Here is a 111453-nt window from a genome sequence, read left to right on the forward strand (position 1 = left end):
GTTTTAGATCCGGCAGCGACTAAACTTTTAAGCCAAGAACTGATTTACACAGCAATAACACGTGCGAAATCTGTAGTAAGTTTACTGGTCGATCAAAATGCATTTAGACAGTCATTGAGCATTGCAACCATTAGGATGAGTGGATTGGTTAATAAAATTAATAAAAATAACTAATTGTTAATGAAATGTAATTAATTTACATCATGTACGAAATTACTTACATGAATTCGAGATATTAGCGCATAGAGCTTCATATGGCTTTCTGAGATGATGAACCCCATAAAGAGCTCAGCAAGGATCGTTGAGTAAAATCGCATAATAATAACCAGTTAAAGTCGAGAGACTGCGAACTTACATGAAGTAAGTAATAAGAGGAAACTTACAGCCGCTAAGCCTTGTAGTTTTGGGAGAGACTACAGGGCTTTTTTATTATCAATTTTATTTCCAAATGCTTACTGTTTACCTAATGTCGGATATTTCTTACAAGACAATGCGGAAAATACGACTTTTGTTGGAAAAAAGATCTGTCACAATAGAAACTATAAGGAAATGCGAAAGATTAAGAACATGGACCGCATTAATAAAACGTGAGCAAACACGAAAATAAAAACAATAAATTAAACAACAAGCAAAATAAGAAATTACAGCGTAAAAGGAAAAGCCCTAGGAGTTATCCTGGGGCTTTTTTTATTCAATCATTTGTTTAAATTTTTTTTAAATCTAAACGTTAAACTAAATCCATGGTAGTACGGTCTGTACTAAACAAAGCACGGCGTTGTGCTTTTGGGATTTTTGGACATTGAGTAGAAATCTGTAATAAAACATTGGCTAATGCTTTCAGATGCGTACCAACAACAGATTTCCCTGTATTTAAAATACTGACGCTAATATCTCGTTCAGGATCAGCCCAACACAAAATATTAGAAAAACCTAAATGCCCAAAAGCTTGCCCAGTATGTGGACCAAAAATTCCGATTGGATTATTACCCAGCATTGGACCCAGCGCATAGCGCATTGGTGCTAAAAGGGTACGATCTATACTGGTTGCTGAAGTTGGTAAAGTTGCTCGTAAAACAGTTTGAGGACTCATAATTCGTTTGCCATTGTATTCGCCGCCGTTGAGCAACATCTCAAAGAAACGGTTGGCTTGTTCAGCACTGGTATAAATATTTCCTGCTGGACAAATGGTATCCATAAAACGATGGTCATTGGTCACGTCAACAGCAAGTTCTAAGCCACCGCCTAAGACATGATCCAAATAAAAGTCAGTGCCTAATTTTGGATGAATACCAGTAGCAGTACTCAATGCAACTTGGTCACGAAACTCAGTTTTGAGGCCGTAGTTGAAATAGTCCATTCCCATCGGTTTTTCAATGCGTTCATGCAAAAACTGACGAATATCTTGTCCCGTTACTCGTTCAATGAGTTCACCTAAAACATAACCTGCGGTAACAGCATGATAGGCAAGCTGAGTACCCGCAGGGAGCAGTGGTTTTGCTGCAAATAGGTGATGTAAAATCTGTTCACGATCAAACAATAATTCAGGTGTGACTTCCATTTCAATACGAGGAATGCCCCCACGATGGGACAATAAATGAAAAATCGTCGCGCGGTTTTTACCATTTTGTGCATATTCAGGGATGTAATGGCTAATCGGGTCAAGCAAATTGATTTCACCAGTTTCATCTAAAATATGAATCAGCATTGCTGTGACAATTTTAGATGCTGAAAATAAACATACAGGTGAATCTGGTGTTGCAATAACCGCATTTTTTGCTAATCCATCAGCGGTATTTCCTTGTGCATGACCTAGACTGCGATTCAAAATAATTTGACCTTTGCGTCTTATACAAACACTAATCAGTGGGTGATTCCCTGTTTTGTATAAAGATTCAATACTTTGCCAAATTTTCTGTACTTGTAGATCAGTCATTCCCCCAAGTTCTGCAGCTACTTCATTCTTGGACTGTGTAATTGTGCTTAAATCCCTAGGCACATAACAGGTATTGGTTGAAAATATTTTCACATTGTATTCCATCATTTTTTTTATATGTGCAAGTCTGCCTTTAGAACATTTTATTGTCAGTGTCCTAATTGCCCAAGCTTGATCATAAATGTGCAAGTATGATTTTGAAATTTTTAGAACAAACTATTCAAATGACTTGGGTTTTATTGTTTCTCCTCTCAATGTCATTCAAAAAAATGGTGTGCCGATATGAATAACGAAGGTCGGTATTGAAGATAAGCGACAAATATCAGTACGATAATTTTGCAATCTCAGGGTAGTTCCTTTAAAATAGGCGACTGCTGTAGTGATGCACGGCAGTCAAAGTTAATGTTTTTCATTAAATTGATTTTTATCAAGTATATAAGCATCTCGGAGAAATCGAATGGCTTTAACAAACACAGATCGCGCAGAGATCGTTGCAAAATTCGCTCGTGCTGAAAATGACACGGGTTCACCAGAAGTACAAGTTGCTTTATTGACTGCTCAAATCAATGATTTGCAAGGTCACTTTAAAGAACATAAACACGATCATCATAGCCGTCGTGGTTTGATTCGTATGGTTAACCAACGTCGTAAGCTTCTTGACTACCTTAAAGGTAAAGATGCTACTCGTTATAGCGATTTGATTGCTGCTTTAGGTTTACGTCGTTAATTCGATTTAAACTTTTATTTTCGGATTATTGCATGCTGAATGCTGTATTGATGAAAACTAAAGTTGATCTAGCTTTGACTAGATCATTGGAAGGGGCGAATGTTTCGCTCCTTCTTTGTGTTTAAAATTAGTGTTTATTGTCTAGTGAGGTCGGCTTCTAAGCTTTGTCATTTATGCGTTAGAATGAATGCCAAACCTTAGGGGTCTCCACTAGAATAACTGTTCAAAAGAACTAGGAAATAAAAATACATGTCAATGTTTAATGTTATTCGTAAAGAATTTCAGTATGGTCAACATCAAGTAGTACTTGAAACGGGTCGTGTTGCACGTCAAGCAAATACTGTGCTTATTACAATGGGCGGCGTAACTGTACTCGTTGCAATTGTTGCTCAACCAAAAGCAAAAGCAGGTCAGGACTTCTTCCCGTTAACTGTTAACTATCAAGAAAAACAATATGCTGCGGGTCGTATTCCTGGCGGTTATGGTAAGCGTGAAGGTCGTCAGTCTGAAGCTGAAACTTTAATTTCTCGTCTTATTGACCGTCCAATTCGCCCGTTGTTCCCAGAAGGTTTTTATAACGAAATCCAAGTAACAGCAACAGTTGTTTCTTCTGATAAAACGATGGATGCTGACATTGCTGCAATGATCGGTGCTTCAGCTGCAATGTCAATTGCAGGTGTTCCATTCCGTGGTCCAATTGCAGGCGCACGTGTTGGTTTAATCAATGGCGAATATATTCTTAACCCGAACTTAGAACAATTGAAAGAGAGCGATCTTGATCTTGTTGTTGCGGGTACTGAATCTGCTGTACTTATGGTTGAATCAGAAGCGAAAGAACTTTCTGAAGACCAAATGTTAGGCGCTGTACTTTTCGGTCATGACGAAATGCAAATTGCGATTCAAGCAATCAAAGAATTTGCAGCTGCAGCTGGTGCGGTTGAATCAACTTGGGTTGCTCCAAGCAAAAATGAAGCACTTTTAGCTCAATTGAAAGATGCTTTCGAAGCAAAAATTTCTGAAGCTTATACCATTGCAGTGAAACAAGACCGTTATGCGGCGCTTGATGCACTTTATGCTGAAGCAGTTGCTCAATTCGTTCCTGAAAATGACGAAACGGGTATCGCAGAAGAAGTGAACGAACTTTTCGAAGATCTTAAATACCGTACTGTACGTGACAACATCTTGTCAGGTAAACCACGTATTGATGGCCGTGACACGAAAACTGTTCGTGGTATCGATGTACAAGTTGGTGTTTTAGGTCGTGCACACGGTTCTGCATTGTTCACACGTGGTGAAACTCAAGCGTTGGTTACAACAACTTTGGGTAACACACGTGATGCATTGATGGTCGATACTTTGTCAGGTACTAAAACTGATAACTTCATGCTGCATTACAACTTCCCTGCATATTCAGTAGGTGAGACTGGTCGTGAATCAGGCCCTAAACGTCGTGAAATTGGTCATGGTCGTTTAGCGCGTCGTGGTGTTCAAGCTGTTCTTCCTGCAGCAGATCGCTTCCCGTATGTGATTCGTATCGTATCAGACATCACTGAATCTAACGGTTCATCTTCAATGGCTTCTGTTTGTGGTGCTTCATTGTCACTTATGGATGCAGGTGTTCCACTTAAAGCACCAGTTGCGGGTATCGCAATGGGTCTAGTAAAAGAAGGTGAGCGCTTTGCTGTACTTTCTGACATCTTAGGTGATGAAGATCACTTAGGTGATATGGACTTTAAAGTAGCAGGTTCTGCAAACGGTATTACTGCACTTCAAATGGACATCAAGATTGAAGGGATCACTGAAGAGATCATGGAAGCTGCATTGAACCAAGCTTATGCGGGTCGTATGCACATCCTGAATGAAATGAATCAAGTGATTTCACGTGCTCGTCCTGAAATTTCAATGCATGCGCCGACATTCCAAGTGATCAATATCAATCCTGATAAGATCCGTGATGTGATTGGTAAAGGTGGTGCGACGATTCGTGCAATCACTGAAGAAACCAAAGCAGCAATTGATATTGAAGACAATGGTACAGTTCGTGTATTTGGTGAAACTAAAGCTGCTGCTCAAGCTGCGATTGCTAAAATCCAAGCTTTGACTGCTGAAGTTGAACCAGGCAAAATCTATGTAGGTAAAGTGATTCGTATCGTTGAATTCGGTGCGTTTGTAAACATTATGCCAGGTACAGATGGTTTGCTTCACATCTCTCAAATTTCGAACGAACGCGTTGCAAATGTGTCTGACGTATTGGCTGAAGGCCAAGATGTTAAAGTACAAGTTGCAGATGTAGACAACCGTGGTCGTATCAAATTAAGCATGAAAGATGTAGACCAAGCATAATATTTTAAATATTCACATGAGGTCACTCATGTGAATGAAGATTTATTAAAAAAAGCCCGCCTTGTGCTTTGCCAAAGTGATAACTTTGGCTTGCTCAGGGCTTTTTTTATGGCATGATGTTCATGAGTAAATACTAACAATCATTGCGGTTATGCAAACATTTTATTTTTTTCAACATCAAGATGAACATCATACCTGTGTACAGCGAGAGAACAGCTCCCAAACGGAACAACAGTTTATTTGGATTGATTGTACCCGTGAAGATGTAGTGAATCGTGCTGAACAATGGCAAAAAGAGATTTTAGATGTCGCTGATATTCATCTGAATGAATATCACATTCGAGATATTTTAAATATTGATCATCCTTGCGCATTTGATGCGATGGAAGAGTATGATTTACTCATTTTCCGTAAATTAATAACCCCTGATGATCAAATTGAACAAATTGATAAAGGTGAAAATACTGCTGACAAATATGAAAGTGTTTATGGATTAGCAACTTCACCGATTAGCTTTATTCTTACGTCTCAGGTTTTAATTACGATACGTGAAAAAGGCAATCATACTTTTGAGAGCTATCTATCACGAATCATCAATATCACGAATAAAAGCATAGATGAACAAAATAAGCCTCGTAAATTACCAATTACACCACTCGATTTAGCGTTACGACTGTTAAATATTATGATTGATGGCTATTTAGATTTACGTGGTCCATTATCAAAACGTGTTGAATTTTGGCAACAAGAATTATTACAGGGTAACCGCCGATTTGCCAAATGGCACCAACTTTTTCAAGAAAACTTAGGCTTTCAACAAATCGAAAATTTGTGCGAAGAACAGATTGATGCCTTGCAAGAACTCAGAGATGAAATTGTAGAGAATTATTCCCATTTGAAGGGAAAGAAAAAGACTGAGAAACAAGATATTATGCTCGTTCGTGTGGATGATCTCGTCAGTCATGTTGAACGAATTCAGAAATATACAGTACGTTTGAGTAATGCAATACAGTCCGCAATTGATCTACATTTTTCTGCTATAGCCAATCAAACCAATGAAAATATGCGAATACTTGCCATTATTACAGCTGTATTTGCACCATTAACATTGTTAACAGGTGTGTATGGAATGAATTTTGAATTTATTCCAGGGTTAAAAAGTCCAATGGGTTTTTGGATGATGTTAATGGTCATGTTGATGTGTACCATGATCCTGATCGTGTACTTTTATCGACGACATTTGGTTGGACGGGGAGAGAAAAGTGTCATTGATATGTTGGCTCAACAACATAAAAACCAACGCGTTGACCTACTTTGGTTTTTAAGCTACGAGCCGATTAAACAGACCATGAAAGAAGTTGAAAAAATCACTAAACTGAAATAATTGACGGTTATCCTGTTTCAGGATTAACCTGAATCGCTCTTTGTAAAATAAGATAAAGCTGGTCTTTTAATTTTAATTTTTTACGTTTGAGTTGTTCAATGTCTGTATGAATATGATTAATGGGATCAAGTTCAAGTTGGCTAATTTCACGATCTAGTTGATCGTGATCTGTCAAAAGTTTGGCAAAATGTGGATCTTCTTGTTTTAAACTACACATCAGCTCTCTGTGTTCAGGAAACATGTGTTTGAGCTTTTTATTCATTAGCTTGGAATTCATAGTAGCACGTCACCTCTTGTAAAAGATTTTAATCGATTAGCAAAAACAACTTAGCAAAACATCAAGAATAAGCCGCTGATCATGACAGGTTAAATATTAACCTGTCACTAGCTATTAACAATTTGAAATGAATTAGTGCGATTCAAAGTGAAAGTGTTTGGCTTGTTTGCGTAATTGTTGAACTTCGTCAATTAAATCCATCATCATTGCGACAGCAGAAAGACTGGCTTCAAAGTCTCGTTGTAGACGGTAGGCACGGCGTGCACGTGAAATGTCTTCACCAAAAAATTGATGGATTCTTTCTTCAGGGCGTGCGGGTAATATTTCATATTCAAGAAGTTGTAAAATCCATTCAGGGCTTTGACCGCATGCTTGCGCAAAGTGTCGCAGATCTAGGTTTAAATTTTCATCAACGATTTCTGCATCCTGATAACCGTCATAGACAATCTCACGATATTGAATAGTTGTCATGATTGCTCTCCTTTGACATTGTTAATTTGCATACAGCTTTATGAACGAGGATTAAAATGTGAGAAAGCATCGGCAAAGTCTTGGTAAGCTTTTTGCTGTGTTTCGCTTTCTGCTTTTGGATATACAATATTAATCACCAAATACAAATGTCCTGGTGTTTTATTCGGTATACCTTTGTCTTTTAAACGTAACTGTTGATTATTTTTGGCATTTTTAGGTACAGTGACTTTAACTTTCCCGGCTGGTGTATCTATTTCGATACTTTGTCCTAAAGCCGCTTCCCAAGGGGTGACATCAACTGTGTAATACACATCTGCACCTTCAACACGGATACGGTCTGTATCTTGATATTGAATTTCGATGTATAAATCACCATTTTCTCCACCATTAACCCCTGTTTGGCCTTGTTTAGAAAGGCGAATTTGTTGTCCTTCTTTCATTCCTTTTGGGATTTTAACTTGTAAAGTTTTACGTTGAACTTCAGGTTCGCCGTAGGCATTATAGGTTGGAATTTGTAGCGTAATACTTTGTGTCGCACCCTCATATGCAACATTAATCGGCACTTCTATACTTGCGTGTTGGTCTTCGCCTTTATAGCTTCTTTGTTGTCTAGAACTGCGTTGACCAAAATCATGTTGTTGACCACCGCCAAAACCTCCACCAAAACGACCAAATAAATCTTCAAAGCCACTAAAGTCTTGAGCATTTTGATAATACTGCCCATCACCGAATCCACCTGAGCCTTGTCCTTGCCCAAATCCAGCAAAACTTTGTGGATGTTCTAACTCAAAGTCGTATTGTTTTTTCTTTTCTTCATGACTGAGTGTGTCATAAGCCACATTGATGGCCTGCATTTTTTCTTCGGCATCGGCTTCTTTACTCACGTCAGGATGATATTTTCTTGCTAATTTGCGATAAGCCTTTTTAATTTCATCGGGGGTTGCTGTTTTAGCGACACCTAGTTCTTCATAGAAATTTTTTGCCATATTTAAAGTCATTATTTGTTTAGCTTTATTCTATTTTTATGCTTTTTTTGAACAAGATGGAAGAGGCGATTGGTGTTGTTATTGTTTCAAAAGTTATCTATTGGAGAAATTGAATGGGGGATTTAGATCCCAAGAAACTTGATGGCTTATGCGTAGCGGAAAACAGTCTATATGTTGAGGTATTGGATACTCTAGTCCGAAATAAGTTTTTTAATTCAACTTATTTCGGAGTCAAAGCATTCATTGATTAGCTTAAATGCTCACCGAAGAGATCCAAGGATTCTTTGGCTGTGAATTGATATTTCTTATTACAGAATTGGCAATCCATTTCGATTGGATTTTGGATTTCTAGTGTTTCTTTTACAGCATCTAGGCCAATTTGAATTAAAGCATTTTTGCATTTATCACGTGAACATGTGCAATTAAATTGCAATTGTTCAACTTCTGGTAAACGCACTTCTTCTTCGTTATATAAACGGTATAGAATTTCTTGTGCACTTAAATCCGTTAATTCTGCAGTTTTAAGTGTTTCTGTGAGCATGGTTAATCGAGGCCACAAGTCTTCATCTACACGTTGTTGTTCTTCTTCATTATTACGTGGTAATAATTGAATCAGTAAACCACCTGAACGCTGTGCAGAACTTGCCAAAACAATTCGAGTTGGAATTTGAGCAGATAAATCATAATATTGCATCAAGCAACCTGCCAAAGTCGGTTGGTCTAAAGCAACAATCCCTTGGTAACGCTCACCAAATTCAGGTTCGATATTGATAAATAAAATGGGTTTAATCAAAGCAGATAACACAGCTCGGCTGTCTTCGCCTTGCATAAAACGAGGATCTTCTTCGTAATCTGCTAAAGCACGAACATCACCGAGATGATTACATTCAGCCATTGCCCATTTAAATGTGCCTTCAGCTTGAATTTGTAAGCTGATACGTCCCTTGATTTTTAATGTACTGGCTAATAATGCGGTTGCACTGAGCATTTCACCTAAAAGGATTTGCACAGCAGGCGCATAGCTTCGTTGTGCCAAAATCGTTTGTAGTGCTTCTTCCAAATGCACAACTTCACCACGCACAGGACTATCTTCAATATAAAAGCGTTGACGTAAATCAGACATAAAATTCTCCAAATCCCTGCTTAGATGGTGACGATATTTTAAATCACAAGTTTCATCTTATTTAAAAATCATTTTATAAGAAAAAACCTGTTTTTTTATAAGGGTGAATTGTCGTTATCTCGTGTGACATTGATCCGATCCTGATCGTTATGTGAAGCTTGAACACGTTCAAGCCCTGATTCATCTTGATTTGGATCATCTTTAAATTTACTTGGATCTTGAGTCGAAGCTTGGGTATCGCTCTCAAATAAATGTTCAAGTTCTGACAAGAAATTCTTGTAACTTTCAAACACCTTTTGTTCATCTGCATAAATATGCTGCTGTCGAGATAAAAGCTCCTCATCGTAGTTTCGAAATAACTCAATACTGTTGTAGGCATCAGTTTTAGAAACACCCAATTCACATAGCATGCGATAGCCCATACCGAGTGAGGTTAGATAGGTTTCACGCCAAATATGCTTAACACCTAAATCACGTAATAAGTGTGTATGGTGACGATCACGTGCACGAGCTAATAATGTTAGATTTGGATAATTCAAGCGAATATGGCGTGCAACATTCATTGAATCTTCAACATCATCTATTGCTAAAACAAAAACTTTAGCATGTTCAATACCTGCCGAACGCAATAGATCAGGCAAAGTCACATCACCATAATATAATGTTCCACCATAACGGCGAACAAAATCGATTCTTTGTAAATTGTTATCAATCGCCGTAAATTTAAAATGTTGCACACGTGCTAAACGCGCAACAATTTGTCCAACGCGACCAAAACCTGCAATGATTAACGCAGGGTGTTGATTGGGAATATCATCATATTCAGGTTCAATTCCTTTATTCAGCAAGGGAACAATTTTATTATTCACCAACCAGAAGAAGATCGGTGTCATTACCATAGAAAGTGTGACGACTAAAGTAATCGGTTCTATGATGGCTTGAGTAAGGACTTTTTCACTTTTAGCAACATTGAGTACCACAAATGCGAATTCACCGCCTTGAGCCAAACACACAGCAACCATAAAACTATTTGACCAACTCATATTTTTAAGGCGTGCAATGATTAACATCACCAATGCTTTGATCAAGATCAAAGCAAGTGCTCCACCGATAATCAATAACGGCATATCAACAATTAAAGACAATTGTGTGGTCATACCCACAGTCATAAAAAATAGACCGAGTAATAAGCCTTTAAATGGCGCAATACTGGCTTCTAATTCATGACGGAATTCTGAATCTGCTAATAAAACACCCGTGAGGAATGCGCCTAGTGTGGTGCTTAATCCGATAAAATCCATCAGTAGAACAACACCGAGGACAATGAAAAGTCCAACCGCTGTAATCAGTTCTGTTGCTCCACTGTTCGCAACAAAACGGAAAAAAGGGCGCATCACATAACGGCTGAATAAAAATAAACCTGTGAATGTCGCAATGATCGCTGCAAAGTAAGCGACGCCGTGATGAGTAGACTCACCACCTGCCAGTATGGGAATGATTGCAAGTAATGGAATTGCTGCAATATCTTGAAAAAGTAATATTGAGAAAGATTGCTGACCATGCGTGGTATTGAGTTGTTGTTTTTCTGCAAGCAGTTGCAAGACAAACGCTGTAGAAGAAAGAGCAAGGGCAAATCCAATCACGAAGCTTGCAGAGAGAGACTGTTGGAGAAGCAGATATGCTATTCCCATCAGGACCAGTCCTGTTACAACGACTTGCAATGTTCCCATAACAAAAATGGATTGGCGCATTTCCCAAAGCCGCTGCGGACGAAGCTCTAGACCAATCAAAAACATCAGTAGAATCACACCAAATTCGGCAAGATGCATGATCTCTTCAGGATCATTGGCAATATTAAATACGCTAGGGCCAAGTATGATTCCTGTAAATAAATAACCGAGTACTGTGGCAATCCCGAATTTTTTACCCAAAGGAACCAGTAATAGAGCTGCACCAAGGAAAATGGTAATTTGTAATAACAGTGACATCCATGCGCCTTTTGTCTTTCTCTTCTATCGAAATTGTAACTTGGTTTTGTGACCGATTTTGAGCTATTTATGTGGTAATTTTCTTTTAAATCCAGCTGTGATCGCTATCTTTGGAAATGAGTTCTAAATCATTCTTATGCAAAAACAATACTAATCTGCTAACTCAATTCTTGAGGATCGACATCAATCGTCAATTTCATATTCGATGGTTTTTGATGCAAAAGGTTTTGCCACCATTGGCGAATATAGAAATGCATTTTTGCACGATCTTGAGATAACAATACAACATGCGCTTGGTAACGACCTGCTTTACGCTCCATTGGAGCAGGAATTGGCCCCCAAATATCAATCAAATTGTCTTCAGAAGTTTGTCTGAGTAATTGTGTCATTTCAGTGAGAAATTTTAGATTTTCATCCTGATTTTTAGATTCGCAACGAATCAAAATGGCATAACGGCAAGGTGGTAATAAAGCGACTTGACGATCTTTTAAGGTTTGTTTGGCAAATGCACGATAATCTTTTTCAATTAAAGTATTTAACAGTGGATGATCTGGGCGTAGTGTTTGTAGATAAACTTCGCCTTTTTTGTCACCACGTCCTGCACGCCCTGCAACTTGAATGATCAATTGTGCAGTACGCTCAGTCGCACGGAAATCAACACTCAATAAACCCGCATCTACATCTAAAATAGCCACCAAAGTCACGTAAGGAAAATGATGTCCTTTGGCAAGCATTTGTGTGCCCAGTAAAATAGTGGGTTCACTTTTTTGAATCTGATCATAAATGCGTTGCCAGCTTCCTACCCGACTAGTCGAGTCGCGATCGACTCTAAGCACAGGGAAGTTTGGGAAAAGTTCATTTAATGTTTCTTCAACTTTGGCAGTACCCATTCCAATCGGTTTTAATTGGGTGTGATTGCACTTAGGGCATGCATCAGGTAAGCGATTAATTGTGCCACAATGATGACAATGTAAATGCTGATAAGGTTTAAGGTGTAAGGTGAAATGTGCATCACAATGTGGGCAATTGGCTTGCCAACCACAACTTTCACAAATGAGAACAGGTGCATAACCACGTCGATTTAAGAAAATTAAAACCTGTTCTTTTTTCTCTAAACGTTTTCTAATTTCAGTGATTAAGGCATCACTTAGACCATTTTGTTTTTTAGCGACTTTTAAATCAATGATATGCATCTTAGGCATGACCGCTGTGCCTGCACGCTGATTTAACTCGATACGTGTCAGCTTTTCTTGGCGCGCCAAATAATAACTATCAATACTTGGTGTCGCAGAACCTAAAATGATCGGGCAGTTTTCAAGATGCGCACGGTACATGGCGACATCACGTGCATGATAGCGAAAACCTTCTTGTTGTTTAAATGAAAGATCATGTTCTTCATCTAAAATAATTAAGCCCAAATTGGGTAGGGGCGTATAAATTGCAGAACGTGTTCCAAGAATAATAGAAGCTTTTCCAGTTTGTGCATGTTGCCAAGCTTGTAAGCGTTTAGTGTCGTTTAAACCTGAATGGAGTAGCGCAATATTGCAGTGAAAGCGTGATTGAAAACGGCTAATGGTTTGTGGGGTTAAACCAATTTCTGGTACTAAAACAAGAACTTGTTTGCCTTGTTTAAGCACTTCGTGCATGACTTGTAAATAGACTTCTGTTTTACCGCTGCCTGTTAAACCATCCAATAAAAAGGCTTGGTATTTATTCTGCGCTTTTAAAATGGTTTGAATGGCTTTCTTCTGGTCTTCATTCGGTGTTAATGGCATTTGCGCCAATTGCACAGGTTCAGGTTTGAAATTTTGCTCTTCTAAATCACAACGGACGATTTCTTTTTTCTCAAGTGCTTTCAATGTTGCTGTTTCAATACCACTTAAATTAAGAATATTTTCATGCGTACCTTGAGGGTGTAATTTTAGAATTTTATATGCTTCTTGTTGTTTTTCAGAACGTTTTACTTTGTCTTCAGCATTTAAATCCAAAACTTTCCACATTCTTGCTAAAAGATTGTAGGGTTTGCCTTGACGCAATAATGTAGGTAAAGCTGTTTGAATGACCTCACCTATTGGAAATTGATAATATTGCGCAGACCATGTCAGTAAACTTAAAACTTTACTGTCTAAAATCGTTTGATCATCTAATAACTCAGTAATGAATTTGAGTTTGAAATGTGAGTCTATAGGTTCATCCAATGCAATTTTTTTGACAATGATACCCACAAGATTTTGCCTGCCAAAAGAAACGGCAACACGTGCTCCGATTTCTGCTTGAGCATATTGTTCAGCACTGACTTGATAGTCAAAACAGTCGTTCAAATAAACAGGAACAGCAACCTGAATACGGTGAATGTGTTGTGGCGTATCAATTGTGTTCGGCATATATAATATTCAATGGCTCAGTGATGAAATTGTATCGTGTACAGATTCGGCTTATGTTAGAGTGTGATCATCATTTATAGACATAAATATGAATGATTTTTAGGGTTTGACGCAACAGCGTAATCAAAAAATTTTGGAAAACTAGAGCATAATAATGCCAGCATATCAGTTTACTGCGATAGACACTTCTGGAAAACAGCAAAAAGGTGTGTTAGAGGGAGATTCAGCACGCCAGATTCGCCAACAATTACGGGATAAAGAACTTATTCCTGTAACTGTAGATGCTGTTGAGCAAAAAGACAAAAACAAAACTTCAGGGTTATTTCAGCGCAAATTTTCTGCCTATGATTTAGCCCTTATGACACGTCAGCTTTCCGTGTTGGTTGCGGCTGCTATTCCATTAGAAGAGGCGTTACGTGCTGTGGCTAAGCAAAGTGAAAAAGCCCATGTACAAAACCTATTGCTTTCAGCACGTTCTAAAGTTTTGGAAGGGCATTCTTTGGCTCAAGCGATGCAACAAACTGGAAGTTTTCCAGATTTATACATTGCAACAGTGGCGGCAGGTGAGCGATCAGGGCATTTGGATTTAATCCTGGATCAATTATCAGACTACACCGAAAATCGTTTTGCGATGCAGAAGAAAATTCAAGGTGCAATGATTTATCCGATCATTCTCATGCTGATGTCTTTTGCGATCGTCATGGGCTTAATGACCTATGTGGTTCCAGATATTGTCAAAACATTTGATCAGAGTAAGCAAGCATTGCCGTGGATTACTGTTGCTCTAATGAAAGCCAGTGAGCTGATCCGCCAAGCTTGGCCATTTATGTTGGTTGCCAGCGTGGTCGGAATATTTCTATTAATACGTTTTCTGCGTACTTCAGCTGGGCATTATGCTTTTGATCGTTTAACACTCAGATTGCCATTATTCGGTAAATTATCGCGTGGTATAAATGCAGCACGATTCGCGAGTACCTTGTCTATTTTGACTCAATCTGGCGTACCTTTGGTGGATGCATTGAAAATTGGTGCAGCAGTCAGTAGCAATTGGGTGATACGTGATGCTGTAAATATCGCGGCAGAGAAAGTCACAGAAGGTGGAAACCTAGCAACTCAATTGGAACGCTGTGGTTACTTTCCACCAATGATGGTACAAATGATCAAAAGTGGTGAAGCTTCTGGTGAATTAGATCGAATGTTGAGTCGAGCATCGGATATGCAAGATCGTGAAGTATCTTCATTTATTTCAACCTTACTGGCTTTATTAGAACCTTTAATGTTGGTTTTCATGGCGGGTATTGTTTTGGTTATTGTGATTGCGGTGATGTTGCCAATCGTCAATATGAACAATATGATCTAAGCGGACGATATTTTATTATTTTTATAACGAAATTTGAGAGAGATTTTGGATGCAACGCATGTTAAATAAAAGCAAACAGTCAGGTTTTACATTAATCGAAGTCATGGTTGTGATTGTGATTTTAGGTGTTCTTGCTGCTCTGATCGTACCCAACGTGATGGGACGTGGAGAAAAAGCCAAAGTAGATACCACTAAAATTACTTTAAAAGGTGTTGCTGGTGCTTTAGATCAATATAAGTTGGACAATGGACATTATCCAAATGCCCAAGAAGGTGGTTTGGATGCATTGGTAAATCAGCCTGCAACGGCTAAAAATTGGTTACCAGGTGGTTATGTCAAAGGTGGATATCCAAAAGACAGTTGGGAAAATGATATTCAATACGTGATTCCAGGTTCTGAAGGTCGTAAGTTTGATTTATATTCTTTTGGTGCGGATGGTAAGGAAGGCGGTGAGGCAAATGATGCAGATGTTTATTATCAGCCATAATTAAAGATTATTTTAGAATTGTTTTATAGTATTAATCACCTCGCTTAATCGAGTTAATAAATGTTGAGCGAAGTGATAATCTTTCTTATTTAATTAAAACACTTAAACTAATGAATATATTGAATTTTTTATAAATATGTTATTTGAGAGTTATAATAAGAATTATTCCCATATTTAATAGTTACAAGAAAGTTAAACTAAGGATAAAAATAGACTTTTTATTTAATAGAAAGCTTGCATAATAGATTCTAAGGTAATTTGAATTACTAAGGAGAACGTGATGAAAGCATTATTATTATCAGATGAAATCAGCCAGTTTCATTGGATGATGCTGAAATCTGTTCTTTTAATTTTGAGTCTATTACCCATTAGCCAGTTTTTTCTTGATATTTGGCAAGGCGCAGATGCCAGCAGTCAGATCATGATTGGTTTTATGGCCATTAGTGTATTTAGTGCATTAACGATTTTAAGTTTTTATAGCGCTTTAAATATAACGGTTGTGCATTTAAAAACTGAATTCTCATCGTTATTAGAACAATACTTCGTTAAGATTTACCGTTATGTTCCAATGCTATCTTTAGCATCTATGTTGTCATATTTAGCAACACAGATTTAAGCTCCTGCTGATCTAAAAAACCGAGGATATCTTCGGTTTTTTGTTTGTTTAGCGTAGATTATTTGAAAATATCAGCAGTTTCATCCCATGTTGGTAGATGTTGATAATCTATCGAATTCATATAAGTTTTTTCCCAGTTTGCTTTTGAACTTAAGCAGAAATTTAGATGTTGGGTCGGATAAATTTCATCGTCAATAAGTCCTAATGGAATCCAAATAAAATTGGTGTGTCCAACTTGATTTGGTACAGGTGAGCCGCATTTCTTACAAAATGATGAAGTAAAACCTGTGTCTTTCTTATATGTAGAAATATTGTCTTGACCAGTAAGCCATACAAAGTCATTTGCTTTAACTAGTGTTGCATGGTTGGCGTGTGTACCAGATTGTCTACGGCATAAACTGCAATGGCATTGGTATATTGCTTCAATTTTTTTATTGACCTGAAAATGTATTGAAGCACATAAACATTGTCCTTTTAGCATGATCTTTTGTCCGTTCTATGTGAAGTTGTTGTTATAAAATTTATTTAGAATAAATATCAATTCAAGATAAAAACATGAACGGTGAAACGATGCAACAGATCGAATGGAATGATTTTGTAAAAGTAGAATTACGTGTAGGGAAAATTATTCAGGCAGAGGTTTTTGAAAAAGCGCGGAATCCTGCTTATATTTTACAGGTCGATTTTGGTGAAGAGCTTGGTATTAAAAAATCCAGTGCTCAAATTACTCATCTTTATCAACCTGAAGATTTGATTGGGAAGCTTGTAGTCGGGGTGGTGAATTTTCCAAAAAAGCAAATTGGCCCAATTCAGTCTGAGTGTTTAGTTACAGGTTTTCATAATAAGGATGGACATGTAGCGTTGTGTGTACCTGATTTGGATGTGCCTTTGGGGACGAAATTACTTTAGTTTTTATTTAATCTCAATTCTGAATCGATCCTCTCGCCTTTAAAAAAGGAGAGAGGATTTATGTGAATTAACGTCTAGATTTAAAGCTAATATCAACTTTTTTAGGACGATAGATCCAACCTAAAATAAGTAACAATAAAGAGAAGCCTAGAATTGGCCAATCACTTAAACGGGTATATAAGGTTTCACCTTGCATGGCAGGTAATTCGCCACGAAGTACGGCCTTTTTGTCTACAGGTGCTTGCTTGACGATATGACCATTATGGTCAATAAATGCTGTCACACCTGTATTGGTTGCTCGAATAAACCAACGACCGTTTTCTTTAGCACGCATCTGAACCATTTGAAGATGCTGCAAAGGCCCTGCTGTACCTGTGAACCATGCATCATTGGAAACGGTCACTAAAAAGTCACTATTGATTGCATTACGACGTGTAAGATTTGGATAGGCAACCTCATAACAAACCGCTGCGGCTAGTTTGTGACCTTTAATATTAAAGGGTGTTTGATCGCTTGCACCGCGAGAAAAACCGCTCATTGAAGGATCATTTTGCAAGGCAGGAAGTACCCAACTTAATAGACCCGATAATGGGATATATTCACCAAATGGTACGAGGCGTTGCTTTTTATAAAGCCCAGAAGAATCAGCACCTGAAGCCATCATGCTGTTGTAATACATGGGGTAACCATTTTGTTGAGACTCTTTTAAGTCCCAATAGGGGATACCTGTGACCCACGCCGTTCCTGAATCTTTAGCTTGTTGATCCATAAGTTCCAAAAACTGCTCAATATCTGTTTGGAACAACGGTATTGAAGATTCTGGCCAAACAATCAGATCACGTCCCCATTCGGTACGGCTAAGATTGATATAGATTTCAAGGGTTTTAACTTGGTATTCAGTCAACCATTTTAAATCTTGCGGAATATTGCCTTGAATGAGTGAAACTGAAAGTGGCTTCTCTGCTTTGGGTTGCACAAAAGTGATATAAGAAGCACCCCATGCACCCAGTAATAACAAGGCAGATGGAACAATCCAAAACACTTTTTTATTGAGGATTTCAACCAGCGCGCTGGCAAGTAGAATGACCACAAAGGAAACGGCAAATACCCCAAAAAGAGGAGCGTAGCCATCTAAGAAACGTTCTGTAAAGGCATAACCTGCAAATAACCATGGGAACCCTGTAAATACCCATGTTTTAGACCATTCAAATAACACCCAAAGTGGTGCAAAGGTGAGTGGTGTTTCAGGAAAGAAACGACGATATGCCCAAGTTTGGATTGCAGTAAATAAGCCCATTAAAAGTGCCATGATGACAATCATTAAGACACTTAAAACGGCATTGGTATCGCCATAAACATGTATTGAAGTATAGAGCCAAAAAGCACCGACAAACCATAAGCCAAAACCATAACTCCAACCCAATGCAAAAGCTTGCTTAGGCGATTTTCCCTTTAAACATGCATAAAGCAATGCAGGGGACAAAATGGCTAACCACCACCAATAATAAGGTGCTAGTGCTAAGCTAAACACTGCTCCTGAAACCAGTGAAATGAGTAAGGGGAATATAAAGGGAAGCTGTGCTTGTTGTTGTGATGGATTTAGCAGTTTGTCGAAGTATGCTCTCATTTATGTACAGCTCGAATCAGATGAATAGTGCGGGCATCTGCTTCAATAATGGTGAATACCCAATCATCAAGCTCAATCACTTGACCTTGTAGATCACTCACTAAACCAATTTCTTGAAGCAATAAACCGCCAACAGTTTCTACTTCATCATCAGAAAAATCAGCATCTAAAACATTGTTGAAATGTTCGATTGGTGTAAGTGCTTGAACAAACCATGTGTTAGGTGTGTTATGCGATGTATCTGGAATAATAAATTGAGCTTCTTCATCGACATTGTCATGCTCATCTTCAATTTCACCGACAATCTCCTCTAGAATATCTTCTAGAGTGACCAGTCCAGCGGTTGAGCCATATTCGTCAATCACAATTGCAATATGCGTTTGTGTATTCTTCAACATTCTTAAGACTTGATCTGAACGAGCGCTTTCTGGAACAAATAAGGGTTGGCGCATTAAAGAATGTACATCTACTACAGATGAACGATCCGTTAAAAAGGGTAAAAGATCTTTGGCTAATAAAATACCAACCACATTTTCAGGTTGGTCTGCCGAGAAAACAGGAAAGCGTGAATGCGCAGATTCAATAAGAATATCCAAAATATCTAATAATTGATCATCTTCTTGTAAGCTTACCATCGCCGTTCGTGGAGTCATGACTTCACGAATCTTGGTTGCAGGAAGGTCTAATACGCCTTCTAACATTGCCACTGTGTCAGGTTCTAAAAAACGACGTGAATCTTGTACTAATTTTAACAGTTCATCACGGGTTTCGGGTGCAGTACCTAACCATTTGCGTAAGCCACGCATTCCCCATGATGGGCCTGATTCCTCGTGCATGATCTTTCCTAAAGACGCTGAATATCTAATAAATGAATTTTTATCATACCGAAGAAAATGCAGATGTCTATCTCTTAAAGTGATGAATCTATGCATCATATAGCAATGGACATACAAGTCTTATCGATTATTCGTGTTTATGTTAAAATTTGCGCTCTATTTTTCCCGTTTTGAGAGCCTAGCATGTCTGAACAGTTGCCTACACCGAGCATTCAGTTAAATACTCGTGGTTTGCGTTGTCCTGAACCTGTGATGATGTTGCATCAAGCAATCCGTAAATCTAAATCAGGTGATGTAGTTGAGGTGTTTGCAACAGATAACTCAACATCATGGGATATTCCTAAATTTTGTATGCATCTTGGGCATGAATTAATTTTACAAGAAGAAGTTTTGGATGATTCAGGAAATAAAGAGTTTCATTATTTGGTGAAGAAGGGTTAGTGAGCCAATTGTAAAGGTGATTGGGATGCTAAAACCGTAATTTAAAAAGAATACAATGTGCGCTCATCATAGATGCTTAATGTTTAAAAGATTTTGATAAACCATAAAAAAATCCCTTCACAATGAAGGGATTTTTTATTACAAATAAATTACATATTCGGGTAGTTTGGACCACCGCCACCTTCTGGTGTTACCCAAATGATGTTTTGTGAAGGATCTTTGATATCACAAGTCTTACAATGCACACAGTTCGCTGCGTTGATTTGGAAACGCTTAGAACCATCATCATTTTCCATGATTTCATAAACACCAGCAGGGCAATAGCGTTGAGCAGGCTCATCCCATTTTGGTAAGTTAACACGAACTGGAATTGTAGGATCAATCAACTTCAAATGTGCTGGCTGATTTTCTTCATGTACTGTATTGGATACAAATACTGAAGACAAACGGTCAAAGGTGATTTTACCATCTGGTTTTGGATAATTTGGTTTGAATGTAGCCACATCTACAGTTTTCAATAAGCTGAAATCAGGTGCCAAATCATGCAATGTAAACGGTACTTTAAAGATATTTTGATCGACAAAGTTAAATGCACCACCCATCCATAAACCAAATTTATGCATCGCTGGGCCAAAGTTACGAGAGCGATATAGCTCTTCTTTTAACCAGCTATTCTCAAATTTGTCAGTATAAGCTGTCAATTCTTTAGCAAAGAAATCTTCACCTTCAGTTACGCGTGCAATGGCTAAATCACCACCTTTACCTACACCTGCTTGAATCGCTTCAAATACAGCTTCGCCACACAACATACCAGACTTCATGGCAGTGTGAGAGCCTTTGATTTTGGCAAAGTTCAAGAAGCCTGCATCATCACCAATTAAACAACCGCCTGGGAATGTCAATTTAGGTAAAGAGTTTAAGCCACCTTTGACAACAGCACGTGCGCCATAAGAAATACGCTTACCACCCTCAAGATACTGCTTAATGAGAGGATGTGTTTTCCAGCGTTGCATTTCAGCAAATGGATACATGTGTGGGTTTTCGTAAGATAAATCTACGATCATCCCCAAAGTCACTTGATTATTCTCTGCGTGATATAACCACCAACCACCAGAAGAACCTGTTTCAGCTAATGGCCAACCCGAACCATGCATCACCAAACCTGGTTTATGTTTTGCAGGATCGATTTCCCAAAGTTCTTTAATACCAATCCCGTAATGTTGTGGATCAGCTTTTTCATCGAGATTATATTTTGCAATCAGGCGTTTACCTAAATGACCACGACAACCTTCAGCAAAGATGGTGTATTTGGCATGTAGCTCATAACCCGGTGTGAAGTTGTGAGTCGGTTCGCCATCTTTACCAATACCCATATCACCCGTTTGGATACCTTTAACGGTACCATCTTCATGATAAAGGACTTCAGCAGCAGCAAAACCTGGGAAGATAGAGACTTCTAGTTCTTCTGCTTTTGTTCCTAACCAACGAACAACATTACCTAATGAAATGACATAGTTGCCATCATTGTGCATCGTCTTCGGCACCATCCAATGCGGTGCTTCTTGCGACTTTTCAGCAGACATTAAGAAATATGTTTTGTCTTCAGTTACAGGAACATTTAAAGGCGCGCCTTCTTCTTTCCAATTTGGGAAAAGTTCATTCATGGCACGTGGTTCAAGTACAGCACCAGAAAGGATATGCGCACCAACTTCAGAGCCTTTTTCAACCACACAAACAGAAAGGTCTGGAAGGTTGTTTTCAATCGCTAATTGACGAATTTTAATCGCAGTAGAAAGACCAGCAGGGCCTGCACCTACGATGACTACGTCAAACTCCATCGATTCACGTTCGATGTGTTCCATGTAGGACTCCTCATATTTCAAAGGGTGGCAACCGTATACATTTATTGAAAATAATAAAGCGGTGCTGCCGTGAGTGTTCTAAAAATTCCGTGATACGAATTAACGCTCGTATCGATAATATATTTTGCGTTAGTATAGTTTCAAACCTTGATCTAGCCAATTGGCTGAGTCGTCTTATTTTTTAGTCAGCAGGGTATAAGCCATGGTAAATCAAAATAATTCAACATCAGAGGTTCGAAATCAGCCTAGTGCTGATAATAAAAACTTAATGAGTATTGCACAATACTTAAAAGATGCACACTCGAGTCACAAAAGGTCAATTCCACCTTTAGAGCAGTGGCATCCAAAGCATTGTGGCAAAATGGATTTGACGGTAAAAGCCAATGGAGAATGGTGGCACGAAGGTCAATTGATCAAACGACAAGCCCTTTTGGATCTGTTTAGTAAAGTGCTTTGGAAAGAACAAGGCAAGTTTTATTTAAAAACACCAGTCGAACAGATTGAAATAGAGGTTGAAGATGAACCTTTGTTGGTGAATCAAATCGATCAAATTGAGATTGACGGACAGAATTATTTACAACTCACTACAACCAATCAAGATGTGATTCTTGTTGACAAAGAACATCCTATTTTCATGCGTGAGTTTCAGGGGGATATGCGTCCATACGTACATGTCCGTTTTGGAATCAATGCACTCATTCAAAGACATGCTTTTTTCCATTTGATTGAGTACGGTGAATTACTTGAAAATGAACAAAACAACACCATTTTATCTATACAAAGTGGTGATTTTCACTTGCAATTGGGCACTTGAAGTTTAAGCTTAGCTATTGTTTTTGACTCATACAAAATAGTGGATCAAATGAACGCCATTCTTCCTTTATATCCTTTAGAAAATCCAATGCCGAAAGCGACGGCAGATGCCCCTATAGGTATTTTTGACTCAGGAATAGGTGGTTTATCCATTGCCCAAGAAATTGCCAATTATTTACCCAATGAACACATTGTCTATTATGCAGATACGGCTCATGTGCCTTATGGGCCGCGTTCAGATCAAAATATCCGTGAATTAACTGCACATGCAATCGAGTGGTTGTATCGCCAAGGTTGTAAAATTGCAGTTGTGGCTTGTAATACGGCTTCAGCATTTAGTTTGGACTATTTACGAGAGCATTATGGGGAAAATTTTCCGATCATCGGTTTAGTTCCTGCGTTGAAGCCCGCTGTTTTACAAAGTAAAAGTAAAGTAGTTGCTGTTTTGGCAACACCAGCAACGTTTAGAGGGCAGTTAATCAAGGATGTGATCCAACGTTTTGCTGAACCCTCACAAGTTGAAGTTCTCAATGTAACCTGCTTAGACCTTGTGCCGTATGTCGAAGACGGTTTGTACAATAGCCCAGAATGTAAAGATAGTCTAAGGCGAGTTTTAGATCCGATTGTAGAAAAAAATGCGGATCATTTGGTTTTAGGTTGTACACATTACCCGTTTTTAAAATCAGCGATCCAATCTTTGTATGAAAATCAATTGACTTTGGTGGATTCAGGATCGGCAGTGGCACGACAAACGGCACGTATTTTACTTAAAAATGAGTTAATATTGAAAATCGCACCAGTTGATAAGACCAGATTGCGATGTTTTGTCAGTGGGCAAAATGCGAAAGAGTTAGAAATGGTTTTAAAACATCTAATCCAACCAGATATTACATGGTCGATAGAAAATATTGTTGATAAACTTGTCTAATTCTTTCAATATTGAATAGATTTTTAAATTTTTAATAAGTGTAGGGCATATTACTCCGATAATAATTCATGGAAGAATTAAACGAGTAGTGTGACAAAAATGGGTTAGCCTATGCTCGATAAACGGTATCAAGTTTTTATTACAACATCTGGCAAAGATATGCAGCCAGAACGAATGGTCGTTTCACAAACGCTCATTGGAATGGGATTCTTTTCTTGGGGATTAGAACAACGCACGCCTTTGAGTACAGCATTTGCACGTCGCCAAATTGATGATTGTGATTATGTCTTACTACTTTTAGGCAGTCAGTATGGTGAGCAATCTGTTTCTGGTGTGAGTTATATGCACCTAGAATATATTTATGCAGTGACTAAGCAGAAGCCAATCATTGTATTTATGCATGAAAACCCAGATGCGCGCGAAACACATTTAAAAGATGAAGTGCCTATTTTAAAAGAAAAATTTAAAGATTTTAGGCATCAACTCCAAAAAGAAGTTGAACAGGTGGTGACCTATCGTACATTGCGAGATTTAGAATTAGCTGTTCGTTCTTATATGCCGCAAATGTTAGAGCGTTATCCTGTTGTTGGTTGGGTAAGACCTCAAAATATTCAAGTTTTACAAGATGAAATTGATCGTTTGAAGGCTAAATTGGCACAAGTTACTGTGGAACACGGTAAGAGTGAAGCTGATCCATTTTTAACCTTGCCTAAAGTTTCTTTACATGAAGCTTTTACTTTTGATTATCGAATGCATGCCTATCAGGATGGTAATTTCAAAGAGTTATCGCCAGTTCGTGAAATGACTTGGGCAGAATTATTAAAAATTTTATCAATTGAGTTTCGACAACCTACACCAGAAGATTTCTTTTCTAAGGTGTTGAATGAATATTTAAATAATACAGGCTTAACAGACGCTCAAGTTGTTATGCCTAGAGCACATGCTGTGTCTAGAGCTCAAATTAATATTCGTTCATTACATACGATAAAACAGCAGATGCGCCAAAATGATTGGATTACGCCTGTAGGTCGCGATGATCGTCAACGTATGTTGTGGCAGATGACTGAAAAATGTTTAAAGCTATTGGAAAGTTATCAGCGAATTAGTCAACGTTCATCGATCATTTAGTACGGTCTAGAATTTTGTTTGGTGGAAGAGTCTGCTAAGCTAAGGTGTAGATTTTGATCGTGTGCAAATTGAGTAAAAATGTCTATATCTAAACCTAAAGTTTTGATTATTTTAGCAAATCTTGGAACTCCTGATGCACCAACCGTACCGGCGGTGCGTGCCTTTTTAAAGCAGTTTCTGTCTGATCAACGTGTTATTGAAATTCCTAAACTAATTTGGGCATTGATTTTACATGCTTTTGTTTTACCTTTTCGCCCGAAGCGTGTCGCCGAAGCGTATGCACAAGTTTGGTCAAATGACTCTCCTATGCGAGAAATCCTATTTGAACAAGTTGCTTTGTTGCAAAAAGGCTTGCTGAGCCGCAATAGCGATTTAGAGTTAGATATTGTGCCTGCTATGACTTATGGTCAGCCGGGAATCGATACTGTGCTCAAAGATGCATCGCACAAACTGTATGATCACATTATTCTTTTGCCTTTATTCCCGCAGTATTCCGCGACATCAACAGCACCGTTATATGACGCTGTTGCGCAATGGCTGTTAAAACAAAGAAATATTCCGGGTTTAAGTTTTATTCGTGATTATTATCAGCATCCGCTTTATATTCAATCGCTTGCCAATAGTGTGCGAGATTACCAACAGCAACATGGGCAAGCTTCAAAATTATTGATGTCCTTTCATGGTATTCCACAGCCTTATGCAGATCGGGGTGATCCTTATGCAGATCGCTGTCGAGTGACAGCGCTTAAAGTTGCGCAAGCACTAGGTTTAGCCGATGACCAATGGGCGATTAGCTTTCAATCTCGTTTTGGTAAGCAAGAATGGGTCAAGCCTTATACAGACCAGTTATTGGTAGAGTGGGCAGAATCAGGTATTGATTCCGTACAAGTGCTCAGCCCAGCTTTTTCTGCTGATTGTTTAGAGACTTTGGAAGAGCTCGCTATTCAAAATGCTGAATTATTCCAGAGCAAAGGTGGTCAGTCTTATGCTTATATTCCTGCTTTAAATGGTCGCCCTGATCATATTCAATTATTTGAAAGTCTGTTACAAGCTCAATTGGATGCCGTACGCTCTAATTTAGCAGTTTGATATTTTCAGAACTTTTTTGAGGAAATTATTATGTTGCAAGTCAAAATTGTCCCCGTTACTGCATTTGCGCAAAATTGTTCAATCGTTTGGGATTCTGAAACTAAAGAGGCAGTTTTGATTGATGCAGGTGGTGAACCCGAAAAGTTGAAACAAGAAGTTGAGGCATTGGGTTTAAAGGTTAAAGCATTGTGGTTAACGCATGGTCATTTGGATCATGCTGGTGCAGTGGGGGCATTGGTTAAGGAATGGAATGTTCCAGTGATTGGGCCACATAAAGAAGATCTGTTCTGGTTGGATATGATTCAAGAAGTCTCGGCTCGCTATGGTTTTCCAGTTCCAGAGCCAGTGAATGTAGACCAATGGTTAGAGGGCGGTGAAAAACTAACTTTAGGTGAAGAAGAATTTGAAGTACGTTATGCACCGGGTCATACACCAGGTCATGTTATGTTTTATAATGCTAAATATGGTGTGCTTTGGACGGGTGATGTGCTGTTCAAAGGGTCAATTGGGCGTACAGATTTTCCCAAAGGTAATCATCAGCAGCTTTTAGACTCAATTCAAAGAGAGTGTTTTAGTTTACCCGATGAAACACAATTTATTTCTGGACATGGGCCTATGAGCACTATTGGTTTTGAGAAACAACACAACCCATTTGTTGCAAGTAAAGCAGGTTAAGTATTCTATTGAATACAAACAAATCTCAATAAAATGGTTCTAGTCTTGTGAATAGCCTAGAACCATTTTTTATTCAAAGTATGAGAGAAGATGAACTTATTTATTAAACATAGCTAAGGTGATATAAAAACAATCTTGTTGCCGTTAAAACAGTAGGCATTTAAGCAAAAGGATCAAATAAATGATCTTTCATTTCTAGTCTAAGAATAAAACTTGCAATTGCGAATAAGCAAGCGATTGAAATCAAAGCACTATCTAGGTTATAAAGCCCAAGTACCAAAAACACAGCACCTATAACCATAAATACACTCATTATTGTTTTAAAAGTTATGTATAGTTTCACTTTTAACACTCTCTTTTGATAAATAATTAACATTTTTATCTTTAAGTGAGTGATTATACATAGGTTAAATTTTTAAAACAATTACGTTAAGTTAAATTAATGAGTATCAGTTTTTAATGTCCTTTGAATGGATTACTCACTTTATTTTTGGTTTCTAAAGTAATTAATACAATAGAAATAGCGAATAAAATTCCTACAAAAATAAGTGATAAATCAAGTGCATAAATGCCGATAAAAGTGAAGAAAATGCACAATAAAGATAAAAGAATACTAAATATTTTTAGACCAATATACATCTTATGACTCCTACGCCTAAGTATAATGATGATTTGCTATAATTAGCTTTATATTTAAAATATGATAACAGTGCAGCATTATGCATGATTTTGATTTAATTAAAGTAGCTATTTATTATGAATAGTATATGAATTATGTGTCTAATAAATACACAAAGTGAACTCGGTTTAGTTTATGTAACGATAAATTTATCTATAAAAAATGTAAAAAAAATTATAAATCCTCTTCTTGCGGCGCATCTTCAGTCGGTAATTTATAATCTTCGCTTGCCCACGCGCCTAAATCAATGAGCTTACAACGCTCTGAGCAAAAGGGCCTAAATTCATTATTTTCCCATGTTGTTGGTGTACCGCATCTTGGGCATGGAAATGATTTAGGCATGTTGAAATCCTCATTTTGAAAAGCAAAACTCGCAAAGAGTTGTTAAACTTGTGTTGATTTTTCTTAGTTTGATCTGATTATGCCGATTCGTCAATTTCAAGCACAGCGTATGCATGCTCCTCGTGATTTTCAATCCATTGAAAATAGTCCAATTTGTGTGGAAATTGGTGCAGGCAAAGGCAAACATGCATTGCTTTTTTCAGGACAACATCCGCATCTGAAATTGATTGCAGTTGAAAGAACACGTGAAAAATTCATCGCAATGCAAAAGCAACATCAGCTTGAAGGACAACTCAATCTAAAACCATTACATGCAGATGCGATCCCTTGGGTGGTACATGCTTTGTATCCAAAGCAAATCCAACAATTTTTTATTCTTTATCCAAATCCTGAACCGCATAATCCTGCACAACGTTGGCTGAACATGCCGTTCTTTGAGTTTTTAATTTCAAGATTACAAAGCAATGGTACGGTGACATTGGCCAGTAATATTCCTGAATATATTGATGAGGCTGAACAACAGCTTAAAGAGGTTTGGAAATTACCTTATGAAAAACAGGTGATTGCTCAAGATTCTGCACGAACGCATTTTGAGATTAAATATTTAGAACGTGGCGAATTATGTCAGCAGCTGGTTATTCAAAAGCCTGCAAACTATTCGACACGTTTTGATGAATTTCAGCCTTTGCAGGGTAAAAATGTGCAAACTTCGATAGAAGAGAAGTCAGATGTTGAATAAGAAAATTGCGATTGTTGGTGCAGGCCCAGCGGGCTTGATGGTAGCAGAGGTGTTGAGTCAGCTTCCTAATCAAAACTATGAAATACATGTTTTTGAGCAAAAGCCTTCAGCAGCACGTAAGTTTTTGATGGCAGGAAAAACAGGTTTAAATATTTCTCATGCTGAACCTATTCAACAATTTATTCAGCGTTATGATCATGCTGAATGGCTTAAACCGTGGATTGAACAGTGGGATGCCCAATGGATTCAAAACTGGATGCAAGGTTTAGGTATTGAGTCTTATATCGGTAGCTCAGGGCGAGTTTTTCCTGTAGAGATGAAAGCCGCTCCGCTATTAAGAGCGTGGTTGAAGCGTTTAGCTGGGCAAAATGTACAGTTTCATTACCGCCATCAAATCTTAAACTTAAAAAAACAAACATTGAAAATTAAAAATTTAAAAGATGGGCATGTTTTTGAGCAAGACTTTGATGCAATTATCCTTGCTTGTGGAGCTGTTTCATGGGCACGTTTAGGTAGTGATGGTGCATGGCAGCAATGGCTTAACCATGATGAAATTGAGCCTTTTCAAGCCAGTAATGCAGGGGTTGTTAGAACGTGGTCTACGTTTATGCAACCTGTATTTGGGCAGCCGTTAAAGCGTGTTGAAGCGTGGGTTGATCATGCTGAGAAAACCCAAGGGGATATTGTTATTAGCCACTATGGTTTGGAAAGTGGTCTGATTTATAAGCAAGGCCGTGCTTTGCGTCTTTTACAAAAAAAATCTCAGAAATTACAAATAAACTTGGATTTGTTGCCTGATCAAAACTTAGAACAATTGATTCAAAAATTACAGCCATCTAAAAAGCAATCGACCAATAACATTTGGCGCAAGGCGGGATTAGATGTGGCGAAATCGAATCTGATTCGAGAATTGGTGGATAAGTCGCTTTGGAGTAATCCTGAGAAATTAGCTCAACAGATTAAACATTTAAAAATAGAGCTTGATGGCTTTCGTCCAATAGATGAAGCGATAAGCTGTGCAGGTGGAGTTAAACAGCAAGGCTTAACTGAGCATTTGCAGCTTAAATCGAATCCTTATGTGTTTTGCTGTGGTGAAATGTTGGATTGGGATGCACCAACGGGTGGTTATTTACTCACAGCATGTTTTGCAACTGGGCGTGCAGCAGGGCAAGGTGTACATCAATTCCTCAACGTTGAATCTATACAAAAAGCCTAGATATAAGTCTCGATTCAAATGAGAAAATTATGCTAGTTTGGTGATATTTTCAAACAAGAGATAAATATATGTCTGCTGAAAAATTATATACAGGAAGTTGTTTGTGTGGCGGGATTCACTATGAAATTCATGGGGAAATTGGAGAGATTATTGAATGCCACTGCCAACGCTGTCGTAAAGCCAATGGTACTGCTTTTGCAACCAATGCACCTATTCAAAAAGCAGATTTTAAAATTGTAAAAGGTGAAAACTTATTAAAGAAATTTGCATCTACAGCGACGACACAACGTTGTTTTTGTAGTGAATGCGGCTCACCGATTATGAGTATTAAAACAGAAACACCAGACACCTATCGTTTAAGAATAGGGACTTTGGATACGCTACTTGAACACAAACCAAGTATGCATATTTTTGTGGCTCATAAAGCGGAGTGGGATACCATTTGCGATAACCTACCGCAGTATGATGAACGTCCTTAAATGAACATTATTATTCATCATTAGCGTTTGAAAAGGGATCGTTAGATCCCTTTCTGCTTATTTTAGAACGAGATAGAAGATAAGAAATGCTTATTTAGTCGTTAAAGCTTGTCCTTCAAATTGAATGCCGTCCCAACCATTTAGCATAAACTGGCGAATGTTTTGATGGTCAGTTGCCTCAGGTGTTGCTAACACCGCAGCATAGTGCTCAGCAAATAAATTTAAAGTTTGTTGTTGATCTAGATCGTTGATTTGGGCAAAAGAAAATACTTTAGCACTACCTTGGTTTTCAGTTGCAGCATTGTGTTGCTGTCCATTTTGGAATGCTGTTGGAGTATGTGTATAACGAGCTTCGATAAAAGCAATTACATCTGCAAATTTTGCATTGCCTACTTGGAGTTGTGTTAATAATTGTTGAGTCATGGTGTATTCCCAAAATTTTCTAAAATCAAATACGGCTACATCATAGCGAAAATTTGCTTCATCAACATCACTATAAGTAGGAATAATACAAACTTCTTTACCTTTTAAATAACGTATTATCAATATGTTGTCTTTTGATTGAATGTAAATTTTTGATTTTTATGACAATAAATTTTATCCATGTAAGCTGATGATATTTTTTGACATATCGGGATTCATTGTGATAAATAATTTAGAGAATTGATTAAAAAGTATCATAATCAAAATATGTGTCATCAATAAAACTTAATAAGAAGTGCATTCTAGCTTGAATACATAAAGGTTTTATTGAAAAGCGTTTGGGATTATTCCAAATATAGTTAATTGCATGAGGGGATTTTATGAATAAAAATCTATTTTTTATATTTTATGGGCTGGGTTTCTTTTCTCTATTATTGTTTAGCTCAGACAAACCGCAACTCTTTACAATACCCTTTGTAATGTTTCTTCTTTGTTCATTTTTTGCAGGCCTTTACTATAAAGACAAAGTGATGAAGAGCCAAAAAGATGCGCCTAAACTTCAATCTATTCTCTATAAAATGTCATCGATCTTATTTCCATCCTTACTGCTAATGGTTAAGGTTGTCGCAAATTAATTTTTATCTGGATTTTTCTACTGCTTAAATTGATTATGCTAAGTCGCTCAACATAATATGTTTCAGCACTGAGTAAATTCACCGATTCGACATCAAGATTTTCAGACTGCATGCAAATAACATTGTATTTTAGAAATATATTGGCTGATGTGTTTGTTATAGGAAGCTATAGATGAGTCGCCATACTTATAAAAATCAGCGTAGTGGTTTGATTGAAAAAGGTATAGCTTTTATTGTCCATCTTGGTTTTTTACTCAATTTTCGCCGTTTTGTGATGCGGTTTTTGCCTTTTTTCAAACTACAAAGCCGTGTTAAAAATATTGTTTATTTATCGTGGTTGGTCGATATAGATCAAGTGCGTTCACGTTATCCGCAATCTGTGACCTTATGGGAAAAGCAAAGTAAAACTGTTTTTACAATATTGACCTATCAGCATGAACATTTTGGTTTTTCTTTTTTAGGATGGTTTAGAAAATTCATGCCATCTCCGAAGCAAAGTAATTGGCGATTTTATATTGATCCTGCTCAGCAAGAAAAAACCGTAATTTTTGAACAAGTGATCGTTGATCAAATGCTTTATGTGTTGAGTGGACGATTGGCCAGTGATGCAATGCCTGCACAGTATGCAAAAGCATTTGAACATTTTTCCGAAGATCAAAAAATTCATACGACTTTCAGTATTAATCAACAATATCAGTTGTATAGTGTTGTGAAAATAGACACTGAAAAGCACTTGCCTGAAGCATGGCGACCGTTATTTTCTTGTTGGGATGAAGCTGTACGAAGTCTAGTTGACCAAGATCATGCTTGGGTGGAATGGGTAGATCAGCCGATAAAATTGTCGCAAGGTGATATTGAAATGCCTTTTGATTTTAGCCAAATTCAAGCTGCGCAAGCTCTTAAGATTCACTGTCCGCTGTTAAAAGAATGGGGTGTAAATGAGCAAGATGTTTTTGCTTTTGTTGTACCTGAATTGGACTTTTATGTGCAAAATGAATATCCATTGAAATAGATTCTCCATGACTCACATGCTAAGCTGTGGATAAGTTTGTATTTATACACATTAAATTTCAGGAGTGCTGTGGAAATGAATTGGCTTCTTGTCGCATGTGGTGGTGCTATAGGTGCAAGTTTACGCTATGGGGCAGGATTCATTATTTCTAAACCACAGAGTTTATTTCCATGGACGACATGGTCTGTCAACGTATTGGGATGTTTTTTAGCAGGAGTATTTTTTGCATTTACTCAGAAATATCCTGTACTACAAAGTGAAACTCGACTGTTTTTAATGGTTGGAATTTTGGGTGGATTTACCACATTTTCCAGTTTTGGTTTAGAAACTTTTCAACTGATTCGCCAAGGTCAATTGCCTATAGCTTTGGCTTATACCTTTTCAAGTGTATTGGTTGGTGTCATTGGGTTAGCTATTGGTTTTTATGTTTTCCAAATGATTTTATCTACAAAATAATAAAAGCTTTTGCATAAAAAAAGAAGTCTAAGCAGGAGGATATATTGCTTAGACTTCAAATCTATTTTCACTATAAAAATATATTCTTAAATCAACATTAACAATACTTAATTAACGTTTAAAACGAGCAAAACGTTTATGAAAGCTTGCCACACGTCCTTCATTACTGGCTTGACGCACTTCGCCTGTATAGAAAGGATGTGATGCACTTGAGATATCAAGTGTTACATAGGGGTATGTTTTCCCTTGATATTCCTTAGCTTGCTTAGTCTGTATTGTGCTACCAATAATAAAATAAGCATCGGCGTTGGTATCATGGAACAGAACTTCTTGGTAGTGAGGATGGATATTCGCTCTCATTTCATTTTCCTAAATATTTATGTAATGTTATAATATTACATTTAGGGCGTACTTATGTCAAATCGACATTTTCAATATCAATAAAAGGCTTGCTGAATAATCACAACAAAATTGCTTAAACAACTCTCTAAATAAGTGTTGCTAATCAATAGATGGAACGAGTTCTTCAAATAGATTGTTTAAATTGTCATTCATTTTTAAATGAATTAAGTTCCAATATTGTCCTGAAATGGTTCGATTCACCATTAAAGTATCTGGAGAAGGTTTAAATACATCCCAATATTTAAGTGATTTTTTCACCAATTTCATACCATCATGATGTGCAGAATTTTCAGCAAAATCATAGTGAGTCGTGAGTGGGCGTAATAGAACTTCGAGCCAAGCTTTATACAGCTCTTCTGGGAACTTATCTTTTTCTGCAAGTGCATCTAAATCCATTAGATGATTTTCAATGGTCACGATATCTTGCTGACGTGCAGCACGAACTAAACTTTTAAAATGACTAATAATGTCATTGGATAAAGTTTTAACTCCACCAAAGTCATAAATGATCACACTACCATCTTCACGAAATGCGAAATTGCCAGGATGAGGGTCACAATGAAAACGTTTCAAGAAAAAGATTTCTTGCCCTAAAGCTCGAATCAGTCGACGACCGATATCATTGCGTACCGCAAGATCCCATGTGCTCGCAGTCTCAATACTTTCACCTTTTTCTAGGCTGAGCGTTAAAATCCGACGACTTGAATATTCTGTGTAGACTTTTGGGATAATAATTTTACTATCCAAAGCTTGATGAAAAGTCTTAAATACTTGTAAATTTTGCGCCTCAATTTCGTAATTGAGTTCTTCGTGCAAACTGTATTGGATTTCTTTAAATAAGCGATCTTGAAGTTTCTTATCTACCTTTAAGACGCCCATTAAGCGTAAAGCTAAACGAACTTGTTTCAGATCACTCTCACAGGCTTCGTCGACGCCCGGATATTGAACTTTAACCACAACTTCTGTGCCATTGGGTAAAGTGGCTTTATGTACTTGTCCAATTGAAGCGGCAGCAAAGGGTTGTTCTTCAAAATATCTAAAAATCTGATTGAGTGGTTTGCCCAGTTCTTTTTCAACTTGTTGCTTGATTTCAGCAAAAGGCATTGCAGGTGCTTGGCGTTGTAATTTAGCAATCGCACGTGCCACTTCTGGTGGGAAAATATCTTTGTACTGTGATGCAATCTGTCCGACTTTCATCACTGCGCCTTTCATTTCACCTAAAGTGTCTGCAATTTGGACACCAATATCTTGAAATAGTTTGCTACGCGCTTCATTTTTTTGTTCTTCATCTGCATTAAAGTTACGAATTGAATTAGATACCGTTTTTGTCGCAATACTTGCTGTCATACTGGCAAGCTTCATAAAGCGGCGACCGGGTGTACTGGTATTTTTAGACATTCGTGAGCATCCTTTAATTTGGATCATGCGTGTGATTGATTTTGATCATAGGCGACAATTCTTAAACTGCCTACTTTAAATTGTTAAATGTTTGTTTCTGTTTGGCTATTCTTTATGGGTTCAGTTTTGACTGGGCTTTTATTCATTTATTGGCATCATTTTGATTTAGAATATTCACAATCTTTTAATTAATTTGTTGTTTATGAAAGTTTATCGTTATTTAACAGGTAAAGATGATGTGCATTTTTGTGCAAGAGTGAGCAAAGCTTTGAATGAAGGGTTTGCTTTGTATGGTGCGCCAACCATGACATTTAATGGAACAGATGTAATCGTCGGGCAGGCGATTGTCAAAGATGCTGTTGATGAGTCAGAATTATCAGAACAGTTTCAGCGAGCTTACCAGCTTCAATTTGAGAAAAATTAGCGGTTTATTTGTAAAACTTAGAAATACAAAAGTATTTAAGAAGCACTATAAAAATGTACAGGTGATAGATTCACATACTGAAAAAATAATGCTGTCATAAACAGCATTATTTTTGAATGTTACAGATTAAGCCTGACTTAAGCGCTTATTATTCATATATAAACGCATCAGCAATAAAACACAGGCAATGCTTAATCCTACAATTAAACCGACCCAAACGCCTGCTGCGCCCATGTCTGTATAACGTGCAAGATAAATACCGACTGGAAATGCAATGACCCAATACGCAATCATGGTGATCCACATTGGGCCTTTGGTGTCTTGCATACCCCGTAAGCAACCTGCGGCACTCACTTGCCATGCATCCATGAGTTGGTAGGCAATCGCAAATAAAATCAGATAAATCGCAACTTGTGAAACATCATAATCACTGGTGTATGCAGATACGATCAACGGACGTAATAACCACATCAACAGCATGGTCACCAGTGCAAATAATGTCCCTGTGATCAGTCCAATTTTTTGTACTTTACGCATCGCGATCCAATTCTTTTCACCATAATACGTTCCTGTGCGAATGGTCAGTGCGAGTGCCAAAGACATTGGAATCATAAACAATTGTGATGTGACAGAAATCGCAATTTGGTGCGCTGCAACAGTCACCTCACCAAGCGGACTGAGAATGATTGCACCCGTGCTAAAAATACTCACTTCAAAGAAAATAGCTAAACCAATTGGAAGTCCAAGTTTTAGAATCCGTTTGATTAATGCGCTGTCCATCTTCTCAAAAACTTTTAAGGGCTGAGTTGCTTGATAACGTTTTGCTTTGAAAATGTACAAACTCAGGGTAATGAACATGATCCATTGCAAAATGGCTGTTGCAAAACCGCAGCCTGCACTTCCTAAATGTGGAATTGGCCCAAGACCGTACATGAAAATAAAATTCAGAGGAATTTGTACAAGCAGTGCCAATAAACTGATCAGTGTAATTGGACGAGGATAGCCTAATGCCTCTGAATAGCCACGTAAGGTTGAATACATGGTGTATGCAGGCATACCAAAAGCGATGGCATGTAAAAATAAACTGGCTTTAGGCAATAAAGACTCAGGCACGCCAAGTAAAGGCAACAGCAACGGCATGGTTTGTAAAATAAGCATGGCGATAATGCCAAGCAATAACGCAACCCATAAAGATTGACGAACAATAGACGGAATTTTTTCAGGGGTACGTGCGCCGTTGGCTTCTGCAACCAAAGGTGTGGTTGCAATCATGATGCCACTAAAAAGCAATAAAATAGGAATCCATAAACCTACGCCAACTGCAATTGCAGCCAAATCTTCTGCGGACATATGTCCAGCCATGATGGTATCAATCAACCCGAAGCCAGCAGCAGCGAATTGGGTGATTAATATCGGAAACATCAAATGAAAAAGTTGCTTTAATTCAAAGCGGGTAGTTGTGACAGCAGTATTCGACACAAAATTTACTCGTTTTAAATGTGCTTAAATTAAAAGAATGGTTAGCGTTGTAGAGTGAGAAGCACACCAAAAAAAATCACCACGCTACCTAAAAGACGTTGCCAGTTAATCGGTGTTTTTTCTACGCCTAATAATCCAAACTGATCCATCACCATCGACATAGAAATTTGACCAAAAATAATTAATCCAAAAAGTGTTAAAAATCCAAGCTTTGGTGCAGCATAAATACTGATACTAATCGCATAAACACCTAAACAGCCACCAAGCCAGAGATACCATGGAATTTGAGCGAACTGTGTAAGTGATGGTTTAGGCTGTGATTGAAAAAACACAAATACGGCGAGCACTATTGTACCAACTAAAAAGGATAAAAGGGCAGCTTGTAGTGGTGAGTGAAGATATTCACGTAATTGGGTATTGATCGCCGTTTGAAAGGTCATGGCAATCCCAATTCCCATGGCTAAAGGCAAAAGCAGTAACAGTTGGCTCGATAGTTTTATCATTTTATTCACCTTTATTTTTAGCTTGTACATTTACAGGAAGTAAATTGATGGCTTGTGCGCATCCTCAGCCTCAAGTCATGTTAAAATCATTCATTCTTCCATATTGCTTTGAGCTTGTTCCTTGGCTGATTTAAATCCTCACGATGTACCTTTGTCTTTATATATTCACATGCCTTGGTGTGTGCGCAAATGTCCTTATTGTGACTTTAACTCACATGCCGTGCCTGATGGGAAATTATCATTAGATTTAGAACAAGAATATTTACAGGCCTTGGTTGAGGACTTTAAAACTCAAATTGATTTTGCACAAGGTCGTAAAATTCATAGTGTTTTTATTGGTGGAGGAACACCCTCACTGATTTCTGCCAAAGGCTACCAATGGTTATTTTCACAATTAAAAAGTTATTTGGCTTTTGAAGAGGGATGTGAAATTACTTTAGAAGCCAATCCTGGAACAGTTGAACACGATCCATTTGCAGGATATCTCGAAGCAGGAATTAATCGTTTATCGATAGGTGTACAAAGTTTTAATACCGACCATTTACAAAAATTAGGTCGTATTCATTCAAATAACGATGCAATTTCTGCGATTCAACTTGCCAAAGAAGCAGGCTTTCAGCGGATCAATGTTGACTTGATGCATGGATTGCCTGAACAGACTTTAGAGCAAGCCTTATTGGACTTAAAATTGGCTGTGGAAAATGGTGCAACGCATATCTCGTGGTATCAATTGACCATTGAACCAAATACTGTATTTTTCCGTACCCAACCGATTTTACCTCTGGATGATGTGCTTGAAACGATTCAAGAGCAAGGTGAAGCTTATTTACAAGCCAACGGTTTTATCAATTATGAAGTGTCTGCGTGGCGTAAGGAAAAACCATCTGCACATAATTTAAATTATTGGCAATTTGGTGATTATTTGGCGATTGGGGCAGGGGCACATGGCAAGGTAACGCAGCCAGATGGTGTTTATCGTTTCCAAAAAACACGTTTACCGAAAGATTATTTAGCCAAGGTCCCTGCTGAGCATGTGCAATATCATCGGATTGAAAATGATGAGATGCCTTTTGAATTTATGATGAATGCTTTGCGTTTAAATGAGGGTGTACAGGCTGATATTTATCAACAACGTACAGGTTTAGAGCTTAGTGCTTTGGATAAAGCCGTGAACGGATTGCGTGCGCGCAAGCTGATGGTAGATGATCAAAATCGTTTGGCATGTACTGAGCAAGGTCATGTATTTCTAAACTCAGTGTTAGAAGCGTTTATTTAGTGGTTTAAAATCATTAAAGTTGTTAAAGCCCTAAATCTACGTTAGTACTAGAATATTTGATAGAAATGGTAACTGTAATTATTGATTTTGTACATGTTGTATTATGTTGGCTGTGAATGCGAAATATTAATCATCATAGGACAGTTTTCATTTCCTCAGTAGTCCACCATCGAATATTATAAAAAAAGGTCGAATCAGATAAAATCCCTTCTAATACTTTAGATACATGATTTAATTGTGTAGAAATATCAATTTTTTTAAAGAAACCCTTTTTTATTATTGGTTTGGCTGGGTTAATGAAGATTAAAAAAACATTATCATTTTGCTCATAACGATTACACCCAATAAAGATATGTTTATAATTTTCATTAACAAATGAAAGGTAATAGCCCCAGTCTTCATCATGATAACCAGCTATTGGTAAATCATAATGACTAAATTGTTCCGACAAAAATTTAGCTAACAATTCTCCTCCAATTCTCCTCCAATTTGCCCTTCCCATTTTTCAAGCTCAGCGCTTGTTAATGGAAAGTTATCTGAACGAACATCAACATGTGTTTTTAGTAAATCCATAATTTATTTTCCTAAATATTAGGTTTTTAGTTATTCATAGTAAAAGTAATCAAAAAAGTCCGAAAACTAAATGGTACTTTAAGTTTGATTCTGTTGTGCATATCAAAAAACTTTAAGTTAAATAACGTTAAAAAACCAATATAAAAGTGATTATTTTTATCAAGTCGTCTTAATATCTACTTTCAAAAAAATTAAAACCAAACAAAAAGAGCGCCTAAGCGCTCTTTCATCACATCAAAAGTTTAAAACTTAGTAGTCAAAACTAAAATGTTCAGCTTCTAAAGACATCATTGTTTTCGATGGATTAACCATAGATTCAGCATGACCTTGTGAACGAGGCAATAATTGTTCAAAGTAGAAATCAGCAACTTTGATTTTAGCTTTATAGAATTCAGGAACTTCAGCGCCTTCACCAGAAGCAAGCTTTTCAGATGCTACAGCTGCTTGTTGAGCCCAGTAATAAGCCATCATTGCATAACCAGAGAACATCAAGAAATCTACAGAAGCAGAAGAAACGATGTCACGGTCTTTACGTGCTGCAAGCATGATGCGAACAGTTAATGCATTCCACTGTGCACAGATTTTAGTAAGATCCCATGCAAAACGACGCATATACTTGTTACGTGCATGTTGACCACAGAATCTCAAGATTTCAGCCGTGTATTCACGAACAACTTTACCTTTAGAAGAAAGTAAAACTTTACGACCGATTAAATCTAATGCTTGTACGCCAGTTGTACCTTCGTACAATGTTGAAATACGTGCATCACGTGCGATTTGTTCCATACCATGTTCTTTGATATAGCCATGGCCACCAAAAACTTGCATACCATGATTCGCAGCTTCCAAGCCCATTTCAGTTAAGAAACCTTTCAGGATTGGTGTATAGAAACCTAATTTGTCATCATATTCATCAAATTTAGCTTGATCGCCTTGAGCAAGTGCATCAGCCATTTTGTCTGCAAGTTGAGCAGCATGATAAATCATTGAACGACCGCCTTCAGCAATCGCTTTTTGAGTCAATAACATACGACGTACGTCTGCATGATGGATGATCGCATCAGCAACACGCTCTGGATCTTTTTTACCAGAAAGCGCACGCATAGACATACGCTCTTTTGCATACGGTAAAGCACCTTGGAATGACAATTCAGCATGTGCAAGACCTTGAACAGCAGTACCAATACGTGCAGTGTTCATAAACGTGAACATTGCATGTAAACCTTTGTTCACTTCTCCAATGAGGTAACCTGTTGCAGCATCAAAGTTGAGTACTGCAGTTGCATTTGCATGGATACCCATTTTGTGTTCAATCGAGCCACACGTTACAGGATTACGCTCACCTACACCGCCATCTGCAGTTGGAATGAACTTAGGAACGATGAATAATGAAATACCACGCGTACCTGCAGGTGCATCTGGAAGACGCGCAAGTACGATATGAATAATGTTTTCAGTTAAATCATGCTCACCCGCAGAGATAAAGATTTTAGTCCCTGTGATTGCATAAGTACCATCTTCTTTTGGTTCTGCTTTAGTTTTTACTTGGCCTAAGTCTGTACCACATTGTGGTTCAGTTAAACACATCGTACCAGACCAAGTACCCGCAGTCAGGTGTGGCATATAGGTATTTTTTTGCTCATCTGTACCGAATTGCATGATGGTATTCATACAACCCATACTTAAACCTGGATACATGGTGAAAGACCAGTTTGCAGTACCCATCATTTCAGATTTAACTAAATTTAAAGACATTGGTAAGCCTTGGCCACCAAATTCTTCTGGGTAAGAAAGACCTTGCCATCCACCTTGAACGAATTGGTCATAGGCTTCTTTAAAGCCTTTAGGTGTTGTAACTTCACCATCTTTAAAATGACAACCTTCCTGATCACCTGACTGGTTCAAAGGAGAAAGTACATTTTCACAAAAATCCGCTGCGCTTTCAATAATCATATCGACTGTATCTGCATCGGCATTTTCGCCAATCGATAAAGTTTTATAATGTGCAGGATAGTCGAAAACTTCATTCATTAAAAAACGAATATCTCGGACGGGAGCTTTATATGCTGGCATGAGGTTTAATCCTAATTTAGAAATATTTTTTGATTCTTCGATCGATGATTTCATTATTCATAATCAAACTGAGAATGCATTGATAAGACATTCTAAAAAAACTGTCAGAAAGGCTAATTTGTAAGAAAAGATACAGGTAAGTTTGTTTATTTTTTGATAACTTAGCGCGTTTGGTTTTTAAATATTTTATATTTATTTTATATTGTCATTATAAATATTATAGGTGAAAAGTATCTTATGCAATTATCAAAATTAAGTTTATGTCTTTTGGGTCTGAGTTTATCTGCATGTTCTACTCATGTAGTGAAAAATAATACAAATCAGGATGTTGCTCAACGTGCTGTACACGGGCTGAATGCTTTATATGAATATCCAAGTTTTGATTATCGTGGGCAAGTTCGAGTTCAGCTCAACAAAACGAATCAAGCTCAAAACAGTTCGAAAGACGGTGTTGTCCCTCAACTTGATCCAACCGTTGAAAAAAAGTTGGAACAATATTTAAAACAACAAAAAATTCAGTTGACTACAACTCAGAAAAAAGAATTATATCAGACACTTGCTCAGCAAAATTCTCGTGATTTCAATGATTTTGTTGGTAAAGGTGCAGATGTTGTACAAAGTATTTTAAATGATCTTCAAATTCACTATGATGGAACGGTGAATTATCGCCAAAAAGTGGCATCATTTAATATAGAAACCAAATATAAAAAGCCGAATTTATCTGTTGAAATGCGTATTCCAACTGTTATTGATTTCAATGAGTATAAATTTTATACACAAATTTTCTCCCTCATACCTTATTTAGCGAGTCCAGAAGATCAGAATAAATATGCATACTATAATTTCTCAAAATTTAAGAATGAGATTTCTAGAGTTGATACAAAGGCTTTTGTCGAATTTTTGAAACAGTCTGGTGCAATATCTTACGTTTTGTCACCAACCGATCAGATTGAAACACTTAAGCTTACTTCTGCTGAACAACAAGCAGGAATTGTTGAGAAAATTCGCTTAAATACGTCATTGGAAGAGCTATTTTTACAGGCAAATTTGTACTCTTCGATCAATCGTGAATATTTTGTAAATTCAGTGTTGGGATTGAACCCTACAACATTAGAAAAAATTTCTGAAGAATATGAAACAAGTACCAAGAAGAATTTAAATGGAAGCGCCGTTGAAGAGACGAATGTAAATAGCGCACAAGAAGCTGCCGATGCAATGTATAAGCTTTATGATGCAGTAAACAAAACTGTCCATAGTAGTGCTGCCCAAGATGAAAAATATGCACAAGATGAAGAATATGAAAAAGATGAAGTCATTGCAGATTCGACGGAAGCGGATGAATATGCAGATGAAGAAAGCGCAACGACAGACAGCAAGTATGATGATGCTGATGTGGATGATGAGTCAGACGCTGCGGAAAAAATATTGACTGAACAGCAATGTCAAGATTTGGTCAAAACAAAAGCTAATACACGTTTTGGTGATGTAGAGTATTGCGATTTCAAGTATGGAATTGAGGTATTTAACAGCAAGCAAGAACAGAACTCTATTTTAGATGCAAAGACCGATAAAAAAGATGCAGAGCTTGCGGCAAAATTTGTGGCTTTAAGTAAGAAAGATCATTTTGTCGATGCCAATGAGTTCAAACAGTTATGGACACAATATCAAAGTGATGTAGATGCAAGCTTGCCACCGAAAAATCAAAGAAATCCGATGATTGTTGACCTTGCGCTGGATGAAAAAGGTCGAGCAGTTAAAGTAGATTATGATATGGGAATGGATTTCGGAAAGCTGAATCGGAAGTTAAATGTGAAGTTTGATATGCAATTCCTTAATTATGGAAATGCGACGAAAATAGATCGTCAAGTATTAAATGAAGCGAAATCTTTTAAAGAAATCTTTAATGGCAGCCTCATCGGGACAGCGGTGGGAGGTTTTACGAAAAGTTTACCGAGCTCATCACAACAAGGTTATTTACATTTAGATGATCGGTTAGAGAAAATAGCCACACAGGTTTTTATTCAAACTGGGTCATATGAGAAAACGTACAAAGCAGTATTTATTGCTAAATTGACGGCTAAAAATCCTGACTTAGTGAAACAATATTCAGCTCAAGATTTGCAAGAGATTGCGGCAATCTATGCGTATTCTTATTCAGATGAAGCCGTATATAACCCGAAAGGTGATGCTTTAAAACACATTGAAGCCTTACAGAAAAAACATCATTTAGAGGATGATCATCAATATGATAATGTACTTGGAAATAGTGTGAATAGTATTGTGGCTGATGTCATGAAATCAAAACAAAATGTTTTAGACATTCAGAAGTTACAGAAGAAATATAAGACCGCAGAGGCTGTTTTTGCTCAATATTATACGCAGCAATTTGAAGCTGAGAATAAGGTTGAAAAAGAGCAACGTGCTGAATTCTTAAAGACTGTAAATGTTTTAGCTAAATCTTATACTGCGCTGAAGAAAAACAGTTTTAATGATCAATTGGTTGCGAGTCTAAATGAAGATTCTGTTGAATTTATTGATTATGATTTGTTTAAAAAGACATATCAGGTTTTAACTGATGCACAGTTGAAATAATCCATATGCAAAATCAAGAACCTCAAATGAGGTTCTTTTTTGTTATCTAGTTTAAAATTTGCTTTAGATAAAATCTTTTAAATCTGGACGTACACCATTCCAAATATAAAAAGCTTCAATTGCTTGTCCGACTAACATGCCAAACCCTTCAGAGGTTGGTACACCACGTGCTTTGGCTTGATCGAGGAAATTTGATGGTTTACCGTATGCCATTTCATAGGCATAGTTAAATTTTAAATTCTCAGGAAGGCTTAAGGCCTCTCCACTTAAACTCGCAGATGTTGCATTAATGACAATATCAAACTGTCCGTCTAATTCATCTAAACCACATGCAGATAATTCAGTATCGGGAACAGCTGCTTTTAAATCATTCACCAATTGTTCTGCGCGCGCTAATGTACGATTGGCAATGACAATTTTTTCTGCACCTGCTTTGACTAAAGGGTAAATAACACCTCGTGTTGCACCACCTGCACCAATAATTAGAATTTTACTATTTTCTAAATTCCAATCTAAGGCTTTAATCGCATCGACCAAACCTTGCCCATCGGTGTTATCGCCATGTAGTACACCATCTTCCATCCATAGCGTATTGACTGCTTTGGCTATTTTGGCACGTTCTGTGAGTTGTTGGCATAAGACAAAAGCTTGTTCTTTAAAAGGAACAGTGACATTCATCCCAACACCATTTTGCTCAAAAAATTCTTTTACACTGCTTTCAAAGCCATCTAAAGGCGCAAGACGTTTGACGTAATTCAGATCAAGACCTGTTTTGTCTGCAAATGCATGGTGTAATTCAGGTGAACGAGAATGCTCAATTGGGTTACCAATGACCGCAAATTGTTTGCTCATGCCACATGTCCATGTATTGATCAATAAATTGGCAACAATATACGTGAAAATAAAGGGAGTGACAAAAATATCTTAACAAAATCATTCTAATAATAGTGATCGGGGTTTAATTGGTTTTATTTTTTAAATTTAAAATGAATCAATATTTTGGAAGCTTTATGGATTACAAACTGATTTAATAAAGTCTAGAAAAATCATTGCAAAAATCACTAAAATTCCAATAGAAAGTAAAACACTTGAAGTAATCGAAATACTGTCAGAAAGGTTGTCATTGGACATGATGGTCACAGTAATTGAACATACTAATAGAAAAAGGACACTGAGTGACAGCGTGACTTTATGATTTTCTAGTAAATTTCTCATTACTGAGCCTCGAGTTGAAGGTGGGAAATCAATTCAATAATTTATAAGATAGAAGCTAAAACAAAATAGAAACTAAGTAAAAAATTAAGCAAATTTTAAGTTTTGTATAGTAAACAAATTTAAGCTAAAACAAAATTAAAAAGCGTCGTTATTGTGATTTATTCTCATTATTAATTGTGAGTAAATCTTTCTAAAAATAATGGAACATAAAAAAGCTAAGCTTATTAAAAGCTTAGCTTTGAGGTAAAATTAAGCTTGAATCGAACGAAAATCTGATCATTCCCAATAAATAGCATACTTTTGACTTAGGAAAGTTCAGCAAGCCAATTTCTAGGTTTGAGATAATAATCAACCAAACGTTTTTCAGGGCTATTTTCATCCCATTCAGGGCGATATGACCATGCAGCAAGAGGTGGCATGCTCACGAGAATCGATTCAATACGACCGCCTGTTTGCAAGCCAAATAAAGTGCCACGGTCATAAACTAAATTGTATTCAACATAGCGACCACGGCGGTACAACTGGAAGTCTCGTTGAGCTTCTGTATAAGGTCGATCCTGATTTCGTTGAAAGATTGGTGTAATGGCCTGTAAATAACCATTTGCTACAGCCTGCATGTATTCAAAACATTTTTCAAAGTCCCATTGATTCAGGTCATCAAAAAATAAACCGCCTACACCACGTTGTTCATCACGATGTTTTAAATAGAAATAATCATCACACCATTGTTTATGTTTTGCATAAACATCTTCACCAAAGGGTGCGCAAAGGTCAGAAGCTGTTTGATGCCATGCTAAGACATCTTCATCGTTGGGATAAAAAGGTGTAAGGTCAAAACCACCGCCAAACCACCAGATCGGATTTTGCCCTTCAGGTTCAGCGACAAATAAACGAACGTTAGCATGTGAGGTTGGCACATTGGGATTACGTGGATGAATCACTAAAGAAACGCCCATTGCTTGTGCTTTCGCTCCTGCAATATTGGGATGACGTTCAGTCGCTGAGGCAGGTAATTTAGAAATATTAATGTGAGAAAACATCACACCACCTTTTTCGATCACCGTACCATTTTGTAAGACACGTGAACGACCGCCACCACCTTCAGGACGTTGCCAGTCATCGATTTCAAAAGTTGCAGTACCACCGCCTAATTTTTCTTGTTGTTCTAAGGCTGAACAGATACGTGCTTGTAAATCGACAAGAAATTCGCGAACTCGTTGAATATCTGCTGAAGTCGGGTTCTGCATGACAATCCTTAAAGGGGAAAGGGAAGACTATATACATCAAAACATAAATTGATCAAAAAATTAAGTACATTGCTTAAAAGTGGTGGTGTTCACGACAACAAATTGAAAATCCATTCTAAATTTTGACAATACTGTTGGAATTCCGATCATTTCACTAGGTTGAATTCAAACGATAAGCTCAGCACAATAGGCCAAATACAGATTCAATGGTTTGATTTCTGCTGAAAAAAACTGATGTTAGTTGAGCTTTAATTTATGAATATGAGTTGTTCTCTCATACAAAAATATAATGTTGCTGGCCCTCGTTATACCAGTTATCCAACAGTTCCTTATTGGGATGAAGCTTCATTTTCTGTGCAGCAGTGGAAGCAAAGCTTAAAACGTTCATTCGATGAGTCGAATACAGCAGAAGGCATTAGCTTATATATCCATTTACCTTTTTGTGAAAGCTTATGTACTTTTTGTGGTTGCCATAAAAAAGTCACTAAACGCCATGAAGTTGAACAACCTTATATTCAGGCGGTATTAAAAGAATGGGAATTATATTGTCAATTATTGGGTGATATTCCCCAAATTAAAGAAATTCATTTGGGTGGTGGCACACCGACATTTTTTTCGGTTGAGCATTTGCAACAGCTGATTCAAGGTATTTTGGCCAAAGCAACCATTGCAGAAGGCCATGAGTTCAGCTTTGAAGGACATCCGAATAATACCACCAAAGCACATTTACAAGCCTTGTATGAGCTTGGTTTTCGTCGTGTCAGTTATGGTGTGCAGGATTATAATGAGAATGTACAGAAAGCGATTCATCGAATTCAACCTTTTGAAAATGTAGAGAATGTGACCAAGTGGGCGAGAGAAATTGGTTATGAATCCATTTCTCATGATTTGGTTTTTGGGTTGCCATTTCAAAGCTTAGAAGACGTGTTAAAAACCATTGATTTAACCAACAGTTTATTGCCTGATCGTTTGGCTTTTTATAGCTATGCACATGTGCCTTGGATTAAGGGTAATGGTCAACGTGGTTTTAAAGATCACGATGTTCCAAAAGATGACGTGAAGCGTGCCTTATATGAAGAAGGTAAAAACAAACTTTTAGCGCATGGTTATCATGAAATTGGCATGGATCATTTTGCTTTAGACCGTGATGGGATGTATCAGTCCTTTAAAGCGGGTACTTTACATCGTAATTTTATGGGCTATACCTCGTCTAAAACCCAAGTGATGATTGGGCTCGGTGTGTCTTCGATTAGTGATAGCTGGTATAGCTTTGCGCAAAATGAAAAGGTTTTAGATGATTATTATGCTCGCCTTGAGAATAATGAAATTCCTGTATTTAAAGGGCATGTTTTAGATACTGAAGATTTAAAAATCCGTGAGCATATTTTAAATTTGATGTGTACTTTTGAAACATCTTGGAAAGAACCAAGTATGGATTTTCCTGAGCGTATTGATGTGATTCAACGGTTGGTTGAGATGCAACAGGATGGTTTATTGCAGATCGAAAAGGATCGTATTGTGATTACCGAACAGGGGAAGCCTTTTGTTCGTAATATTTGTATGGCCTTTGATTTGCGATTAAAGCGTAGAAAGCCTGAAACGCAGATTTTCTCGATGACGGTCTGATTCTATTTTTGACTGTAGTGAATTCAATTAATTGAATTAAAACGCCCTCCTTTGGAAAAGGAGGGTTGGGGAGGATTTAATATTTTCAGATCATTTATTTTAAAACTGTATAGGTCTTTTTATTCTCAAAAATCATCTTTTTCATACATATGTGACATACGATCATGCTTGGTTTTTAAATAATCTTCATTGAATTTATTCAAACCAACGGTCAAAGGAACACGATCAACAACGTCAATACCTAAATCAGTTAAAGCCTTTAATTTTAATGGATTATTAGTGATAAGCTTGACTTGTTTAACCTGTAACTGATCGAGCATGATGGTACACATATCATAAGTACGCGCATCGGCAGGTAGGTTTAATAATAAATTGGCATCCACCGTATCATGTCCTTGATCTTGTAAGGCATAAGCACGGATTTTATTGGTCAAACCAATACCACGTCCTTCTTGACGTAAATATAAAATCACGCCTTGACCTGCTTCATTCATCATTTTCATCGTGTTGTGTAATTGTGGACCACAATCACATTTTAAAGAACCAAAGGCATCGCCTGTTAAGCACTCTGAATGAATACGAACCAATACAGGTTCAGTGGGAGCAGTTTCCAAACCTTTAGAAAGAGCTATATGCTCTTCGCCTGTTTGAGGATCCTGAAATACAGAAATTTTAAATTCACCATAAGCCGTAGGTAAATTTGAAGTGGCAACAAACGCTATTGACACAGAATCTTCCATTATTTGTTTAGAAATTGATTAAAGTATAGCGTAATGATCGGGCATTGGTAGAATTGTAAAGCAAGTTTTTAAGGATAAGTTTGCTTTAAAAATTTCTTTTTTGTATAAAGCGAACGATAATAGTTGATATATAGATAGATTATTCAGGATAATCTAAGTTACGAGCACACATGCAGCATTGAATATCGTTCAGTGACGCATCGTTATAAATGTGGCTGATTGAATGTGATATGATTCGATTTCACGATCATGCTAACCCGTGTACCTAGCTTAGATTTGCCAGGCTTTAGAAGGCTTTGCCACATATGTTGTATACCGAAATACCTAGTCAACGTCCTGTTACGCCATTGTTGGATACGATCAATCATCCCCAACAATTACGTCAACTCGAGCAAAGCCAATTGGCACAAGTCGCAGACGAATTGCGTCAATTTATTTTGTATGCTGCTGGACAAAGTGGCGGGCATTTTGGGGCAAACCTTGGCGTTATCGAACTTACTGTTGCATTACATTATTGTTTTAATACACCAGATGATCGCTTGGTCTGGGATGTGGGGCATCAAGCTTATCCGCATAAAGCCTTAACCGGTCGCCGCGAGCAATTAACCACGATTCGTTCAAAAAATGGTTTGGCTGCTTTTCCTGCACGTGAAGAATCTGAATTTGATACCTTTGGCGTTGGGCACTCATCTACTGCAATTTCAGCAGGTTTGGGTATGGCTTTAGCACGTCGTTATCAACAAAACCCATGCGATGTTGTGGCAATTGTGGGTGATGGTGCAATGACCGCGGGTATGGCTTTTGAAGCGATGAATGATGCAGTCGCACATAATGCCGATTTGATGGTTGTCTTAAATGACAATGACATGTCTATTTCATGCAGTACAGGTGGTTTTGCTAAACATTTGGCTTCGATTTGGGAGCAAGGGCAGTTCGTTAATATTGATGAACAAGGTCAAGCTTTTATTCAAGATCATCCTGAGTGGAACTACACATCGCGTTTGCATCAATCTGCAACCGATGCAGCAGATAATTTATTTAAAGCCATTGGTTTTGATTATTTTGGCCCGTTTGACGGACATGATGTTGAACAACTTGCACAAGTATTCAATGCACTTAAAAAGCGTAAAGGGCCACGCCTGATTCATATCTATACCGTAAAAGGTAAAGGTTTTGCACCTGCTGAAGTGGATCAAATTAAATATCATGCGATTAGCAAATTAAATACCATACCTACAAAAAATACTGCGCCGAAATATTCAGATGTATTTGGACAATGGCTATGTGATGAAGCCGCACTTGATAATAGGTTGTTAGCCATTACTCCAGCCATGTGTGAAGGTTCTGGAATGGTACAATTTGCAAAACAATACCCTGAGCGCTACTTTGATGTTGCTATTGCAGAACAGCATGCAGTGACTTTAGCGGCAGGTATGGCATGTGAAGGCTTAAAACCTGTTGTTGCGATTTATTCAACATTCTTACAGCGTGGTTATGATCAGTTAATTCACGATGTTGCTTTGCAAAATTTAGATGTAACTTTTGGTATCGATCGTGCAGGTTTAGTGGGCGAAGATGGGCCAACGCATGCAGGTGCATATGATTATGCATTTATGCGAACTGTACCGAATATGGTGATCATGGCGCCTAAAGACGAAAATGAATGCCGTCAAATGTTGCACACGGCTTATTTGCATAAAGGGCCAACAGCTGTACGTTACCCACGTGGCAATGGTTTAGGTGTAGAAATTCAACAACTGACTGAACTTGAAATTGGTAAAGCAGAATTATTGTTAGAACTGAATACTGAACATGATGAAAGTATTACAATTTTAGCATTCGGTAGTCGAGTTCAACCTGCATTGGATGCCGCGAAACAACTTGCATCACAACTCGATATTGCGATTCGAGTGGTGAATATGCGTTTTGTAAAACCACTCGATGAGCAAATCATCCGAGATCTAGCAGATCGAACCAGTCTATTTGTTACCGTTGAAGAACATGCTGTAATGGCGGGTGCGGGGAGTGCTGTGAATGAATTCCTTGCACAAGCTCAAATTGTGAAACCGATTTTAAACCTTGGTTTACCTGATGAGTTTCTTGCACAAGCAAGCCATGCTGAAATGCTTCAGGGCTGTGGTTTAGATACGAAAGGTATTCAAAACTCAATTGAACAAGCATGGTTTAAGCTCGTACAGCATGTATAAACCCATGTAAAAATTAAAGTTGTAAAATTTTAGAAACAAAATTTCCCTAAAAGCCCCGATATTTGCTAAAATATTGGGGCTTTTATGCATTATTCTTTATCAGTTTCTTCAAATTTGTAGTGGGTGTTCAATGGAACCTATGGTGGTGATGGCTGCGCGTGCGGCTCAATTAGTTGGTCAAGAGCTTTTAAAAGCGCATCAAAATCGTCATAAACTCGATCTGCAAGTCGAAGAAAAAGGTATTGATGGTCCTGTGACTCGTGTAGATCGTTACATCGAGCAGTTAACTATTGATACGCTTCGTAAAAGTTATAAAAATCACAGCTTCCTTGGTGAAGAGTTTGGACTGCAAGAAGGTAAAGGTCACGACGCCGATTGGTGTTGGGTGATCGATCCGCTTGATGGTACTTTAAACTTTATCAATGGTTTCCCTCATTTCTGTGTCTCTATTGCTGTTCAACATAAAGGTGTAACTCAACACGGCGTTATTTATGACCCTGTGAAAGATGAGTTATTCTCTGCAAGTCGCGGTCGTGGCGCAATGTTGAATCAACGCCGTATTCGTGTAAATGTTAAAGACAGCCTTGAAAATACGTTTATGGGTGTAGGTCATGCTTACCGTGCTAAACGTAATGGTGAAATCATTTCTTATGCAAAAAATCATTTTGAATCATTGTTGAATGTCACTGAAGCAGGCGCGCAATACCGTCGTTCAGGTTCAGCAGCATTGGATTTAGCGTATGTTGCAGCAGGTCGTTTTGATGCTTATTTTGAACTTGGTTTAAAACCTTGGGATATCGCAGCAGGCGAGTTAATTGTGAAAGAGGCTGGCGGTACTGTGGTTGATGCACGTGGTGGGACTGACTCTATGGAAAATGGTCAAGTGATTGCTTGCTCTATGAAAATGTTAAAACCATTGATGCAAGCTGTTGTTCCTGCTTGGGGTGAAGCTGCGAAGTAATTTATAATTTTGTAGATCCAGTTTTAAAAAGCCTTCATATTTATGGGGGCTTTTTTATGGTGTTTTATTTCTGCATTGTAAGATATGTTTTTATGAGTTGAATATCACGAATATCTTTTTCACGGCCATAACTTTGTTTAAACCCAATTAAGGATTTCAGATCTATAAATCGTACTTGATCAAAAATATCGGCATGCTGAATTAGCCATGAAGTACTTCTTTTGAAATTTTCAGTGTTAACATCCTAATAAATCTCTATAAAATCATTGTATAACTTGGGCTTTCCATTGGGACGTATTTTAAAAGACCAATCTCTTTGTTTAAGTATTTCAAACAATTGCGTTGTAACAACAATATCGATATCAGAAGTCTCTCGAATGTCTCGCACGGTTAATGAGCCACCACCGACAATAAGATATTCATTTTTAGGTAATTTTAATCGATGTATTTCTGCAAGTAATTGCTGTTTATTCATTTTAATCTCGGTCATATCTTTTTATTTATAAATACCTTACTTTATTCATTAGTAAAATAATTTGATTTATTTTTACAATCAAGATATTGAATTTTAACAAGATAACTTTTTAACTCGGATGGATTTTTGAAAATATTTATATAAAACACTAAAACTTAGTGACATTATTAAAAATTCTGCTATACTCCGCCCACGCACTAAATTTCGTTCATTACCTGAACATTTCTCTTCTATATTGTGTATGCGCGTCCGGTCCAAAGAGAGGACATTATTTCGCGCCCCACCCAATCGCTTAAGCGATTCCTTCAGGTTGCGGCTGTAATCAAATGTGCGTTATACGCATCGTCGTTCTCGGATCGCCGCTGATTCTATATTTTCAGCGATTATTGCTGTGCCGCTTTTTGCCGATGTCCATCAGACCATATATTAATGGAGCACCCACATTAGGGTGAATATCTCTATGAGCAAAACTTTTGCTGAATTTTCTTTAGACGAATCACTACAGAAAGCACTTGAATCACTTGGCTTTACTACGCCTACTCCCGTTCAAGAACAATCTATTCCAGCGGCTATGGAAGGTAAAGACCTTCTTGTATCTAGCCAAACTGGTTCTGGTAAAACTGCTGCATTTTTACTTCCTACGTTAAACGCTTTAGCTGGACAAGATACTTTGTCATTTAAAGACCGTATGAAAGCAGTAACTCAACCGAATATCCTTGTAATCTCTCCTACTCGTGAACTTGCACAGCAAGTATGTCAAGATGCGATCGCACTTGTACGTCACATGAAAGGTGTTCGTGTTGCTGCAATCATGGGTGGTATGCCTTTTGGTAAGCAAATCCAACAATTAAAAGGTGCACAAGTTGTTGTTGCGACTCCAGGTCGTTTACTTGATCTTGTAAACCGTCGCCAAATCAAACTTGATTTAGTTGATTCTTTAATTGTCGATGAAGCTGACCGTATGCTTGATCTAGGTTTCTCTGAAGACTTAGAAGCAATCAGTGATTTAGCATTAAACCGTAAACAAACATTAATGTTCTCTGCAACATTTGCACCACGTATTATTAATCTTGCTGAACGCATGATGAATGATCCACAACGTATTGCAATTGAAACAGGTCATTCTACAAATACTGACATTACCCAAACTTTACATTGGACTGATGGTTTTGAGCATAAGAAAAAATTGCTTACACATTGGTTAAGTGAAGAAGACGTAGATCAGGCTGTTGTATTTGCTTCAACTCAAGAAGACACAGATATGCTTGCTGAAGAGCTTGCAGAAGCAGGTCTTTCAGTTGTAGCGCTTCATGGTGCTATGCCACAAACTGTACGTAACCGTCGTTTACGCAGTATTCGTGAAGGTCGTGCAAAAATCCTTGTTGCTACAGACGTAGCAGCACGTGGTCTAGACGTACCAACGATTTCTCACGTAATTAACTTCGGTCTTCCAATGAAGAATGAAGACTATGTACACCGTATTGGTCGTACTGGTCGTGCAGGTCGTACTGGTAAAGCAATCACTTTAGCAACTTACCGTGAACGCGGTAAGATCCGTGCTTTAGAAGATTATTTAGATGCACGTTTAAGCGTATCTGAGATTGAAGGTTTAGAGCCATCTCCACCTCCTGCTCGTGGTAGTCGTGATGGTGGCGGTCGTGGCCGTAGTAACGGTGGCGGCGGTCGTGGTCGTGATGGCGGTCGTGGCGGTTTTGGTGGTGGTCGTCGTTTTGAAGGTGAATCAAACTTCAAACGTCGTGAAGGCGGTGATGATCGTCCACGTCGTAGCTATGATGACAAGCCTCGTGGTGATCGTCCATCTTATGGTGATGATCGTCCAAAACGTGATTTTGGTGATCGTCCAGCACCACGCCGTGAAGGTGGTTATGGCGACCGTCCACAACGTTCTTTTGATGATCGTCCTAAGCGTGATTTTGGTGATCGTCCAGCGCCACGTCGTGAAGGCGGCTTCGGTGATCGTCCACAACGTTCGTTTGATGATCGTCCAAAGCGTGAATTCAATTCTGATCGTCCACGTCGTGAAGGCGGTTTCAACGATAAACCTCGTTTTAACTCGAATGATGACAACCGTGGTAACAGCGTAGACTATAAACCACGCCGTGAAGGTAGCTTCGGTGATCGTCCAAAACGTGATTTTGGTGATCGTCCAGCACCACGCCGTGAAGGTGGTTTCGGTGATCGTCCACAACGTTCGTTTGGTGATGATCGCCCAAAACGTACTTTTGGTGGTGAAGACCGTCCTAAGCGTACTTTTGGTGGCGAAGATCGTCCTAAGCGTACTTTTGGTGGTGAAGACCGTCCGAAACGTGAGTTCGGTGGTGAAGATCGTCCAAAGCGCGAGTTTAACTCTGACCGCCCACGTCGTAAATTTAACGATTAATTAAATAAAGTTAAGTAAAAAAACCAGTCTCCGGACTGGTTTTTTATTGCAAGTTAAAAAATATTTGTTAGAATAAAGTGTGTTCTTCGTCAAATTTTTAAATTAAATAGAGAATTATGATCTATAAAAATATGAATTCAACTCAGGAAAACCTAACGCTTAGCGTGGTTATGCCTTATATCTTTTCGATATTAGTTGTCTCGAATATCGGCTATCTGATCTATGGTTTAATTTCAGGTTAAATATATTTATTAACTAAACTAAAAAATTATAAAAGTAAAATTATTAAAGCAAACGTATTGGTATTTAAACAATGAATTTCATCTATTTCATTATCTTTTAATTACATAAATATAAGTATTTAAGAGTATAGTATGTGGGCTGATAAATGCAGGAAAATGTTCAGCTATGAATAAGCAAAATCATGCCGAAACAGAAGCTTTAATTGACGTTAAAAATTTAAGCTTTAACAGAGGTGAACGCATTATTTATGATAATGTGAATTTACAAATTCGTCGTGGACAGATTACCGCAATTATGGGGCCATCTGGAACAGGTAAAACAACCTTGCTACGATTGATTGGTGGTCAACTCACTCCAGATGCTGGTCAGGTGATGCTTGATGGCAAAAATATAGCCTCAATGTCACGCAGTGAGCTATTTGCGGCACGTGCTCGTATGGGGATGTTATTTCAAAGTGGTGCATTATTTACAGATATGTCTGTTTATGAAAATGTAGCATTCCCGATTCGTGCGCACACTAAACTCCCTGAAAATTTAATTGCAGAACTGGTGGCTTTAAAGCTGGAATCTGTTGGGTTGCGTGGTGCTGAAAAGTTGATGCCAGCAGAGCTTTCTGGTGGTATGAATCGACGTGTTGCATTGGCCAGAGCGATTGCCTTAGATCCTGATTTGATTATGTATGATGAGCCTTTTGCTGGACAAGATCCAATTGTAATGGGTGTTTTGTCACGATTGATCCGTTCATTACGTGAAGCTTTAGATTTGACGACTATTATTGTATCGCATGATGTTGATGAAACACTCTCAATCGCAGATTACATTTATGTTGTTGCTGAAGGTAAGGTTCAGGGTGAAGGTACGCCTGAGCAATTGAGAAACCATGCATCCCCATTTGTTCAACAGTTTTTAACGGGTTCGATAGATGGACCTGTGGATTATCAATTTAGTCATCAAGCCTATTTAAGTAATGAGGTTGGTTCATGAATGCTATTGCCTTACTCGGTAGACGCGTTCTAGAACGTGTTCAGGGAATTGGCGTTGCAACGGCAATGTTGCTACGTATTTTATGTTCAATGCCTACAATTTTAGGTGTGAAACTATTTACATATCAAATGTATCGCGTTGGTGTGTTGTCACTACTGATCATTGCTGTGTCTGGTTTATTTATTGGCGCAGTACTCGGACTACAGATGTATAACATTTTAGTCACGTTTGGCAGTGAAGCAATGTTAGGTGCTGCTGTTGCTTTAACGTTATTGCGTGAACTTGCTCCTGTGGTTGCAGCTTTACTTTTTGCTGGACGGGCAGGTTCAGCACTCACCGCTGAAATTGGTTTGATGAAAGCCACTGAGCAACTTTCCAGTATGGAAATGATCGGTGTTGATCCATTAAAACGTGTGGTTTCACCACGTTTGTGGGCTGGGATCGTGAGTTTGCCAATGCTATCCGTGATTTTCGCTGCCATTGGTATCATGGGTGGTAAAATGGTTGGTGTCGATTTTCTCGGTGCTGACGAAGGTTCTTATTGGAGCGGTATCCTGAGCAGTACAGAATTTATGAAAGATGTACTGAATGGAACTGTGATTAAAAGCTTAGTTTTTGCTTTAATTTGTACTTGGATTGCGGTGTATCAAGGCTATGCCTGTGAACCGACATCTGAAGGTATCGCAACATCTACGACACGTACTGTTGTGTATTCATCGTTATGTGTTTTAGGTTTTGATTTCGTGTTGACTGCGGTCATGTTCGGAGGTGTTTAATGAAATCACGTACAAGTGAGCTGGCCGTCGGTATTTTTGTCATCATTTTTGGTATTGCCGTATTCTTTTTGGCAATGAAAGTGAGTGGATTGGTTGGTACGAATCTTAAAGACAGTTATGAAATGTCTGCAACTTTTGACAATGTAAATGGTTTGAAGCCACGTGCTAAAGTGACCATGAGCGGAGTAAAAATTGGGCAAGTTGAAACGATTACACTTGACCCTGTAACCCGCCAAGCAACGGTTAAATTTGATTTAGATGGTTCTTTAACTTCTTTTAATGCAGAACAGCTTAAAAAAGTCAAAGAAAATACCTTGGGTGATTTGCGCTACAGTGCTGATTATCAAGCGGCAACACCTGAGAAACAAAAAGAAATGGAACAGCAACTGTTGGGTAACATGAAATCCATCACCAATATTGATGAAGATGCTTACATAATGGTTGCTACAAATGGTCTTTTAGGCGAGAAATATTTAAAAATTGTACCAGGTGGTGGAATTAACTACATCAAACGTGGTGAGAGTATATCTAATACTCAAGGTACAATGGATCTTGAAGATCTAATTTCCAAATTTATTACTGGTGGTGCAGGAAAATCATCGACTGATGCATCAAAAGCTCAAGATGAACCTGCAACGACCGAAACAACTGATGCTCAGACATCATTTGTCGAATAAGCATGAGAGGAGTGATTTAAATGAATATGCTTTTTAAACAAACTTTTGCTGCAAGTGTGTTGGCAACAATGGTTGTAACTGCGGCTCAAGCGGCACCAGCAGAGGCGCCACCTGCATTTGTTAAGCGTGTTGCAGATGGTTTAATTAGCCGTTTAAAAGCTGATCAGGGTAAATTACAAAATCCAGCCACTGTAAAAATGATAATACGTCAAAATCTTGATCCATATGTTGATGGACAAGCATTTACACGTATCGTTATGGGAACTTATGCAAATAGCAGCACACCTGCACAACGTGCGCAATTTGAACAAAATTTCCGTAATACTTTGATTGAAAATTATGGTTCTGCATTTGCTAAATATTCGAACCAAAGTTATTCAATGCGCCCTTACAAAGAGACAAATAGTAAATTCCCTGTTGTTACAGTGGACTTTAATAACAAAGGTGAAAAGATTCCTGTATCTTTCCAATTGTCAGATGCTGGCAGTCAATGGAAAGTACGTAATCTGAATGTAGCAGGTATTGATTTAGGTCTACAGTTCCGTAATCAGTTTGCTGCTAACGTACAACGTAATGGTGGCAATATTGACAAAGCAATTGCAACTTTTAAACCAGATGCAGATGCAGCGGTGAATAAAAAGTAAGATGTATAGCAAAGGTCAAGATAGGGATGAGTGAATGATTGAATTTAGAAATCAGGAATTACATGTGAGTGGTAAGATTGCTTATGAGAATGCTGAAAACTATTATTTAAATGGTTTGAAAGTTATTCAAAGTGAAAAGAATTTTCCAATCATCGTGAATTTGTCTCAGCTTGAACATGGTAGTACCTTGGCTTTGTCGGTATTGGTGCAATGGTTGCGCCAAACTCCAAGTACACAAGGTTTACAATTTAAAGCAGTTCCTGAAAAAATGATGAAGATCATTCAAGCTTGTCATTTGCAAGATGATTTAAAAATTATATAAATCATTGTCTTGTCTAGTCGTTAAATAAAAAAGCACCATGAGGTGCTTTTTTATTGGTTTTAAAGATACATTTGTCAAATAAGGTGTATTTCTTGTGCTTTGCAGCAGTACTTTAAAGTCCGCTCAAATCCATTTTTTCCATCTAAAGTAAACCAAAGGGCCGACAAAGAATGAAATGAGTATCGTAATCACGATATAAAAACTGGTTGTACCATGTGCAAAAGGTAATACTTCAGTGTTCATTCCATAAATACTAGCAATCAACATCGGAGGAGCGAGCATACTTGGTAAAATCGAGAATCGACGAATCGTATCGTTCTGTTCGGTATTAATAAATCCAGATGTCGTATCCAGTAAGAATCGAACTTTTTGGAATAAGAACGCGTCGTGTTCTACAAGTGAACGTACATCTTCACTGAGCTCTCGAATATCTGCATCGTAGATATGACTTCCTAAAGCACGTGGACGTGATAGAAACGTTAAAACACGACGTAAATCAATTAAACACAATTGTGCTTTTCCCAAGACATCTTCTTTTTGAGCTAAGCGTGTAATCATGTCATCTAGGTCAAGAATCATTTCGCGATGGCGAACGTTCAGCACTTCTGTTGAGTATAATTCCAAGTCCTTGTGGATATCTTCCAAGATATCCGCAAGCTCATCCAGTTTTGCTTCAAGTAAACCTAAAAGAATCCACGTCGGATCTTTATATTCAATATCATAGTCATTACGTCGAGCACGTGCGCGAAAAGCACGGAAAGCGACAAGCTTCTCACCACGCAGGGTAAATAAGCGTTCTTTATGCAAAATGAATGCAACGGTTTGTACCGTTGCTAGCATATTTGATGAATCGTCAGAATCACCTTCAACTTGATAGTTTTTATTTTTCGTTAAAAAATACGTACTGATATGTAAAATACCATCATCATCACGGTAAAATCGTGCAGATGAGGAAATGTCTTCCAAAGACTTAAGTGTTGGTAAATTTTGCTCATAAGCATCCAATACCCACTCTTGTTCTTCTTGTGAAGGTGCAATGAGATCGATCCACACCAACTCTGGATGTAGGTCAAATCCGCCATTAATGGTTGCATCTTCTAAGCTACCGCGCTCAGTGGCGTAAAAGGCTTCAAGCATAGTGTCTTTTCTCCCTTGCGCCGTAGTGTTCAATCGATGTGTGTATTTTAGACAAGGATTTCAGGAAAAACACTGATTACATTGTTCTTTTGCAAAAAAAATCTTGATTGGTTATGTGTAACTTTAGCATGACAAAATTAAAATTAGGTTAAATTTATGAATTCTATTGCTATTTTTTGTGGTTCTTCTTTAGGTTCAGATCCAATCTTTGCCGATATTGCTCAACTGACTGGTGAAACTATCGCCAAACAAGGTAAAACCTTGGTTTATGGTGGTGGCCGTTCTGGCCTAATGGGTATTATTGCAGATAGTGCATTGGCCGCAGGTGGTCAAGTTTTAGGTGTGATTCCACAGGGTTTAGTCGATCGTGAGTTGGCACATCCTGACTTAACGGAACTGTATATTGTCAAAAATATGCATGAACGCAAAACTAAAATGTCAGAATTGTCTGATGGATTCATCGCTTTACCTGGCGGTGCAGGGACGATTGAAGAGATTTTTGAACAATGGACTTGGGCACAATTGGGAATTCACTTGAAGCCGTGTGCATTTTTAAATATCGATGGTTTTTATGATGATTTGCTTAAATTTATTCAACTCACCACGGATAAAGGCTTCTCGAAAGCACGTTTTACCGATCAACTGATCCATTATGCATCTATTGAAGAAATTTTAAATAAGTTTGAACATTATCAAGCACCTGAGCCGAAATGGGGTGTCAAAGATCGTGAAGAATTGGTCAAGTTAGATCAAGTAGATAAGAGGTTTGGCTAAATCATCTGAACCTGATATTGATACTTGCTTTGAACACAATATATTGTTTTTTATTTTATTAATGGCACAATATGTTGTGTTTTAATTTTTTTTAATAAAATATGAATGTGATTACCGTTGCTGCCGCAGTGATTTTGAATGAACAAAATCAATTGTTATTGGTGAGAAAGAAAAATACTCAGTTTTTTATGCAAGTGGGTGGCAAACTTGAAGAGAATGAATTGCCAGAACAGACCATGCTTCGTGAAATCCATGAGGAAATTGGTGTTCAAGCTAAAATTCAACAATTTATTGGTCGTTTTGAAACACGGGCAGCCAATGAGGCGAATCATCAATTGGTGAGTTATGTTTACCAAGTTGATTTAGATCAAGTACCTAAAATTGATGCCGAAATTGCGGAGATGAAATGGATTAACTTGAATGATGATCAGACACTTTTAGCACCATTAACCAAAGAGGTTGTAATTCCGTGGTGTAAGCAAATTCTTGCATAATACCCTCTCTCAGTCTCTCCCAGAGGGAGAGAAGTATTTAAGAGCTCTCTCAGCCTCTCATAGGGGGAAGTATTTAAAACCTTTTCTTAGTCTCTCTCATAGGGGAGAAGTATTTAAAAACCCTCTCTCAATCTATCCCAAAGGGGGAGAAGTATTTAATCTCTCATGAGAAGTATGGCGGATTACTCTGCAGCAGCGATACAAGCGGTATGTACTTGCTGACAGCCTAAGTTTTCGAGTGCTAGCTTTAAGGCATGAACTGAGCTTCCTGTTGTTACGACATCGTCAATAATTAACACTTTTTTATATCTTCTTCGTTCAGTTTTGATGATTTGAAATTGTTGTTCGATATTTTCCAGTCGCTCTATACGGCTTAAGCCTTTTTGTGAATGTTGGGCCGCGCGAATCACGGGTTGCCATACAGGTATTTTGAGTTCTATCGCCATAATTTTGGCAATGATCAACATTTGGTTATAGCCACGTTCTTTTAAGCGTTCTGTGGAAATCGGCATTGGGACAATGGCTTGAACTTTGGGGAGTCTTAAATTTAATAGACTGTTGCTAAGTAATGTTTGATATTGCAGTTGTTGCTCGTATTTATAGGTTTGAATGACTCGATCTATCGGAAAGAGATAGTGATGTGCGCATAAAATATTTTGCTCATATCTTTCGATGTGCTGTTTGTACCACGGTAAATGATCCCAACAATCTGTACAGAGTGAATGCTGTTGTTGTTTGTCGATTCCACAAAGTAGGCAAGGGGAAATGCTTTGCATGCCTTTGTGGAGGAGTTGATTGATAAATTGGAGCATAGGATTCGTTTTATTATTTTTAATTGAGCGTTAATTTTGCATAGTTATGATTTGAGCGCAATGTTATTTATCACTGTCTCAATCAAAAAATACAAATCCATATTGTTTTAAATGATGTTTATTTCGTATTTATAGATGTAATCCCTCCCAACCTCCCTTTTTCAAAGGGAGGAGCTTTTTATATTTTTATGATGGAAAATGCATTTACTCAAAACCGATAGAATTATTACACTACACATACGCATATCTTGGTGCTTCAGGTAACCATCGTTTAAGCAAGGCTTCCGCATTTTCAGGATAATCTTTTAAGACCTGAGCAGCGACATAATGCGCTTGATTGAGTAAATGATCATCACGTTCTAACTTGGCAACACGAAAACCCATATCACCCGTTTGTTTTGTACCGAGTAGCTCACCCGGCCCTCGAATTTCTAAATCTTTTTCCGCAATAATAAAACCATCATTGGTTTCACGCATGATGCGTAAACGTTCTTGTCCATTTTGTGACAATGGATTTTTATAGAGTAGGGCACAGAAACTTGCTGTCGCACCACGTCCAACTCGTCCACGTAATTGGTGTAGTTGTGAAAGCCCTAAACGTTCAGCATTTTCAATGACCATAATGGATGCATTTGGAACGTCTACACCCACTTCAATAACGGTAGTTGCAACTAAGAGTTGTAATTCATTGTCCTTAAACTGTTGCATAATCATCTGTTTTTCATCTGCTTTCATCTTGCCGTGGACTAAGCCAATATTGAGATGAGGAAAGCGTTCTTTTATTTCCTGATAGGTTGCTTCAGCAGCTTGTGCGTCCAAAGTTTCTGACTGTTCAACTAGCGTGCAAACCCAATAGGCTTGTTTCCCTTCAGCACAATTGGTGGCAATTCGATTGAGGACTTCTTCTCGTCGATCAAGCGGAATCGTCACAGTTTGAATCGGGGTACGTCCCGGCGGAAGTTCATCAATCACAGAGGTATCCAAATCACCATAAGCAGACATCGCCAAGGTGCGGGGGATTGGTGTTGCTGTCATTACCAGTTGATGTGGCGTGGTATTGTTCACACCTTTATTGCGCAGTGCTAAGCGTTGATCCACGCCAAAACGGTGTTGTTCGTCAATAATGACTAAGCCGAGTTTGGCAAATTCAACATTGTCCTGAAATAAAGCATGCGTTCCAACGATCAGATTGGCTGTACCATCTTTTAAGGTTAGTTCCGCAGCTGTGCGAGCTTTGCCTTTTTGTTTACCTGAAAGCCAAGATACATTTAAACCGAGTGGTTCAAACCATTTTTTAAAATTTAAATAATGTTGTTCGGCTAAGATTTCCGTCGGCGCCATCAATGCAACTTGCCATCCTTCCTCTAAGGCATGACAGGCTGCTACGCCTGCGACTAGGGTTTTTCCTGCACCTACATCACCTTGAACTAAACGTAGCATCGGTTTGTTTTGTTTTAAGTCCTTGGATATTTCATTTGAAACACGCTTTTGGGCATTGGTCATTTCAAAAGGTAAACTGGCTAAAAGCTGCTTAGCAAAGGTTTTACTGGGAGAAAATGAAGGCGCTGCAATTTGCTGAATAAAAGCGCGTCGTGTCAGTAAACTAATTTGGTGTGCGACCAATTCTTCAAAAATCAAACGTTGCTGAGCAGGATGCGAACCTTGCGAAAGTTGCAACATATTGGCATTTACAGGGGGATGATGAATATATTCAAGTGCTTGATTTAAGGCATAGCCATTGGTGAATTTTTCAGGAAGTAATTCAGGTAAATCATCGGCATGATGTTTTAAAGCTTGTTTAACATACTCACGGAGTTTCGGTTGTGTTAAACCCTCAGTTGCAGGGTAGATTGCTGTGAGCTGTGTTTGGGGAAGTGGTGTATGCTCTGTAATCAATTGTATTTCAGGATGATACAATTCTAAACCACGTGCGCCGACACGGACTTCACCGAATATTCTTAAACGATTGCCTGCTTTGGCACGATCCATCAATGCTTTATAAATATGGTAGAAACGTAAAGTGACTTTGCCAAAATCATCTTGCAATAAAATGGCCATCGATTTGCGTTTACCGGGTGGCATGTCAATGGATTTGACTACACCTTCAAGCAGGTAGCTGCGACCAACTTGCAATTGGTTCATGGGAATGATCGTGCTACGATCTTCATAATCACGTGGCAAATGAAACAGCAAATCGTCTGTGCTGAAAATATTGAGCTTTTCGAGTAAGGCAGCGGCGGCATTGCCAAGCCCTTGTAATTGGTGGACGGCAGCCATGTCCCCTCAACTTAGGTTAAATTGATTTTTAAAAATCGGTTTTGAAGAATAGGTCATTTGATGCATATTCTATTTATTGGTTATGGTAAAACATCACAGCGTGTTGCTAAACAATTATTTCAACAAGATCACCAAATTACCACAGTGAGTCGGAGTCCGAAAGATGATGATTTTGCTCAACATCTCACTCAGGATATCCAACAACTAGATTTGTCGCAAGTTCAAGTGATTGATGCGGTTTATGTATTACTTGCGCCATCACGTGGTAATTCTCAAAGTCCAATTGAAAATTATCAACAGACTTATGTCGATTCGGTTCAGCCGATTGTAAAAGCTTTAAAGCATCATCCTGTAAAACGAATTATTGTCGTGTCGTCAACACGTGTTTATGGTGAAAGTCATGGAGAGCGTATTGATGATGATTCTGAAACTATTCCAAGTGATGAGCAAGGTCGATTGTTGTTGAAAATGGAGCAGTTATGGCAACAGGCTTATCCTAAAGAATGTGTGATTGTTAGACCGACTGGAATTTACGGCACTTCAGTTGCTCGTATGCAAAAACTTGCGGAAACGACAAAAACTTACCCCAATATTCATTGGTCAAATCGAATTCATATTGATGATTTGGCAAACTTTTTAGTGCATTTGCTTCACGTGGAACGTGCTGAAAAATCGTATATTTGTACGAATAACCAACCGATTCCTTTGCACGAAATGATTTTAAAGATTCAAAGAGAGTTGAATTTGCCTGAATTGGTTTTGGAAAGTGAGAGGGAGACAGGGAAACGGATTTTTGCAGAGAGGATGGTAGTGAATATTACTATTGGAAATATTTAAATGAAAATTGTATATAAACAATTGGTTATTTATAATTTATTTATTCAATTGGAAATAAAAGATCTTTGAAAATGTTTAGTTTTAATATACAAAGAGTTGATGGGTCAAATAGTACTATAGATATTCTGTGTGGAGAGGTAACTTTCTTTGTAGGGGGAAACGGATCTGGAAAATCTTCTTTAGTTAATCAACTGTATCGCCAGTATGGCAATGAACAATCTATTTATATAACTGCATATAGAAAAAATACATTCGATAGCGATATTATTGACTTGAATAATAATGAATATAGAAATGCAAAACAAAATGTATTTCATAATTTAAAGTCTGAGACTAGTAGATATCGTGATGTAAGCGAATATCAGAGTGTCAATCTACCAATCGTCACACTAAAAAATAAATCGATAGCCCATGCAATAGGGAATCATAATCTTTTAAAAAGAGGTGAGACATTAGAAAATCTTGTCTTACATACAGAATTAGATCAGATAAATGATATTTTTAAGAATAGTGGATTAAAAATTGAGTTTTTTATAGATAAAGACACGAATCTGATGGCAAAAAACCTTAATTATTGCCCTCCAAGAAACTATCCATTATCTAAATTGTCTGATGGAGAAAAAAGTGCCTTAATTATATGCTGTCAGGTGTTATGTGCAGAACATAATGTGCTCATAATTCTTGATGAACCTGAGAGACATCTACATAAAAAAATAGTATCTCATCTTCTATCAAATCTTATAGAGTTACGAAGGGATTGTGCTTTTGTAATTTCAACTCACGAATTAACATTACCTTCTTTTTTCCAAGAATCCATAGTTGTAAGTGTTCATAACTGTTATTATGAAAATGATTATTCTATTAAATGGAATATATCTGTAATTAATAATTATGATGAAACATTAAATGGGTTAGATGAACAAGTCAAAATGGATGTTCTTGGTGCAAGAAGCAATATGTTATTTGTTGAAGGAACACAGTCAAGTTTAGATACTGAGCTTTATACTGCTTTATTTAAAGATGTAACTGTAATTTCGAAAGAAAAATGTGATCTTGTAGAAATAGCTGTAAAAGGACTAAGGCATAATCCATTTGCTCATTGGACTAATGCTGTTGGTATCATCGATAATGATAATAAAGTACAGTCACAAATAGAAAACTTGAAATCACAATTCATTTTTAGTCTATCTGTCCATTCTATTGAGTCTATATATTATCACCCTAGAATTATTAGATGGGTTTTAGAGTCGGTTCAAGAAACGCATTTAACTACATCGGTCAATGAGTGTTTTAAAGTAATTTGCGATTTTATATTTAATGCTCTAAAGGATAAGAAAGAACATTTATGTTGTAGAGCTATAGAAAAGAAAATACGTGCCGAAATTATGTCATCAATTCCGACTCAAAAAGATATTCAAAATGGAGGTGCTTATAATAAGTCTTTTGACTTTTCATCTTTCTTACAGGAAGAGATTGCATATTTTGAACAGTTATTAGAGTCAAAAGATTATGAGTCATTAATTGGTCGATATCCAATTAGAGAAACGAACTTACTGACTCCTATTGCTAAGCAATGCGGTTTTTTAGATAGAAAAAGATATGAGATGAATGTTATTAGAGTTATTAGAAGTAACACTGATGCTAAAGATTTTGTACTATCATTACTTGGCGGTGCCGCTGAAGCTGTTTTAAGCTAGTACAAATAATTGCTTTTCATAAAATAATATTTGATATTCTCTGATTCGAAAAGGGTATCTACATTTTTTGTAGATACCCTTTTATACTTACTTCTTCTTACGTTTTAAACGTTTCTTCGCTTGTTGTGCTGCAACAGCGTCTAACGCTTCTTTTAATTCTTCATCGGTAAATGAAGTAATGTGCTGAAGCATTTGCAAAGTTACATCATCTAAAACAAGGTTTGCATATTGCGCAACATTACGGAATTGCTCATCAAAAACAATTGCGCCTTCTTTATTTTTGCCAATATAACCTTGCTCAGTCAGTACTCGAATAAAGCTTTGGAATAAGGCTTTATCAAAGAATTCAGGTGAATTGAATTCATACAATACAGAAAGACGTTGTCCTAATAAGTGACTGAGCACTTCAACTTGATTGGTCGAAATATTTCCTGAACCACGTTGTGTGATGAGTGCTAAAGTCATGTAATAACGTTCAAGACTTTGGCGAACTGGTGCAGCTAAAACAGCAAGTTGGTTATGATCTTCTGAGTTTGGCGCTGGACTGTAAATAAACTCTTCGTCATCAACAAAAATTAAATTAGCTTGAGCTAATGCTTTCACATATTCACAAACTTGATCTTTAATTTCTTCATCTTTCCATTTTAAGAATAATTCTGCTTTTAAGAATGGGTAAAGTGTGCGAATGACATTAATTAAATCAGCCAGATTAATTTTGCCGTTATGTTCAACTAACGCCGCGACCAATGATGGTAAAACAAATGCATGTAAAATATTATTACGGAAATAAGTCAGTAAAACGGCTTGATTATCTTCGATGGCAATAATATCGCCCAATACATGTTGAACACGTTTAATCAGTTTTAACTTCAAGCCATAAGCAATGATTTCTTTGCCTGAAAGCGGTGTCACTTGAGTGCGACTGTCATAAGGTAGCGCAGTCAATAATTTACGATAAGTATCGAGCTGTTTAATGCAGATTTCTTCATCAAGTGTATGTTTCGGTGTTGCCAATAAAATCAGCGACAATAATGAAACAGGGTTGATCACCACTGCACGGTTAATATTTTCCAAAATTGCATTAGCAGAACTGCTGACAGCATTGGAAACTTCTTGAGGAATAGGATCGTCATTGTGTTCAATTTTGATCTTATCCGCGCCGTGTTCTTTGAGTAAATCATCCAAGAAGACAGGCTCACCAAAATTCACATGCACTTTACCGAAAATACGTTCAATCTTTTTCAGGGTTTGAAGAATACCCCAAATAGACTCTGACTCTTTCGGTTTACCATTCATTTCCCCCACATAGGTTGCGCCTTCCATCAAGCGTTCATAGCCCACATAAGTTGGAATGAATACGATTGGCTTAGCACGACCACGTAAGTGTCCATGTACAGTCATTGCAAGCATGCCTGTTTTAGGTGGAAGCAAGCGACCTGTACGAGAGCGACCACCTTCAATAAAGTATTCAAGTGGCGTGTTGCGAGATAAAATGCTAAATAAATATTCTTTAAATACAGAAGTATAAAGTGCATTACCACGGAATGAACGGCGAATAAAGAATGCGCCACCACCACGTAATAATTGACCTACAAACGGCATATTTAAATTATCGCCCGCAGCAATATACGGCACCATCAAGCCACGTTTATAAATCACATAAGACAATAATAGATAGTCAATATGGCTACGATGACATGGGGTGTAAATCACCTCATAGTCTTTGACCAACTCTCGAACCGTACTAAAGTTATGAACTTCAACGCCATCATAAAGCTGAGTCCATAAGCGTGTTAGTGCCATATCGGCAAAACGTACTGCGGAAGCTGAATAGTCGGAAGCAATTTCATTAACAAAACCAATCGCTTTACGCTCAGATTCGATCATGCTGGTTTTAGAGCGAATACTTTCTTTGCGAATGGCATCCTGCACATCAGGCGCTTTGATTAAAGACTGCATCACATTACGGCGATCTGATAAATCAGGCCCGAGAATGACTTCTCGTTGACGGTCTAAATAATCATTTAAATTGTTGGCAATGTAGGTCGCTGGGGAAATGTTTGGGTGATGAATTTTGGCATATTGCACCAATTCACGCAGCGATTTGGTTTCATGGAACTCTAAAAAAGATTGACGACCATGTACGCCGATATTCATCAATTGTTTAACTTTACTCGGTGTTGCCCAAGTATCTGTAAACAATAATTTAAATAAAGAATCTTCCTTATCTGGCGAGCGACCCCAAAGTACAGTGACAGGGATCAATTCAATATCTAAGTCTGGATTTTGATCTAAAACATCGATTAGTCTGAGCAGTCGCGGAGGAAATGTATGTATCGGAGCGTGTAATAAATTGCTTTCATCTTGTTGCTGTAAAAATACAACCGCAGCTTTTTCTGTGTGATTGCCAATCACCAATGGATTTAAAGCAGGTGCAATCTTTAAACGGCGAGTTTCACTATCAACAACCAAGGCATTACTGCGTGAATAGTTTTGCAAAACATAGCACGTAATTTTCTGAGTCTTTTCAGGAGATGAAATCTCTTGATTTGCATTTTCAGAAACTTGGTTTTCTGTAGGAACTTCTCCAAGAACATGTGGTGTCACCACAAGGTCAAGTAGCTTACTTGAAAGCCGACGATACATTTGACCAAAGCCACTCTTGGACATACATACTCCTAGCGAATGATGAATATCGCATTATTAGTCAATGAAAGAAGCGATATTTTCTATAATTTAAAGATAAAACAATAGGTCATTTTCAGACATTTTGCATGAAAAACGGTTGTTTTAATCATTTTAAAACGTATTTGAACAGAGTATAGCAAACTCGATATGTGACAATATAGTCTATGAAACTTTAGCGAATCACTCAGAATTTATGGCAATATAGAGTTAACCCTCTAAAGTACATCTATTTTACGGCATTTATGATGACGTAAATTGGAATAAAAAAGGTCTTTTATGAATACTTTAACCCAAGAACTTGTTGAATTATTAACGCTTGAAAAATTAGAAGAGCACATTTTTCGTGGTCAAAGTCGAAACTTGGTTGGTAAACGTGTTTTTGGTGGACAAGTTCTCGGGCAAGCGCTGATGGCAGCATCATACACAGCAGATCGACCTGTAAATTCATTACACGCTTACTTTTTGTATGGTGGTGATGTCAATGCACCGATTATTTATGAAGTTGATCGTTTACGTGATGGTAAAAGCTTTTTAAGCCGTCAAGTTCGTGCTATACAACATGGGCGTACTATATTTTCAGCGATGGTGTCTTTTGCTTCACCAGAAGAAGGTTTGAATTACCAAATCAGTGAGCCAGAATATCCTGCGCCAGATGAGTTAAAGTCTGAGCAAGAATTAAAAGAAAACTTGATTAACTTTATCCCTGAAAATATTCGTGCAGCATTTATGCGTCCACGTCAGGTGGATATCAAGCCGATTAATATTGGTAATCCATTTCAACCACAACCTGAAGCGCCATCCAATGCGTTGTATATGAAAACCTATGGTGAATTGCCTAAACATTTGGCTGATAATGTTGCTTTGAACCAAGCGATTGTGGCGTTCTATTCAGATTATTCATTTATGGTGACAGCGTTACGCCCACACGGTATCAATTATCTTACGCCAAGTGTTCAAATTGCCAGTATAGATCATGCGATGTATTTCCATAAGCCAGTGAAAGCAGATGAATGGATGCTCTACGATATGGATGCAACCGTAACGGCAAGCTCTCGTGGGCTCAGTCATGGACGGATGTGGCAAAATGGAGAGCTAGTGTGTAGTACGGTGCAAGAGGGTTTGATGCGTATGCGTGAGATTGAAACGCAATAAACTTGAATGATCGACGTATTAAAGCTATCTAAACAGGTTAATGCTGAGCAGTTAAGAGTAATTTAGTGATTACTCATTTAAGAATCTCCCCTAACCCTGAGCCATATATGGCGCAAGGCAAAAGAGGGGGAACAATTGAGAATCTAAAATAATTTTGAATTCCTTGCGCAGCAGTGCTGCTCATCCCTCCTTTATCAAAGGTGAGGAGCATGCTCCGCAAGGGGAGGATTTAAAAAAGCTTAACTGGCTGGCATTGATTTAAACAGATGGCTTTTTTATTTTTGAACTAAGCTGATCACAAAATAATGCTCGATTCTATGTAACTTCAATGGCATATTGCAAAATACTCGAAATAAAACAGTAAGCAAAAATGAGCCTAAATACGCAAATTTTAATTGCCGCCATTCTAGGGGTTGGGTTTGGTTTTTTACTCAATCAATTTCCCAATACTCAGTTTTTTGAAGCCAGTATTTATGGCCTAGGCATTGCCAGTAGCATTTTTATTGGCTTGTTGAAGATGCTTCTTGTTCCTTTGATTTTTAGTTCGATTGTGGTGGGCGTTTCGAATTTACAAGCAGGCGGGCAACTGAGTCGCACTTGGAAAATTACCTTAGCCTGCTGCGTTACGACAACGACCTTGGCGCTGATTTTAGGGATTAGTTGTGCGCATTTATTTGATGTTGGAAAGGGTGTTGATATTACGCTTTTTCAGGATGTAATGAATCAACATCAAAGTCCCGATACGTTGACAGCTTCATCATTCTTTACCAATTTTATTCAAAATACACTCATTAACCCATTCAAGGCTTTTGCAGAAGGTAATGTACTCGCCGTAGTGGTTTTTGCCTTATTGCTTGGTGTGGCATTGGTCAAAGGTGGTGAGCGGTTTAGCAGTATTCGTAAACTCAGTACGCAATTTTTTGAAGTGATGATGATGATGGTTGGGTGGGTGATGAAACTCGCACCAATCGGTATTTTTGCATTATTGGCAAAATTAATTTCGACAGAAGATATTTCTATTCTGAGTCGTTTAGCTGAGTTTGCGGCAGTGGTGACTGGAACGACTATTTTCCACGGGGCTGTGGTTTTACCTTTATTGTTGTGGATTTTTGGGCGAATGAGTCCGATCACCTTTTTTAGAGGGGCGAGAGCGGCTTTAATTACTGCCTTTGCAACCAGTTCTAGTTCAGCAACCATGCCACTTTCGATGAAGTGTGCGCAGGAAAATTTAGGTGTGCGCCCTCAAACGGCAGGTTTTGTTATTCCATTGGGTACGCAATTGAATATGGATGGTACTGCGCTTTATGAAGCTGCGGCGGCACTGTTTATTGCAAATTTGATGGGACTTGATTTGAGTTTAGGACAGCAAGTCATTGTGTGTTTGACCGCAATGATTGCGTCATTGGGTGCGCCAGGAATCCCAAGTGCTGGTATGGTGACCATGATTATGGTTTTACAATCTGTGGGTTTACCTGCGGAAGCAATCGCTATTTTATTACCGATAGACCGTTTGCTCGATACTGTACGAACAGTGGTGAATGTTCAGGGTGATATGATGATAAGTGTTGTTGTAGATCGTTATACCAAAGACATGGGATCACCGAGTTAGTTTTTATTCACTAAAATATGGCTAGGCTATAAAAAAGATCTATGTAAAAAAGCAGGATTATTGATCTTAATGCCAGTCAGTTAAGCATTTTTAATCCTCCTCCTTGCGGAGCATACTCCTCACCTTTGAAAAAGGAGGGAGTATCTTAGATTCATACCTCATTGAATTCCTTGCACAGCAATGCTGTTCATCCCCTCTTTTGCCTTGCGCCATATATGGCTCAGGGTTAGGGGAGATTTATCAATTAGTAATAATAAAATTACTCTTAACTGATCAGCATTAAGATTCTTGATCCCGCTTTTCTTTTTTTATATAAGATTTAAGCAACTTTAGGTAAGGCGCGTTTCGCAGCAGGTGAACTGTCTAGGTAAGCAATCGCATCTTCTGTTTTAGCTTCATGTACAGGATCATACCACGGCATTAAATAACCGAGCTGTTGTGAAACTAACCACAGTGGATGTGGCATAAGGCGATTATCTGTCTGTGCGATACTCGCCCATTCACGCCATATCCACGGTTTATAAAATGCAGGTTTTTTATCTGCAAAGCGTGGGTCTTGTCCCATGATATGTGCAGCGCCATCAACCCATAAACCAAGTACGGCAATAATAACAATCACACTTTGATAATAACGAGAGATATAACCACCACCTAAATGGCGATATAAATCAAATGCAACAGTACGATGTTCGATTTCTTCTGCACCGTGCCATTTCACCAAATCTAGCATGTTAGGATCTGCACCAAGCTCAGCCCATTTTTTGTTATACAGCGAATACTTACCCAGTACGCAAGTCATGTGCTCAACAGTTGCGACGATTCCTAAACGAAATAAGTCCCATTGATGATCTAAGGCTTGAGGGATTTTTATACCTAAAGGTTGATCTGCAAGTAATTTTCCAAATAGAAAATCCATGAGGTCTAAATTACGCTGAATATCAATATTTCGTACTGTTAAATATTCTTTATTTGCAGAGACATGTGCTTGAGCATGCATTGCTTCTTGGCGAATAAAAGCACGGACATCTTGTGCTAATTTTTCATCAGTAATTTTAGGTAATACACGGTTGTAGAGTCGGCAAAACCAGAACTCACCTGCGGGAAGGATGTTATTAATTTCATTAATGAAATAACTGACAAAGGGTTGATTAGGAATCCAATCAATCGGTGTTTCTTGCCATTCAAATTTTACTTTACGCGGTTTGATTTGATACTGAATGGAAGACCCAATTTTACTGTTTTTTAATCGAGATAATAATTTCATCGCATTGTCCTGATTTTTATTTGTAAATATTACAATTTATCTATTCAGTATAAAAAAATGTCCTAAATAGTTATTAGCAATTTAGGACATTCCAATATCAATTGGTGATGAATTTGGTCAGACAATTTCTAGGTGAGGGTGTTTTATCTCAATTGATCTCTTGATTATCTGCTTGGTTTGAATGATCGAGATCAATGTCAGCGGTTTCATCTAAATCAGCATCAGCTTCATCAAAATCTGCTTCTGAAGCTTCTGGAATAGAATCCATATCAAAATCTAACGTTTTATCTAAGGTGTAGTTCAGTCGTCCAGCCATAATAGATGCTAATTCTTCAAGTCCTTGTTTATTCAATGAAGAGAATAACTGGATAGAGAAATTGAGCTTCATTTTTTGTAATTGTTGTTGTACATCGAGGAGCACTTTACTCGCAGGACCTCGATTGAGTTTGTCTGATTTAGTTAAAAGAACATGTACAAACAAATGGCGTGAATAAGCCCATTCCAACATCATCACATCAAAATGTTGTAAAGGATGGCGGATATCCATGAGTAAAACTAAACCTTGTAAACTTTTACGATGAATCAGATAGTTTTCAAGTTCTTTTTGCCAAACAATTTTCATTGCTTCAGGTACAGCTGCATAACCATAACCGGGTAAATCTACGAGGCGTTGGTCAGGATTGCCTAAACTAAAGAAGTTAATCATTTGTGTACGACCCGGTCGTTTTGATGCTCGGGCCAATTGCTTTTGATTTGTTAATGCATTAATTGCACTAGATTTTCCTGCATTTGAACGCCCTGCGAAAGCAACTTCATAACCTGTATCTTCAACACACAGGTTGAGTTTAGGCGCACTCATCAAGAATTCAGCTCTGCGCAACCAATTTAAAGACGAGGATGAGTACTCTGAAATCGCAGGGTCAGCTTTTTTCTCATAGCTAATTTTTTGTTTAGGGGCATTTGAGGTCTTACTGTTTTTAGACTTTCCACTGCTGCGATGCATACTTCAACTTCAATAAACGGATGAACAAAGTGCATTATAAAGGAAGTCGATCTTTCAAGCGAATTTTGGCAACTTTTATTGCGTAACTAAACTTAGATGTTCTTTTTTGCTTAGCTTAGATTCTTAGATAAAGTGGATTTATAGGTTGAGATTTGGGATAGGCGAGTGAACTGCTTTTTGATAACTCACTGGCGCAGTTAATACGTCTGCAACGGTATATTGGTCTAAGCTTTGATAAAACTGTACAACAGCATGATCTAAAATACCTTTTAAACCGCATTGGGGACGTAAAACACAAGGCGGAGTATTACACTCGACAATCTCTGTTTCTCCTTGAAGCGTACGCACAATTTTCCCTAATCTGAAATTTAAAATTTCTTGATTTAAGCGAAGACCACCACCCTTACCACGTGAAGTAATTAACCAACCTTGTTTACCCATAAAATGTACAATTTTAACAAGGTGATTTTGTGAAACTTGTAAATCTTCGGCAATTTCAGAAATCGTATAAGGTAAATCACGAGGCCTAGAGATATACATTAAAATGCGTAGCGCATAGTCGGTAAATTTGTTCAGTTGCATGTAAGCTGCTCATCTATTTAAAAAAAAGATGTATTGGGTTCTGAAAATAAATAAGGCCAGTCTAACATAGACTAGCCTTATAAAGAATGAAAGAGAAATTTGGTTTAAATACCAGTACCACCTGTGCCAAATGCTTCACTATGAATTTGCTCAGGTTGAATACCACGTGCAACCAGTGCTTGATGCTGTTGTTGCATAAATGGTATCGGACCGCAAAGATAGTAGTCTGCATTGGCTGGTAACAATGCTGCATCAATAGTTGCTAAGTCTAACCGTCCAGCGACATCATAATCTTCGCCAAGAACATCGCCTTCATGAGGGAATTCGTAAGCAGTAAATGTACTTAGACGAGGGAATTTAGTTTTTTGCTCATGAATGTGTTGTTTCATGGCATGTACTTGACTGCTACGACATGCATGAATAAAGCTAACAGGTTGTGGCATATCTAAAGTGACCAATTGATTCAACATGGCAATCATTGGTGTTAAACCAACACCACCACTAATGAATACGTTACGTTTACTACTATCAATCAGGTAGAAGTTACCTGTTGGTGCAGATACTTCAATTTCAGCACCTTCCGCCAAGCTGTGCAAAGTGCTTGAAACCCAACCACCAGCTAAATCACCTTTTTCATCTTCACGTTTTACTGAAATGCGTAAATAGTCAGCTTGAGGACTTGTAGAAAGGGTGTATTGACGTGGTTGTTTTAAGCCCAATTCTTCTACAAATACACGAACTGAAATATATTGGCCTGCTTCATATTTAGGTAAAGCGCCGCCATCTGCTGGTGCAAGATAGAAAGACGTGATTTCATCACTTTCTACGACTTTTTTCGCAATTTTAAAATTACGCCAACCTAACCAACTGCCTTGAGTTTGTTGATGTTGATCATAAATTGCTTTTTCAGTGCTGATAAATAGATTTGCCAATTGGCCATAAGCTTCAGCCCAAGCCGCAATCAATGGGTCTTCCATTGGAATACTGAGTACTTCACTAATTGAATGTAATAAGTTTTCACCGACAATATTATAGTCAGGAGATTGAATATTCAGGCTGACATGTTTATGTGCAATCAGTTCAACAACAGGTAATAGTACTGAAGGGTCTTCAATATTTTCAGCATAAGCTAAAACTGCACCAGCCAATGCTTGAGCTTGTGCACCACTGCGTTGATGCCCCATGTTAAAGGTTTCTTTTAATTCAGGATTATTGCCGAGCATGCGGTTATAAAAATAACCTGTCAGTGCTACACCATTTTCACGAAGAACAGGAACAGTTGCTTTTACAAGGTCAATTTGCTGCGGAGTCATTGTTGATCTCTCTTGGCTATCATTTATAAGATGTATTTAAAATATACCTTTTAAATTACATTTGCAATCTATTTTTAACATAAAACCATAAAAATTCTATGTGATTCTTTAGTCTAGTGTATTTCTTTTAGGTTAAATAAGTGTGAAATGTTTTAGAGAATGCATGAAGAACCAATTTAACAGAAAAATTTTGTAGGTTTACTTAGCCAAATGGGGGATTTATCTCAGGCCTTTTGGGGGATTTTTTCGTGATGTGAATCGGGCTAGCTTAGATTTCATACAACTCAATTTATATAATGTGTTAATCAGTGGAGATCTAAGTCATGGGTATGAATCAGCAAAGTGTAGGTGAAATTGCGAGAAGTATCACTGGTGCAACAGCAGTGTTTCATAAATATAAGCTAGATTTTTGTTGTAATGGGCATTTCACATTGGAGGATGCTTGTGTAAAAAAGAAAGTGAGTATTGATGATGTGATCCATGATTTACAAACACTTATTGATCATCAAAAACAACACTCAGATCGAGTGGAGGCATTACACACCAATGAACTGATTGAACATATATTGGTGCGTTATCATGAAGTTCATCGTCATCAACTTCCTGAACTTATTCGATTGGCTGAACGTGTTGAAAAAGTGCATAAGACCCATCCTGATTGTCCAACAGGATTGACAGGGCTGTTGGTGGAGATGCAACGAGAATTACTTAGTCATATGATGAAAGAAGAGCAGATTCTATTTCCAATGATTCGAGCACATCAACCTCAAGCGGTGCATCCGATAGAAATGATGCGACATGAGCATACGCTACATGGTGAAAGTTTAGAGGCGTTGGAAAAGCTTACGCATGATATTACACCACCAGCAGGTGCATGTAATACGTGGCAAGCGTTATATGTTGGATTGAATGCTTTTAAACATGATTTGATGCAACACATTCATTTGGAAAATAATGAATTATTTATGCGAATCTCATGAAGCTATATTTACTTAGCTTGACTTAATTGAGGAAATTTAATCATTCTGCTGAAGATGTATTGCATCATCAGCAGAAAGTTGGTGTTTATAGTATTAACGTTTTCCAAACAATGAGCCTAATAAGCCACGTACAATTTTTTGCCCTGTAGAGCCACCTAAGCTACGTGCTGCACTTTTAGCAAAAGTACCAATCACGTCTTGAGCCATTTTTGCACGAGCAGCTGCGGCTTTTTCTTCTTCTTTTTGTTGAGCTTTGGCGGCACGTTCTTGTTCTTTGTTTAAAGCCTCTTGTTGCTTGGCTTGAAACTTCGCCATTTCTTCGAGTTGCTTGGCTTGTTGCGCAGCAGCTTCAAAAGCTATTTGCTGTTGAGAGCTATCTGAAACTTTACGTTGTAACATTTCATAAGCGCTGTCACGATCGACTTCTTTGTCGTATACGCCTGCCACAATGCTTTGCGCCATTAATACTTTGCGTTCATCTAAAGTGATCGGGTTGAATGCAGAATAGGGTGGCATCACCATACAGCGTTCAACTATTTGTGGTGTACCTTGTTCGTCTAAGCAGCTAATCAGTGCTTCACCAACAGCCAATTCAGTAATTGCTTGGTCAACTTTAAACTCAGGATTAGCGCGGAAAGTATCAGCAGCAGTTTTTACGGCTTTTTGGTCTTTGGGTGTAAATGCACGTAAAGCATGTTGTACACGGTTACCCAATTGTCCAAGCACATCTTCAGGAATATCCAATGGGCTTTGGCTAATAAAATAAATACCCACGCCTTTCGAGCGAATTAAACGAACAACTTGTTGAATTTTGTCTTGTAAAGCAGGGCTTGCATTATCAAACAGTAGATGTGCTTCATCGAAGAAGAACACCAGTTTAGGTTTATCCATATCACCGACTTCAGGTAGCTTTTCAAATAGTTCTGAAAGCATCCACAGTAGGAATGTTGCATAAAGTTTAGGGGTATTCATTAGCTTATCAGCAGCGAGTAGGTTGATATAACCATGCCCATTTGAATCCGTTTGAATAAAATCCATGATGTCTAAGCTTGGCTCGCCAAAGAAGCGTTCGCCACCTTGATCACCTAGAGCTAATAAATTACGTTGAATTGCACCCAAACTAGCAGGAGAAAGGTTGCCATATTCGGCTTTTAAATCAGCCGCATTTTCACTGACATAGGTCAGCATGGCTTTTAAATCTTTAAAGTCCATGAGCAGTAAGCCTTGATCATCTGCAACACGGAATACTGCTGAAAGCACACCTTCTTGGGTGTCATTCAAATTCAGCATTTGAGCTAGGAGTAAAGGTCCAATTTCTGAAATCGTGGTGCGAATAGGATGTCCTTGTTCGCCAAACAAATCCCAAAAAATGGTTGGTGAAGCTGCAAATGGAACACTTTCAACACCTAAGCTTTTAATGCGCTCATCAAACTTAGGATTGCTTGAACCTGCTTTGGCAATACTGGATACATCACCTTTAGCATCGGCTAAAAAAACAGGAACACCAATACGTGAAAAACTTTCTGCAAGCACTTTAAGGGTAATGGTTTTCCCTGTTCCTGTTGCACCTGCAATTAAACCATGACGATTGGCAAATTGTGAGTGTAAGACAATATCTTGTGTTGTATCGGAAGTTTTTTTTGCAATGACGATTGGTGTACCCATTTTTATTCCTATAGCTTTAATTCGAATGCTTTTGTTTGAGTGAAGCATACTCAGTTTTTATATCATGCTTGTTATACAAAATTGCATGAAATGATGATGTTGTAAATCTGTTTTTAAATTTAGACTTTATAGGTGTGATGGTTGTTTTTAAGTTTGATAAAATGCAGCTTAAATAGAAGTGAATTGCTTGGTTAACCTAAATACATTTTGCGTTATTGAAAATAAAAAAAGAGTATAAAATGTTCAGAGTTGAAAACGTATCGTATGACGTACTGAGACAAGTGAGTTATAGAAGTATGGGGTATGGTCAAAATGATTTAGGTGATCGCGTAAAGCCTTATCTATGGGTTCAGCGTTTGGACTTATTGTTTAAGGTGATTCAGCATGAAATGGATGAATTTATTGATCAGTGCGTTGTAGATGATAAAAATCAACCTGAACCAGATATTGACTATCTTTATCAACTGAATTATCCCTCTGCACAAAATTTAATATTTGAATATCCGAGCTATTTTTGCCAGTTAATATTTGATTACCAAGATTTAATTTATCGTCCTTTTTTTGATGTGCTGACAACATTATTCTCTTCTGACCTACAATTTGTGATAAATACGCTAACAAAAGTGAGCTTGAAAAATGGTTATATTCACATGGAAGGAGAGGGTTTTTTTGTAGGGGAAAGTAGAAATTTAAAAAATTATCACTTCTCCTATGAGCTGAATAGACATCACCTCATAGGAAGTTTTCCTTATTTTAAACTTGAATTGCCTTTAAAGCATTTTCAATGTCTTGAATCAAATCATCAGCATCTTCCAAGCCGATACAGAAACGTACCAACAAGCCTTTTTTTAAGTGAGCTTGTTCTGTGTGACGCATCTCAGTTAAGTTGTATAACATCACTAAACTGACTGGGCCGCCCCAGCTAAAACCGAGTTTAAAGAGTTTTAAATGATCGCAAAATTGACGAATCGCTGTTAGATCATATTCCGTATTGAAAATGACACTGACTAAACCTGCACTTCGCTCTGTCTGGCAGGTTTGTTTCCAAAAGTCATGACTGATATTGTCAGGATCGGCAGGGTGTAAGACCTGAGCAAAAGCATCTTGGGTTTTGAGCCAATTTAAAATTTTCAACGCGCTTTGAGATTGATGTTCGTAGCGGATTTGCATTGAAGCTAAGCTGCGCTGTACTTGTGCTGCATCATCACCTGAAATAGAAATACCTTGAATGGCATGCATGCGCAATAATTGCTGATGTAAGCCTTTATGATTGGTGACCACTGAACCCATTAAAATATCACCACCACCGCTTGGGTATTTTGTTAGGGCGTGTGCAGTAATATCTACACTTAGATGTTCATGGCTAAAATCAAAAGCATTAAAAGCTAAACCAGCGCCCCAGGTATTGTCTAAAGCCGTCAGAATATTGTGAGCTTTGGCTTTTTTAACCAAATTAATTAAATCAGGGAATTCTAAGGTGATTGAACCAGCGGCTTCTAACCAAATCAATTTCGCATGTTCTGAAGGTTGAAATGAGTCCACATCAATTGGATTATAAACTTTAACCGCGATTCCGTAGCGCTTTTCGAGATTATGTAGATGTTCCATGTTTGGGCTATAAATATTCTCAGCAACCCAAACTTCATCGCCATGACTTAAAAAACATGAATTCACTAAATTGATTGCAGATAAACCACTTGGTGTGAGTAAGCAATATTCCCCACCTTCAATTTGAGCAATATTATCGCCTAGCGTGTATGTGGTTGGAGTGCCATGCGTACCATAACTATAGTCATAATCATCCGTCCAATGGCGATTAAATAGTGCATCGGTATTTTCAAAAATAATGGTGGATGCACGAAATAAGGGAGCTTGAACTGTATTTATATATTGAGGTGCTTTGCGTGGTGCATGAATTAGTGCTGTTTGTGGATTTAGTTTCACAAGAGTGCTCAAAATAAGATGAATAAAGTATTGTTATAAGCAAAACATAATCGTTGAAGGGCGGAAAGCAATAATTTGTGAAAATTCATAACTAAAATTGATATTGGCTTCATTTTTGCATTTGTATCTTTGCAAGTTTTAGATTTTTAGCGTAAGCGATACAACAAGAATAGGTGAGAAGATGAAGAAACTTAAAGTGCATTATTTTCAACATATTGCAGGTGAAGGTTTTGGAAGTTGTTTTGAACATTTAAAAGCAATGGATGCTGAAATTACCGCAACAGAATTTTTTGCTTTGCCGACGGATTCTCAACTGGATATAGAGGCCTTACCACATGTAAATGAAGTGGATTTACTCATTATTATGGGAGGGGAGATGAGTGTAAATGATGAAGCGAATTACCCTTGGCTTAAAGTTGAAAAACGCTGGATTAGGCGCTATTTGGCACAAGAGAAGCCTGCGATTGGTTTATGTCTAGGAGGGCAGCTTATTGCCAATGCTTTAGGGGCAAATGTGAGACGCAACCCGATGCAAGAGCTAGGGTGGACTTTGGTGAATAAGAGCGAATATGTGCCTGATGAATACTTTCAACTACCTAAAGAGGTGAATGTGATGCAATGGCATAGTGAAACTTTTGATATTCCAAAGGGTGCAATTCGTTTAGCAGAAAATCCTGCGTGTCCAAATCAACTTTACCAAATTGGTAAAAATGTACTTGGCTTCCAGTTTCATCCAGAAATTACCCCACACAGTCTGAAAATATTTATCGAACATGAAGAGGATGATATGGTGTTTAGTGAAACACATATCCAATCCTTAAATAAATTAAAAACGACACAAAAATCGGATTATTTATGTGGAAACCAATTGTTAAACAAGGCGATTGATTATGTGCTCAAAGTATAAGTTGATGTTTAAAAGTTAAACATCTTGATTAACAATAAATTATTTAAAATAGATGAAAAGGCTTAAATTCATTTGCTTAACTGTTAAACAATCGTTATAATGAGCGACCCTTCGATATGAAGGGGATGGATGGCGAAGAAAGTCATCCAGATCGTTACAGTCGTGGCATCGATCATGACCTTAGTGATTTTCACTGCCTTTGACACTTGCCTTATTTAATGGGGTGAGATGCGTCAAGGGTGATTCTTTATATATTTGGCTTGGAGTTAACTGGTATGTCTAACCAGAGAATTCGTATCCGTCTTAAGTCTTTTGATCATCGTTTAATTGATCAATCTTCTCAAGAGATCGTAGAAACAGCAAAACGTACTGGCGCACAAGTTTGTGGTCCTATTCCGATGCCTACTCGCATCGAACGTTTTAACGTTTTGACATCACCACACGTAAACAAAGATGCGCGTGACCAATATGAAATCCGCACATACAAACGTTTGATCGATATCGTTCAACCTACAGACAAAACTGTAGATGCATTGATGAAATTGGATCTTGCAGCTGGTGTTGATGTTCAGATCGCATTGGGTTAAGGCTTTCGGTTAATTAACGCTCTAAGTTAATTAGGCCGCTTTTTTAGAGGTTTATGCACATGGCTATTGGTTTAGTCGGTCGCAAGTGCGGTATGACACGTATCTTTACAGATGCTGGTGTTTCTGTACCTGTAACAGTGATTGAGGTTGATCCTAACCGTATCACTCAAATCAAAACGCTTGAAACTGATGGTTATCAAGCGATTCAAATCACTACTGGTGAACGTCGCGAATCTCGCGTAACAAATGCTCAGAAAGGTCACTTTGCGAAAGCTGGTGTTGCTGCTGGTCGTTTAGTTAGCGAATTCCGTGCAACAGAAGCTGATCTTGAAGGTCGTGAAATTGGTGGAACTATCGGTGTTGATTTGTTCGCAGTAGGTCAAATTGTTGACGTAACTGGACAATCAAAAGGTAAAGGTTTCCAAGGTGGTGTTAAGCGTTGGAACTTCCGTACGCAAGATGCTACACATGGTAACTCTCTATCTCACCGTGTTTTAGGTTCTACAGGTCAAAACCAGACTCCTGGTCGCGTTTTCAAAGGCAAAAAAATGGCTGGCCATTTAGGTGCTGAACGCGTAACAGTACAAGGTCTTGAAATTGTATCTATCGACGCAGAACGTTCAGTTCTTGTTGTTAAAGGTGCGATTCCTGGTGCTACTGGTGGCGACGTTATCGTTCGTCCTACGATCAAGGCCTGAGGGGAAATAACGTGAATTTAAAAACTGTTTCCGGCTCTGCTGTTGAATTATCAGAAGTAGCTTTCGGTCGTGATTTTAATGAAGCTCTTGTACACCAAGTTGTTACAGCTTATTTAGCTGGTGGTCGTCAAGGCTCTAAAGCTCAAAAATCACGTGCAGACGTTTCTGGTGGTGGTAAAAAACCATTCCGTCAAAAAGGTACTGGCCGAGCTCGTGCGGGTTCTATTCGTAGCCCAATCTGGGTTGGTGGTGGTAAAACTTTTGCTGCTCGTCCACAAGATTGGTCTCAAAAAGTAAACCGTAAAATGTACCGCGGTGCAATGCAGTGTATCTTAGCTGAACTTGTTCGCCAAGATCGTCTAATATTAGTTGAAGAGTTTGCTGTTGAAGCGCCTAAAACTAAAGAGTTGCTTGCAAAACTTAACGGCTTGAACGCTACTCGCGCATTAATCGTTACAGAAGCTGTAGATGAAAATCTATATTTAGCTGCTCGTAACATTCCACATGTTGATGTGGTTGATGCTGCTGGAATCGATCCTGTTGGTTTGATTGCGTTCGATAAAGTTGTTATGTCTGTAGCTGCTGCTAAGAAAATTGAGGTAGAACTCGGATGAACAACGAACGTATCTATCAAGTCCTACAAGGACCTGTTTTTTCAGAAAAAGCACAAGTTCTAGGTGAAGCTGCTGGTGTTCAAGTTTTTAAAGTTGCACTTGATGCAAACAAACTTGAAATCAAAAAAGCAGTAGAGCAATTATTTGGTGTGGAAGTTGTTAAAGTTAACACGACTATCACTAAAGGTAAGACTAAACGCTTTGGTAAAACATTAGGACGTCGTTCTGATGTTAAAAAAGCATACGTCACCCTGAAAGCTGGCCAAGATGTTGAAATGGCTGACTTGGGCGATACCGCTGAAAGCGCAGCGGAATAAGGACGAAAATTATGCCAATTCAAAAATGTAAGCCAACGTCTCCAGGACGTCGCTTTGTAGAGAAAGTCGTTCACGACCATCTTCACAAAGGTGCGCCTTATTCGCCGTTGGTTGAAGCAAAAAAACGTACTGGTGGTCGTAATAATAACGGTCACATTACAACTCGTCACGTTGGTGGTGGTCATAAACAAAACTACCGTATCGTTGACTTTAAACGTAATAAAGATGGCATCCCAGCGGTTGTAGAGCGTATTGAATACGATCCTAACCGTACATCACATATCGCATTAGTTCTTTATGCTGATGGTGAGCGCCGTTATATTATTGCTCCTAAAGGTTTACGTGCTGGTGATAAAGTACAATCTGGTAACGATGCTCCAATTCGTCCAGGTAACTGCTTGCCACTTCGTAATATGCCAATCGGTTCTACACTACATAACATCGAGCTTAAAATCGGTAAGGGTGCACAATTAGTGCGTTCTGCTGGTACTTCTGCTCAGTTGTTAGGTCGTGACGGTTCTTACGCTATCGTTCGTTTACGTTCTGGTGAAATGCGTAAAGTACACGTTGAATGCCGTGCTGTGTTAGGTGAAGTATCTAACTCAGAAAGCAACCTTCGTTCACTTGGTAAAGCAGGTGCAGCTCGCTGGCGTGGCGTTCGTCCTACCGTTCGTGGTATGGCGATGAACCCAGTAGACCATCCACATGGTGGTGGTGAAGGGCGTAACAAAGGTATTCAACCTGTAAGCCCATGGGGTCAAAAAGCTAAAGGGTACAAGACTCGTACCAACAAGCGTACGACTAAGATGATCATTCGCGACCGTCGCGTTAAGTAACAAGTAAAGGAATCTGACAATGCCTCGTTCTCTGAAAAAAGGCCCATTCGTCGATGCGCACTTGTTCGCTAAGGTTGAAGCGGCTATCGCGGCTAATAACCGTAAGCCGATCAAAACTTGGTCGCGTCGTTCGATGATCCTCCCGGATTTTGTTGGTTTAACAATTTCTGTACACAATGGCCGTAACCATGTTCCAGTGATCGTATCTGAACATATGGTTGGTCACAAACTCGGTGAATTCGCGCCAACTCGTACCTATCGTGGTCACGGTGTTGACAAGAAGTCTAAACGTTAAGGTGCTATGATGGAAGTTACTGCTAAATTACGCGGTGCCGCTATCTCGGCACAAAAAACTCGTTTGGTTGCAGATCTAATCCGTGGCAAATCTATTGCTCACGCGCTTAATATCTTGAACTTCAGCAACAAAAAAGCTGCAGTTTTAGTTAAAAAAGCTTTGGAATCTGCAATTGCAAACGCTGAACATAATAACAGTTTAGATGTAGACGACCTTAAAGTTACTACGATTTACGTTGATGAAGGCACTAGCCTTAAACGTATTATGCCACGTGCTAAAGGCCGTGCAGATCGTATTACTAAGCGTACTTGTCACATTACCGTTAAGGTAGGGGTTTGATATGGGTCAGAAGGTTCATCCAATCGGTATCCGCCTTGGTGTTGTAAAACGTCATAACGCCAACTGGTATGCGAGTCCGAAACAATACGCTGAATATTTGCTTAAAGATCTTCAAGTTCGTGAGTTTTTAACTAAAAAACTTAAAAGCGCGATGATCAGCAAAATTCTTATCGAACGTCCTACAGGTGCTGCTAAAGTAACAATTAGCACTGCTCGTCCAGGTATCGTTATCGGTAAAAAAGGCGAAGATATTGAAAAATTACAGCGTGAACTTACTCAAATTATGGGTGTTCCAGCGCAAGTAAGTATTAACGAAATCGATCGCCCAGATTTAGATGCTCGTTTAGTTGCTGAAGCAATTGCTTCTCAATTAGAAAAGCGTGTAATGTTCCGTCGTGCTATGAAGCGTGCGGTACAAAACACAATGCGTGCTGGTGCGAAAGGTATCAAAGTTGAAGTATCTGGTCGTTTAGGTGGTGCAGAGATTGCACGTACTGAATGGTATCGTGAAGGTCGTGTACCTTTACATACACTTCGTGCTGATATCGACTATGCAACTATGCGTGCTGAAACTACTTACGGTACGATCGGTGTTAAAGTTTGGATTTTCCGTGGCGAGATCTTAGGTGGCATGAAACAAGTCATGAACCCTGCTCCTGCTGAAGAACGTCCAGCTAAACGTGGTCGTGGCCGTGGTGAAGGTCAGGAACGTCGTGGTCGTGGTGAAGGCCGTGGCCGTGATCGTGATGATCGCGCTGCTAAGGGAGAGTAATCATGTTACAACCTAAGCGTACTAAATTCCGTAAAGTGCAAAAAGGCCGTAATACTGGTTTAGCACATCGCGGTAGCACTGTATCTTTCGGTACAATTGCACTTAAATCGATTGAGCGTGGTCAAATGACAGCTCGTCAGATTGAAGCTGCACGTCGTACAATTAGCCGTCGTGTTAAGCGTGGTGGTAAGATCTTTATCCGTGTTTTCCCAGACAAACCAATTACTGAAAAGCCATTAGAAGTTCGTATGGGTAAAGGTAAAGGTTCTGTGGAATACTGGGTTTGTCAAATCAAACCAGGTAAGATCTTGTACGAAATGGATGGTGTTAGTGAAGAATTGGCACGCGAAGCGTTTACGCTTGCAGCTGCTAAGCTTCCATTTAAAACCACTATCGTTACTAAGACGGTGATGTAATGAATACTAAAGATCTACGTGAAAAATCGGTAGAAGAGTTGGCAGCTTTGCTTGATGAGCAACAGCTTAACCAATTCCGTCTTCGTATGGCGAAAGCAACTGGTCAATTGGGTAAATCGCATGAAGTTGCGCTTACTCGTAAGACGATTGCTCGCATCAAGACACTCCTTACCGAAAAACAGGGGAACGGACAATGAGTGAGCAAACAGTTCGCACGTTAACAGGTAAAGTCGTAAGCGACAAAATGGACAAGTCTATTGTTGTGCTTATCGAACGCCGCGTTCAACACCCGTTGTATGGCAAATCAATCCGCCGTTCAACAAAATTACACGCTCATGATGAGAACAACACAGCTAAAACTGGCGATGTTGTGACCATTAAAGAAAGCCGCCCAATTTCAAAAACTAAAGCTTGGACTTTAGTGGAAGTTATTGAAGCTGCTGCTGAGTAATTAGACGTTCTTGTTGCATCATCGGTCAATTTCGAGTACTCTTTGAGCCTTTCGAAATTGCGACCGGTGATGCTCGGTTTTGGAGTAGGGCAATGATTCAGACCGAAAGTATGCTAGACGTAGCAGACAACAGTGGTGCTCGCCGCGTACAATGTATTAAAGTACTAGGTGGTTCACATCGTCGTTATGCTTCTGTTGGCGACATTATTAAAGTTACTGTTAAAGAAGCAATTCCACGTGGCCGTGTTAAAAAAGGTGACGTGATGAATGCAGTTGTAGTTCGTACCAAATTCGGTATTCGTCGTCCAGACGGTTCTGTGATCCGTTTTGATGATAATGCTGCAGTTATCTTGAACAACAACAAGGCTCCGATTGCCACTCGTATTTTCGGACCAGTGACTCGTGAACTTCGTACTGAACAGTTCATGAAAATCATTTCATTGGCTCCTGAAGTTCTATAATAGAGGCAATCATGGCTAAGATTAGAAAAGGCGATCAAGTAATTGTGATCGCAGGTAAAGAAAAAGGCAAACAGGGTACTGTTTTGTCTGTTTCAAATGACCAAGTTAAGGTTGAAGGCCTTAACTTAGTTAAGAAGCATCAAAAGCCGAACCGTGCAACAGGTGCTGAAGGCGCTATTGTTACACAAGAAGCTTCGCTTCATATTTCAAACGTGGCGATTTTTAATGCTACGACCCAAAAGGCTGACCGTGTTGGTTACCAAGTGGCTGAAGGCGTGAAAACTCGCGTTTATAAGTCAAATGGTGAATCAGTGGCGGTAGCGAAGTAATAGGTTGAAATAGGCTATGGCCAGACTTAAAACACGTTATAACGACGAAATCCGAGCTAAGTTGAAAGAAGAACTTGGTTTGGGTAATGTGATGGAAATTCCTCGCATCACTAAAATCACCATCAACATGGGTGTTGGTGCAGCTTCAGCTGACAAGAAATTGTTAGATGGCGCTTTGGCTGATATGCAAGCTATTGCTGGTCAAAAACCAGTGCTTACATTAGCTCGTAAATCAATTGCTGGTTTTAAAATCCGTGATGGTTGGCCGATTGGTTGTAAAGTAACTTTACGCGGCGAACAAATGTACGAATTCTTAGACCGTTTGATCTCTATTGCGATCCCTCGTATTCGTGACTTCCGCGGTTTTTCTGCGAAATCATTCGATGGTCGTGGTAACTACTCAATGGGTCTCAAGGAACAAATTATGTTCCCTGAAATCGATTTTGATAAGATCGATCGTATTCGTGGTATGGATATTACTATCACCACAACCGCTCGCACCGATGACGAAGGCCGTGCACTAATTCGTGCATTTGGCTTCCCGTTCAAATAAGAGGTCGATATGGCTAAGAAAGGTATGATTAATCGCGAATTGAAACGCGAAGCTACAGTTGCAAAATATGCTGCAAAACGTGCTGAATTAAAAGCAACGATTGCAAACGTAAATGCATCTGATGAAGAACGTTTCGAAGCGATGATGAAGTTACAAGCATTACCACGTAATGCGTCTCCAGTACGTCTTCGTAACCGTTGTGGTTTAACTGGTCGTCCTCATGGTTACTTCCGTAAGTTCGGCTTAAGCCGTAACAAATTACGCGATACAGTAATGCAGGGTGATGTACCGGGCGTTGTTAAGGCAAGCTGGTAAGGAGCGACTATAAATGAGTATGCAAGATACCGTTGCCGACATGTTAACTCGTGTTCGTAACGCACAAATGGCAAAGAAACAATCTGTTTCTATGCCTAATTCTAAGTTGAAAGTTGCAATTGCAAACGTACTTCAACAAGAAGGTTACATTTCAAATGTAGATGTTGCTGATCTTGAAGGCAAAGCTACTTTGACAATTACTTTAAAATATTTTGAAGGCAAACCAGTTATCGAAACTGTGAAGCGTGTAAGCCGTCCAGGTCTACGCCAGTATCGCGGTAAAGATAGCTTACCAAGCGTTAAGCAAGGTTTAGGTATTGCAATTGTTTCTACAAGCAAAGGCATCATGACTGATCGCGCTGCACGTGCTGCGGGCATCGGTGGTGAAGTTATTGCTTTTGTTTCTTAATAGGTGATTCCTCATGTCTCGTGTGGCTAAAGCCCCAGTAACTGTACCTAATGGTGTAACAGTTACTCAGAACGGCCGGCAGGTCGAAGTGAAAGGCAATAAAGGTACTTTGTCTTTTACCCTGCATGCGCTGGTCGAGCTTAAACAGGAAGAAGGTCAACTTCATATTGCTCCAGTTAAAGAATCTCGCGATTCTTGGATGCAAGCTGGTACTGCTCGCGCTGTTCTTAATAACCTTGTTAAAGGTGTTAACGAAGGCTTCGAACGTAAGTTACAACTGATCGGTGTTGGTTATAAAGCTGCGGTTAAAGGTACTATTGTGAACCTTAACCTTGGTTACTCTCACCCAATCGATTACTCTCTTCCAGAAGGCGTAACTGCAGAAACTCCTACTGCTACTGAAATCATTTTGAAATCAGCGAATAAGCAGTTGTTGGGTCAAGTGGCTGCAGAAATCCGTGCATACCGTGCTCCAGAACCATATAAAGGTAAAGGTGTTCGTTATTCGGATGAAGTTGTGCTTCGTAAAGAAGCTAAGAAGAAATAAGGCGCGAGGTTCTTATGAACGAAAAGAAACAATCCCGTTTGCGTCGTGCGAAAAGCACACGCTTGCACATTCGTGCATTGGGTGCGACTCGTTTGTGTGTAAACCGCACTCCGCGTCACATCTATGCACAAGTTATTTCAGCAGATGGTGGCAAAGTATTAGCGCAAGCTTCTACTTTGGATGCATCTTTGCGTAGCGGTACTACTGGTAACGTTGATGCGGCTACTAAAGTAGGTGCTTTAATCGCAGAGCGTGCTAAAGCAGCTGGTGTTACTAAAGTTGCATTTGACCGTTCTGGTTTTAAATATCATGGTCGTATCAAAGCCTTGGCTGATGCTGCTCGTGAAAACGGCTTGGAGTTCTAATCATGGCTAAAGTTGAACAAAACGAAGGTCTTGTTGAAAAGCTGGTTGCCGTTGATCGTGTAGCCAAAGTTGTTAAGGGTGGTCGTATCTTCTCTTTCACAGCATTGACTGTGGTTGGTGATGGTAATGGTCGTGTAGGTTTTGGTCGTGGTAAAGCACGTGAAGTTCCAGCTGCTATTTCTAAAGCACTTGAAGCTGCACGTCGCAACATGATTACTGTTGATCTTGTTGACGGTACTGTTCAGCATCCTATCAATGCTCGTCACGGTGCAAGCCGCGTTTACATGCAACCTGCTTCTGAAGGTACTGGTGTAATTGCTGGTGGTGCTATGCGTGCAGTGTTAGAAGCTGTAGGTGTACGTAACGTATTGACTAAATGTTATGGTTCTACTAACGCTGCTAACGTAGTTAACGCAACTTTTAACGGTTTGCGTGATATGACTTCTCCTGAGAAAGTTGCTGCGAAACGTGGTCTTTCAGTAGAACAAATTTTAGGGTAATCAATCATGAAAACGATTAAAGTTACCCAGACTAAATCTTCTGCGCATCGTTTGAAAAATCACAAACTTTGCCTACAAGGTTTAGGTCTGCGTCGTATTGGTCATACAGTAGAAGTAGTGGATACACCTTCTAACCGTGGTATGATCAACAAAGTCTACTATATGGTTAGTGTAGAGGAATAAGCCATGACTCTGCGTTTAAATGAGCTTGCACCTGCTGAAGGTGCAAAACGTGACAGCCGTCGTTTGGGCCGTGGTATCGGTTCTGGCGTTGGTAAGACTGGTGGCCGTGGTGTCAAAGGTCAAAAATCACGTAAAAGTGGTGGCGTTCGTCCAGGTTTTGAAGGTGGTCAAACTGCGTTATATCGTCGTTTACCTAAATTCGGTTTTACTAGCCAATTGGCTTTGAAAACTGCCGAAGTACGTTTGTCTGAACTTACTAAAGTTGAAGGTGATATTGTTTCACTTGAAACTTTGAAAGCTGCGAATGTCGTACGTAAAGATATGGTGCGTGCTCGTATCGTTCTTTCTGGTGAAATCACTCGTGCATTCACTGTTCAAGGTGTTGCATTGACTAAAGGCGCTAAAGCAGCTGTTGAAGCTGCTGGCGGTAAAGTCGAGGAGTAATCGCGAGTGACTATGTCTCCTAGTTCTTCAGGTCATGTGAACATGATGAAAGGTCAACCATTTCATGTGAAATATCGTGAAATTATTCACCGATTAATGTTTTTAATTGGTGCGTTAGTTGTCTTTCGACTAGGAGCGCATATTCCGCTGCCAGGTATTGATAACGTCGCCCTAGAACGTTTTTTCAAAGCTAATGAAGGTACTTTTTTAGGTTTGTTTAATATGTTCTCAGGCGGGGCATTAGAGCGAATGTCTATTCTTGCGTTAGGAATTATGCCGTATATTTCTGCATCTATTATTGTGCAGTTAATGTCTACGGTGGTTCCTTCGTTAGAGGCATTAAAAAAGGAAGGCGAGCAGGGTAAGCGCAAGATTAATCAATATACGCGCTACGGCACCCTTTTACTTGCATTAGTCCAAGGTATTGGAATGTGTGCTGGTCTGATCAGTCAAGGGATTACTTTGACGTCAGGGCTAGCTTTTTACGTTCCAGCACTAACTTCGTTAGTTGCAGGTACTATGTTCTTGATGTGGTTAGGTGAGCAAATTACTGAACGTGGTGTTGGTAATGGTATCTCAATGATTATCTTTGCAGGTATTGTTGCTGGTTTACCAAACTTAGTGATCCAAGCATTTACATCTGTAGATAATGGTCAATCAAGCTTAATTGGTTTGGCGATATTTGGATTACTATCAATTGCTGTATTAGCAGCAATTGTGTTTATTGAAAAAGCTCAACGTCGTATACCTGTTAACTATGCTCAAAAGCAGCAAGGGCGTCGCGTATTTACTGCACAGCAGACACATTTGCCATTGAAAATTAACATGGCAGGGGTAATTCCAGCAATTTTCGCTAGTTCGTTATTGTTGTTCCCTGCAAGTTTAGGTCAATGGTTAGGTAGTGCTGATCCGAATGCAGGATTCGTGAAGCGTTCGCTACAAGATTTGGCATTAGTATTATCGCCTGGACAACCTTTGTATTTGGTGCTCTTCGGTGCGTTAATTATCTTTTTCTGTTACTTCTATACGGCACTGGTTTTCAGTCCGAAAGAAGTTTCTGAAAACTTGAAACGCAGCGGAGCTTACGTACCTGGTATTCGCCCAGGTGAGCAAACTGCTCGTTACTTAGATCATATTCTTAATCGTTTGACATTTATTGGTGCAATCTACATCACTGTTATCTGCTTAATGCCGATGATTTTACAAAGTTCTTTTGGTATTCCGTTCCATTTGGGCGGTACCTCATTACTTATTGTTGTTGTAGTTGTTATGGACTTTATGGCACAGCTTCAAGCCCACTTAACATCGCATCAGTATGATAATCAATCGTTAATGAGAAAAACGACTGCTCATCCTAAGGGATAAGCGCACTTAGAAGGTTTCATCATGAAAGTACAAGCTTCTGTAAAAAAAATTTGTGGTAGCTGTAAAGTTATCCGTCGTAATGGGGTTATTCGCGTAATTTGCAGCGCAGAACCTCGTCATAAGCAGCGTCAAGGTTAATTTAATTAAGACCTGTTGATTTCAGTAGGCTAATTAGGTTATTATCCGCCCCTCAAGATTTTTGTGGGGCGGTTGATTATCTCTACCGCCTTTTTGGAGAAATTTGAATGGCTCGTATTGCCGGTGTAAACATTCCGGATAACAAGCATGCTGTTATCTCTCTCACGTATATTTTCGGTATTGGCCGTCACACTGCTAAAAATATTTTAGCTGCTGTAGGCATTGCTGCTACTACTAAAATTCGTGAATTAGATGATGCTCAGCTTGATGCGATTCGTGCAGAAGTTGCTAAGGTTCCGACCGAAGGTGATTTACGTCGCGAAATTTCCATGAACATTAAACGTTTAATGGATTTAGGCTGCTACCGCGGTCTTCGTCATCGTCGCAGCTTGCCTGTTCGCGGACAACGCACCAAAACTAACGCACGTACCCGTAAAGGTCCGCGCAAACCTATTAAGAAATAAGATTTCTGGAAGCTAAAAGATGGCTAAAGATACTCGCACACGCAAGAAGGTCACTCGTACCGTCTCTGAAGGTGTTGCACACATTCACGCTTCTTTTAATAACACCATTGTGACTATTACCGATCGTCAAGGTAATGCACTGGCTTGGGCTACCTCTGGTGGACAAGGCTTCCGTGGATCACGTAAATCAACTCCGTTTGCTGCTCAGGTAGCTGCTGAAGTTGCTGGTAAAGCTGCTTTAGACTACGGTTTGAAAAACTTGGACGTCCTTGTAAAAGGTCCTGGTCCTGGTCGTGAATCTGCGGTTCGTGCTTTAGGTGCAGTGGGTTATAAAATTAACAGCATTACCGATGTGACGCCAATCCCGCACAACGGTTGCCGTCCACCTAAAAAACGTCGCGTGTAAGGAGAAACATTCATGGCTCGTTATATTGGTCCAAAATGCAAACTCTCTCGCCGCGAAGGGACAGACCTGCAATTAAAATCTGGCGTTAAACCATTTGACGTCAAAACTAAAAAAGCTGCTAAAGCTCCTGGCCAGCATGGCGGAGCTCGTGGTGGTAAACAATCTGAGTACTCACTACAATTACGTGAAAAACAAAAAGTACGTCGTATGTACGGTGTTTTAGAGCGTCAATTTAGTAACTACTATAAAGAAGCTGCTCGTGTTAAAGGCGCAACAGGTGAAAACTTGTTGAAATTGCTTGAAAGCCGCCTCGATAACGTTGTTTATCGCATGGGTTTTGGTTCTACACGTGCAGAAGCTCGTCAGCTAGTATCTCACCGTTCAATCACTTTAAATGGTCGTCGCGTTAACATCGCGTCAATCCAAGTTAAAGCGGGTGACGTGATCGCAGTTCACGAAGGCGCTAAACAACAATTACGTATTAAAAACGCAATTGAATTGGCTGCTCAACGTGGTACCGCTTCTTGGATTGAAGTAGATCATTCAAAACTTGAAGGTACATTTAAAGCTGCACCAGATCGTTCTGATTTACCTGCTGAAATCAACGAAAGCTTGATTGTAGAATTGTATTCTAAATAATCCTTGAGGTAGCAATAATGACGCGTACTGCAAACGAGTTTCTAACTCCGCAAGCGATCAAGGTCGAAGCGGCAAGCGGGACCTCGGCAAAAGTGATTCTTGAACCGTTAGAGCGTGGTTTTGGCCATACTCTTGGTAATGCTTTACGTCGCATCCTATTATCTTCTCTACCTGGCGCTGCCGTGGTAGAAGTTGAGATAGAAGGTGTCGAGCACGAGTACAGTACTTTAGAAGGCTTGCAGCAGGACATCGTCGAGCTCTTGCTGAACCTAAAAGGATTGTCTATTAAGCTGTTCGATCAAAACGAAGCATATTTAACATTAGAGAAACAAGGACCTGGCGACGTAACTGCTGCTGATCTTCGTTTACCTCATAATGTTGAAGTGGTTAACCCTGAACATTTGATTGGTACTTTAAGTGCTTCTGGCTCATTGAAAATGCGCCTGAAAGTTTCTCAAGGCCGTGGTTATGAAACATCTGACTCTCGTTTCCCTGAAGGTGAAACACGTCCTGTTGGTCGTTTACAGTTAGATGCTTCTTATAGCCCAATCAAGCGCGTGTCTTACACAGTGGAAAACGCTCGTGTAGAACAACGTACTGACCTTGATAAACTCGTCATTGATCTTGAAACAAATGGTACTGTAGATCCTGAAGAAGCTATCCGCAAAGCGGCGACAATTTTGCAACAACAAATTGCAATTTTTGTTGATCTTCAGAAAGATCAAGCACCAGTTGCTCAAGAACCACGTGAAGAAGTTGATCCAATTTTGCTTCGTCCAGTAGATGATCTAGAGCTTACTGTTCGTTCTGCTAACTGTTTGAAAGCAGAAAATATTTACTACATTGGTGATCTAGTACAGCGCACTGAGGTTGAGTTACTTAAAACACCTAACCTTGGTAAAAAATCGCTTACAGAGATCAAAGATGTTCTGGCTTCTAAAGGCTTACAACTCGGCATGCGTTTAGAGAACTGGCCACCAGCTAGTCTCCGTATGGACGATCGTTTCGCCTATCGTAGCCGTTAATTAAGTAGGACTATCACCATGCGTCATCGTAATAGTGGTGTGAAATTAGGCCGTACAAGCAGTCATCGTAAAGCGATGTTCCAAAACATGGCTAATTCTTTGTTTGAGCATGAGTTGATTAAAACAACTGTGCCTAAAGCAAAAGAGTTACGTCGTGTAGCTGAGCCTTTAATCACTTTAGCTAAAAACGATACAGTAGCAAACCGTCGTTTGGCGTTTGCTCGTACTCGTTCAGCAGCAACAGTTGGTAAATTATTTACCGTTCTTGGCCCTCGTTACAAAGAACGTAACGGCGGTTATCTACGTGTTCTTAAAGCTGGTTTCCGTGCAGGTGATGCTGCGCCGATGGCTTATGTAGAGCTTGTGGATCGTGAAGTAAACTAATTACTTACACGTCATAGAACAATCGGTTGTTCGAAGAAGGTCGGTATTTTACCGACCTTTTTTTATATCTAAAATTCAATAATTGTCAGACAAAATTTAAGTTTGTCCTCAACTGATATGAAATTTGTCGGAAAAATACAAACTTGACATTGCGTATTGTCAAATTTATGATTTAATAAAAATGTACTCTTAAATAGGTCATAAAAAGAACATGGAAAGACAAGTTGATATTCTTATTGTAGGCGCAGGTATTTCTGGTATTGGAATTGCTGCTCATCTATCTAAAAATTCGCCGCAACGTTCGTTTGAAATTATTGAACGCCGAGAAAGCTTTGGTGGTACTTGGGATTTATTTAAATACCCAGGCATTCGTTCAGATTCAGATATGTCGACTTTTGGTTTTAATTTTAAACCATGGCAACAAGCCAATGTTTTAGCTGATGGTGCTTCTATTAAAGGCTATGTTGCTGAAGTTATTGATGAATATAAATTAAAAGATAAAATTCATTTTAAACATCGTGTACGTACAGCAAACTATGATTCTTCGATTAAGAAATGGATTGTAGAAATTGAAGACGAAAATCAAAAGTTACAAACTTGGGTGGCTAATTTCGTTGTCGGTTGTACAGGTTATTATAATTATGACCAAGGTTATCAACCAGATTTTCCAAATAAAGAAGCATTCAAAGGCGAGTTTGTAAATCCTCAATTTTGGCCAGAACGATTAGATTACACAGGTAAAAAAGTAGTTATTATTGGTAGTGGTGCAACTGCAATTACTTTGGTTCCTGCAATGTCAAAAGGTGGAGCAGGTCATGTGACCATGTTGCAGCGTTCACCAACCTATATTGCATCTATTCCGTCTGTTGATTTTGTTTACGACAAAATGCGTAAAGTTCTACCTGAAGATGTAGCTTACAAATTGACTCGTGCACGTAATATTGGAATGCAACGTGGAATCTATGCACTTGCACAAAAACAGCCAAAACTGCTGCGTAAATTCTTATTAAAATCAATTGAAATGCAGTTGAAAGGTAAGGTGGATATGAAGCACTTTACTCCAACTTATAATCCTTGGGATCAACGTTTATGCGTAGTGCCAGATGGTGATTTATTTAAGATTTTACGTTCAGGCAAAGCCAGTGTTGAAACAGATCAAATTGAAAAAATTACAGAAACAGGTATTCAATTAAAGTCTGGAAAACATTTAGAGGCAGACATTATTGTGTCAGCTACAGGACTTGAAATTCAAATCTTAGGTGGAATCAAGGCAACAATAGATGGTAGGCCAATGAATACTTCACAGCACATGCTTTATCAAGGTGTGATGGTCAGTGATGTACCAAATATGGCGATGATTATGGGCTATATTAATGCGTCATGGACACTGAAAGTAGATATTGCAGCAGACTATATTTGCCGCCTTGTCAATTACATGGATCAAAAGGGTTTTGATGAAGTCATCCCTCAAGGTGATGCGACTGAGTTAATGGAAGATACTGTTATGGGGAGTCTAAGTGCTGGCTATATCGCCCGTGCAGCTGATGTAATGCCAAAACAAGGTAAACATGCACCTTGGAAGGTGAGCAATAATTATTTAGCAGATCGTAAAGAACTTAAAAATGCTAGATTTGATGATGGCGTATTAAAGTTTTATAAACGTGAAGTTCAAGCAGAAAAAAAACCTAAACTTGTTTCTTGATTAATAGAAGAAACTGAAAAGGAGCGAAAGCTCCTTTTTATTTTTCATGCTAAAAAATGTTAGATATTGTCCAAAATATTTTTAAAGCTTTATCAGTAGAAAAGGAGTAAATAGCCTCCTTTTCTAGATCATAATAAAAGCAAATTAAAAATTATAAAGAACGTGAAATCAGTTCTTTCATAATTTCATTGGTTCCTGCATAAATACGGTTTGCACGATTATCAATATATGCGCGAGCAATAGGATATTCAAGCATGTAGCCATAGCCACCATGTAGTTGTAAACATTCATCGACAACCTTTGAAAATAATTCAGAAATTTTATATTTTGCAGCAGCAGCTGCTTCTATACCTAGAGTGCCTTCAAGTTGTAATTCCATACAACGATCTAAATACGCGCGACTGAAATCAATTTCAGTACGCATTTCAGCGAGTTTAAAACGTGTATTTTGGAAAGCACCAATGGGTTTACCAAATGCTTTACGGTCTTTGGTGTATTGTACGGTATGAGCAAATGCAGCTTCAGCACCCGCTTGGCAAATAATCGCAACCAGTATACGTTCCCAAGCGAGTTCTTTCATCAGCATGATAAAACCCATGCCTTCCATACCGATTAAATTTTCTTTAGGCACACGAACATCTTCAAAGAATAATTCGCAAGTGTCTTGCCCTTTCATACCAATTTTATTGAGTGGCTTACCTTTACTGAAACCAGCACGATCAGCTTCTACAATAATTAAGGATAGATTGGCAGAGCCTTTTTCTGAGCTTCCTGTTTTACACACAACGATGGCCATATCGCATAAATAACCATTGGTAATAAAGATTTTAGAACCATTGATGATATATTCATCGCCATCTAAAACTGCTGTAGTACGAACACCTTGCAAATCTGAACCTGTACCCGGTTCGGTCATTGCAATCGCTGTGACAACTTCACCAGATGCCATTTTAGGCAGCCATTTTTTCTTTTGCTCTTCATTGGCAAAGTTGTTGAGATAATTGGCAACAATATCCGAATGCAATGAAAAACCCGTAGCAGAGTCCATTGCATAAGCTTGTTCTTCGATCAGAATCATGCTGTATAGACGGTCTACACCATAACCACCATATTCTTCTGGCATGGTTGCACATAAGAGACCTAATGCCCCAGCTTTATTCCACAAATCACGATCAACATATTGTTGTTTTTCGTATTTTTCAATATTGGGTACAACTTCTTTTTCATAGAATTTACGTACAGTTTCTCGAAATGCTTCATGTTCAGCATTAAATAATTTACGAGGTAGCATGTTTGCTAAAGGTCGAATTGCACCAGATTGCATTTTTATAATATCCAAATAGAATTTTAGTTCTTAGAAATTATGTGAAACAGCAAACTGTCGCAATGAGATGAATGCTCAAAACAAATTCAAAAATGATGAATTTGGTCATTTATATAAAACAAGAAAATTTTAAATAAAAAATAAGGTAAACTAAGCATGAATTTAGAGAGGGGGAAAATAGTGTCTGATGAGATAACATTAGAAGAGCGTAAAGTGATCTATCGTGCTCGACGTGGCTTAAAAGAAATCGACGTTTATTTTGATCCTTATGTAAAGCAGCACTACTTACAAGCAGAAGCTTCTGAAAGAGCTTTATTTAAAGAGTTGGTTGATCAAGAAGATCCAGATTTACTCGATTGGTTCATGGGAGTTTCAGAGCCACCACGTTCAGAACTTCGTGATTTGATCACCAAATTAAAAAAATATGTTCATGGATAGCCAAGCCGTCCATCATTGTTATCATTTAAAACCCAGTCGATTTGCACTGGGTTTTCAACTTTTATGTTTATTAATAATGTTAATTTTAATCTATTTAACCAGTGGTATATGGGGTGCTGTGGGTTGTTTTATCATCGCTTGTATAGGATTAACTTTTTTTCGAAAAAGACATAATGCATATAAATTAGAACAACTCGATTATCAATTATGGTCAGTGCAATATCGATCATCACAAAAAATTCAGCATGTTAAAATTGAGCGTTTTATTGATCATACTTTTTACATTGCAGTCAATTTTGAAGATAAAAAACTAAAACCTTTCATCATTTGGCAGGATCAAGTTGTTGAATATCAGTGGAAATCTCTCAAATCAAGATGTAAGTTTTAAAAATTGTCTAACAAGTTAAACTAATGATTGTTAATTTATATTTTTATAAAACAAATGCTTATTTATATTTTTTTTTAAATTCTAAATTTTGTTAGACGATAAATAATGAAAAATACCAAATATTCAGATTGTCTGACAATTACATGGTCATATTTTAGAAGTTCATTGTAAATTAAAAAAACCAACAGCGAATGAGGGTTTCAAAATGAGTGAAATTCATACGTTTTGGTTTCTAATCATCGCAATTTTTCTTGCGATTAGTATCGGAAGATTAGGAACTGTGCTGAGGGAACAGATTGAGAAAGCTAGCAATAACAAGCGTAGAAAACTCAAAACAAATAAACTCTCCTAAGAGTTTACCTTTTAACAAGTAGCATGTGCAGAACCGTCGCAGTGCTACTTTTTTTTGCCTAAAATTCGTAGAAATATAAACTCAGGTCAATTGAATTGTTTTGTCGTTATGGCACATTGTTCCGATAAAATTAGAGTAATTGCTCTTTTATTCAAAGAGTGCATCTGATATTGTTGGTTAAAAAGGACATAAACACAATTATATAGAGGACAGGAAGATGTCTAAGGTCCACAAATTTGGTCAATTCATGCTGACCGCTGTTGTTGCTTCATCTGTTTTATCTGGCTGTTCGTATGTGGTGAAATCTGGTGCAAATATTGCAATCGGATTTAGCGAATCACATATTGTTCCACCGATCCTTGCGGGCGGTGATACAGATATGGCATGTAATTCTGGGACTGCATTAACACCAGCCATTATGGCAACAAAGGATATGGGGGCAGATCCGACACGTATGGCTGTGCTTTTATATTCGGCAGCAGGTATGTGCGCAGAAAACCGTGCTTTAGATGCGGAATTAAGATATTTACGTGCTTCAAAAGACGGTAAAGTGACTGAAGCTCAAGATGCACGTGTAGAGCAAAAGCGTTGGGCTGCACTTGCAGCAGAACGTCAATATACGGGTTATCAACTCTTTGCTGAACGCTGGCAGGCAAAATATAAATATACCTTAGGTGATTCTTGCCCAACAATGCGTAAGGATTTGGATCAAACAGTCTACTTAATTGGTATGCTGAGTGGTTTACAAGCGATGACCAATGATATTAACTCTGGCGGTGCAGTGAATGTACCTAAAGATATTGCTGCGATTGTTGAACGTGGTATGGCATGTTTGGACAATAATAAATTTTGGGGTGCACCAAATGCAACGCGTGCGGTGATTTGGACATTATTACCCGGTGCTGGTGATGGCAAACCTGATCCAACGGAAACATTGCAACAATCTATGCAAATTGCTGAACAAAAAGGTGTTCGTTTAGCTTTTGCCATGAACGCTGTTGCTGCGCAAGCCAGTGGTAATGATGCTAAATTAAGGGCTGCATTAAAAGCATATGCAGCTTCTCGTACAGATGAAAAGCCAGTCAATCCTGAGTTTAAATTATTGGATAGTATGGCGGGTCATATGATTCAAGGTATCGCAGATCGCTATTGGACTGAAAATACGGGTGTTCGTGCTGCTGATGATGGAATGTCAACATTCTGGGATGAGCAAAATACTTCAGGTGATGATGAATTATTTAACGATCTTCCTGCACCAACAGAAAGTTCGGAAGTGGCAGCACCTGCTGAAGATACGACAGGAAAGAGTGAATAATACTTTTTTTAATGAATTTTCACTAAAAGAAGAGCAAGTGCTCTTCTTTTTTATGGTGAATAATGGATAAACAACAATTCAGTCTAAGTGGCTTGTTAATATTAGGATGCGCAATTTTTTTTGCGATTCTTCAATTTTTTCAGCCACATTTTATCTATCAATATGATGTTGTTCTTTCTCAACCGTGGCGCTTGTGGACAGGGCATTGGGTACATGTTGGGTGGATTCATTATTTATTAAATATTTTAGCGCTAGCTTGTTTACCTTTTTTATTTCCTCAGATTAAGCAGAAATATTTAATAGTTTTGCTTGTTATATTACCGCCTTTGTTAAGTATTATTTTCTATTTCATTTATCCGAATATTTTTGCTTATGCTGGCTTATCTGGAGTGCTACATGGGTTATATATATTTTGTGCCATAACGAGTTTAATTGAAAAAAAAGAGCGCTATTTTGTGACACTTATTCTGTTATTGATACTGATAAAAATTATTTGGGAATATTTTTTTGGTTCATTTCAAACAGCTCAATTGATCGGTAGCCCTGTCCTTATTCAAGCACACTTATGGGGCGTAATATTAGGTACGCTATTGGCAATTTTATGTATTATTGGTCGCATAAAAGTGATTCGAAAAATTGAATAATGATATTTAAAAAATTAATTTAGATTTCTTTTTTTTAAAATAAAGATCTTCATAAAAATAATGGTTTAGCGTAATTTTTGAACTAAAAACATTATATCTTTTGATTTAATGCCTACAATGCGAATAGATATTAAATTTTTTTAAAATAATGATGATTTTGATTGATTCTTTCCCAATTAAAGGTATTTTAGTTATTGACGTTAGGTAGGAAATATACATTTAAAATGCTTCATTGGCTCGATATGGTGTTTCTTTTTTTTAATATTTCTAACATATAGATTGAGTGTATAACATCAATACGTGAATATAAAATATAGACATTAAGCAGAATGAGCGTGTTAGTTTCTCCAACGTCATTTGGGTTGGCAAAAAGTCCCTCAAATAATCGAAGCGATGTCATATTTTTTTTTGCAAAATTAAGGCAAATTTAAGCTGTAATAATAGGAATGGGTATTGGTAAAGGATTTTACCACTGACCAAAATAAAATATGCGTTGTGCAAATCATTGTATGACGGCGATATATAAAAACTGGAATAACAATGCAAGAACCTGTAAATAAAAGATCAGGATTAGGTCTACTCAGTTATCTCTGGAATGAGTGGTTCTCAACCTTTTCCATACTTATCCTGCTTCTTCTGACCCTCATTATTGGGACAGGGGATATGATTCATGGGCAAATGCTCCGTTTCGGTGAAAAACTATACGGAAATGAACAAATAGGAATGCAGTATTCCTATTTAAGAGCAGAGCCACAAAAACCTTCTTGTGATCGCAACTTAAATATTGATGCGCTTGTTAAAGACAAAATGCAACAAGAAGCCAATGATCCAGATGTCGCATTCTTTGGGGTAACGCCTGAAGCGGATATCAGACAATCATTTATGGCTGCGCAACAAGAGTGCGAAGGAAAATTCGCTTTCTATGATAAATCCATGAAATATATGGAAGAACATACCACCATTCGTGCTTATCGTACGATGGAAACAGGGTTCTTCTGGGTTTTGAAATGGGGTGTTGAAAACCGAGTTATTCTTCTTGTACTTATGGTGATGATTGCTGCAATTTCAGCTTCTTTGAAAATGCACCATATTGGTTTACGTCCAGCAAGAACAAAGCTTGATTATAAAGTTTATTCGATTGCTATGATCGTGGGTAACTCATTCTTGAGTTTCTCTGTGTTTAGCCAATATCGTTCAGTGTTGAATTCAGGGGTTATCTCAACCTTTGAAACCTTAGCCGTGTATTGGTTATGGATGTTCTTATTCGTTAGTTTAGTTGTTATTAGCTTATTTCAGCTGTTCCGTACGCCAGAAAATGCAGAAGAAGGTGGTAAATTTGGGCTAGCTTTGTTGTGTATCCCTCTATATGCAACCATGGCGATTATCACGGGAATTGCATTTACTTTCTTTATGGATTACCCAATGGGACAAGGGATTTACCTTGGCTTTTTGGTTGAATTTTCAGGAATTTTCTTAAACTTAGCATTGTTTATTTGGGCAGGTATGTTGCTCACCCAAACACGTGTTATGGATTTGTTCTTGGCAATTTTACGTCCATGGAACCTTGCACCTGAAACATTGACTTGGTTGATTTTGATCGGTGCTGCTATTCCTACAGCATATACGGGCGCATCGGGTATTTTCGTTGTTGCTGCTGGTGCGATTATTTATAAGGAAGTGTGGAATTCAGGTGCACGTCGTCAGTATGCACTTGCTGTATCTGCAATGTCAGGTTCATTGGGTGTGGTTTTACGTCCATGTATTCTGGTTATTTTGATTTCAATGCTTGATAGTCGTCATGTAACCTCTGATGAATTATTTGATCACGGTATTTATGTTTTCTGGCTCACTGCATTTATTTTCCTTGGTGTGTCTTTATTGCTAGCTGAAAATAAATTCCGTATCAATTCTCCAAAAGTTGCTGTGCCGGGCATGCTTCGTGCTTTTGTTCCAGTCATTCCATATATTGTGATTACAATCATTGTTATAGGATTCTATAAGTATGGTCTGGATACGCAAATGGATGAGTTTACAGCACCTGTAATTCTTCCAATTATGCTATTGGCATTTATTTTATTCGATAAAGTTTTAGGTGATAAGTTACCTGCTCCTGAAAATCTGAATAGAGCATTAGAGCTTGAGCATGAGCATAAGTCAGAATACCTACGTGAACATGGTGAAGATGCTGAGAAGAAACGTAGCTTTGGTAGTGCAATCCGTTTTGCAACCTCTGAAAGCGTTGGACATATTGGTGCCTTAATTATTCTTATGGCATTGTCAGTCAGTATTGGTGGCTTGATTGAACGTAGTGAAATTGTGACCTTAATACCAACGCATCTTGGTAGTATTTTGATTACACTTGGCTTCATGGCGTTATTACTTGCTTTAATTGGTATGACCACAGATCCATTTGGTGCAGTAATTTTGGTCGCTACAACTGTTGCTCCAGTGGCTTTTACAAATGGCATTCATCCGATTCATTTCTGGATGGTTGTATTGGTTGCCTTTGAGTTTGGCTATGTTACTCCACCAGTTGCATTGAACCATTTACTGACGCGAATGTCGGTCGGAGACGCTGAAGTCGCCGCCGCTGATGCAGAAGCAAAAGCTAAATATACAAGCTTCTATTATCGTTACGAGCGTTGGATCTTACCGATGGTCGTATTGTTCTCTGCCTTAGTCATCGTGACTTACATCCCTTACTTCTTCAACTTATTTAATTGGTATCCAAACAAATAACGTTGTGGTAAACAAAAAGCACCTTCGGGTGCTTTTTGTTTATGTTCTTCAATATTTCAGATTAAAGTTGTTGATGGTTATTGAACTCATCATGATGTATTGAAAGTAATGACTGTATTTTATGAAAAGAAAAGTTGAAAATTGTTAAAATTTACTAAAAAGTTGATTGAGTTTTTTGCATAAATTAATTAATTTAGATCAAGATTAAAATTTAACAATAGATGTTGTACATGCAACTTTTACGGATTAGAGCTAAATAATGGGAAAATATAAATATTATAAAATCAAGACAATAAAAGACTGGTCTGGTGAAGATTGGGATGTTTATGATGAGAGAAAGACTCCGTCAGGTATTATGATTAATAGAGGTTGGCCATACTCTTTAACACCTAAAGATGGAATTGGTGGACAATTTACTTATATTCTTACCCCTGAAGTTGTAGCATTTGTTAAAACACATTCTATTACTGAAGTTGAGCAGCAGCTTGGTTTAAGTACGAGTATGGTTGCTAAATTTAGACGAACCTTAGGTATCCAAAATAGATTTATTTATCGTGATGATCAGTGGATTTTAGAACATCAAGATGAGCTTTTATATGACAGTTTGGAAGCACTGAAAATCAAATATGGGTTCAAAAGAACACAGGTTTATCAACATAAAAAGTGGTTGGCTGAGTTGATTGATATTCCAGCGAAAAAGAGACTGAGAGCAGGTAGATTAGAGGTTTTAAGAGAACAATGGTTTAATGATCATAAATCACAAATGTTAAATATGACTGCTCAAGAAATTGTAGAAGCATTTCAAGTTAGTTTATTTATCGCAAAAAATGCTTATGACCGTATCTGCTTAGAACGTGGAGAAAAGACCTTCTCTGAGAAATTTAAGCAAGGCAAAAGAAATAAACAACAATGGCTTCTAGATCATCAAGATGAGCTTTTACATTCTGGAAAGACCGTAGTTGAGTTAGCCAAGCAATTTAAAAAAACCAATGGGCAAATTCTGCGAGCAAAAGCCAAGCTTCGAGAAATTTTAAAAATACCCAAAGTGGTTGAACAAAATGAAACTTGGTTATTGGCACACCAAGAGGTTTTATTGAATCCTAATTTCAGTAAACAAGCGTTAGCGGAGAAATTGGGTATTGAGCCATCGCAAGTCGATCGTAAAAAAGGGAAGCTTAAGAAACTATTAAATATTCCGCATCATGTTGATCAAGTTCAAGCTTGGCGATTGCGAAACCAAGAGATACTACTTTCATTACATTTAAGTATTCCTGAAATTGCAAAGATGTTGGATCGAAAGGAAAAGTATATTGTTAAAAATCGTATGATCTTAAGAGAGTTTTTAAATATTTCGATAGAAGATCAGAAAAAAGCTTGGGTATTGGAACATCAACAAGATTTAGAGCAGCTGAGTATTGAGAAATTCCAAGAAAAATATCAGATAGGGCGTTTTGTGGTGCAAGGTTATCGGAAGCTTTTAATAGAACTGAAACAAAAAGCAGATATTAATGAATGAGATTTACAATTTTAGCTAAAGAATTTTAGATTGTAATGATGTTAAGTTTCGTTTTACTCAGATTTAAGCGTAAAAGTGAACATACATTAAAAGCTAAAGATATGATAATTATTATAAAATGAAAAGCTCTAACACGATGCTAAAGCTTTTAAAATAAAGAAAATAATTTAAGCCTTGGCTTGAATCGCCAATTGCTGTTCTAGTAATTTGACTTGTTCTTCTTTTAACTTAATCAATTGGTCTGCATCAGCTTGTTGTGATTTTAAATTTTGTTGCTGTTCATTCAGTTGCTTTTGAATATCTTCTAATTTAGCGAATTCTTCTTTGGCTAAACTCGCATTCTGAGGAACTTGATCTTTTAAAATAGATGCGTTAACTAATTCAACATTTGCTGTCGATGCTGCATTTTCCTGTATCGGTTGCGCAGCAGGAGGTGCTGCAACGACAGGTTTTTTCTGCGCAGCTACGGGTTGATTAAATTGATCATTCACTTGATTGTTTTTGTGATCGTTATTTAGCCAGAAGAAAACAGTAATGAATAAGCTAACGACAATTAAAGCCCCAGCAATGATCCACATCAATTTAGAATTATTTCTTTGATCTATACGCATTTTATTCGGTCCATTTATTTTGAAGAACGAGGCTTGAATTGAATAACCCCAATCTCATCTGGTGTGGCAGGTTCATCAGGCGCATCTACATGCGTAGGACGATTTTCAGAGTATCCACACTCGATGCATTCAATCCATTCAGCATCGCCTTGGGTGAGCATAACAATACGATCCATCGCTTCACATTTTGGACACTTTGCGCCAGCAATGAAACGACGTTTGATATTCATATACCCACCACACTTAAATCAATTTTGACCGTTAGTTTAAGCGTTGTTTAGTTATTCGTCCAACCCTGATGACGTAATAATGCATCAATTTTTGGTTCGCGCCCACGGAAATTGATAAATGCGTCAAGTGCTGTATCTTTTCCGCCAACTGCTAGAATTGCTTTACGAAATTCTTGTCCAGTTTGAGTATTGAAAACGCCTTCATTTTCGAAGCGATCAAAAGCATCACTGGCTAAAACTTCAGCCCATTTATAGGAATAGTATCCCGCTGCATAACCACCTGCAAAAATATGGCTGAAGCTATTTTGGAAGCGATTATAGCTTGCTGTAGGTAACACAGCATATTTGTGACGAATATCATCCAGTGTGGCTTGGATTTGCGTTGTATCTAAAGCTGGAGTGAGCTTATGAATGGTCAAATCAAATAATGCAAATTCAATCTGACGTAAACTTTGCATACCAGACTGGAAGAAACGGGCATTCAGCAACGCGCTGAGTAAATCATTTGGCAATGCTTCTTGAGATTCAATATGCTCACTGATCAATGCCAAGCTTTCAGTGTCCCAAGTCCAAAACTCCATGAATTGACTTGGCAGTTCAACAGCATCCCATGCAACGCCGTGTGTACCTGCAACAGAGATATTATCTACTTCGGTGAGCATGTGGTGTAAGCCATGTCCAAATTCATGGAACAAGGTATTGACTTCATCATGTGTTAGCAGAGCAGGTTGGTCACCTACAGGTGGTGTAAAATTACCAACCATATAGCAGATAGGTTTTTGTAATCCCTGTTCTGTTTGCATACGAGAACGGAAACCACTCATCCATGCACCACCACGTTTTCCATTGCGTGCATACAGATCGAAGTAGAAACCACCAATCACAGTACCTTGATCTTCAAGTTCATAATAATGCGCATCTGCGTGCCAAAGCGGTGCTTCACGCTCAACGACATTGATGCCATATAATCGCTGAACAACATTAAATAATCCCTGAATGACTTTTGGCGCAGGGAAGTAAGCTTTTAAATCTTCTTGAGAAAGATTGAACTTTTGTACTTTCAGCTTTTCAGAATAATAGGTGCTATCCCACGGTTGTAACTCATCAATACCATCAAGTTTGGCAATGGCTTTGAGTTCCTCAATTTCTTTTAGAGCAGGAACACGAGCATGTTCAGCGAGATCAACCAAGAACTTCTCTACAGTTGCAACATTCGGTGCCATTTTTGAAGCCAATGAATACTCTGCATAGTTGTCAAAACCTAAAAGTTTCGCCATTTCTTGGCGTAAACTCAAAATTTCGACCATCGCAGGAGCATTGTCATATTGTTGATCATCGGCTTGATCGGATGCACGTGTGGTATAGGCTTTATATAGATCTTCACGTAATTCACGGTCTTGGGCATAGGTCATAATGGCCAAATACGATGGAATATCGAGTGTGGCCACAGGTTGGTCTAGCTCACGTTGTTGACCATATTGTTTTAATAGTTCAACACTGCTTTGAGGTAAGCCTTTCAGCTGATCTTCAGTTAATGGCTTGCTATAGGCTTGAGTTGAATCTAGTACACGATTTGAAAAATCAGAGGAAAGTTGGGATAAACGTGCTGAAATTTCTGCATAACGTTTTTTAGCATCACCTTCTAAGGCCACACCGGATAATTTGAAATCACGTAAGGCTAATTTGATGGCACTTTGTTGTGCGCTCGGCAAATCAGTGAAGATGACATTGTCATAAATATGTTGATAGCTTTGGTATAAAGGGACGTGTTGTCCAAGTTGTGTGTAATATTCACTTAAACTTGGTAATAGTGATTGGTACACTTCACGGGTTTCTGCATTGTTCATCACCGCATTTAAGTGTGACAAAATACCCCATGATTCACTCATGTTATTTTCTAAAGTATCAATATTTTCCAAGACTTGTAGCTGTTGTTGAATGCTGTCAGGTACTTGGGTTAATTCATTTAGAAAGCGTTGACCATTTTGGATGGCTTGTTCAATATTTTGTTTAAGTTGTTCTAAGCTAATTTGATCAAACTGCGGTACGGGTAATGTTGCTTGTTCTAATGTCATGTGGTGTAAACCAAATCATTTACTAAGTTATAGATAGATGTAGGGCTTTTGGTAGAGGAAATCAAGGTGTGACAATAAAATTAACATAGAGATGATGTGTTAAATCTATAGGTTTGTTGCGTTTTGAGGTTGTATTCAAAAATAAGTACCTGTATCGGAGTTGCATACATCTATAATAATTCTAGAGGTTTGGTTTGATTTAAAAACGACATAAGTCACTAGGCTTCTTGCATAAATCAATTTTTAAACAGTGAATTAATTGTAAAAACCCTCATCCTGACCTTCTCCCAAAGGGAGAAGGGATTCTTTGAGTATCGAACTTATTGACAATAAGCGATTATTTTAATTCTCAAATACTTTTTATTGTATTTGGCCTAATTAAAAAAGAGAGCCGAAGCTCTCTCTTTTTGAAACTATTCCAACGAAGTCATTTAAAAACTATTCAGTTTTAGCTTTTGCATTCGACTTTTTCTTTTTCGCCTTCGCTTTTTTCTTCACTTTATCTTTAACCTTCGCTTCAGACTTTGTTGAATTACTTTGGCTAGGTTTTTTATTGTTAGAACTGGACTTTCCTTTGGCTTTTTTCTTTCGAAAGGGACGTTCTCCGTCTTCACTGACTTTTGTATCGTCAGATTCAGATTTCACTTTGGCAGGACGTTCAGAAAAAACCTCTTCTTTCGTTGTCGGTTTAGCAACACGTGGCGCACGGCTACGGATTGCACGACCTGCATGAGAAAGCTGTTGCAACAATTCAAAGTCAATCTTACGTTCTTCAAGATTCACACCAGCGACTTTAATCTTGACTTCATCACCTAAGCCGAAAGTTTGACCACGATTTTGTCCAACCAAATTTTGACTTGCTTGATCAAAAACAAAATAGTCATCGCCCAATTGACTAACATGTACCATACCATCGACATATAAATCTTTGAGTGTGATAAATAAACCAAATTCAGCTGTCGCACTCACCACACCAACAAATTCTTCACCTAAGTGTTGTTGCATATAGTGACATTTCAGCCAAGATGTTACGGAACGAGAAGCTTCATCAGCACGGCGCTCAGTTGCAGAAAAATGTTCTCCTGCATCGTCTAAAGCAGCACCTGAAAGTGGCGAAGGTTTCTGATGTAAATGGGCTTTAATTGCACGATGCAATAACAAATCAGGGTAACGGCGAATTGGTGAAGTGAAGTGTGTATACGCTTCATAAGCCAAGCCATAGTGTCCGACATTTTTTGCGCCGTAAAATGCTTGCATCATTGAACGAAGCAAAACAGCATGAATACTTGGTGCATCAATACGGTCTTTAGTTGCTTCAATAACGGCTTGATAATCCGCTTGAGTTGGCTGTTCTGGGAATTTTAAGCCCAATAATTTCACAAAATCACGAACTTTTTGAATACGTGAGAACTCAGGCGCTTCATGTACACGATACAACATTGGAATATCATGTTTTAAGCAATATTCCGCTGCGGCAACGTTAGCAAGCAACATACATTCTTCAATGAGTTTATGTGCAACATTACGTGAACGAGGTAGGATTTCGTTAATTCCACCTAATTCATCAAACGTCATATAGGTTTCAACGGTTTCAAATTCCATTGCATGACGTTCAGCACGTAAGCCTTTTAAAGTTTCATACAGTTGATACAACGTATTTAATGACTTACGCACATCACGATCTTCAGGAACCGCAGTACTGTCGCCATCGAAATATTGTGCAACTTGGGTATAGGTTAAACGTGCTTTTGAATGCATTACCGATGGATAAAATTCAAATTTAGTCACTTTACCTGCACGACTTAAGTTCAAATCACAGACCATACATAAACGGTCAACGTGTGGATTTAAAGAACATAAGCCATTGGAAAGTGCTTCTGGCAGCATGGGTAATACATAATGTGGGAAATACACTGAGGTGCCACGTTCTTGCGCTTCATCGTCCAATGGTTTGCCCGAACGGACGTAGTGACTCACATCGGCGATCGCGACAACAACACGATAACCGCCACCTGGACGTTTTTCTGCATAAACGGCGTCATCGAAATCGCGTGCATCTTCACCATCAATCGTGACCAGTGGCAAGTCACGTAAATCGATACGGCCTGCATGATCTTTGGCTGTGGGTTCTTTAAAACTTTCTGCTTCTTTTACAACTTCTTCTGGAAACTCATAAGGCAAGCCATATTCTAAAATGGTTTGTGGAATAATGATTTCAGTATCCGCTTTGTCTGCCATCGATTGAATAATATGCCCTGTCGCAAAATTGTCGCGAGTCGGATAGTCGTCAATTTCTACACGTAACGCATCGCCAATTTTAGCTTTGGCATGTTCAATAAGTTCTTTTTCTAAAGTAATCGGTTGATGTGCATTCGGATTAGCAGGCTGAATAAAATATTCACCTTCAAATTCTGCAACTTTACCAATCAGCTGTTTAATACGGCGTTGGGTAACTTCAGTCACATAACCCCAAGCTTTGCCTTTACGGTCTACTGAGGTTTGTTGGACTTTGACACGATCACCATGAAAGACTTGGCGTAACTCACGCTCAGGTAATAAGAACTCATCTTTTTTACCATCTAAACTTGCAACACCCAAACCTTTTGAATTGATATAAACAGTTGCATCTAATGTAGGTTGATCTGCCATAAGCTGATATTTAAAGCCATCTTTCATGAGCTGACCATCACGTACCATGGCACTTAAGCGATGACTGAGCGCATCAATACTCTTTTGATCGGCAATTTCAAATAGACCCACGAGGTCTGAATGTGACAGAGCTTCTTGTTTTTGCTCAATGATTTCTAAGATGAGCGTACGACTCGGAATAGGATTGTCATAACGTTCAGCTTCAGCTTTAGCTTCAGGATCGACCCAATTTTTCATCATGTATTTGGTTTCTAGTCAGAAGATAGGATTAGCATAAGACATACGATGCCAGACTGCACGTAATTGATTGCAATAATGTGCTTTAAATTTAGATTTATGAGGATTTCTCTAAATTTTCATTTAATTAGCAGCATTTAAAGCCTAAAAAAACGACAAAATGATGAAAATTGTTTAAAAAGTATTTAATTGAGCAAAAATCTATAATTTTTTTAGGTTGATGGCTTGCTGAAATGAGTTTTACTTTGTATTATGGCGGCTCGTTACGGTGAGATGGGTGAGTGGCTGAAACCACATCCCTGCTAAGGATGCATACGGGTAACTGTATCGAGGGTTCGAATCCCTCTCTCACCGCCAACGAATAACTTATGATGCGCTCATAGCTCAGCTGGATAGAGCACTTGGCTACGAACTAAGGGGTCGGGAGTTCGAATCTCTCTGAGCGCACCAATCAAGTTAATCGTGATGTAACGAAGTCGATAGCTCGACAACACAAGTATTGCGCTCATAGCTCAGCTGGATAGAGCACTTGGCTACGAACTAAGGGGTCGGGAGTTCGAATCTCTCTGAGCGCACCAACTTGAACACATCGAAAGATGAAAAATAACCGCTTAATTGCGGTTTTTTTGTGTCTGGGGTT

General features: G+C 38.4%; 115 protein-coding genes, 3 tRNA genes and 1 pseudogene (1 of these 119 only partly in view). 77 read left to right on the top strand and 42 right to left on the bottom strand.

What is annotated here, in order from left to right; translation table 11 throughout:
• On the top strand, nucleotides 1-174 hold the 3' end of the coding sequence (recD, locus tag CDA10_RS09195) for an exodeoxyribonuclease V subunit alpha (RefSeq protein ID WP_089605327.1). 1575 nt of this gene lie to the left of the window's left edge; the window shows 174 of its 1749 coding nt (coding positions 1576-1749); the start codon falls outside the window, past its left edge; the stop codon is at nucleotides 172-174.
• A gap of 553 nt (nucleotides 175-727) precedes the next feature.
• Here the strand turns inward: recD and CDA10_RS09200 are convergent.
• A complete protein-coding gene (locus CDA10_RS09200) occupies nucleotides 728-2026 on the bottom strand; it encodes a serine hydrolase domain-containing protein (protein WP_089605328.1) in 1299 nt (432 codons plus the stop codon).
• 364 nt (nucleotides 2027-2390) lie between these two features.
• On the opposite strand from CDA10_RS09200, the gene rpsO reads away from it, so the two are divergent.
• The 3 genes from rpsO to CDA10_RS09215 all read left to right on the top strand — a co-directional run bounded on the left by rpsO (nucleotide 2391) and on the right by CDA10_RS09215 (nucleotide 6387).
• The gene (rpsO, locus tag CDA10_RS09205; RefSeq protein ID WP_010111798.1) at nucleotides 2391-2660 is read left to right on the top strand and encodes a 30S ribosomal protein S15; all 270 of its coding nucleotides are present in this window, start codon (nucleotides 2391-2393) and stop codon (nucleotides 2658-2660) included.
• A 255-nt stretch (nucleotides 2661-2915) separates the two neighbouring features.
• Nucleotides 2916-5003, top strand: coding sequence for a polyribonucleotide nucleotidyltransferase (pnp, locus tag CDA10_RS09210; protein WP_171333973.1), 2088 nt, complete (start codon nucleotides 2916-2918; stop codon nucleotides 5001-5003).
• A gap of 151 nt (nucleotides 5004-5154) precedes the next feature.
• Nucleotides 5155-6387: a magnesium transporter CorA family protein gene (locus CDA10_RS09215; protein ID WP_089605330.1), complete on the top strand. Its 1233-nt coding sequence runs from the start codon at nucleotides 5155-5157 to the stop codon at nucleotides 6385-6387.
• A 7-nt stretch (nucleotides 6388-6394) separates the two neighbouring features.
• Here the strand turns inward: CDA10_RS09215 and CDA10_RS09220 are convergent, their stop codons facing one another.
• The 6 genes from CDA10_RS09220 to CDA10_RS09245 all read right to left on the bottom strand — a co-directional run bounded on the left by CDA10_RS09220 (nucleotide 6395) and on the right by CDA10_RS09245 (nucleotide 13616).
• Nucleotides 6395-6664 (bottom strand): HP1242/YdcH family protein, encoded by a 270-nt coding sequence (locus CDA10_RS09220; protein ID WP_089605331.1) that lies wholly within the window; start codon nucleotides 6662-6664, stop codon nucleotides 6395-6397.
• A gap of 132 nt (nucleotides 6665-6796) precedes the next feature.
• On the bottom strand, nucleotides 6797-7135 hold the full coding sequence (locus CDA10_RS09225; protein ID WP_089605332.1) for a chaperone modulator CbpM: 339 nt from the start codon (nucleotides 7133-7135) through the stop codon (nucleotides 6797-6799).
• A 38-nt stretch (nucleotides 7136-7173) separates the two neighbouring features.
• A complete protein-coding gene (locus CDA10_RS09230; protein ID WP_089605333.1) occupies nucleotides 7174-8121 on the bottom strand; it encodes a DnaJ C-terminal domain-containing protein in 948 nt (315 codons plus the stop codon).
• 247 nt (nucleotides 8122-8368) lie between these two features.
• Nucleotides 8369-9244, bottom strand: coding sequence for an Hsp33 family molecular chaperone HslO (hslO, locus tag CDA10_RS09235; protein WP_089605334.1), 876 nt, complete (start codon nucleotides 9242-9244; stop codon nucleotides 8369-8371).
• A 95-nt stretch (nucleotides 9245-9339) separates the two neighbouring features.
• The gene (locus CDA10_RS09240) at nucleotides 9340-11232 is read right to left on the bottom strand and encodes a monovalent cation:proton antiporter-2 (CPA2) family protein (RefSeq protein ID WP_089605335.1); all 1893 of its coding nucleotides are present in this window, start codon (nucleotides 11230-11232) and stop codon (nucleotides 9340-9342) included.
• Between the two features lie 158 nt (nucleotides 11233-11390).
• A complete protein-coding gene (locus CDA10_RS09245) occupies nucleotides 11391-13616 on the bottom strand; it encodes a primosomal protein N' (protein ID WP_089605336.1) in 2226 nt (741 codons plus the stop codon).
• A gap of 154 nt (nucleotides 13617-13770) precedes the next feature.
• On the opposite strand from CDA10_RS09245, the gene gspF reads away from it, so the two are divergent.
• From gspF to CDA10_RS09260, 3 genes are all read left to right on the top strand, one after another.
• Nucleotides 13771-14976, top strand: coding sequence for a type II secretion system inner membrane protein GspF (gene gspF, locus CDA10_RS09250; RefSeq protein WP_089605337.1), 1206 nt, complete (start codon nucleotides 13771-13773; stop codon nucleotides 14974-14976).
• Nucleotides 14977-15034: 58 nt separating this feature from the next.
• A complete protein-coding gene (gene gspG / locus CDA10_RS09255; protein ID WP_407640370.1) occupies nucleotides 15035-15463 on the top strand; it encodes a type II secretion system major pseudopilin GspG in 429 nt (142 codons plus the stop codon).
• 280 nt (nucleotides 15464-15743) lie between these two features.
• Nucleotides 15744-16079, top strand: a complete 336-nt coding sequence (locus CDA10_RS09260) for a hypothetical protein (protein WP_089605339.1) — start codon at nucleotides 15744-15746, stop codon at nucleotides 16077-16079.
• A 58-nt stretch (nucleotides 16080-16137) separates the two neighbouring features.
• Here CDA10_RS09260 and CDA10_RS09265 read toward each other — a convergent pair whose 3' ends face one another.
• Nucleotides 16138-16560: a GFA family protein gene (locus CDA10_RS09265; protein WP_089605340.1), complete on the bottom strand. Its 423-nt coding sequence runs from the start codon at nucleotides 16558-16560 to the stop codon at nucleotides 16138-16140.
• An 89-nt stretch (nucleotides 16561-16649) separates the two neighbouring features.
• Between CDA10_RS09265 and CDA10_RS09270 the strand changes: the two genes are divergently transcribed.
• Nucleotides 16650-16988: a tRNA-binding protein gene (locus CDA10_RS09270; RefSeq protein WP_089605425.1), complete on the top strand. Its 339-nt coding sequence runs from the start codon at nucleotides 16650-16652 to the stop codon at nucleotides 16986-16988.
• A gap of 67 nt (nucleotides 16989-17055) precedes the next feature.
• Here CDA10_RS09270 and lnt read toward each other — a convergent pair whose 3' ends face one another.
• Both lnt and CDA10_RS09280 read right to left on the bottom strand, forming a co-directional pair.
• Nucleotides 17056-18615, bottom strand: a complete 1560-nt coding sequence (gene lnt / locus CDA10_RS09275) for an apolipoprotein N-acyltransferase (protein ID WP_089605341.1) — start codon at nucleotides 18613-18615, stop codon at nucleotides 17056-17058.
• A complete protein-coding gene (locus tag CDA10_RS09280) occupies nucleotides 18612-19451 on the bottom strand; it encodes an HlyC/CorC family transporter (protein WP_089605342.1) in 840 nt (279 codons plus the stop codon). The genes lnt and CDA10_RS09280 overlap by 4 nt, the downstream gene beginning before the upstream one ends.
• A gap of 183 nt (nucleotides 19452-19634) precedes the next feature.
• Here CDA10_RS09280 and tusA point away from each other — a divergent pair, with 183 nt between their 5' ends.
• Nucleotides 19635-19892 carry a sulfurtransferase TusA gene (gene tusA / locus CDA10_RS09285; protein ID WP_089605343.1) on the top strand — a complete coding sequence of 86 codons (258 nt, stop codon included), beginning with the start codon at nucleotides 19635-19637 and terminating at the stop codon, nucleotides 19890-19892.
• Between the two features lie 149 nt (nucleotides 19893-20041).
• On the opposite strand, the gene CDA10_RS09290 is transcribed toward tusA, so the two are convergent.
• Complete coding sequence (locus CDA10_RS09290; RefSeq protein WP_089605344.1) at nucleotides 20042-21754, bottom strand: electron transfer flavoprotein-ubiquinone oxidoreductase; 1713 nt, start codon at nucleotides 21752-21754, stop codon at nucleotides 20042-20044.
• A 202-nt stretch (nucleotides 21755-21956) separates the two neighbouring features.
• Between CDA10_RS09290 and CDA10_RS09295 the strand changes: the two genes are divergently transcribed.
• The 5 genes from CDA10_RS09295 (at nucleotide 21957) to CDA10_RS09315 (ending at nucleotide 26387) form a co-directional block, all read left to right on the top strand.
• On the top strand, nucleotides 21957-22568 hold the full coding sequence (locus CDA10_RS09295; RefSeq protein ID WP_089605345.1) for a DUF1285 domain-containing protein: 612 nt from the start codon (nucleotides 21957-21959) through the stop codon (nucleotides 22566-22568).
• Between the two features lie 48 nt (nucleotides 22569-22616).
• Entirely contained in the window at nucleotides 22617-23495 is an 879-nt protein-coding gene (gene murI, locus CDA10_RS09300; protein WP_089605346.1) for a glutamate racemase, read from the top strand.
• A gap of 111 nt (nucleotides 23496-23606) precedes the next feature.
• Nucleotides 23607-24623: a DUF4062 domain-containing protein gene (locus CDA10_RS09305; protein WP_089605347.1), complete on the top strand. Its 1017-nt coding sequence runs from the start codon at nucleotides 23607-23609 to the stop codon at nucleotides 24621-24623.
• Between the two features lie 78 nt (nucleotides 24624-24701).
• On the top strand, nucleotides 24702-25712 hold the full coding sequence (gene hemH, locus CDA10_RS09310; protein ID WP_089605348.1) for a ferrochelatase: 1011 nt from the start codon (nucleotides 24702-24704) through the stop codon (nucleotides 25710-25712).
• Nucleotides 25713-25742: 30 nt separating this feature from the next.
• Complete coding sequence (locus tag CDA10_RS09315; protein WP_089605349.1) at nucleotides 25743-26387, top strand: MBL fold metallo-hydrolase; 645 nt, start codon at nucleotides 25743-25745, stop codon at nucleotides 26385-26387.
• A 160-nt stretch (nucleotides 26388-26547) separates the two neighbouring features.
• Here CDA10_RS09315 and CDA10_RS16825 read toward each other — a convergent pair whose 3' ends face one another.
• The 3 genes from CDA10_RS16825 to CDA10_RS09325 all read right to left on the bottom strand — a co-directional run bounded on the left by CDA10_RS16825 (nucleotide 26548) and on the right by CDA10_RS09325 (nucleotide 27408).
• Nucleotides 26548-26688 (bottom strand): hypothetical protein, encoded by a 141-nt coding sequence (locus CDA10_RS16825; RefSeq protein ID WP_157909350.1) that lies wholly within the window; start codon nucleotides 26686-26688, stop codon nucleotides 26548-26550.
• A 155-nt stretch (nucleotides 26689-26843) separates the two neighbouring features.
• Nucleotides 26844-27026, bottom strand: a complete 183-nt coding sequence (locus CDA10_RS09320) for a hypothetical protein (RefSeq protein WP_089605350.1) — start codon at nucleotides 27024-27026, stop codon at nucleotides 26844-26846.
• Between the two features lie 214 nt (nucleotides 27027-27240).
• Nucleotides 27241-27408 carry a DNA gyrase inhibitor YacG gene (locus tag CDA10_RS09325; RefSeq protein ID WP_089605351.1) on the bottom strand — a complete coding sequence of 56 codons (168 nt, stop codon included), beginning with the start codon at nucleotides 27406-27408 and terminating at the stop codon, nucleotides 27241-27243.
• A 73-nt stretch (nucleotides 27409-27481) separates the two neighbouring features.
• On the opposite strand from CDA10_RS09325, the gene CDA10_RS09330 reads away from it, so the two are divergent.
• From CDA10_RS09330 to CDA10_RS09340, 3 genes are all read left to right on the top strand, one after another.
• Nucleotides 27482-28147: a class I SAM-dependent methyltransferase gene (locus CDA10_RS09330; protein ID WP_171333975.1), complete on the top strand. Its 666-nt coding sequence runs from the start codon at nucleotides 27482-27484 to the stop codon at nucleotides 28145-28147.
• Complete coding sequence (locus CDA10_RS09335) at nucleotides 28137-29363, top strand: TIGR03862 family flavoprotein (RefSeq protein ID WP_171333968.1); 1227 nt, start codon at nucleotides 28137-28139, stop codon at nucleotides 29361-29363. The genes CDA10_RS09330 and CDA10_RS09335 overlap by 11 nt, the downstream gene beginning before the upstream one ends.
• 68 nt (nucleotides 29364-29431) lie before the next feature.
• The gene (locus tag CDA10_RS09340; RefSeq protein WP_089605353.1) at nucleotides 29432-29842 is read left to right on the top strand and encodes a GFA family protein; all 411 of its coding nucleotides are present in this window, start codon (nucleotides 29432-29434) and stop codon (nucleotides 29840-29842) included.
• A 90-nt stretch (nucleotides 29843-29932) separates the two neighbouring features.
• On the opposite strand, the gene CDA10_RS09345 is transcribed toward CDA10_RS09340, so the two are convergent.
• On the bottom strand, nucleotides 29933-30265 hold the full coding sequence (locus CDA10_RS09345) for a HopJ type III effector protein (RefSeq protein ID WP_089605427.1): 333 nt from the start codon (nucleotides 30263-30265) through the stop codon (nucleotides 29933-29935).
• 807 nt (nucleotides 30266-31072) lie between these two features.
• On the opposite strand from CDA10_RS09345, the gene CDA10_RS09355 reads away from it, so the two are divergent.
• Together CDA10_RS09355 and crcB are read left to right on the top strand one after the other, a co-directional pair.
• Nucleotides 31073-31912: a DUF2071 domain-containing protein gene (locus CDA10_RS09355; RefSeq protein WP_089605355.1), complete on the top strand. Its 840-nt coding sequence runs from the start codon at nucleotides 31073-31075 to the stop codon at nucleotides 31910-31912.
• A gap of 75 nt (nucleotides 31913-31987) precedes the next feature.
• Nucleotides 31988-32368, top strand: coding sequence for a fluoride efflux transporter CrcB (gene crcB, locus CDA10_RS09360; RefSeq protein WP_089605356.1), 381 nt, complete (start codon nucleotides 31988-31990; stop codon nucleotides 32366-32368).
• 111 nt (nucleotides 32369-32479) lie between these two features.
• Here the strand turns inward: crcB and CDA10_RS09365 are convergent, their stop codons facing one another.
• Complete coding sequence (locus tag CDA10_RS09365) at nucleotides 32480-32728, bottom strand: type B 50S ribosomal protein L31 (RefSeq protein WP_089605357.1); 249 nt, start codon at nucleotides 32726-32728, stop codon at nucleotides 32480-32482.
• Nucleotides 32729-32869: 141 nt separating this feature from the next.
• On the bottom strand, nucleotides 32870-34168 hold the full coding sequence (locus tag CDA10_RS09370) for an ABC1 kinase family protein (RefSeq protein WP_089605358.1): 1299 nt from the start codon (nucleotides 34166-34168) through the stop codon (nucleotides 32870-32872).
• Between the two features lie 202 nt (nucleotides 34169-34370).
• Here CDA10_RS09370 and CDA10_RS09375 point away from each other — a divergent pair, with 202 nt between their 5' ends.
• On the top strand, nucleotides 34371-34592 hold the full coding sequence (locus CDA10_RS09375) for a DUF1737 domain-containing protein (RefSeq protein WP_089605359.1): 222 nt from the start codon (nucleotides 34371-34373) through the stop codon (nucleotides 34590-34592).
• Between the two features lie 126 nt (nucleotides 34593-34718).
• Here CDA10_RS09375 and CDA10_RS09380 read toward each other — a convergent pair whose 3' ends face one another.
• Nucleotides 34719-36014 (bottom strand): MATE family efflux transporter, encoded by a 1296-nt coding sequence (locus CDA10_RS09380; protein ID WP_407640371.1) that lies wholly within the window; start codon nucleotides 36012-36014, stop codon nucleotides 34719-34721.
• A gap of 98 nt (nucleotides 36015-36112) precedes the next feature.
• On the bottom strand, nucleotides 36113-36574 hold the full coding sequence (locus tag CDA10_RS09385) for a DMT family transporter (protein WP_089605361.1): 462 nt from the start codon (nucleotides 36572-36574) through the stop codon (nucleotides 36113-36115).
• A gap of 121 nt (nucleotides 36575-36695) precedes the next feature.
• Here CDA10_RS09385 and hemW point away from each other — a divergent pair, with 121 nt between their 5' ends.
• Nucleotides 36696-37850, top strand: a complete 1155-nt coding sequence (hemW, locus tag CDA10_RS09390) for a radical SAM family heme chaperone HemW (RefSeq protein ID WP_089605362.1) — start codon at nucleotides 36696-36698, stop codon at nucleotides 37848-37850.
• A 133-nt stretch (nucleotides 37851-37983) separates the two neighbouring features.
• Here hemW and CDA10_RS09395 read toward each other — a convergent pair whose 3' ends face one another.
• Nucleotides 37984-38316, bottom strand: coding sequence for a hypothetical protein (locus CDA10_RS09395; protein ID WP_228704615.1), 333 nt, complete (start codon nucleotides 38314-38316; stop codon nucleotides 37984-37986).
• 356 nt (nucleotides 38317-38672) lie between these two features.
• Nucleotides 38673-40496: an acyl-CoA dehydrogenase C-terminal domain-containing protein gene (locus tag CDA10_RS09400; RefSeq protein ID WP_089605428.1), complete on the bottom strand. Its 1824-nt coding sequence runs from the start codon at nucleotides 40494-40496 to the stop codon at nucleotides 38673-38675.
• A gap of 237 nt (nucleotides 40497-40733) precedes the next feature.
• Here CDA10_RS09400 and CDA10_RS09405 point away from each other — a divergent pair, with 237 nt between their 5' ends.
• Nucleotides 40734-43088: a hypothetical protein gene (locus tag CDA10_RS09405; RefSeq protein WP_089605363.1), complete on the top strand. Its 2355-nt coding sequence runs from the start codon at nucleotides 40734-40736 to the stop codon at nucleotides 43086-43088.
• A 63-nt stretch (nucleotides 43089-43151) separates the two neighbouring features.
• Here the strand turns inward: CDA10_RS09405 and aroE are convergent, their stop codons facing one another.
• The 3 genes from aroE to hemF form a co-directional block, all read right to left on the bottom strand.
• A complete protein-coding gene (gene aroE, locus CDA10_RS09410; RefSeq protein WP_089605364.1) occupies nucleotides 43152-43940 on the bottom strand; it encodes a shikimate dehydrogenase in 789 nt (262 codons plus the stop codon).
• A gap of 156 nt (nucleotides 43941-44096) precedes the next feature.
• Nucleotides 44097-44303, bottom strand: a complete 207-nt coding sequence (locus CDA10_RS09415) for a hypothetical protein (protein WP_089605365.1) — start codon at nucleotides 44301-44303, stop codon at nucleotides 44097-44099.
• A 305-nt stretch (nucleotides 44304-44608) separates the two neighbouring features.
• Nucleotides 44609-45550: an oxygen-dependent coproporphyrinogen oxidase gene (gene hemF, locus CDA10_RS09420; protein ID WP_089605366.1), complete on the bottom strand. Its 942-nt coding sequence runs from the start codon at nucleotides 45548-45550 to the stop codon at nucleotides 44609-44611.
• A gap of 261 nt (nucleotides 45551-45811) precedes the next feature.
• Here hemF and hemN point away from each other — a divergent pair, with 261 nt between their 5' ends.
• Complete coding sequence (gene hemN, locus CDA10_RS09425; RefSeq protein WP_089605429.1) at nucleotides 45812-47176, top strand: oxygen-independent coproporphyrinogen III oxidase; 1365 nt, start codon at nucleotides 45812-45814, stop codon at nucleotides 47174-47176.
• A 125-nt stretch (nucleotides 47177-47301) separates the two neighbouring features.
• Here the strand turns inward: hemN and ribA are convergent, their stop codons facing one another.
• Entirely contained in the window at nucleotides 47302-47904 is a 603-nt protein-coding gene (gene ribA, locus CDA10_RS09430; protein ID WP_089605430.1) for a GTP cyclohydrolase II, read from the bottom strand.
• Between the two features lie 317 nt (nucleotides 47905-48221).
• On the opposite strand from ribA, the gene dxs reads away from it, so the two are divergent.
• Entirely contained in the window at nucleotides 48222-50123 is a 1902-nt protein-coding gene (gene dxs / locus CDA10_RS09435; protein ID WP_089605367.1) for a 1-deoxy-D-xylulose-5-phosphate synthase, read from the top strand.
• Nucleotides 50124-50253: 130 nt separating this feature from the next.
• A complete protein-coding gene (locus CDA10_RS09440; RefSeq protein ID WP_089605368.1) occupies nucleotides 50254-51084 on the top strand; it encodes an inositol monophosphatase family protein in 831 nt (276 codons plus the stop codon).
• A 244-nt stretch (nucleotides 51085-51328) separates the two neighbouring features.
• Here CDA10_RS09440 and CDA10_RS09445 read toward each other — a convergent pair whose 3' ends face one another.
• Nucleotides 51329-51559: a hypothetical protein gene (locus CDA10_RS09445; RefSeq protein ID WP_157909351.1), complete on the bottom strand. Its 231-nt coding sequence runs from the start codon at nucleotides 51557-51559 to the stop codon at nucleotides 51329-51331.
• A gap of 460 nt (nucleotides 51560-52019) precedes the next feature.
• On the opposite strand from CDA10_RS09445, the gene CDA10_RS09450 reads away from it, so the two are divergent.
• The 6 genes from CDA10_RS09450 to CDA10_RS09475 all read left to right on the top strand — a co-directional run bounded on the left by CDA10_RS09450 (nucleotide 52020) and on the right by CDA10_RS09475 (nucleotide 57606).
• Entirely contained in the window at nucleotides 52020-53960 is a 1941-nt protein-coding gene (locus CDA10_RS09450) for a DEAD/DEAH box helicase (protein WP_089605370.1), read from the top strand.
• Between the two features lie 408 nt (nucleotides 53961-54368).
• On the top strand, nucleotides 54369-55187 hold the full coding sequence (locus CDA10_RS09455; protein ID WP_089605371.1) for an ABC transporter ATP-binding protein: 819 nt from the start codon (nucleotides 54369-54371) through the stop codon (nucleotides 55185-55187).
• The gene (mlaE, locus tag CDA10_RS09460) at nucleotides 55184-55963 is read left to right on the top strand and encodes a lipid asymmetry maintenance ABC transporter permease subunit MlaE (protein WP_089605372.1); all 780 of its coding nucleotides are present in this window, start codon (nucleotides 55184-55186) and stop codon (nucleotides 55961-55963) included. The genes CDA10_RS09455 and mlaE overlap by 4 nt, the downstream gene beginning before the upstream one ends.
• Nucleotides 55963-56640: an outer membrane lipid asymmetry maintenance protein MlaD gene (mlaD, locus tag CDA10_RS09465; RefSeq protein ID WP_089605373.1), complete on the top strand. Its 678-nt coding sequence runs from the start codon at nucleotides 55963-55965 to the stop codon at nucleotides 56638-56640. The genes mlaE and mlaD overlap by 1 nt, the downstream gene beginning before the upstream one ends.
• A gap of 20 nt (nucleotides 56641-56660) precedes the next feature.
• Entirely contained in the window at nucleotides 56661-57284 is a 624-nt protein-coding gene (locus CDA10_RS09470) for an MlaC/ttg2D family ABC transporter substrate-binding protein (protein ID WP_089605374.1), read from the top strand.
• Between the two features lie 34 nt (nucleotides 57285-57318).
• On the top strand, nucleotides 57319-57606 hold the full coding sequence (locus tag CDA10_RS09475; protein ID WP_089605375.1) for an STAS domain-containing protein: 288 nt from the start codon (nucleotides 57319-57321) through the stop codon (nucleotides 57604-57606).
• A 123-nt stretch (nucleotides 57607-57729) separates the two neighbouring features.
• On the opposite strand, the gene CDA10_RS09480 is transcribed toward CDA10_RS09475, so the two are convergent.
• Nucleotides 57730-58743, bottom strand: coding sequence for a CorA family divalent cation transporter (locus tag CDA10_RS09480; RefSeq protein WP_010111874.1), 1014 nt, complete (start codon nucleotides 58741-58743; stop codon nucleotides 57730-57732).
• A gap of 156 nt (nucleotides 58744-58899) precedes the next feature.
• On the opposite strand from CDA10_RS09480, the gene CDA10_RS09485 reads away from it, so the two are divergent.
• Nucleotides 58900-59517 carry an LOG family protein gene (locus CDA10_RS09485; protein ID WP_089605376.1) on the top strand — a complete coding sequence of 206 codons (618 nt, stop codon included), beginning with the start codon at nucleotides 58900-58902 and terminating at the stop codon, nucleotides 59515-59517.
• A 101-nt stretch (nucleotides 59518-59618) separates the two neighbouring features.
• Complete coding sequence (locus CDA10_RS09490) at nucleotides 59619-60011, top strand: NUDIX hydrolase (protein ID WP_089605377.1); 393 nt, start codon at nucleotides 59619-59621, stop codon at nucleotides 60009-60011.
• A 182-nt stretch (nucleotides 60012-60193) separates the two neighbouring features.
• Here CDA10_RS09490 and CDA10_RS09495 read toward each other — a convergent pair whose 3' ends face one another.
• Nucleotides 60194-60823, bottom strand: coding sequence for a ComF family protein (locus CDA10_RS09495; protein ID WP_089605378.1), 630 nt, complete (start codon nucleotides 60821-60823; stop codon nucleotides 60194-60196).
• A gap of 231 nt (nucleotides 60824-61054) precedes the next feature.
• Nucleotides 61055-63100, bottom strand: a complete 2046-nt coding sequence (gene recG / locus CDA10_RS09500; protein WP_089605379.1) for an ATP-dependent DNA helicase RecG — start codon at nucleotides 63098-63100, stop codon at nucleotides 61055-61057.
• Between the two features lie 60 nt (nucleotides 63101-63160).
• On the opposite strand from recG, the gene CDA10_RS09505 reads away from it, so the two are divergent.
• Both CDA10_RS09505 and CDA10_RS09510 read left to right on the top strand, forming a co-directional pair.
• Nucleotides 63161-63937, top strand: coding sequence for an NAD(P)H-binding protein (locus tag CDA10_RS09505; RefSeq protein WP_089605380.1), 777 nt, complete (start codon nucleotides 63161-63163; stop codon nucleotides 63935-63937).
• Nucleotides 63938-64008: 71 nt separating this feature from the next.
• Nucleotides 64009-65634: an ATP-binding cassette domain-containing protein gene (locus CDA10_RS09510; RefSeq protein WP_089605381.1), complete on the top strand. Its 1626-nt coding sequence runs from the start codon at nucleotides 64009-64011 to the stop codon at nucleotides 65632-65634.
• A gap of 87 nt (nucleotides 65635-65721) precedes the next feature.
• Here CDA10_RS09510 and plsB read toward each other — a convergent pair whose 3' ends face one another.
• Complete coding sequence (gene plsB, locus CDA10_RS09515) at nucleotides 65722-68304, bottom strand: glycerol-3-phosphate 1-O-acyltransferase PlsB (protein ID WP_089605382.1); 2583 nt, start codon at nucleotides 68302-68304, stop codon at nucleotides 65722-65724.
• A 294-nt stretch (nucleotides 68305-68598) separates the two neighbouring features.
• On the opposite strand from plsB, the gene CDA10_RS09520 reads away from it, so the two are divergent.
• Together CDA10_RS09520 and CDA10_RS09525 are read left to right on the top strand one after the other, a co-directional pair.
• Nucleotides 68599-69474 carry an acyl-CoA thioesterase gene (locus tag CDA10_RS09520; RefSeq protein ID WP_089605383.1) on the top strand — a complete coding sequence of 292 codons (876 nt, stop codon included), beginning with the start codon at nucleotides 68599-68601 and terminating at the stop codon, nucleotides 69472-69474.
• Between the two features lie 370 nt (nucleotides 69475-69844).
• A complete protein-coding gene (locus CDA10_RS09525) occupies nucleotides 69845-71083 on the top strand; it encodes a dicarboxylate/amino acid:cation symporter (RefSeq protein WP_089605384.1) in 1239 nt (412 codons plus the stop codon).
• A 319-nt stretch (nucleotides 71084-71402) separates the two neighbouring features.
• On the opposite strand, the gene CDA10_RS09530 is transcribed toward CDA10_RS09525, so the two are convergent.
• The 4 genes from CDA10_RS09530 to hmpA all read right to left on the bottom strand — a co-directional run bounded on the left by CDA10_RS09530 (nucleotide 71403) and on the right by hmpA (nucleotide 75245).
• Nucleotides 71403-72347, bottom strand: a complete 945-nt coding sequence (locus CDA10_RS09530; RefSeq protein WP_089605385.1) for a metal-dependent hydrolase — start codon at nucleotides 72345-72347, stop codon at nucleotides 71403-71405.
• A 148-nt stretch (nucleotides 72348-72495) separates the two neighbouring features.
• The gene (gene yihA / locus CDA10_RS09535; protein WP_089605386.1) at nucleotides 72496-73350 is read right to left on the bottom strand and encodes a ribosome biogenesis GTP-binding protein YihA/YsxC; all 855 of its coding nucleotides are present in this window, start codon (nucleotides 73348-73350) and stop codon (nucleotides 72496-72498) included.
• A 138-nt stretch (nucleotides 73351-73488) separates the two neighbouring features.
• Nucleotides 73489-73932, bottom strand: a complete 444-nt coding sequence (locus tag CDA10_RS09540) for an RrF2 family transcriptional regulator (RefSeq protein ID WP_089605387.1) — start codon at nucleotides 73930-73932, stop codon at nucleotides 73489-73491.
• A gap of 104 nt (nucleotides 73933-74036) precedes the next feature.
• Nucleotides 74037-75245, bottom strand: a complete 1209-nt coding sequence (gene hmpA, locus CDA10_RS09545; RefSeq protein ID WP_089605388.1) for an NO-inducible flavohemoprotein — start codon at nucleotides 75243-75245, stop codon at nucleotides 74037-74039.
• 323 nt (nucleotides 75246-75568) lie between these two features.
• Here hmpA and ytfE point away from each other — a divergent pair, with 323 nt between their 5' ends.
• Nucleotides 75569-76225, top strand: coding sequence for an iron-sulfur cluster repair protein YtfE (ytfE, locus tag CDA10_RS09550; protein WP_089605389.1), 657 nt, complete (start codon nucleotides 75569-75571; stop codon nucleotides 76223-76225).
• Between the two features lie 93 nt (nucleotides 76226-76318).
• Here the strand turns inward: ytfE and CDA10_RS09555 are convergent, their stop codons facing one another.
• The 3 genes from CDA10_RS09555 to CDA10_RS09565 form a co-directional block, all read right to left on the bottom strand.
• Nucleotides 76319-77890: a helicase HerA-like domain-containing protein gene (locus tag CDA10_RS09555; protein ID WP_089605390.1), complete on the bottom strand. Its 1572-nt coding sequence runs from the start codon at nucleotides 77888-77890 to the stop codon at nucleotides 76319-76321.
• Nucleotides 77891-78289: 399 nt separating this feature from the next.
• The gene (locus tag CDA10_RS09560; protein ID WP_089605391.1) at nucleotides 78290-78469 is read right to left on the bottom strand and encodes a hypothetical protein; all 180 of its coding nucleotides are present in this window, start codon (nucleotides 78467-78469) and stop codon (nucleotides 78290-78292) included.
• 174 nt (nucleotides 78470-78643) lie between these two features.
• Nucleotides 78644-79834 (bottom strand): PLP-dependent transferase, encoded by a 1191-nt coding sequence (locus tag CDA10_RS09565; RefSeq protein WP_089605392.1) that lies wholly within the window; start codon nucleotides 79832-79834, stop codon nucleotides 78644-78646.
• 181 nt (nucleotides 79835-80015) lie between these two features.
• On the opposite strand from CDA10_RS09565, the gene CDA10_RS09570 reads away from it, so the two are divergent.
• From CDA10_RS09570 to CDA10_RS09715, 30 genes and pseudogenes are all read left to right on the top strand, one after another.
• Complete coding sequence (locus CDA10_RS09570) at nucleotides 80016-80741, top strand: type 1 glutamine amidotransferase (RefSeq protein WP_089605393.1); 726 nt, start codon at nucleotides 80016-80018, stop codon at nucleotides 80739-80741.
• A gap of 275 nt (nucleotides 80742-81016) precedes the next feature.
• Nucleotides 81017-81328 carry a 30S ribosomal protein S10 gene (gene rpsJ / locus CDA10_RS09575; protein WP_004725677.1) on the top strand — a complete coding sequence of 104 codons (312 nt, stop codon included), beginning with the start codon at nucleotides 81017-81019 and terminating at the stop codon, nucleotides 81326-81328.
• A 59-nt stretch (nucleotides 81329-81387) separates the two neighbouring features.
• A complete protein-coding gene (rplC, locus tag CDA10_RS09580; protein ID WP_089605394.1) occupies nucleotides 81388-82026 on the top strand; it encodes a 50S ribosomal protein L3 in 639 nt (212 codons plus the stop codon).
• Between the two features lie 11 nt (nucleotides 82027-82037).
• The gene (gene rplD, locus CDA10_RS09585; RefSeq protein ID WP_089605395.1) at nucleotides 82038-82640 is read left to right on the top strand and encodes a 50S ribosomal protein L4; all 603 of its coding nucleotides are present in this window, start codon (nucleotides 82038-82040) and stop codon (nucleotides 82638-82640) included.
• Nucleotides 82637-82957 (top strand): 50S ribosomal protein L23, encoded by a 321-nt coding sequence (gene rplW, locus CDA10_RS09590; RefSeq protein ID WP_089605396.1) that lies wholly within the window; start codon nucleotides 82637-82639, stop codon nucleotides 82955-82957. Before rplD ends, rplW begins: the two co-directional genes overlap by 4 nt.
• 11 nt (nucleotides 82958-82968) lie before the next feature.
• Complete coding sequence (gene rplB, locus CDA10_RS09595) at nucleotides 82969-83793, top strand: 50S ribosomal protein L2 (protein WP_089605397.1); 825 nt, start codon at nucleotides 82969-82971, stop codon at nucleotides 83791-83793.
• A gap of 19 nt (nucleotides 83794-83812) precedes the next feature.
• The gene (gene rpsS, locus CDA10_RS09600; protein ID WP_004281508.1) at nucleotides 83813-84088 is read left to right on the top strand and encodes a 30S ribosomal protein S19; all 276 of its coding nucleotides are present in this window, start codon (nucleotides 83813-83815) and stop codon (nucleotides 84086-84088) included.
• 9 nt (nucleotides 84089-84097) lie between these two features.
• Entirely contained in the window at nucleotides 84098-84427 is a 330-nt protein-coding gene (rplV, locus tag CDA10_RS09605; protein ID WP_089605398.1) for a 50S ribosomal protein L22, read from the top strand.
• A 1-nt stretch (nucleotide 84428) separates the two neighbouring features.
• Nucleotides 84429-85262: pseudogene (gene rpsC / locus CDA10_RS09610) on the top strand (30S ribosomal protein S3).
• Entirely contained in the window at nucleotides 85202-85615 is a 414-nt protein-coding gene (rplP, locus tag CDA10_RS09615) for a 50S ribosomal protein L16 (RefSeq protein ID WP_004825189.1), read from the top strand. Before rpsC ends, rplP begins: the two are co-directional and overlap by 61 nt.
• The gene (gene rpmC, locus CDA10_RS09620; protein ID WP_089605400.1) at nucleotides 85615-85812 is read left to right on the top strand and encodes a 50S ribosomal protein L29; all 198 of its coding nucleotides are present in this window, start codon (nucleotides 85615-85617) and stop codon (nucleotides 85810-85812) included. The genes rplP and rpmC overlap by 1 nt, the downstream gene beginning before the upstream one ends.
• The gene (gene rpsQ, locus CDA10_RS09625; RefSeq protein ID WP_004725698.1) at nucleotides 85809-86066 is read left to right on the top strand and encodes a 30S ribosomal protein S17; all 258 of its coding nucleotides are present in this window, start codon (nucleotides 85809-85811) and stop codon (nucleotides 86064-86066) included. Before rpmC ends, rpsQ begins: the two co-directional genes overlap by 4 nt.
• A 92-nt stretch (nucleotides 86067-86158) precedes the next feature.
• On the top strand, nucleotides 86159-86527 hold the full coding sequence (gene rplN, locus CDA10_RS09630) for a 50S ribosomal protein L14 (protein ID WP_004725701.1): 369 nt from the start codon (nucleotides 86159-86161) through the stop codon (nucleotides 86525-86527).
• An 11-nt stretch (nucleotides 86528-86538) separates the two neighbouring features.
• Nucleotides 86539-86856, top strand: a complete 318-nt coding sequence (gene rplX / locus CDA10_RS09635) for a 50S ribosomal protein L24 (protein WP_089605401.1) — start codon at nucleotides 86539-86541, stop codon at nucleotides 86854-86856.
• A 16-nt stretch (nucleotides 86857-86872) separates the two neighbouring features.
• The gene (gene rplE / locus CDA10_RS09640) at nucleotides 86873-87409 is read left to right on the top strand and encodes a 50S ribosomal protein L5 (RefSeq protein ID WP_004725705.1); all 537 of its coding nucleotides are present in this window, start codon (nucleotides 86873-86875) and stop codon (nucleotides 87407-87409) included.
• Between the two features lie 9 nt (nucleotides 87410-87418).
• Nucleotides 87419-87724 (top strand): 30S ribosomal protein S14, encoded by a 306-nt coding sequence (rpsN, locus tag CDA10_RS09645; protein WP_004825185.1) that lies wholly within the window; start codon nucleotides 87419-87421, stop codon nucleotides 87722-87724.
• A 13-nt stretch (nucleotides 87725-87737) separates the two neighbouring features.
• Nucleotides 87738-88133, top strand: coding sequence for a 30S ribosomal protein S8 (rpsH, locus tag CDA10_RS09650; RefSeq protein WP_089605402.1), 396 nt, complete (start codon nucleotides 87738-87740; stop codon nucleotides 88131-88133).
• A gap of 13 nt (nucleotides 88134-88146) precedes the next feature.
• A complete protein-coding gene (gene rplF, locus CDA10_RS09655) occupies nucleotides 88147-88680 on the top strand; it encodes a 50S ribosomal protein L6 (RefSeq protein WP_089605403.1) in 534 nt (177 codons plus the stop codon).
• Between the two features lie 14 nt (nucleotides 88681-88694).
• Complete coding sequence (gene rplR, locus CDA10_RS09660; RefSeq protein ID WP_002049741.1) at nucleotides 88695-89045, top strand: 50S ribosomal protein L18; 351 nt, start codon at nucleotides 88695-88697, stop codon at nucleotides 89043-89045.
• Nucleotides 89046-89047: 2 nt separating this feature from the next.
• Complete coding sequence (rpsE, locus tag CDA10_RS09665; protein ID WP_010111943.1) at nucleotides 89048-89545, top strand: 30S ribosomal protein S5; 498 nt, start codon at nucleotides 89048-89050, stop codon at nucleotides 89543-89545.
• 6 nt (nucleotides 89546-89551) lie between these two features.
• Nucleotides 89552-89728 carry a 50S ribosomal protein L30 gene (gene rpmD / locus CDA10_RS09670; protein ID WP_089605404.1) on the top strand — a complete coding sequence of 59 codons (177 nt, stop codon included), beginning with the start codon at nucleotides 89552-89554 and terminating at the stop codon, nucleotides 89726-89728.
• Nucleotides 89729-89731: 3 nt separating this feature from the next.
• Nucleotides 89732-90172 carry a 50S ribosomal protein L15 gene (gene rplO / locus CDA10_RS09675; protein WP_089605405.1) on the top strand — a complete coding sequence of 147 codons (441 nt, stop codon included), beginning with the start codon at nucleotides 89732-89734 and terminating at the stop codon, nucleotides 90170-90172.
• Between the two features lie 45 nt (nucleotides 90173-90217).
• On the top strand, nucleotides 90218-91537 hold the full coding sequence (gene secY, locus CDA10_RS09680) for a preprotein translocase subunit SecY (protein WP_171333977.1): 1320 nt from the start codon (nucleotides 90218-90220) through the stop codon (nucleotides 91535-91537).
• A gap of 21 nt (nucleotides 91538-91558) precedes the next feature.
• Complete coding sequence (gene rpmJ, locus CDA10_RS09685; RefSeq protein WP_000867907.1) at nucleotides 91559-91675, top strand: 50S ribosomal protein L36; 117 nt, start codon at nucleotides 91559-91561, stop codon at nucleotides 91673-91675.
• A gap of 107 nt (nucleotides 91676-91782) precedes the next feature.
• Complete coding sequence (gene rpsM / locus CDA10_RS09690; protein ID WP_089605407.1) at nucleotides 91783-92139, top strand: 30S ribosomal protein S13; 357 nt, start codon at nucleotides 91783-91785, stop codon at nucleotides 92137-92139.
• Nucleotides 92140-92158: 19 nt separating this feature from the next.
• Nucleotides 92159-92545, top strand: a complete 387-nt coding sequence (gene rpsK / locus CDA10_RS09695) for a 30S ribosomal protein S11 (RefSeq protein WP_001040166.1) — start codon at nucleotides 92159-92161, stop codon at nucleotides 92543-92545.
• A gap of 12 nt (nucleotides 92546-92557) precedes the next feature.
• The gene (gene rpsD / locus CDA10_RS09700) at nucleotides 92558-93184 is read left to right on the top strand and encodes a 30S ribosomal protein S4 (protein ID WP_010112125.1); all 627 of its coding nucleotides are present in this window, start codon (nucleotides 92558-92560) and stop codon (nucleotides 93182-93184) included.
• A 17-nt stretch (nucleotides 93185-93201) separates the two neighbouring features.
• Nucleotides 93202-94209: a DNA-directed RNA polymerase subunit alpha gene (locus tag CDA10_RS09705; protein ID WP_004816876.1), complete on the top strand. Its 1008-nt coding sequence runs from the start codon at nucleotides 93202-93204 to the stop codon at nucleotides 94207-94209.
• Between the two features lie 18 nt (nucleotides 94210-94227).
• Entirely contained in the window at nucleotides 94228-94593 is a 366-nt protein-coding gene (gene rplQ / locus CDA10_RS09710) for a 50S ribosomal protein L17 (protein ID WP_004281488.1), read from the top strand.
• Nucleotides 94594-94804: 211 nt separating this feature from the next.
• Nucleotides 94805-96295 (top strand): flavin-containing monooxygenase, encoded by a 1491-nt coding sequence (locus CDA10_RS09715; protein WP_089605408.1) that lies wholly within the window; start codon nucleotides 94805-94807, stop codon nucleotides 96293-96295.
• Nucleotides 96296-96446: 151 nt separating this feature from the next.
• On the opposite strand, the gene CDA10_RS09720 is transcribed toward CDA10_RS09715, so the two are convergent.
• The gene (locus CDA10_RS09720) at nucleotides 96447-97619 is read right to left on the bottom strand and encodes an acyl-CoA dehydrogenase family protein (RefSeq protein ID WP_089605409.1); all 1173 of its coding nucleotides are present in this window, start codon (nucleotides 97617-97619) and stop codon (nucleotides 96447-96449) included.
• A 180-nt stretch (nucleotides 97620-97799) separates the two neighbouring features.
• On the opposite strand from CDA10_RS09720, the gene CDA10_RS09725 reads away from it, so the two are divergent.
• The 6 genes from CDA10_RS09725 (at nucleotide 97800) to CDA10_RS09750 (ending at nucleotide 105011) form a co-directional block, all read left to right on the top strand.
• Nucleotides 97800-98057, top strand: coding sequence for an FAD assembly factor SdhE (locus CDA10_RS09725; RefSeq protein WP_089605410.1), 258 nt, complete (start codon nucleotides 97800-97802; stop codon nucleotides 98055-98057).
• On the top strand, nucleotides 98050-98445 hold the full coding sequence (locus CDA10_RS09730; RefSeq protein ID WP_089605411.1) for a protein YgfX: 396 nt from the start codon (nucleotides 98050-98052) through the stop codon (nucleotides 98443-98445). The genes CDA10_RS09725 and CDA10_RS09730 overlap by 8 nt, the downstream gene beginning before the upstream one ends.
• A gap of 569 nt (nucleotides 98446-99014) precedes the next feature.
• Nucleotides 99015-100112: a hypothetical protein gene (locus CDA10_RS09735; protein ID WP_089605412.1), complete on the top strand. Its 1098-nt coding sequence runs from the start codon at nucleotides 99015-99017 to the stop codon at nucleotides 100110-100112.
• A gap of 62 nt (nucleotides 100113-100174) precedes the next feature.
• Nucleotides 100175-100756, top strand: a complete 582-nt coding sequence (rrtA, locus tag CDA10_RS09740; protein WP_089605413.1) for a rhombosortase — start codon at nucleotides 100175-100177, stop codon at nucleotides 100754-100756.
• Between the two features lie 540 nt (nucleotides 100757-101296).
• A complete protein-coding gene (locus tag CDA10_RS09745) occupies nucleotides 101297-103495 on the top strand; it encodes a TRAP transporter large permease subunit (RefSeq protein ID WP_089605414.1) in 2199 nt (732 codons plus the stop codon).
• A gap of 259 nt (nucleotides 103496-103754) precedes the next feature.
• Nucleotides 103755-105011 (top strand): hypothetical protein, encoded by a 1257-nt coding sequence (locus CDA10_RS09750; RefSeq protein WP_089605415.1) that lies wholly within the window; start codon nucleotides 103755-103757, stop codon nucleotides 105009-105011.
• 167 nt (nucleotides 105012-105178) lie between these two features.
• Here the strand turns inward: CDA10_RS09750 and CDA10_RS09755 are convergent, their stop codons facing one another.
• From CDA10_RS09755 to rnr, 4 genes are all read right to left on the bottom strand, one after another.
• Entirely contained in the window at nucleotides 105179-105622 is a 444-nt protein-coding gene (locus CDA10_RS09755) for a hypothetical protein (RefSeq protein ID WP_089605416.1), read from the bottom strand.
• 14 nt (nucleotides 105623-105636) lie between these two features.
• Entirely contained in the window at nucleotides 105637-105846 is a 210-nt protein-coding gene (locus tag CDA10_RS09760) for a YheV family putative zinc ribbon protein (RefSeq protein WP_171333979.1), read from the bottom strand.
• A gap of 53 nt (nucleotides 105847-105899) precedes the next feature.
• Nucleotides 105900-107927 (bottom strand): M3 family metallopeptidase, encoded by a 2028-nt coding sequence (locus CDA10_RS09765; protein WP_089605418.1) that lies wholly within the window; start codon nucleotides 107925-107927, stop codon nucleotides 105900-105902.
• A 438-nt stretch (nucleotides 107928-108365) separates the two neighbouring features.
• Nucleotides 108366-110816 carry a ribonuclease R gene (rnr, locus tag CDA10_RS09770; RefSeq protein ID WP_171333969.1) on the bottom strand — a complete coding sequence of 817 codons (2451 nt, stop codon included), beginning with the start codon at nucleotides 110814-110816 and terminating at the stop codon, nucleotides 108366-108368.
• Between the two features lie 264 nt (nucleotides 110817-111080).
• On the opposite strand from rnr, the gene CDA10_RS09775 reads away from it, so the two are divergent.
• The 3 genes from CDA10_RS09775 (at nucleotide 111081) to CDA10_RS09785 (ending at nucleotide 111391) form a co-directional block, all read left to right on the top strand.
• Nucleotides 111081-111170: transfer RNA gene (locus CDA10_RS09775), tRNA-Ser, on the top strand.
• 16 nt (nucleotides 111171-111186) lie between these two features.
• Nucleotides 111187-111263, top strand: a tRNA-Arg gene (locus CDA10_RS09780).
• A 51-nt stretch (nucleotides 111264-111314) separates the two neighbouring features.
• Nucleotides 111315-111391 (top strand) — tRNA-Arg (locus tag CDA10_RS09785).
• The last annotated feature ends 62 nt before the right edge of the window (nucleotides 111392-111453 follow it).

The organism is Acinetobacter piscicola (assembly GCF_002233755.1).
Classification (GTDB): Bacteria; Pseudomonadota; Gammaproteobacteria; order Pseudomonadales; family Moraxellaceae; genus Acinetobacter; species Acinetobacter piscicola.

Bases quoted from the DNA above. Each gene is read 5' to 3' on its own strand.
- tusA (WP_089605343.1), top strand. From the start codon at position 19,635: ATGTCTGAACAGTTGCCTACACCGAGCATTCAGTTAAATACTCGTGGT.
- CDA10_RS09480 (WP_010111874.1), bottom strand. From the start codon at position 58,743: ATGCTTGAAGCCTTTTACGCCACTGAGCGCGGTAGCTTAGAAGATGCA.
- CDA10_RS09520 (WP_089605383.1), top strand. From the start codon at position 68,599: ATGAATACTTTAACCCAAGAACTTGTTGAATTATTAACGCTTGAAAAA.
- CDA10_RS09270 (WP_089605425.1), top strand. From the start codon at position 16,650: ATGCAACAGATCGAATGGAATGATTTTGTAAAAGTAGAATTACGTGTA.
- rnr (WP_171333969.1), bottom strand. From the start codon at position 110,816: ATGATGAAAAATTGGGTCGATCCTGAAGCTAAAGCTGAAGCTGAACGT.
- CDA10_RS09375 (WP_089605359.1), top strand. From the start codon at position 34,371: ATGAAAGTTTATCGTTATTTAACAGGTAAAGATGATGTGCATTTTTGT.
- CDA10_RS09445 (WP_157909351.1), bottom strand. From the start codon at position 51,559: ATGAATAAACAGCAATTACTTGCAGAAATACATCGATTAAAATTACCT.
- rpsE (WP_010111943.1), top strand. From the start codon at position 89,048: ATGGCTAAAGTTGAACAAAACGAAGGTCTTGTTGAAAAGCTGGTTGCC.
- hmpA (WP_089605388.1), bottom strand. From the start codon at position 75,245: ATGACTCCGCAGCAAATTGACCTTGTAAAAGCAACTGTTCCTGTTCTT.
- rplX (WP_089605401.1), top strand. From the start codon at position 86,539: ATGGCTAAGATTAGAAAAGGCGATCAAGTAATTGTGATCGCAGGTAAA.
- CDA10_RS09560 (WP_089605391.1), bottom strand. From the start codon at position 78,469: ATGTTGTCAGCACATCAAAAAAAGGACGATAAATTAAATCTTGGTAAT.
- CDA10_RS09415 (WP_089605365.1), bottom strand. From the start codon at position 44,303: ATGAGAAATTTACTAGAAAATCATAAAGTCACGCTGTCACTCAGTGTC.
- rpsJ (WP_004725677.1), top strand. From the start codon at position 81,017: ATGTCTAACCAGAGAATTCGTATCCGTCTTAAGTCTTTTGATCATCGT.
- recG (WP_089605379.1), bottom strand. From the start codon at position 63,100: ATGGCTGCCGTCCACCAATTACAAGGGCTTGGCAATGCCGCCGCTGCC.
- CDA10_RS09260 (WP_089605339.1), top strand. From the start codon at position 15,744: ATGAAAGCATTATTATTATCAGATGAAATCAGCCAGTTTCATTGGATG.
- rpmC (WP_089605400.1), top strand. From the start codon at position 85,615: ATGAATACTAAAGATCTACGTGAAAAATCGGTAGAAGAGTTGGCAGCT.
- CDA10_RS09245 (WP_089605336.1), bottom strand. From the start codon at position 13,616: ATGCCGAACACAATTGATACGCCACAACACATTCACCGTATTCAGGTT.
- rplE (WP_004725705.1), top strand. From the start codon at position 86,873: ATGGCCAGACTTAAAACACGTTATAACGACGAAATCCGAGCTAAGTTG.
- CDA10_RS09240 (WP_089605335.1), bottom strand. From the start codon at position 11,232: ATGTCACTGTTATTACAAATTACCATTTTCCTTGGTGCAGCTCTATTA.
- rpsD (WP_010112125.1), top strand. From the start codon at position 92,558: ATGGCTCGTTATATTGGTCCAAAATGCAAACTCTCTCGCCGCGAAGGG.
- CDA10_RS09280 (WP_089605342.1), bottom strand. From the start codon at position 19,451: ATGCACGAGGAATCAGGCCCATCATGGGGAATGCGTGGCTTACGCAAA.
- hemN (WP_089605429.1), top strand. From the start codon at position 45,812: ATGAGTTGTTCTCTCATACAAAAATATAATGTTGCTGGCCCTCGTTAT.
- crcB (WP_089605356.1), top strand. From the start codon at position 31,988: ATGAATTGGCTTCTTGTCGCATGTGGTGGTGCTATAGGTGCAAGTTTA.
- CDA10_RS09495 (WP_089605378.1), bottom strand. From the start codon at position 60,823: ATGCTCCAATTTATCAATCAACTCCTCCACAAAGGCATGCAAAGCATT.
- CDA10_RS09320 (WP_089605350.1), bottom strand. From the start codon at position 27,026: ATGTATATTGGTCTAAAAATATTTAGTATTCTTTTATCTTTATTGTGC.
- CDA10_RS09570 (WP_089605393.1), top strand. From the start codon at position 80,016: ATGAAGAAACTTAAAGTGCATTATTTTCAACATATTGCAGGTGAAGGT.
- CDA10_RS09290 (WP_089605344.1), bottom strand. From the start codon at position 21,754: ATGGAACACATCGAACGTGAATCGATGGAGTTTGACGTAGTCATCGTA.
- CDA10_RS09335 (WP_171333968.1), top strand. From the start codon at position 28,137: ATGTTGAATAAGAAAATTGCGATTGTTGGTGCAGGCCCAGCGGGCTTG.
- CDA10_RS09475 (WP_089605375.1), top strand. From the start codon at position 57,319: ATGATTGAATTTAGAAATCAGGAATTACATGTGAGTGGTAAGATTGCT.
- mlaE (WP_089605372.1), top strand. From the start codon at position 55,184: ATGAATGCTATTGCCTTACTCGGTAGACGCGTTCTAGAACGTGTTCAG.
- rpsN (WP_004825185.1), top strand. From the start codon at position 87,419: ATGGCTAAGAAAGGTATGATTAATCGCGAATTGAAACGCGAAGCTACA.
- CDA10_RS09490 (WP_089605377.1), top strand. From the start codon at position 59,619: ATGAATGTGATTACCGTTGCTGCCGCAGTGATTTTGAATGAACAAAAT.
- CDA10_RS09720 (WP_089605409.1), bottom strand. From the start codon at position 97,619: ATGCAATCTGGTGCAATTCGACCTTTAGCAAACATGCTACCTCGTAAA.
- rplN (WP_004725701.1), top strand. From the start codon at position 86,159: ATGATTCAGACCGAAAGTATGCTAGACGTAGCAGACAACAGTGGTGCT.
- hemF (WP_089605366.1), bottom strand. From the start codon at position 45,550: ATGCAGAACCCGACTTCAGCAGATATTCAACGAGTTCGCGAATTTCTT.
- CDA10_RS09485 (WP_089605376.1), top strand. From the start codon at position 58,900: ATGAATTCTATTGCTATTTTTTGTGGTTCTTCTTTAGGTTCAGATCCA.
- mlaD (WP_089605373.1), top strand. From the start codon at position 55,963: ATGAAATCACGTACAAGTGAGCTGGCCGTCGGTATTTTTGTCATCATT.
- lnt (WP_089605341.1), bottom strand. From the start codon at position 18,615: ATGAGAGCATACTTCGACAAACTGCTAAATCCATCACAACAACAAGCA.
- CDA10_RS09745 (WP_089605414.1), top strand. From the start codon at position 101,297: ATGCAAGAACCTGTAAATAAAAGATCAGGATTAGGTCTACTCAGTTAT.
- CDA10_RS09355 (WP_089605355.1), top strand. From the start codon at position 31,073: ATGAGTCGCCATACTTATAAAAATCAGCGTAGTGGTTTGATTGAAAAA.
- pnp (WP_171333973.1), top strand. From the start codon at position 2,916: ATGTTTAATGTTATTCGTAAAGAATTTCAGTATGGTCAACATCAAGTA.
- CDA10_RS09555 (WP_089605390.1), bottom strand. From the start codon at position 77,890: ATGGGTACACCAATCGTCATTGCAAAAAAAACTTCCGATACAACACAA.
- rplP (WP_004825189.1), top strand. From the start codon at position 85,202: ATGTTACAACCTAAGCGTACTAAATTCCGTAAAGTGCAAAAAGGCCGT.
- rpsK (WP_001040166.1), top strand. From the start codon at position 92,159: ATGGCTAAAGATACTCGCACACGCAAGAAGGTCACTCGTACCGTCTCT.
- CDA10_RS09265 (WP_089605340.1), bottom strand. From the start codon at position 16,560: ATGCTAAAAGGACAATGTTTATGTGCTTCAATACATTTTCAGGTCAAT.
- CDA10_RS09365 (WP_089605357.1), bottom strand. From the start codon at position 32,728: ATGAGAGCGAATATCCATCCTCACTACCAAGAAGTTCTGTTCCATGAT.
- CDA10_RS09340 (WP_089605353.1), top strand. From the start codon at position 29,432: ATGTCTGCTGAAAAATTATATACAGGAAGTTGTTTGTGTGGCGGGATT.
- rplO (WP_089605405.1), top strand. From the start codon at position 89,732: ATGACTCTGCGTTTAAATGAGCTTGCACCTGCTGAAGGTGCAAAACGT.
- CDA10_RS09730 (WP_089605411.1), top strand. From the start codon at position 98,050: ATGGATAGCCAAGCCGTCCATCATTGTTATCATTTAAAACCCAGTCGA.
- CDA10_RS09750 (WP_089605415.1), top strand. From the start codon at position 103,755: ATGGGAAAATATAAATATTATAAAATCAAGACAATAAAAGACTGGTCT.
- rpsM (WP_089605407.1), top strand. From the start codon at position 91,783: ATGGCTCGTATTGCCGGTGTAAACATTCCGGATAACAAGCATGCTGTT.
- CDA10_RS09470 (WP_089605374.1), top strand. From the start codon at position 56,661: ATGAATATGCTTTTTAAACAAACTTTTGCTGCAAGTGTGTTGGCAACA.
- CDA10_RS09325 (WP_089605351.1), bottom strand. From the start codon at position 27,408: ATGCCTAAATCATTTCCATGCCCAAGATGCGGTACACCAACAACATGG.
- rplR (WP_002049741.1), top strand. From the start codon at position 88,695: ATGAACGAAAAGAAACAATCCCGTTTGCGTCGTGCGAAAAGCACACGC.
- CDA10_RS09220 (WP_089605331.1), bottom strand. From the start codon at position 6,664: ATGAATTCCAAGCTAATGAATAAAAAGCTCAAACACATGTTTCCTGAA.
- CDA10_RS09370 (WP_089605358.1), bottom strand. From the start codon at position 34,168: ATGTCTAAAAATACCAGTACACCCGGTCGCCGCTTTATGAAGCTTGCC.
- CDA10_RS09450 (WP_089605370.1), top strand. From the start codon at position 52,020: ATGAGCAAAACTTTTGCTGAATTTTCTTTAGACGAATCACTACAGAAA.
- gspG (WP_407640370.1), top strand. From the start codon at position 15,035: ATGTTAAATAAAAGCAAACAGTCAGGTTTTACATTAATCGAAGTCATG.
- rpsS (WP_004281508.1), top strand. From the start codon at position 83,813: ATGCCTCGTTCTCTGAAAAAAGGCCCATTCGTCGATGCGCACTTGTTC.
- CDA10_RS09230 (WP_089605333.1), bottom strand. From the start codon at position 8,121: ATGGCAAAAAATTTCTATGAAGAACTAGGTGTCGCTAAAACAGCAACC.
- CDA10_RS09440 (WP_089605368.1), top strand. From the start codon at position 50,254: ATGGAACCTATGGTGGTGATGGCTGCGCGTGCGGCTCAATTAGTTGGT.
- CDA10_RS09400 (WP_089605428.1), bottom strand. From the start codon at position 40,496: ATGCCAGCATATAAAGCTCCCGTCCGAGATATTCGTTTTTTAATGAAT.
- rplF (WP_089605403.1), top strand. From the start codon at position 88,147: ATGTCTCGTGTGGCTAAAGCCCCAGTAACTGTACCTAATGGTGTAACA.
- rpsH (WP_089605402.1), top strand. From the start codon at position 87,738: ATGAGTATGCAAGATACCGTTGCCGACATGTTAACTCGTGTTCGTAAC.
- CDA10_RS09715 (WP_089605408.1), top strand. From the start codon at position 94,805: ATGGAAAGACAAGTTGATATTCTTATTGTAGGCGCAGGTATTTCTGGT.
- rplW (WP_089605396.1), top strand. From the start codon at position 82,637: ATGAACAACGAACGTATCTATCAAGTCCTACAAGGACCTGTTTTTTCA.
- yihA (WP_089605386.1), bottom strand. From the start codon at position 73,350: ATGCATCGCAGCAGTGGAAAGTCTAAAAACAGTAAGACCTCAAATGCC.
- CDA10_RS09305 (WP_089605347.1), top strand. From the start codon at position 23,607: ATGCTCGATAAACGGTATCAAGTTTTTATTACAACATCTGGCAAAGAT.
- rpsQ (WP_004725698.1), top strand. From the start codon at position 85,809: ATGAGTGAGCAAACAGTTCGCACGTTAACAGGTAAAGTCGTAAGCGAC.
- CDA10_RS09755 (WP_089605416.1), bottom strand. From the start codon at position 105,622: ATGCGTATAGATCAAAGAAATAATTCTAAATTGATGTGGATCATTGCT.
- secY (WP_171333977.1), top strand. From the start codon at position 90,218: ATGAAAGGTCAACCATTTCATGTGAAATATCGTGAAATTATTCACCGA.
- CDA10_RS09295 (WP_089605345.1), top strand. From the start codon at position 21,957: ATGGTAAATCAAAATAATTCAACATCAGAGGTTCGAAATCAGCCTAGT.
- ytfE (WP_089605389.1), top strand. From the start codon at position 75,569: ATGGGTATGAATCAGCAAAGTGTAGGTGAAATTGCGAGAAGTATCACT.
- rplC (WP_089605394.1), top strand. From the start codon at position 81,388: ATGGCTATTGGTTTAGTCGGTCGCAAGTGCGGTATGACACGTATCTTT.
- rplB (WP_089605397.1), top strand. From the start codon at position 82,969: ATGCCAATTCAAAAATGTAAGCCAACGTCTCCAGGACGTCGCTTTGTA.
- CDA10_RS09385 (WP_089605361.1), bottom strand. From the start codon at position 36,574: ATGATAAAACTATCGAGCCAACTGTTACTGCTTTTGCCTTTAGCCATG.
- gspF (WP_089605337.1), top strand. From the start codon at position 13,771: ATGCCAGCATATCAGTTTACTGCGATAGACACTTCTGGAAAACAGCAA.
- CDA10_RS09380 (WP_407640371.1), bottom strand. From the start codon at position 36,014: ATGTTTCCGATATTAATCACCCAATTCGCTGCTGCTGGCTTCGGGTTG.
- CDA10_RS09345 (WP_089605427.1), bottom strand. From the start codon at position 30,265: ATGACTCAACAATTATTAACACAACTCCAAGTAGGCAATGCAAAATTT.
- aroE (WP_089605364.1), bottom strand. From the start codon at position 43,940: ATGAGCAAACAATTTGCGGTCATTGGTAACCCAATTGAGCATTCTCGT.
- CDA10_RS09505 (WP_089605380.1), top strand. From the start codon at position 63,161: ATGCATATTCTATTTATTGGTTATGGTAAAACATCACAGCGTGTTGCT.
- CDA10_RS09705 (WP_004816876.1), top strand. From the start codon at position 93,202: ATGACGCGTACTGCAAACGAGTTTCTAACTCCGCAAGCGATCAAGGTC.
- hemH (WP_089605348.1), top strand. From the start codon at position 24,702: ATGTCTATATCTAAACCTAAAGTTTTGATTATTTTAGCAAATCTTGGA.
- rplV (WP_089605398.1), top strand. From the start codon at position 84,098: ATGGAAGTTACTGCTAAATTACGCGGTGCCGCTATCTCGGCACAAAAA.
- hslO (WP_089605334.1), bottom strand. From the start codon at position 9,244: ATGTCTGATTTACGTCAACGCTTTTATATTGAAGATAGTCCTGTGCGT.
- dxs (WP_089605367.1), top strand. From the start codon at position 48,222: ATGTTGTATACCGAAATACCTAGTCAACGTCCTGTTACGCCATTGTTG.
- CDA10_RS09765 (WP_089605418.1), bottom strand. From the start codon at position 107,927: ATGACATTAGAACAAGCAACATTACCCGTACCGCAGTTTGATCAAATT.
- rpmD (WP_089605404.1), top strand. From the start codon at position 89,552: ATGAAAACGATTAAAGTTACCCAGACTAAATCTTCTGCGCATCGTTTG.
- rplQ (WP_004281488.1), top strand. From the start codon at position 94,228: ATGCGTCATCGTAATAGTGGTGTGAAATTAGGCCGTACAAGCAGTCAT.
- rpmJ (WP_000867907.1), top strand. From the start codon at position 91,559: ATGAAAGTACAAGCTTCTGTAAAAAAAATTTGTGGTAGCTGTAAAGTT.
- murI (WP_089605346.1), top strand. From the start codon at position 22,617: ATGAACGCCATTCTTCCTTTATATCCTTTAGAAAATCCAATGCCGAAA.
- CDA10_RS09455 (WP_089605371.1), top strand. From the start codon at position 54,369: ATGAATAAGCAAAATCATGCCGAAACAGAAGCTTTAATTGACGTTAAA.
- CDA10_RS09225 (WP_089605332.1), bottom strand. From the start codon at position 7,135: ATGACAACTATTCAATATCGTGAGATTGTCTATGACGGTTATCAGGAT.
- rrtA (WP_089605413.1), top strand. From the start codon at position 100,175: ATGGATAAACAACAATTCAGTCTAAGTGGCTTGTTAATATTAGGATGC.
- CDA10_RS09405 (WP_089605363.1), top strand. From the start codon at position 40,734: ATGCAATTATCAAAATTAAGTTTATGTCTTTTGGGTCTGAGTTTATCT.
- CDA10_RS09540 (WP_089605387.1), bottom strand. From the start codon at position 73,932: ATGCAACTGAACAAATTTACCGACTATGCGCTACGCATTTTAATGTAT.
- plsB (WP_089605382.1), bottom strand. From the start codon at position 68,304: ATGTCCAAGAGTGGCTTTGGTCAAATGTATCGTCGGCTTTCAAGTAAG.
- CDA10_RS09525 (WP_089605384.1), top strand. From the start codon at position 69,845: ATGAGCCTAAATACGCAAATTTTAATTGCCGCCATTCTAGGGGTTGGG.
- CDA10_RS16825 (WP_157909350.1), bottom strand. From the start codon at position 26,688: ATGGTTATAGGTGCTGTGTTTTTGGTACTTGGGCTTTATAACCTAGAT.
- CDA10_RS09315 (WP_089605349.1), top strand. From the start codon at position 25,743: ATGTTGCAAGTCAAAATTGTCCCCGTTACTGCATTTGCGCAAAATTGT.
- CDA10_RS09735 (WP_089605412.1), top strand. From the start codon at position 99,015: ATGTCTAAGGTCCACAAATTTGGTCAATTCATGCTGACCGCTGTTGTT.
- rpsO (WP_010111798.1), top strand. From the start codon at position 2,391: ATGGCTTTAACAAACACAGATCGCGCAGAGATCGTTGCAAAATTCGCT.
- CDA10_RS09510 (WP_089605381.1), top strand. From the start codon at position 64,009: ATGTTTAGTTTTAATATACAAAGAGTTGATGGGTCAAATAGTACTATA.
- CDA10_RS09530 (WP_089605385.1), bottom strand. From the start codon at position 72,347: ATGAAATTATTATCTCGATTAAAAAACAGTAAAATTGGGTCTTCCATT.
- CDA10_RS09215 (WP_089605330.1), top strand. From the start codon at position 5,155: ATGCAAACATTTTATTTTTTTCAACATCAAGATGAACATCATACCTGT.